The 115343-nt window shown below is 54.1% G+C and carries 111 protein-coding genes, 1 other RNA gene and 4 pseudogenes (2 of these 116 running past the window's edge); 73 read left to right on the forward strand and 43 right to left on the reverse strand.

All coding sequences use genetic code 11. From position 1 onward, the window contains the following. On the reverse strand, positions 1–1003 hold the 5' portion of the coding sequence (locus C1N58_RS19950; RefSeq protein ID WP_394550259.1) for a methyl-accepting chemotaxis protein. The gene continues 929 nt to the left of window position 1, outside the view; the window shows 1003 of its 1932 coding nt (coding positions 1–1003); it begins with the start codon at positions 1001–1003; its stop codon lies beyond the left edge, outside the window. A gap of 154 nt (positions 1004–1157) precedes the next feature. Here C1N58_RS19950 and yjfP point away from each other — a divergent pair, with 154 nt between their 5' ends. From yjfP to rplI, 5 genes are all read left to right on the forward strand, one after another. Continuing rightward, positions 1158–1907, forward strand: a complete 750-nt coding sequence (yjfP, locus tag C1N58_RS19955) for an esterase (protein WP_394550260.1) — start codon at positions 1158–1160, stop codon at positions 1905–1907. Positions 1908–2168: 261 nt separating this feature from the next. Further along, complete coding sequence (rpsF, locus tag C1N58_RS19960; protein ID WP_006120928.1) at positions 2169–2564, forward strand: 30S ribosomal protein S6; 396 nt, start codon at positions 2169–2171, stop codon at positions 2562–2564. A 6-nt stretch (positions 2565–2570) separates the two neighbouring features. After that, positions 2571–2888, forward strand: coding sequence for a primosomal replication protein N (gene priB / locus C1N58_RS19965; RefSeq protein ID WP_006120927.1), 318 nt, complete (start codon positions 2571–2573; stop codon positions 2886–2888). Positions 2889–2892: 4 nt separating this feature from the next. Beyond that, entirely contained in the window at positions 2893–3120 is a 228-nt protein-coding gene (gene rpsR / locus C1N58_RS19970; protein WP_000135199.1) for a 30S ribosomal protein S18, read from the forward strand. A 39-nt stretch (positions 3121–3159) separates the two neighbouring features. After that, entirely contained in the window at positions 3160–3609 is a 450-nt protein-coding gene (gene rplI, locus C1N58_RS19975; protein ID WP_006120926.1) for a 50S ribosomal protein L9, read from the forward strand. A 380-nt stretch (positions 3610–3989) separates the two neighbouring features. Here rplI and C1N58_RS19980 read toward each other — a convergent pair whose 3' ends face one another. Further along, a complete protein-coding gene (locus tag C1N58_RS19980; protein WP_394564435.1) occupies positions 3990–4655 on the reverse strand; it encodes an OapA family protein in 666 nt (221 codons plus the stop codon). Between the two features lie 220 nt (positions 4656–4875). On the opposite strand from C1N58_RS19980, the gene fklB reads away from it, so the two are divergent. Then, on the forward strand, positions 4876–5496 hold the full coding sequence (fklB, locus tag C1N58_RS19985; protein WP_006118358.1) for an FKBP-type peptidyl-prolyl cis-trans isomerase: 621 nt from the start codon (positions 4876–4878) through the stop codon (positions 5494–5496). A gap of 34 nt (positions 5497–5530) precedes the next feature. Here fklB and C1N58_RS19990 read toward each other — a convergent pair whose 3' ends face one another. Further along, positions 5531–7471 carry a bifunctional 2',3'-cyclic-nucleotide 2'-phosphodiesterase/3'-nucleotidase gene (locus C1N58_RS19990; RefSeq protein ID WP_394564436.1) on the reverse strand — a complete coding sequence of 647 codons (1941 nt, stop codon included), beginning with the start codon at positions 7469–7471 and terminating at the stop codon, positions 5531–5533. Between the two features lie 294 nt (positions 7472–7765). Here C1N58_RS19990 and cysQ point away from each other — a divergent pair, with 294 nt between their 5' ends. Beyond that, complete coding sequence (cysQ, locus tag C1N58_RS19995) at positions 7766–8509, forward strand: 3'(2'),5'-bisphosphate nucleotidase CysQ (protein ID WP_054686982.1); 744 nt, start codon at positions 7766–7768, stop codon at positions 8507–8509. 37 nt (positions 8510–8546) lie between these two features. On the opposite strand, the gene C1N58_RS20000 is transcribed toward cysQ, so the two are convergent. Continuing rightward, positions 8547–9110: a YtfJ family protein gene (locus C1N58_RS20000; RefSeq protein ID WP_054686984.1), complete on the reverse strand. Its 564-nt coding sequence runs from the start codon at positions 9108–9110 to the stop codon at positions 8547–8549. 310 nt (positions 9111–9420) lie between these two features. On the opposite strand from C1N58_RS20000, the gene C1N58_RS20005 reads away from it, so the two are divergent. Further along, entirely contained in the window at positions 9421–9627 is a 207-nt protein-coding gene (locus tag C1N58_RS20005) for a DUF1107 domain-containing protein (RefSeq protein ID WP_003855513.1), read from the forward strand. A 33-nt stretch (positions 9628–9660) separates the two neighbouring features. Here the strand turns inward: C1N58_RS20005 and C1N58_RS20010 are convergent, their stop codons facing one another. Next, complete coding sequence (locus tag C1N58_RS20010) at positions 9661–10980, reverse strand: hemolysin family protein (RefSeq protein ID WP_033740022.1); 1320 nt, start codon at positions 10978–10980, stop codon at positions 9661–9663. A gap of 513 nt (positions 10981–11493) precedes the next feature. Here C1N58_RS20010 and C1N58_RS20015 point away from each other — a divergent pair. Genes C1N58_RS20015 through C1N58_RS20025 form a run of 3 tightly spaced genes read left to right on the forward strand, consistent with a single transcriptional unit; the run spans position 11494 to position 17329 of the window. Beyond that, positions 11494–13209: an autotransporter assembly complex protein TamA gene (locus tag C1N58_RS20015; protein WP_172677636.1), complete on the forward strand. Its 1716-nt coding sequence runs from the start codon at positions 11494–11496 to the stop codon at positions 13207–13209. Next, a complete protein-coding gene (locus C1N58_RS20020) occupies positions 13206–16973 on the forward strand; it encodes an autotransporter assembly complex protein TamB (protein WP_394564437.1) in 3768 nt (1255 codons plus the stop codon). The genes C1N58_RS20015 and C1N58_RS20020 overlap by 4 nt, the downstream gene beginning before the upstream one ends. A gap of 2 nt (positions 16974–16975) precedes the next feature. Beyond that, positions 16976–17329, forward strand: coding sequence for a gamma-glutamylcyclotransferase family protein (locus C1N58_RS20025; protein WP_006118351.1), 354 nt, complete (start codon positions 16976–16978; stop codon positions 17327–17329). Between the two features lie 73 nt (positions 17330–17402). On the opposite strand, the gene ppa is transcribed toward C1N58_RS20025, so the two are convergent. The 3 genes from ppa to C1N58_RS20040 all read right to left on the reverse strand — a co-directional run bounded on the left by ppa (position 17403) and on the right by C1N58_RS20040 (position 18952). Further along, the gene (gene ppa / locus C1N58_RS20030; RefSeq protein WP_006118350.1) at positions 17403–17933 is read right to left on the reverse strand and encodes an inorganic diphosphatase; all 531 of its coding nucleotides are present in this window, start codon (positions 17931–17933) and stop codon (positions 17403–17405) included. A gap of 100 nt (positions 17934–18033) precedes the next feature. Next, positions 18034–18483 (reverse strand): DUF441 domain-containing protein, encoded by a 450-nt coding sequence (locus C1N58_RS20035; protein ID WP_039341815.1) that lies wholly within the window; start codon positions 18481–18483, stop codon positions 18034–18036. 58 nt (positions 18484–18541) lie between these two features. After that, complete coding sequence (locus tag C1N58_RS20040; RefSeq protein ID WP_054633025.1) at positions 18542–18952, reverse strand: lysozyme inhibitor LprI family protein; 411 nt, start codon at positions 18950–18952, stop codon at positions 18542–18544. 177 nt (positions 18953–19129) lie between these two features. On the opposite strand from C1N58_RS20040, the gene C1N58_RS20045 reads away from it, so the two are divergent. Further along, on the forward strand, positions 19130–20689 hold the full coding sequence (locus tag C1N58_RS20045) for a methyl-accepting chemotaxis protein (RefSeq protein ID WP_054633026.1): 1560 nt from the start codon (positions 19130–19132) through the stop codon (positions 20687–20689). 36 nt (positions 20690–20725) lie between these two features. On the opposite strand, the gene fbp is transcribed toward C1N58_RS20045, so the two are convergent. Next, positions 20726–21733 (reverse strand): class 1 fructose-bisphosphatase, encoded by a 1008-nt coding sequence (gene fbp / locus C1N58_RS20050; RefSeq protein WP_006118345.1) that lies wholly within the window; start codon positions 21731–21733, stop codon positions 20726–20728. 167 nt (positions 21734–21900) lie between these two features. Here fbp and mpl point away from each other — a divergent pair, with 167 nt between their 5' ends. After that, the gene (gene mpl, locus C1N58_RS20055; RefSeq protein WP_033740016.1) at positions 21901–23256 is read left to right on the forward strand and encodes a UDP-N-acetylmuramate:L-alanyl-gamma-D-glutamyl-meso-diaminopimelate ligase; all 1356 of its coding nucleotides are present in this window, start codon (positions 21901–21903) and stop codon (positions 23254–23256) included. An 84-nt stretch (positions 23257–23340) separates the two neighbouring features. Here mpl and yjgA read toward each other — a convergent pair whose 3' ends face one another. After that, positions 23341–23886 (reverse strand): ribosome biogenesis factor YjgA, encoded by a 546-nt coding sequence (gene yjgA, locus C1N58_RS20060; RefSeq protein ID WP_033740015.1) that lies wholly within the window; start codon positions 23884–23886, stop codon positions 23341–23343. A gap of 113 nt (positions 23887–23999) precedes the next feature. Between yjgA and pmbA the strand changes: the two genes are divergently transcribed. Then, the gene (gene pmbA / locus C1N58_RS20065; protein ID WP_394564438.1) at positions 24000–25340 is read left to right on the forward strand and encodes a metalloprotease PmbA; all 1341 of its coding nucleotides are present in this window, start codon (positions 24000–24002) and stop codon (positions 25338–25340) included. A 95-nt stretch (positions 25341–25435) separates the two neighbouring features. Beyond that, positions 25436–25822, forward strand: coding sequence for a cytochrome b562 (cybC, locus tag C1N58_RS20070; protein WP_006118342.1), 387 nt, complete (start codon positions 25436–25438; stop codon positions 25820–25822). Between the two features lie 32 nt (positions 25823–25854). Here the strand turns inward: cybC and C1N58_RS20075 are convergent, their stop codons facing one another. Together C1N58_RS20075 and C1N58_RS20080 are read right to left on the reverse strand one after the other, a co-directional pair. Further along, the gene (locus C1N58_RS20075) at positions 25855–26655 is read right to left on the reverse strand and encodes a DeoR/GlpR family DNA-binding transcription regulator (RefSeq protein WP_133745666.1); all 801 of its coding nucleotides are present in this window, start codon (positions 26653–26655) and stop codon (positions 25855–25857) included. A 34-nt stretch (positions 26656–26689) separates the two neighbouring features. Continuing rightward, positions 26690–27586, reverse strand: coding sequence for a sugar kinase (locus C1N58_RS20080; protein ID WP_006118340.1), 897 nt, complete (start codon positions 27584–27586; stop codon positions 26690–26692). A 165-nt stretch (positions 27587–27751) separates the two neighbouring features. On the opposite strand from C1N58_RS20080, the gene yihU reads away from it, so the two are divergent. The 17 genes from yihU (at position 27752) to C1N58_RS20165 (ending at position 45449) form a co-directional block, all read left to right on the forward strand. Beyond that, a complete protein-coding gene (gene yihU / locus C1N58_RS20085) occupies positions 27752–28657 on the forward strand; it encodes a sulfolactaldehyde 3-reductase (RefSeq protein WP_164482614.1) in 906 nt (301 codons plus the stop codon). Between the two features lie 14 nt (positions 28658–28671). Further along, positions 28672–29547 (forward strand): aldolase, encoded by an 876-nt coding sequence (locus C1N58_RS20090; RefSeq protein WP_394564439.1) that lies wholly within the window; start codon positions 28672–28674, stop codon positions 29545–29547. A 13-nt stretch (positions 29548–29560) separates the two neighbouring features. After that, complete coding sequence (gene yihS, locus C1N58_RS20095) at positions 29561–30802, forward strand: sulfoquinovose isomerase (RefSeq protein WP_394564440.1); 1242 nt, start codon at positions 29561–29563, stop codon at positions 30800–30802. Between the two features lie 26 nt (positions 30803–30828). Further along, positions 30829–31671: an aldose-1-epimerase gene (locus tag C1N58_RS20100; RefSeq protein ID WP_006118336.1), complete on the forward strand. Its 843-nt coding sequence runs from the start codon at positions 30829–30831 to the stop codon at positions 31669–31671. A 40-nt stretch (positions 31672–31711) separates the two neighbouring features. Continuing rightward, positions 31712–33769, forward strand: coding sequence for an alpha-glucosidase (locus C1N58_RS20105; RefSeq protein WP_394564441.1), 2058 nt, complete (start codon positions 31712–31714; stop codon positions 33767–33769). Positions 33770–33781: 12 nt separating this feature from the next. Beyond that, complete coding sequence (locus tag C1N58_RS20110) at positions 33782–34693, forward strand: sulfite exporter TauE/SafE family protein (protein ID WP_162285857.1); 912 nt, start codon at positions 33782–33784, stop codon at positions 34691–34693. Between the two features lie 43 nt (positions 34694–34736). Further along, the gene (locus tag C1N58_RS20115) at positions 34737–36131 is read left to right on the forward strand and encodes an MFS transporter (RefSeq protein ID WP_394564442.1); all 1395 of its coding nucleotides are present in this window, start codon (positions 34737–34739) and stop codon (positions 36129–36131) included. 25 nt (positions 36132–36156) lie between these two features. Further along, positions 36157–37596 (forward strand): MFS transporter, encoded by a 1440-nt coding sequence (locus C1N58_RS20120; RefSeq protein WP_039341841.1) that lies wholly within the window; start codon positions 36157–36159, stop codon positions 37594–37596. Positions 37597–37893: 297 nt separating this feature from the next. Then, on the forward strand, positions 37894–38238 hold the full coding sequence (locus tag C1N58_RS20125; RefSeq protein ID WP_044241509.1) for a glycine dehydrogenase: 345 nt from the start codon (positions 37894–37896) through the stop codon (positions 38236–38238). Between the two features lie 28 nt (positions 38239–38266). Next, positions 38267–38623 carry an SFCGS family glycine-rich protein gene (locus C1N58_RS20130; RefSeq protein ID WP_006118330.1) on the forward strand — a complete coding sequence of 119 codons (357 nt, stop codon included), beginning with the start codon at positions 38267–38269 and terminating at the stop codon, positions 38621–38623. 3 nt (positions 38624–38626) lie between these two features. Further along, on the forward strand, positions 38627–38923 hold the full coding sequence (locus C1N58_RS20135) for a DUF4312 family protein (RefSeq protein WP_033740005.1): 297 nt from the start codon (positions 38627–38629) through the stop codon (positions 38921–38923). A 33-nt stretch (positions 38924–38956) separates the two neighbouring features. Continuing rightward, positions 38957–39733 carry a DUF4311 domain-containing protein gene (locus C1N58_RS20140; protein ID WP_006118328.1) on the forward strand — a complete coding sequence of 259 codons (777 nt, stop codon included), beginning with the start codon at positions 38957–38959 and terminating at the stop codon, positions 39731–39733. 13 nt (positions 39734–39746) lie between these two features. Further along, positions 39747–40391, forward strand: coding sequence for a DUF4310 family protein (locus tag C1N58_RS20145; protein WP_054633034.1), 645 nt, complete (start codon positions 39747–39749; stop codon positions 40389–40391). Between the two features lie 53 nt (positions 40392–40444). Continuing rightward, the gene (locus C1N58_RS20150) at positions 40445–41578 is read left to right on the forward strand and encodes an amidohydrolase/deacetylase family metallohydrolase (protein WP_054633035.1); all 1134 of its coding nucleotides are present in this window, start codon (positions 40445–40447) and stop codon (positions 41576–41578) included. Continuing rightward, complete coding sequence (locus tag C1N58_RS20155) at positions 41562–42677, forward strand: DgaE family pyridoxal phosphate-dependent ammonia lyase (protein WP_033740001.1); 1116 nt, start codon at positions 41562–41564, stop codon at positions 42675–42677. The genes C1N58_RS20150 and C1N58_RS20155 overlap by 17 nt, the downstream gene beginning before the upstream one ends. Continuing rightward, on the forward strand, positions 42677–43417 hold the full coding sequence (locus C1N58_RS20160; RefSeq protein WP_054633036.1) for a 2-dehydro-3-deoxy-phosphogluconate aldolase: 741 nt from the start codon (positions 42677–42679) through the stop codon (positions 43415–43417). Before C1N58_RS20155 ends, C1N58_RS20160 begins: the two co-directional genes overlap by 1 nt. A 118-nt stretch (positions 43418–43535) precedes the next feature. Continuing rightward, positions 43536–45449, forward strand: coding sequence for a BglG family transcription antiterminator (locus tag C1N58_RS20165; protein ID WP_039341856.1), 1914 nt, complete (start codon positions 43536–43538; stop codon positions 45447–45449). Positions 45450–45487: 38 nt separating this feature from the next. Here C1N58_RS20165 and C1N58_RS20170 read toward each other — a convergent pair whose 3' ends face one another. Continuing rightward, positions 45488–46387, reverse strand: a complete 900-nt coding sequence (locus C1N58_RS20170) for a LysR family transcriptional regulator (protein ID WP_033739998.1) — start codon at positions 46385–46387, stop codon at positions 45488–45490. Between the two features lie 129 nt (positions 46388–46516). On the opposite strand from C1N58_RS20170, the gene C1N58_RS20175 reads away from it, so the two are divergent. Next, positions 46517–47221, forward strand: a complete 705-nt coding sequence (locus C1N58_RS20175; protein ID WP_033739997.1) for a pirin family protein — start codon at positions 46517–46519, stop codon at positions 47219–47221. 203 nt (positions 47222–47424) lie between these two features. Here C1N58_RS20175 and dolP read toward each other — a convergent pair whose 3' ends face one another. Genes dolP through C1N58_RS20195 form a run of 4 tightly spaced genes read right to left on the reverse strand, consistent with a single transcriptional unit; the run spans position 47425 to position 51006 of the window. Further along, the gene (gene dolP, locus C1N58_RS20180) at positions 47425–47997 is read right to left on the reverse strand and encodes a division/outer membrane stress-associated lipid-binding lipoprotein (protein WP_006118323.1); all 573 of its coding nucleotides are present in this window, start codon (positions 47995–47997) and stop codon (positions 47425–47427) included. Between the two features lie 14 nt (positions 47998–48011). Continuing rightward, a complete protein-coding gene (gene diaA, locus C1N58_RS20185) occupies positions 48012–48599 on the reverse strand; it encodes a DnaA initiator-associating protein DiaA (protein ID WP_006118322.1) in 588 nt (195 codons plus the stop codon). Between the two features lie 14 nt (positions 48600–48613). After that, positions 48614–49009 (reverse strand): YraN family protein, encoded by a 396-nt coding sequence (locus C1N58_RS20190; RefSeq protein ID WP_006118321.1) that lies wholly within the window; start codon positions 49007–49009, stop codon positions 48614–48616. Further along, entirely contained in the window at positions 48967–51006 is a 2040-nt protein-coding gene (locus tag C1N58_RS20195; RefSeq protein ID WP_058708640.1) for a penicillin-binding protein activator, read from the reverse strand. The genes C1N58_RS20190 and C1N58_RS20195 overlap by 43 nt, the downstream gene beginning before the upstream one ends. A 62-nt stretch (positions 51007–51068) precedes the next feature. On the opposite strand from C1N58_RS20195, the gene rsmI reads away from it, so the two are divergent. From rsmI to tdcC, 5 genes are all read left to right on the forward strand, one after another. Continuing rightward, on the forward strand, positions 51069–51929 hold the full coding sequence (gene rsmI / locus C1N58_RS20200) for a 16S rRNA (cytidine(1402)-2'-O)-methyltransferase (protein ID WP_054633038.1): 861 nt from the start codon (positions 51069–51071) through the stop codon (positions 51927–51929). Between the two features lie 54 nt (positions 51930–51983). Beyond that, positions 51984–52359: RNase P RNA component class A (gene rnpB / locus C1N58_RS20205), an RNA gene on the forward strand. Positions 52360–52805: 446 nt separating this feature from the next. Then, positions 52806–54416: a glucan biosynthesis protein gene (locus C1N58_RS20210; protein ID WP_054686996.1), complete on the forward strand. Its 1611-nt coding sequence runs from the start codon at positions 52806–52808 to the stop codon at positions 54414–54416. Positions 54417–54847: 431 nt separating this feature from the next. Then, positions 54848–54994, forward strand: a complete 147-nt coding sequence (locus C1N58_RS20215) for a hypothetical protein (protein WP_155550063.1) — start codon at positions 54848–54850, stop codon at positions 54992–54994. Positions 54995–55004: 10 nt separating this feature from the next. Beyond that, the gene (gene tdcC / locus C1N58_RS20220) at positions 55005–56333 is read left to right on the forward strand and encodes a threonine/serine transporter TdcC (RefSeq protein WP_054633048.1); all 1329 of its coding nucleotides are present in this window, start codon (positions 55005–55007) and stop codon (positions 56331–56333) included. A gap of 58 nt (positions 56334–56391) precedes the next feature. On the opposite strand, the gene C1N58_RS20225 is transcribed toward tdcC, so the two are convergent. After that, complete coding sequence (locus tag C1N58_RS20225) at positions 56392–57366, reverse strand: glutathione S-transferase family protein (protein ID WP_006118315.1); 975 nt, start codon at positions 57364–57366, stop codon at positions 56392–56394. A 255-nt stretch (positions 57367–57621) separates the two neighbouring features. Between C1N58_RS20225 and C1N58_RS20230 the strand changes: the two genes are divergently transcribed. Next, complete coding sequence (locus C1N58_RS20230; protein ID WP_394564443.1) at positions 57622–58542, forward strand: formyltransferase family protein; 921 nt, start codon at positions 57622–57624, stop codon at positions 58540–58542. Positions 58543–58568: 26 nt separating this feature from the next. Here C1N58_RS20230 and C1N58_RS20235 read toward each other — a convergent pair whose 3' ends face one another. The 11 genes from C1N58_RS20235 to C1N58_RS20285 form a co-directional block, all read right to left on the reverse strand. Further along, positions 58569–59261 carry a VIT1/CCC1 transporter family protein gene (locus C1N58_RS20235; protein ID WP_006118313.1) on the reverse strand — a complete coding sequence of 231 codons (693 nt, stop codon included), beginning with the start codon at positions 59259–59261 and terminating at the stop codon, positions 58569–58571. Continuing rightward, positions 59234–59857 carry a cytochrome b/b6 domain-containing protein gene (locus C1N58_RS20240; protein ID WP_054633050.1) on the reverse strand — a complete coding sequence of 208 codons (624 nt, stop codon included), beginning with the start codon at positions 59855–59857 and terminating at the stop codon, positions 59234–59236. The genes C1N58_RS20235 and C1N58_RS20240 overlap by 28 nt, the downstream gene beginning before the upstream one ends. A 174-nt stretch (positions 59858–60031) precedes the next feature. Next, positions 60032–60442, reverse strand: coding sequence for a DoxX family protein (locus C1N58_RS20245; protein ID WP_033739992.1), 411 nt, complete (start codon positions 60440–60442; stop codon positions 60032–60034). Between the two features lie 200 nt (positions 60443–60642). Further along, positions 60643–60927: a YqjK-like family protein gene (locus tag C1N58_RS20250; protein WP_006118310.1), complete on the reverse strand. Its 285-nt coding sequence runs from the start codon at positions 60925–60927 to the stop codon at positions 60643–60645. Then, on the reverse strand, positions 60927–61322 hold the full coding sequence (locus tag C1N58_RS20255; RefSeq protein WP_394564444.1) for a phage holin family protein: 396 nt from the start codon (positions 61320–61322) through the stop codon (positions 60927–60929). Before C1N58_RS20255 ends, C1N58_RS20250 begins: the two co-directional genes overlap by 1 nt. A gap of 2 nt (positions 61323–61324) precedes the next feature. After that, positions 61325–61630: a DUF883 family protein gene (locus C1N58_RS20260; protein WP_006118308.1), complete on the reverse strand. Its 306-nt coding sequence runs from the start codon at positions 61628–61630 to the stop codon at positions 61325–61327. Between the two features lie 35 nt (positions 61631–61665). Then, positions 61666–62040: a DUF1090 domain-containing protein gene (locus C1N58_RS20265; protein ID WP_033739991.1), complete on the reverse strand. Its 375-nt coding sequence runs from the start codon at positions 62038–62040 to the stop codon at positions 61666–61668. Between the two features lie 184 nt (positions 62041–62224). Further along, positions 62225–62572: an EnvZ/OmpR regulon moderator MzrA gene (mzrA, locus tag C1N58_RS20270; RefSeq protein ID WP_006118306.1), complete on the reverse strand. Its 348-nt coding sequence runs from the start codon at positions 62570–62572 to the stop codon at positions 62225–62227. Beyond that, entirely contained in the window at positions 62569–63243 is a 675-nt protein-coding gene (locus C1N58_RS20275; RefSeq protein ID WP_006118305.1) for a DedA family protein, read from the reverse strand. Before C1N58_RS20275 ends, mzrA begins: the two co-directional genes overlap by 4 nt. Before the next feature lie 313 nt (positions 63244–63556). Beyond that, positions 63557–64333, reverse strand: coding sequence for a transcriptional regulator ExuR (gene exuR / locus C1N58_RS20280; RefSeq protein ID WP_006118304.1), 777 nt, complete (start codon positions 64331–64333; stop codon positions 63557–63559). Between the two features lie 87 nt (positions 64334–64420). Further along, entirely contained in the window at positions 64421–65725 is a 1305-nt protein-coding gene (locus C1N58_RS20285) for an MFS transporter (RefSeq protein ID WP_039341892.1), read from the reverse strand. Between the two features lie 399 nt (positions 65726–66124). Here C1N58_RS20285 and uxaC point away from each other — a divergent pair, with 399 nt between their 5' ends. Genes uxaC through C1N58_RS20300 form a run of 3 tightly spaced genes read left to right on the forward strand, consistent with a single transcriptional unit; the run spans position 66125 to position 70484 of the window. After that, positions 66125–67540, forward strand: a complete 1416-nt coding sequence (uxaC, locus tag C1N58_RS20290) for a glucuronate isomerase (RefSeq protein WP_033739988.1) — start codon at positions 66125–66127, stop codon at positions 67538–67540. Positions 67541–67542: 2 nt separating this feature from the next. Continuing rightward, positions 67543–68994, forward strand: coding sequence for a tagaturonate reductase (locus C1N58_RS20295; protein WP_054687167.1), 1452 nt, complete (start codon positions 67543–67545; stop codon positions 68992–68994). Continuing rightward, positions 68994–70484 carry a UxaA family hydrolase gene (locus C1N58_RS20300; RefSeq protein WP_054687000.1) on the forward strand — a complete coding sequence of 497 codons (1491 nt, stop codon included), beginning with the start codon at positions 68994–68996 and terminating at the stop codon, positions 70482–70484. Before C1N58_RS20295 ends, C1N58_RS20300 begins: the two co-directional genes overlap by 1 nt. Before the next feature lie 55 nt (positions 70485–70539). On the opposite strand, the gene C1N58_RS20305 is transcribed toward C1N58_RS20300, so the two are convergent. Further along, the gene (locus tag C1N58_RS20305; RefSeq protein ID WP_054687001.1) at positions 70540–71511 is read right to left on the reverse strand and encodes a TerC family protein; all 972 of its coding nucleotides are present in this window, start codon (positions 71509–71511) and stop codon (positions 70540–70542) included. A gap of 259 nt (positions 71512–71770) precedes the next feature. Then, a complete protein-coding gene (locus C1N58_RS20310; protein ID WP_039341902.1) occupies positions 71771–72751 on the reverse strand; it encodes a Gfo/Idh/MocA family protein in 981 nt (326 codons plus the stop codon). A 134-nt stretch (positions 72752–72885) separates the two neighbouring features. On the opposite strand from C1N58_RS20310, the gene C1N58_RS20315 reads away from it, so the two are divergent. Continuing rightward, positions 72886–74574, forward strand: coding sequence for a chloride channel protein (locus C1N58_RS20315; protein ID WP_054687003.1), 1689 nt, complete (start codon positions 72886–72888; stop codon positions 74572–74574). On the opposite strand, the gene C1N58_RS20320 is transcribed toward C1N58_RS20315, so the two are convergent. Then, positions 74571–75074, reverse strand: coding sequence for a M48 metallopeptidase family protein (locus tag C1N58_RS20320; protein ID WP_006118297.1), 504 nt, complete (start codon positions 75072–75074; stop codon positions 74571–74573). The two genes, C1N58_RS20315 and C1N58_RS20320, sit on opposite strands and share 4 nt — an antisense overlap. An 82-nt stretch (positions 75075–75156) precedes the next feature. Here C1N58_RS20320 and rlmG point away from each other — a divergent pair, with 82 nt between their 5' ends. After that, positions 75157–76275, forward strand: coding sequence for a 23S rRNA (guanine(1835)-N(2))-methyltransferase RlmG (gene rlmG / locus C1N58_RS20325; protein ID WP_054687004.1), 1119 nt, complete (start codon positions 75157–75159; stop codon positions 76273–76275). Here the strand turns inward: rlmG and C1N58_RS20330 are convergent, their stop codons facing one another. Both C1N58_RS20330 and C1N58_RS20335 read right to left on the reverse strand, forming a co-directional pair. Then, complete coding sequence (locus C1N58_RS20330; RefSeq protein WP_394550269.1) at positions 76276–78297, reverse strand: FAD-dependent oxidoreductase; 2022 nt, start codon at positions 78295–78297, stop codon at positions 76276–76278. A gap of 169 nt (positions 78298–78466) precedes the next feature. Next, complete coding sequence (locus C1N58_RS20335) at positions 78467–79174, reverse strand: polyphenol oxidase family protein (protein ID WP_039341911.1); 708 nt, start codon at positions 79172–79174, stop codon at positions 78467–78469. 109 nt (positions 79175–79283) lie between these two features. Here C1N58_RS20335 and C1N58_RS20340 point away from each other — a divergent pair, with 109 nt between their 5' ends. The 4 genes from C1N58_RS20340 (at position 79284) to C1N58_RS20355 (ending at position 84457) form a co-directional block, all read left to right on the forward strand. Beyond that, positions 79284–80093, forward strand: a complete 810-nt coding sequence (locus C1N58_RS20340; RefSeq protein ID WP_394564445.1) for a 5'-nucleotidase, lipoprotein e(P4) family — start codon at positions 79284–79286, stop codon at positions 80091–80093. 571 nt (positions 80094–80664) lie between these two features. Next, positions 80665–81297: a carbonic anhydrase gene (locus C1N58_RS20345; protein WP_394564446.1), complete on the forward strand. Its 633-nt coding sequence runs from the start codon at positions 80665–80667 to the stop codon at positions 81295–81297. After that, positions 81294–82769, forward strand: a complete 1476-nt coding sequence (locus tag C1N58_RS20350) for a SulP family inorganic anion transporter (protein ID WP_006118229.1) — start codon at positions 81294–81296, stop codon at positions 82767–82769. Before C1N58_RS20345 ends, C1N58_RS20350 begins: the two co-directional genes overlap by 4 nt. A gap of 263 nt (positions 82770–83032) precedes the next feature. Beyond that, on the forward strand, positions 83033–84457 hold the full coding sequence (locus C1N58_RS20355) for a GGDEF domain-containing protein (RefSeq protein ID WP_033739966.1): 1425 nt from the start codon (positions 83033–83035) through the stop codon (positions 84455–84457). A 19-nt stretch (positions 84458–84476) separates the two neighbouring features. On the opposite strand, the gene ddlA is transcribed toward C1N58_RS20355, so the two are convergent. Then, positions 84477–85574, reverse strand: a complete 1098-nt coding sequence (gene ddlA / locus C1N58_RS20360; protein ID WP_033739964.1) for a D-alanine--D-alanine ligase — start codon at positions 85572–85574, stop codon at positions 84477–84479. 525 nt (positions 85575–86099) lie between these two features. Here ddlA and C1N58_RS20365 point away from each other — a divergent pair. After that, positions 86100–87677, forward strand: coding sequence for a sensor domain-containing diguanylate cyclase (locus tag C1N58_RS20365; protein WP_394564903.1), 1578 nt, complete (start codon positions 86100–86102; stop codon positions 87675–87677). A 27-nt stretch (positions 87678–87704) separates the two neighbouring features. Here C1N58_RS20365 and C1N58_RS20370 read toward each other — a convergent pair whose 3' ends face one another. Next, the gene (locus tag C1N58_RS20370) at positions 87705–89486 is read right to left on the reverse strand and encodes a GGDEF and EAL domain-containing protein (RefSeq protein WP_205955697.1); all 1782 of its coding nucleotides are present in this window, start codon (positions 89484–89486) and stop codon (positions 87705–87707) included. 342 nt (positions 89487–89828) lie between these two features. Between C1N58_RS20370 and C1N58_RS20375 the strand changes: the two genes are divergently transcribed. The 3 genes from C1N58_RS20375 to C1N58_RS20385 all read left to right on the forward strand — a co-directional run bounded on the left by C1N58_RS20375 (position 89829) and on the right by C1N58_RS20385 (position 94361). Next, the gene (locus C1N58_RS20375) at positions 89829–91298 is read left to right on the forward strand and encodes a methyl-accepting chemotaxis protein (RefSeq protein ID WP_325992424.1); all 1470 of its coding nucleotides are present in this window, start codon (positions 89829–89831) and stop codon (positions 91296–91298) included. 392 nt (positions 91299–91690) lie between these two features. Then, positions 91691–91930 carry a hypothetical protein gene (locus C1N58_RS20380; protein ID WP_033739962.1) on the forward strand — a complete coding sequence of 80 codons (240 nt, stop codon included), beginning with the start codon at positions 91691–91693 and terminating at the stop codon, positions 91928–91930. Between the two features lie 331 nt (positions 91931–92261). After that, entirely contained in the window at positions 92262–94361 is a 2100-nt protein-coding gene (locus C1N58_RS20385) for a sensor domain-containing phosphodiesterase (protein WP_173476986.1), read from the forward strand. A 607-nt stretch (positions 94362–94968) separates the two neighbouring features. On the opposite strand, the gene C1N58_RS20390 is transcribed toward C1N58_RS20385, so the two are convergent. After that, the gene (locus tag C1N58_RS20390) at positions 94969–95211 is read right to left on the reverse strand and encodes a biofilm development regulator YmgB/AriR family protein (protein WP_058702157.1); all 243 of its coding nucleotides are present in this window, start codon (positions 95209–95211) and stop codon (positions 94969–94971) included. Positions 95212–95954: 743 nt separating this feature from the next. Between C1N58_RS20390 and C1N58_RS20395 the strand changes: the two genes are divergently transcribed. The 4 genes from C1N58_RS20395 to C1N58_RS20410 all read left to right on the forward strand — a co-directional run bounded on the left by C1N58_RS20395 (position 95955) and on the right by C1N58_RS20410 (position 97585). Next, the gene (locus tag C1N58_RS20395) at positions 95955–96260 is read left to right on the forward strand and encodes a hypothetical protein (RefSeq protein WP_394550272.1); all 306 of its coding nucleotides are present in this window, start codon (positions 95955–95957) and stop codon (positions 96258–96260) included. 277 nt (positions 96261–96537) lie between these two features. After that, positions 96538–96777 carry a regulatory protein YcgZ gene (gene ycgZ, locus C1N58_RS20400; RefSeq protein ID WP_394550776.1) on the forward strand — a complete coding sequence of 80 codons (240 nt, stop codon included), beginning with the start codon at positions 96538–96540 and terminating at the stop codon, positions 96775–96777. Between the two features lie 134 nt (positions 96778–96911). Then, entirely contained in the window at positions 96912–97181 is a 270-nt protein-coding gene (locus tag C1N58_RS20405) for a hypothetical protein (protein WP_033739952.1), read from the forward strand. Positions 97182–97312: 131 nt separating this feature from the next. Next, positions 97313–97585, forward strand: a complete 273-nt coding sequence (locus tag C1N58_RS20410; protein WP_394550273.1) for a biofilm development regulator YmgB/AriR family protein — start codon at positions 97313–97315, stop codon at positions 97583–97585. Between the two features lie 105 nt (positions 97586–97690). Here the strand turns inward: C1N58_RS20410 and C1N58_RS20415 are convergent, their stop codons facing one another. The 3 genes from C1N58_RS20415 to C1N58_RS20425 form a co-directional block, all read right to left on the reverse strand. Continuing rightward, the gene (locus tag C1N58_RS20415; RefSeq protein WP_394550274.1) at positions 97691–97888 is read right to left on the reverse strand and encodes a hypothetical protein; all 198 of its coding nucleotides are present in this window, start codon (positions 97886–97888) and stop codon (positions 97691–97693) included. Positions 97889–98013: 125 nt separating this feature from the next. After that, complete coding sequence (locus C1N58_RS20420; protein ID WP_375094047.1) at positions 98014–98517, reverse strand: hypothetical protein; 504 nt, start codon at positions 98515–98517, stop codon at positions 98014–98016. Between the two features lie 32 nt (positions 98518–98549). Then, positions 98550–100478 carry a methyl-accepting chemotaxis protein gene (locus C1N58_RS20425; RefSeq protein ID WP_394564447.1) on the reverse strand — a complete coding sequence of 643 codons (1929 nt, stop codon included), beginning with the start codon at positions 100476–100478 and terminating at the stop codon, positions 98550–98552. Between the two features lie 919 nt (positions 100479–101397). On the opposite strand from C1N58_RS20425, the gene C1N58_RS20430 reads away from it, so the two are divergent. After that, positions 101398–102942 carry a methyl-accepting chemotaxis protein gene (locus tag C1N58_RS20430; RefSeq protein WP_394550277.1) on the forward strand — a complete coding sequence of 515 codons (1545 nt, stop codon included), beginning with the start codon at positions 101398–101400 and terminating at the stop codon, positions 102940–102942. Positions 102943–103042: 100 nt separating this feature from the next. On the opposite strand, the gene C1N58_RS20435 is transcribed toward C1N58_RS20430, so the two are convergent. Then, a complete protein-coding gene (locus C1N58_RS20435; RefSeq protein WP_054633073.1) occupies positions 103043–103627 on the reverse strand; it encodes a phage repressor protein CI in 585 nt (194 codons plus the stop codon). Positions 103628–104053: 426 nt separating this feature from the next. Here C1N58_RS20435 and C1N58_RS20440 point away from each other — a divergent pair, with 426 nt between their 5' ends. From C1N58_RS20440 to C1N58_RS20515, 16 genes and pseudogenes are all read left to right on the forward strand, one after another. Further along, positions 104054–104449, forward strand: a complete 396-nt coding sequence (locus C1N58_RS20440; protein WP_394564448.1) for a hypothetical protein — start codon at positions 104054–104056, stop codon at positions 104447–104449. A 38-nt stretch (positions 104450–104487) separates the two neighbouring features. Next, positions 104488–104706 carry a DUF2732 family protein gene (locus C1N58_RS20445; RefSeq protein WP_006118223.1) on the forward strand — a complete coding sequence of 73 codons (219 nt, stop codon included), beginning with the start codon at positions 104488–104490 and terminating at the stop codon, positions 104704–104706. Continuing rightward, complete coding sequence (locus C1N58_RS20450) at positions 104706–104933, forward strand: TraR/DksA C4-type zinc finger protein (protein WP_394564449.1); 228 nt, start codon at positions 104706–104708, stop codon at positions 104931–104933. Before C1N58_RS20445 ends, C1N58_RS20450 begins: the two co-directional genes overlap by 1 nt. Further along, complete coding sequence (locus tag C1N58_RS20455) at positions 104930–107032, forward strand: replication endonuclease (protein WP_394564450.1); 2103 nt, start codon at positions 104930–104932, stop codon at positions 107030–107032. Before C1N58_RS20450 ends, C1N58_RS20455 begins: the two co-directional genes overlap by 4 nt. 200 nt (positions 107033–107232) lie before the next feature. Further along, positions 107233–107427, forward strand: coding sequence for a hypothetical protein (locus C1N58_RS20460; RefSeq protein WP_072021722.1), 195 nt, complete (start codon positions 107233–107235; stop codon positions 107425–107427). Positions 107428–108080: 653 nt separating this feature from the next. Continuing rightward, positions 108081–108284, forward strand: a complete 204-nt coding sequence (locus C1N58_RS20465; protein WP_033739932.1) for a tail protein X — start codon at positions 108081–108083, stop codon at positions 108282–108284. A 5-nt stretch (positions 108285–108289) separates the two neighbouring features. After that, positions 108290–108514 (forward strand): HP1 family phage holin, encoded by a 225-nt coding sequence (locus C1N58_RS20470; RefSeq protein ID WP_033739930.1) that lies wholly within the window; start codon positions 108290–108292, stop codon positions 108512–108514. Further along, complete coding sequence (locus C1N58_RS20475) at positions 108498–109007, forward strand: lysozyme (protein ID WP_394564451.1); 510 nt, start codon at positions 108498–108500, stop codon at positions 109005–109007. The genes C1N58_RS20470 and C1N58_RS20475 overlap by 17 nt, the downstream gene beginning before the upstream one ends. Further along, positions 109004–109438 carry an Rz-like lysis system protein LysB gene (gene lysB, locus C1N58_RS20480; RefSeq protein WP_033739927.1) on the forward strand — a complete coding sequence of 145 codons (435 nt, stop codon included), beginning with the start codon at positions 109004–109006 and terminating at the stop codon, positions 109436–109438. Before C1N58_RS20475 ends, lysB begins: the two co-directional genes overlap by 4 nt. After that, positions 109320–109595 carry an Rz1-like lysis system protein LysC gene (lysC, locus tag C1N58_RS20485; protein WP_226374753.1) on the forward strand — a complete coding sequence of 92 codons (276 nt, stop codon included), beginning with the start codon at positions 109320–109322 and terminating at the stop codon, positions 109593–109595. The genes lysB and lysC overlap by 119 nt, the downstream gene beginning before the upstream one ends. Further along, positions 109525–109995 (forward strand): phage tail protein, encoded by a 471-nt coding sequence (locus C1N58_RS20490; RefSeq protein ID WP_080752832.1) that lies wholly within the window; start codon positions 109525–109527, stop codon positions 109993–109995. Before lysC ends, C1N58_RS20490 begins: the two co-directional genes overlap by 71 nt. Before the next feature lie 91 nt (positions 109996–110086). Further along, a pseudogene (locus tag C1N58_RS20495) lies at positions 110087–110670 on the forward strand (phage baseplate assembly protein V). Then, a pseudogene (locus C1N58_RS20500) lies at positions 110667–111016 on the forward strand (GPW/gp25 family protein). The pseudogenes C1N58_RS20495 and C1N58_RS20500 overlap by 4 nt, the downstream one beginning before the upstream one ends. A 3-nt stretch (positions 111017–111019) precedes the next feature. Beyond that, complete coding sequence (locus C1N58_RS20505; RefSeq protein WP_394564452.1) at positions 111020–111928, forward strand: baseplate assembly protein; 909 nt, start codon at positions 111020–111022, stop codon at positions 111926–111928. Next, positions 111921–112527: pseudogene (locus C1N58_RS20510) on the forward strand (phage tail protein I). Before C1N58_RS20505 ends, C1N58_RS20510 begins: the two are co-directional and overlap by 8 nt. Further along, positions 112524–113648, forward strand: coding sequence for a phage tail protein (locus tag C1N58_RS20515; RefSeq protein WP_394564453.1), 1125 nt, complete (start codon positions 112524–112526; stop codon positions 113646–113648). The pseudogene C1N58_RS20510 and the gene C1N58_RS20515 overlap by 4 nt, the downstream one beginning before the upstream one ends. A 660-nt stretch (positions 113649–114308) precedes the next feature. Here the strand turns inward: C1N58_RS20515 and C1N58_RS20520 are convergent. Beyond that, the gene (locus C1N58_RS20520) at positions 114309–114905 is read right to left on the reverse strand and encodes a tail fiber assembly protein (RefSeq protein ID WP_394550966.1); all 597 of its coding nucleotides are present in this window, start codon (positions 114903–114905) and stop codon (positions 114309–114311) included. A 211-nt stretch (positions 114906–115116) separates the two neighbouring features. Beyond that, positions 115117–115343 (reverse strand): annotated as a pseudogene (locus C1N58_RS20525) (phage tail protein); its annotated part runs 17 nt beyond the window's last position; the annotation flags it as partial.

The raw sequence follows: 115343 nt of genomic DNA on the forward strand, positions 1-115343 counted from the left end.
CAAAACACGGCGCAAACAGCAAGACCAGAATCAGGCCGGTTATGAGGAACATATTGCGGCTGTGAATCACCGGTGCCAGCAGGCTGTCGCGGTTGACCTCACCGACCACAATCCAGTTCCAGCCAGGCAACTGTTGCCAGGCCAGCATTTTGGTTTCCCCATCAATATCGGCTTGCTGTACGCCCTCAGGCTGCGTCAGCATCGCGTTCAGCACGCCCTCCTGCCAGTCGGGACGTTTACCTTCAGCCTGTTTATCAAACAGGTACTGCCCCTGCATAGCACCTGGCGTGCCGTTTAACACGTAGAAATGCCCACTGTCGCCCAGACGACGTGCCAGCACTTTTTCGCGCATCAGGCCGTACTGTTTATCGATCTGTACGCCAACAAAAATAATGGCAATCACGGTACCGCTGTCGTCTTTAACGGGCTGATACTGCGTGATATAACGGTGACCAAACAGGGTGGCCAGTCCACGGTAGATCTCGCCTTGCGTCACTTTTTTCCAGGCCCCACTGGTCCGATCAAGCTGGGTGCCAATGGCCCGGCTGCCATCTTCTTTTTTCAGCGAGGTGGAAACACGAATGAAATTATCACCATCACGCACAAAGATGGTGGCGACGGCCGACGTACGATCCGTAAAATCATCTACGGCAATTTGATCGAGGTTCAGCGTTTTGAGCCCGGCACGCAGAGTCGGTGTTGAAAACTCGCCCACCTGAATACGTGAAGTTTCATCGCGGCTGAAACGCTTAGGCAAAAAGCTGACAAACAGTTGAGTATAATTGCCCACTTCCTGCGTCAGCGTCGCGTTAAACATGGACGCCATTTCAGTAATGCCCTGCACCTGATTGACCATGTCATCCATGGCGAGACTTTCTAACTGGCGTGAAGCATTTTGACTTTGAATCAGCGTCAAAACTAACAATAAAACGCCTACACTTAATGAAGTTATGGCGCACAGCTTCACTCCAAGGCTTGTTCTGCTGAGAGAGAAACGTTTCATAAAGTACCTTTATTTTTTGTCAAATATGCACTAACAACGGCAGCGCGGCGCAAATGTTTAGTTAAGAAATTATTGCTTTTATGATGTTGTGAAGCGCGGAATTACATTAACCCCCTAATATGTCGTCTCAATTTGTCGTCGGACAGGAGAAAAAATGATAGAGCTCACCACGGAAAGGTTTGCAGGAATCGAGTGCCTGCATGCTGCGCCTGCGGGTCAGCGTCGCCAGCGCTTACCCACCCTCGTTTTCTATCACGGGTTTACCTCATCCAAAGAGGTGTACGCTTACTTTGCCGTTGCGCTGGCGCAGGCAGGCTTCCGTGCCGTTATGCCCGATGCCGACATGCACGGTGCGCGTTATAACGGTGATGCCGAGACACGGTTGCGCCATTTCTGGGACATCCTCAAACAGAACATTGATGAATTTCCGGCTATCGAGGCCGCCTTACGTGCCGACGATCTGATTGCCGATGCGCGCTTTGCCGTTGCTGGCGCCTCAATGGGAGGCATGACGGCGCTGGGGATTATGGCGCGCTACGCACACATTCACAGCGTCGCCTGCATGATGGGATCGGGCTACTTTATGCAGCTCAGTCATACGTTGTTTCCGCCCGTGGTGGTAACGAACGAAGAACAGAAAGCCCAGTTCACAGCACGTATGGCGTCGCTGGCGGACTATGATCCTTCAGCCCGGCTGCAGAACCTGGCGAACCGGCCACTTTTGTTATGGCACGGTGATGCCGATGAAGTGGTGCCTTTTGCTGAAACTCAGCGCCTGGATCGGGCATTACGCGAAAAGGGGCTTGATGCCCATCTGACCACGCTGTCCGAAACGCATATTGGACACAAAATTACGCCGTCAGGTCTGACCGCGCTGGTCAGCTTTTTTAAGCGTCAACTCTGATCCGTTAACGAAACCGCCCTCTTGCTTTGGCCCGTGCTTGCTTTTCACACATAAGCGCGGGAGCGGGGCGGTCTCCCGCCGATTTAAATGAAATCCCCGCTTGAGTTTGTCCGTACACGCCAGTATGATTACGCGTCAATTTTTCAGCTGCATTCAGAGGTGTGTGTCATTTCGGTGATTCACAACCTATAACGTTCCTTGCTTCCGTGGGCCGCAGCTGACCCTGACAGGAGGCTGAATAATCCGTAAGGAGCAATTTCGATGCGTCATTACGAAATCGTATTTATGGTTCATCCTGACCAGAGCGAACAGGTTCCTGGCATGATCGAGCGTTACACTGGTGCTATCACTGGTGCAGAAGGCACGATCCACCGTCTGGAAGACTGGGGCCGCCGTCAGCTGGCTTACCCAATCAACAAACTGCACAAAGCACACTATGTTCTGATGAACGTAGAAGCGCCGCAGGAAGTGATTGACGAGCTGGAAACGAACTTCCGCTTCAACGACGCCGTTATCCGCAGCATGGTTATGCGCGTTAAAAACGCGGTAACTGAAGCATCACCGATGGTTAAAGCGAAAGACGAGCGTCGTGAGCGCCGCGAAGATTTTGCTAACGAATCCGCTGATGACTCAGATGCTGGGGATTCTGAAGAGTAATCCATCGTGACGGTTAATCGGCTGCGCCTGTCTGGCACCGTGTGTAAGACGCCAGTTCGAAAAATTAGCCCGTCAGGAATTCCGCACTGTCAGTTCGTGCTTGAGCACAACTCGGTGCAGATGGAAGCCGGATTTCACCGGCAAGCCTGGTGTCGAATGCCTGTTATTCTTAGCGGCAGCGCCCATCAGGTGATTACTCAACATATAACGGTCGGCACGCAACTCATTCTCGAAGGCTTTATTAGCTGCCATCAGGCGCGAAATGGTCAGAGTAAAATGGTGTTACATGCCGAGCAGATTGAATTGATAGATTCTGGAGACTAGCCAAATGGCACGTTATTTCCGTCGTCGCAAGTTCTGCCGTTTCACCGCGGAAGGCGTTCAAGAGATCGATTATAAAGATATCGCAACGCTGAAAAACTACATCACTGAAAGCGGCAAGATTGTACCAAGCCGTATCACTGGTACTCGCGCAAAATACCAGCGTCAGCTGGCTCGTGCTATCAAGCGCGCGCGTTACCTGTCTCTGCTGCCGTACACTGATCGTCATCAGTAATCGGCAACTGTCCATTAACGACTTTAAGAGGATAAGGTAATGCAAGTTATTCTGCTTGATAAAGTAGCAAACCTGGGCAGCCTGGGTGATCAGGTTAACGTTAAAGCGGGCTACGCTCGTAACTTCCTGGTTCCACAGGGTAAAGCTGTTCCTGCTACCAAGAAAAACGTTGAATTCTTCGAAGCACGCCGTGCAGAACTGGAAGCCAAACTGGCTGACGTTCTGGCAGCATCTAACGCGCGCGCAGAAAAAATCAACGCACTGGGCACTGTTACCATCACGTCTAAAGCAGGCGATGAAGGTAAACTGTTCGGTTCCATCGGTACCCGCGACATCGCTGACGCTGTTACTGCAGCTGGCGTTGACGTTGCTAAGAGCGAAGTTCGTTTACCGAACGGCGTTCTGCGCACCACCGGTGAGCACGAAGTGGACTTCCAGGTTCACAGCGAAGTATTCGCGAAACTGATCGTGAACGTGGTTGCAGGTTAATTTTTATTAGCCTGCCGCACCTGAACGCCGACACTTGTGTCGGCGTTTTTGTTTTCAGTCGTTAATACCCTTTCTTTTTCTGCCCGGCCACATCCCTCTTCACTCGGCACCCGCATCTTCACCATCACATAAAGGTGTACCGGACAGCCCGGTCCTCATGCGATCAACGCGCTGTTTGCCGATTAAAAGGTGACGATGATATGTGCGGCTAAACCCTCAGCGCATCAGGGTGACGACGCGACATCAGCGACCACGCTCCGTCATCTGTGCTGACGCGGCTATCCGCTTGCGTTGCGGTTGGTCTGCCCGGAAACCGGGCGGGCAAATAAAATGACGGCCATGAAGGGCGCAACCGGTGACGGACCGCCACCGGGGAGGACTTATTCTACACGTAAAAAGCTGCCGTCCGGCTGGCGGGTAAACAGGACAGGACCGTTAGCGCCTTCCAGCGTTAAGCCTGTAACGACGCCATTCGCATCCCGACGGATCTTCACATGCTGCCCCTGCTTCAGCGTACTGAGCGGCTGATCGTTGCCCTCAACGCGTGCCATGGCAAACACATCATTGACCGGCAGATTATTGTCGCGGAACAGCTGTGCCAGCGTTTGTCCGGCGGCAATCTGATAGCTGTGCCAGTCACCCTGCGTGTCCGCCTTCGGTTCGGATTGTGCAGAGGAGCGAGACGGTTTGTTATCGTAGATATCCGCCTGCATCGGCACGTCTTTTTCGGCCGAAGGTGTCACAGGCCGTTCGACCGGATACTGCGGCGTACTGGAGGGCCAGAGAAAGGCCAGCAGCAGTATGATGACGGCAATGACGATCCCCCGACGGTGGAAAGCCGGGAGCGGGTCCATCCAGCGAATATCGTCTGTAAAATGCCAGAGGCGATACAGCCAGCTGGGCAGGCGAGACGGGACGTCTGAAGTCATATCGGGTTCCTCCGCTCCGGCACCTTGCGACCGCGTTCGTTGCGGCAGTAAGTTCTGTAACCGGGTTAAAATACGCAGTGCATGCGTCCTGCGGCGACGAGGGGCTATCTGGCCCATATTCTCTCTCTTTCTTATAGTGCCACTGACAAGGGGGAACTTGTCACTTATACAGTATGGGCAATGTGGACGCGAAGTGCCTGCCAGCATTGGTAAATTTGACCTGCGTATTGTTTCTCTTTCGCCGACAAAAGTCATCTGTAGCGCTGCGGATTTTACGCCAGCGGCCTGCGCTGTTATGCTGCCCGTCTTACTATATCCGAGAGTGAAAGGAACGAAGATGACTACCCCTTCTTTCGACAGCGTCGAAGCACAAGCAAGTTACGGTATTGGTTTACAGGTTGGCCAGCAGCTGCTGGAATCTGGTCTGCAGGGGCTGCAGCCAGAAGCACTGCTCGCGGGCCTGCGCGACGCGCTGGAAGGGAACTCACCTGCGGTGCCTGTCGATGTGGTACATCGCGCCCTACGTGAAGTACATGAGCGTGCGGAAAGCGTGCGTCGTGAGCGCGTGGAAGCCATGGCCGCAGAAGGCCAGGCTTTCCTGCAGGACCATGCTCAGCGTGAAGGCGTCAGCAGCACCGAGTCAGGTTTACAGTTCAGCGTGATTACGCAGGGCGAAGGCCCGATTCCTTCGCGCCAGGACCGCGTACGCGTGCATTACACCGGTAAACTGATCGACGGCACGGTGTTTGACAGCTCTGTTGCACGTGGCGAGCCGGCGGAATTCCCGGTAACCGGCGTGATTGCGGGCTGGATCGAAGCGCTGACGCTGATGCCGGTTGGCTCGAAGTGGGAACTGGTGATTCCCCACAACCTCGCCTACGGCGAACGTGGAGCGGGCGCGTCCATCCCGCCATTCAGCACCCTGATTTTTGAAGTTGAGCTACTGGAAATCCTGTAAGGATAAAGGGCGGTGCGATGCCGCCCTTACCCCTCTACTGCTGTAAGTTTACCTGCCAGAGAGCGAATCCCGTCTCGTCATTCCCTGTCGCCTTCATGGGATATTGCGCATGCTGCTGAATAAAGTGTGTGGCTTTATCGCCGGGTGCGGTTTCAAAGCGAATATCAAGAGGCTGCGCGGCAGGTATTGCAGCCAGTCGCCAGTTATTATCCGCCTGTGGGCGCACTTCACCGTGCTTTTTGGTTTCGGCACTGATATACGCCGCCAGAATCGCGCGGTTTTCATCAGGCGAGGCAAAGGCAATGTATTTGTCGCCCGTTCCGGCAAACTTGCCCGCGTAGGCCCGGTAGTTATTGGTTGCCACCAGGAAGGTCGCCTTAAGATCGATGGGTTTTCCCTGCCAGCGAAGATCTTTAATGCGTGACGCGTCCGGATGGATCAGGTTGCACTCTTCGTCGTAACGGGCGGGTTGTGTGACATCAATCTGATAGCTCACGCCGTCAATCACATCGAAGTTATAGGTGCGGAAATTCCAGTTGATCAGCGGCTGTGTGCGGCGACTGGTCGGATCGATTTGGTTAAACTGACCCGCAGAGCACTCCAGCCAGTCTTTCACCTGCTCGCCGCTGACTTTCATCACCACCAGCGTATTCGGATACAGATAGAGATCGGCTGCGTTGCGGAAGGTCAGGTTGCCTTTCTCAACTTCCACATAGCTGGCAGGATCGTTTTTACGTCCCCCGGCTTTAAACGGCGCGGCGGCAGACAGTACCGGCAAGTGCGCCAGATCGGGATCGCCCTGGATAAAATGCTCGACATAGGCGCGCTGGGCGTTATTCACAATTTGCACGGTAGGATCGTCCTGCACCAGCGACAGATAGCTGTACATCACATCCGCAGATTTTCCGATAGGCTGGGCGACAAAGGTGCGGGTAGCATCATGATCGTCTTTCAGAACCTTAACCAGTGCAGGATCTTCAGCAGCCAGCGCAGTTTTATGCGCGATATCGTAGATCGGACGCGCCTGCGCGGTACCGCTTGTCACCTGCCAGTGATCGCCTTCCTTGCTCAGCACCAGATCCACCACACCAAGATGATCGCCCCACATGCCGGGCATGACCGCAGGCACACCGTTTAATGTTCCTTTCTCAATGTCTGCACCTTTGATCCCTGCAAACTCTTTCCCCGGGAATACGGCATGCGCATGACCAAACATAATGGCACTGATGCCCGGAACTTCGCTGAGGTAATAAACCGAGTTTTCTGCCATCGCCTGATACGGCTCGCTGCTTAACCCTGAATGGGCTAATACGACAACCACGTCCGCTCCTTTAGCGCGCATTTCGGGCACGTAGCGCCGGGCGGTTTCTGTAATATCGTCCACCCGCACTTTGCCCTGCAGGTTGCCTTTATCCCACACCATAATCTGCGGCGGGACAAAGCCGATATAGCCGATGTTCACCGTCTGCGGGTTGCCGTCGCGATCGGTCACTGTGGTGGGTTTAATCAGATAAGGCGTAAACAGTGGCTTACCGCTCTTCAGATCGATGACGTTGGCATTGACGTAAGGAAAATGCGCGCCCGCCAGGGCTTTTTGCAGATAGGGCAGACCATAATTGAATTCATGATTGCCCAGCGTGCCCGCGCTGTAATCCAGCGTATTCATCGCCTTATAGACGGGATGGACATCACCCTGTTTGAGCCCTTTCGCAGCCATATAGTCGCCTAACGGGCTACCCTGAATCAGATCGCCATTGTCCACCAGCACACTGTTCGTGACTTCCTGACGCGCGGCATGGATCAGGGACGCAGTGCGCACCAGACCATATTTTTCTGTGAGCGTATCTTTGTAATAGTCGAAGCCCATCATATTGCTGTGCAGATCGGTCGTTTCCAGCACGCGTAAATCCACGGTGGCTCCCTGTGCTGCAACTGAAACGCTCAGTGCCAGTAACATCATTCCCGCCTTAACCATGTTCACTCCCAACGTTAAAAGATCAAGGCTACAAAAGTAATGTAAAAGGCTGATGAAAGGGCAGATTAAAACGTGATGCAAATAACGTTTTGAGCCTGACTGGTGCCGCTTCAGTCATATCAGTGCAGAGGCCAGCGTGAAAAGAGGTCTTTGCCATTGTGGGCTATTGTGTTGATATAGCTGAAAAAGGATTCAAAATGTTTACCTGAAACCAGGGGCGAGCATGAAGCTGCTAAAATGTACCCCAACAGGCATAACAGTTAACGCGTAGCATTCGCATACATGAGGTGACAAATGTTAGAGCAAATAAGCCAACTGGCGCGTGAGGCAGGCGACGCGATTATGCAGGTCTATAACGGTTCGGTTCCCGCTGATGTTTCGCATAAAGCAGACGATTCGCCCGTCACAGCAGCCGATCTGGCCGCGCATGATGTGATTGTGAAGGGCCTGAAACGGCTGACACCGGATATTCCGGTGTTGTCAGAGGAAGATCCGCCCGGTTGGGAAGTCCGTCAGCACTGGCAGCGCTACTGGCTGGTGGATCCGCTTGACGGCACCAAAGAGTTTATCAAACGCAATGGTGAGTTTACGGTCAATATTGCGCTGATCGAGCAGGGCAAACCGATCATGGGCGTGGTGTACGCGCCTGCGCTGGGCGTGATGTACTCGGCAGCAGAAGGTAAAGCCTGGAAGGAAGAGGGCGGAGAAAAGCAGCCGATTCACGTTCTGGATGCACGTCCACCGCTGGTGGTGGTGAGTCGTTCCCACAACGATGATGATGAGATGAAAGAGTACCTGAAGCAGCTAGGGGAACATCAGACGGTGGCAACCGGCTCATCGTTAAAGTTTTGCCTGGTCGCTGAAGGTAAGGCCCAGCTTTATCCCCGCTTTGGACCCACCAATATCTGGGATACCGGCGCGGGTCATGCCGTTGCTGTCGCGGCAGGTGCCCACGTGCACGACTGGCAGGGAAGAACGCTGGATTATGCGCCGCGTGAATCTTTCCTGAATCCGGGCTTCCGTGTATCGCTGTTCTGACGTCATACGGGAGGCACTCGCCTCCCGACTTCACCTGTCAGGGTGCTTTTAACAGCGTTTTTAACAACGTAATGACTTCTTTGACTTCCTGCTGCGTCAGTGCCCCGTCTTTGACATATTTCACCTGACCGTTTTTATCCAGCACCACAATGGCCGATCCGCCTTGCTGCAACTGCCAGGCGTGCTGCACATTGCCCTTGCTGTCGACGATAAACTGCGACCACGGATACTGCTTTTTATTACTCTGAATGCTGCTGCGAACAAACAGGCTGGTGCCGGGAATGGCATCATCGGTGTTCACGATAGTCGTGGTCTGATAGCGATCGTGCGGCAGTTTCGCTGACTTGATGGCCTCAACCAACGCTGCATTCATCTCTTTAGCCGATGAGCGGCCTGCAATGTGCTGTATGACACGTACTTTTCCGTTCAGTTGCGCGCTGTTCCAGTCTTTATAGCTGAATTTTTCCTGCGCCAGGATCAACTCGCCTTTGTCATTGACGCCCACGGGCGGCACGCGTTTTCCCGTCTCAAGATTATGGGCCAACGCACTTACAGGAAGCAGCAGTGACAAGGCCAGTGCGGCCAGAGTGATACGCCTCATTATTTTCTCCAGTGATCAGACCAGTTAGTCATCCAACTGTAATAGTAAGCAGGGATGATGCGGCTGTCTCAAAAAGCTGTCAGCTTTGTTATCAACCACACAATTCTGTAACGAACGAAGGTTTATACTGAATAGTGAAAAGTAAATAACAGAGTATTCTGTAATGTTCTGTCAGCACGGTAAAAAAAGTTATTTCTGGTCGTGCGAAGTAAGCAGAGTGTTCTATAGTTTATCTCGCATTCGCGTTTCATGGACCCGTACCGAATTTGGCAACGGTGAAGCGTGCTTAAAAATTAAGGAGTTAAGAAGTATGAAAATCTTCCAGCGCTATAATCCGCTACAGATAGCAAAATATGTTAAAACGCTGTTTAAAGGAAGGTTGTACATCAAGGATGTGGGCGCGTTTGAGTTTGATAAAGGTAAAGTCCTGATCCCCCGGGTCAAAGACAAACAGCACCTGAGCGTGATGTCAGAAATTAACCGCCAGGTCGTTCGTCTCAAGCTAGAGTTTAACTAAAAAAACAGGGCGCCGATGGCGCCCTGAGTGTTTCTATTCTTCGCTTTTCGTCACGTTCAGCATCGGCGGTCGTTCATCAATCCGTGTCACCAGCAGCTGATCAATGCGGTAACTGTCGATATCGACCACTTCAAACTTGTAGCCCGCAAATTTCACAAAGTCGGTACGTTTCGGGATTTTACGCAGCATATACATCATAAAGCCGCCAATCGTTTCGTAGTTACCCGACTGCGGAAAATCATCGATATCCAGCACGCGCATAACATCATCAATCGGCGTCCCGCCTTCCACCAGCCAGGAGTTTTCATCGCGCGCAACAATCTGTTCTTCCATGCCCTGACCCACCAGGTCGCCCATCAGCGTCGTCATCACATCATTCAGCGTAATGATACCGACCACCAGCGCATATTCGTTCATGATGACCGCGAAGTCGTCGCCCGCCGTTTTAAAGCTTTCCAGCGCCTCAGACAACGTCAGGGTATCCGGAACAATCAGCGCGGAACGAATCTGCACGCCGCTGTTCAGCGCCATGCTCTGATTGCCCAGCACGCGCAGCAGCAGCTCTTTCGAATCGACATAGCCAACGATGTGGTCGATATCCCCATTACAGACCAGGAATTTCGAGTGAGGATGTTCAGCGATTTTTGTTTTCAGGCTGACTTCGTCTTCGTGCAGATCAAACCAGACGATATTTTCACGTGACGTCATGGAGGAGGGCACGGTGCGTGATTCCAGCTCAAACACGTTCTCAATCAGTTCGTGTTCCTGCTTACGCAGCACGCCAGCCAGCGCACCGGCTTCCACAACCGCGTAAATATCGTCGGACGTGATATCGTCTTTGCGTACCATCGGCAGCTTAAAGACGCGAAAAAAGACGTTGGCCAGGCCGTTAAACAGCCAGACCAGCGGCCGCATAACCAGTAAACAAAAGCGCATGGGATTGATAATCCGCAGGGCAATGGTTTCTGGCGCGATCATGCCTACCCGTTTTGGGGTTAAGTCGGCGAACAGAATAAACAGGCTGGTGACGATGGTGAATGAGCAGATAAAACTGAGCTGTTCGGCCAGTTCGTGAGACATAAAGCGATTGAAGAGGGCGGAAAATGCCGGGGAAAAGGCCGCATCACCGACGATACCACCCAAAATAGCGACGGCGTTCAGGCCAATTTGCACCACGGTGAAGAACATGCCGGGCGTTTCCTGCATCTTCAATACCCGCTGAGCGTTAACGTTGCCTTCGTCAGCCAGCAGTTTCAGCTTAATCTTGCGGGCGGCAGCCAGCGAGATTTCGGAGAGAGAAAAAAAAGCACTGATTACGATCAGTAGCAGAATGACAAGTAAGCTATCAAGCATAAGTAATCCAAAGAGTTATCCACTTGTCATTTTTGGCCTGGGCAGCGTGCGGTTGAGGCGCTTATTCCCTGTACGTACGACGCAGAGGAGCTATCCGTGCCAAAAATGTCTGCGCCCGTTCGACAAGGTTGTAAGGGGAAAGGGGCAGAAATGAAGACAGGCGGGATGCCTGCGGTGGGTGATTATAGCAGCAGCGAGGAGGCCGCCGCCAGAGGGCAAACAGTGGCTTATGATGAGGTTTTCAGCTCAGGATGCATGTGTAATGCAGGAGAGCGGTCTACTGGCGTGCGGCCTGTCTGGACAACAAGGTCGTTGTATCGTGCGTCCGTTTTACCGACAATAATGCGCAATTTGACTTAGAACGCGTTACAGACTGCCCTTTGGCAAAAAGTGCGGCTATGATGAGTAAGTTGCCGTTGCGATTGTGACGGCAACAAGGATTAACACGCGCCCTGCGGAATGGGGCGGGCATGAGAGACAGGAGTACAGGTGCCACGATTTTATGTTTATTGCATGGCGGGCTTATTGCTCGTCGCGCCCGCCTTTGGGGCGGCACCGGTTCGACTACAGCTTGAAGGGCTGACCGGCGAACTGCAAAAAAACGTCAGGGCACGCCTGTCGACCATCAGCAGCGACGAAGTCACCAACGATGGCCGTTTCCGCGCGCGTGTATCGGCCGCTATCAAAGAAGGGCTTCGCGCGCTCGGCTACTATGAGCCTGATATCGACTTTGAATCACGCCCTGCCCCTGCGCAAGGTGGCCGTCCGGTGCTCATCGCGCGCGTGACGCCTGGCCAGCCGGTAAAGATTGCCGGTAGTACGATCATTGTCACCGGTCAGGCAAAAAACGATGCAGACTATAAAAACTGGATCGCCCAGGGCCGCCCTAAAGTTGGCACAATCCTCAATCATGGTCAGTACGATAAATTCAAAAGTGGCTTTACCAACCTGGCGCTGCGCAACGGCTATTTCGATGGCGAATTTGAAAAAAGTCAGTTAGGCGTTTCCGTGGCGCGCCACGAAGCCTTTTGGGATATCGACTACAATAGCGGACCGCGTTACCGCTTCGGCGATGTCACCTTCCAGGGCTCACAGATCCGTGACGCCTATTTGCAAAATCTGGTGCCGTTTAAAAAGGGCGACTATTACAGTTCCCGTGATTTGGCTGAACTGAATCGCCGCCTGTCGGCGACGGGGTGGTTCCAGTCGGTGGTCGTCGCGCCGGAATTTAAAGAGGGACGTAAAACCAAAGTCCTGCCGTTAAATGCGGCCGTTTCCCCTCGGGCAAAAAATATTGTTGAAGCCGGTGTCGGGTATTCGACGGATGTCGGGCCGCGCCTGAAAGGCACCTGGAGAAAGCCCTGGGTTAACGACCGTGGCCACAGCATGATGGCCAGTGCCTATATTTCTGCGCCTGAGCAGCAGGTGGATCTCAGCTACAAAGTTCCGTTACTCAAAAGCCCGCTGGAGCAGTACTACACTTTTTCAGGCGGGCTCAAACGCACCGATCTGAACGACACCAAAGCGGACACCAGCACGCTGGCAGTATCGCGTAACTGGGACAGCAGCAGTGGCTGGCAAAGGGCCGTCAATCTGCGCTGGAGCCTTGACCACTTTACCCAGGGGAATGTCACCAATACCACGATGTTGCTTTATCCCGGCGTCAGTCTGAACCGCACGCGCTCACGCGGTGGCCTGATGCCGACCTGGGGCGACTCGCAGCGTTATTCTGTCGATGTGTCCGATACCACCTGGGGATCGGATGTCGATTTCCTGATCCTGCAGGCGCAAAACGTCTGGATTCGTACGCTGGGCGAAAAGAACCGCTTTATTGCACGCGGCACGGTGGGATGGATTGAAACCAACGACTTCGATAAGGTGCCGCCGGATCTGCGCTTTTTCGCCGGGGGTGACCGCAGTATTCGCGGCTATAAGTACAAAAACGTCTCGCCGCGTGACAGTGATGGCAAACTGACCGGGGCCTCAAAAATGGCCACCGGTTCACTGGAATACCAGTACAACGTCAGCGGAAAATGGTGGGGCGCGGTGTTTGTTGACGCCGGTGAGGCCGTAAATGACATCAGCCAAAGCGATATTAAAACCGGTGCCGGTATCGGCGTGCGCTGGGCATCGCCTGTGGGACCCATTAAGTTTGATATTGCGCGTCCCATTGGCGACAGGGAGGAGCACGGTTTGCAATTTTACGTAGGATTGGGGCCTGAACTATGAAGCGCTGGAAAAAGGTCCTGACTGGCTTTCTGATTTTTTTGGTCTTGTTGTTGGCTGGCGTGGCATTTTTGATTGGTACGACGCCGGGCCTGCATTTAGTGTTAAACGGCGCGTCGCGCTGGGTACCGGGATTATCCATCAACAAAGTGGATGGCGGCTGGCGTAATCTTACGCTCAGCGGTCTGCGTTACGACATGCCGGGCGTCAGCGTTAACGCGGGCAATATCCATCTGGCGGTAAATCTCAATTGCCTGCTGCACTCGTCGGTCTGCGTCGATGATCTGACGCTAAAAGATATCAGTGTGGTCGTCGACAGTAAAAAGATGACGCCGTCGGCGGCGGCACCCGAAGACGATAACAGCGCGACCAATCTCAGTACGCCGTACCCCATCAGCCTGCGCCACGTCGGGCTGCATAACATCAGTGTGAAAGTCGATAATACCGCGATTTCGCTGGTGGATTTTTCCACCGGATTACACTGGCAGGCGCGGGCGTTAACGCTGAATCCTACCCACATTCAAAGCCTGTTAATTGCGCTGCCTAAAGCGGCAGCGGTCGCGAAGGAGCAGGTGGTCGATCCGAAAGTACAGCAGCCGCAGCCAAACGAGAAGCCGCTGGGCGAAACGCTGCAGGCGATGTTTGCCAAACCCCTGCTACCGACACTGCCGGACTTCCAGTTACCGCTGGATATCGATGTTCAGGACATCGTGGGCGAACAACTGCGCATTACCGGCGATACGGATATCGTTGTGAATCAGCTGCGTGTGAAGGCCAAAACGCTTGACCGCCATATACAACTGCAAACGCTGGACGTGGACTCAAACCTCGGCAGGCTCAACGGCAGCGGCCAGGCCACGCTCGCAGACAACTGGCCCGTTGATTTTGCCCTGAATGGCGATGTGAATGTTGATCCGGTTAAAGGGGAAAAGCTGAATCTGACCTTACAGGGCGCGATGCGTGACGAGCTGAAGCTGGCGCTCAACCTCTCTGGCCCGGTCAGGGCGCAGCTGGATGCCCGCGCTCAGCCTGCCGTTGCCGGTCTTCCGCTGGCATTAACCCTGACCAGTCCGCAACTGCGCTGGCCACTCACCGGGGCGGTTCAGTACCAGGCGGACAATCTCGACTATCAGTTCAAAGGCAAGGCGACCGACTACGTGATGTCGCTGCGCACGGCGGTGAAAGGCGAAGCGGTGCCGCCTGCCACGATTACGCTGGACGGTAAAGGGAATAGTGAACAGTTCAGCCTGGACAAGCTGCGTGTGGCAGCGTTACAGGGCAATATCGATCTGACGGCGCTGGTGGACTGGAGCAAAGCCATCAGCTGGCGCACTGAACTGACGCTGGCGGGCATCAATACTGCCCGCCAGTATCCGGACTGGCCAGCCAGACTGGAGGGTAAAATCACTACGCGCGGCAGCCTGTATGGCGGCAGCTGGCAGCTGAGTGTGCCGCAACTGATGTTGAAGGGTAACGTCAAACAGAACGCGGTCAGTGCGGACGGAACATTACGGGGCAACAGCTACAACCAGTGGGATATTCCGGGTATTAAGATTGCGCTGGGCCGCAATCATCTGGATATCAAAGGCAGTCTGGGCGAAACGCTGAACCTGGATGCCAACGTGGATGCCCCCCATCTTGATAACGCATTGCCGGGGCTGGGCGGTGTGGTCAAAGGGGATATCAAAGCCCGCGGATCGCTGAAAGCCCCTCAACTGCTGGCGGATCTGACGGCCACTGGCTTACGTTGGCAGCAACTGCTGGTCCGGCGCGTAACGCTGAAAAGCGATGTACGCTCCAGCGACCAGATCGCCGGTAAGCTGCAGTTGCGCGTTGAACAACTGAAGCAGGATGCGCTTAACATTAATCTGTTGACGCTCAATGCTGATGGCGACGAAAAGCAGCATCAGCTTAAACTTAACGTGCAGGGCGAGCCGGTATCGGGTCAGCTCGCGCTGAACGGTAGCTTTGACCGCCAGACGGAGACATGGAAAGGCAGCCTGAACAATACGCGTTTTAATACGCCCGTCGGGGAATGGCGTCTGACGCGCGCTATGGCGATCGACTATGTTAATCAGAAGCAGACTGCGTCAATCGGCCCGCACTGCTGGCAAAACCCCAACGCGCAGCTTTGTGTGCCAGAACCGATTGAAGCCGGCCCCAGCGGTCACGCTCATGTGGTATTAAACCGCTTCGATCTGGCGATGCTAAAACCCTTCCTGACTGACCAGACCCAACTGAGCGGCGTGTTCAGCGGTGATGCCCGCGTTAACTGGACGGCGGATGGCAAACTGCCCGTCGGGACGCTGGCGCTGAAGAGTAATAATGTGAAAGTCGCGCAGGATGTGCAGGGCAATACGCTGCCCATCGCGTTTAACACAATTAATGTCAATGCGGCACTGCGGGACGGACGTGCACAGCTCGACTGGCTGATTCGCCTCGTCAATAACGGCCAACTGGATGGCAATGTGCAGATTACCGATCCGCAACAGCGCCGTGAGCTGGGTGGCAATGTGAATATCCGCAATATCTCGCTGGCGATGATCAATCCCGCCTTAATGCAGGGCGAGAGCATCAAAGGCCTGCTGAACAGCGATCTGCGCCTGGGCGGCACAGTGCAGCAGCCGCAGCTTTTTGGGCAACTGGGTCTGAAAGATGTGAATGTGAAAGGCAACTTCATGCCGGTGGATCTGACCAGTGCCAGTCTGAACATGGTGTTTAACGGCATGAGTTCGACGCTGAATGGCCTGCTACAGACCGCACAGGGCAATATCAACCTGAGCGGCGATGCGGACTGGAGCCAGCTGGATAACTGGCGTGCGCGCGTAGCCGCCAAAGGCAGCCGGGTCCGTGTCACGGTGCCGCCAATGGTGCGCATGGATGTGTCGCCGGATGTGGTATTTGAAGCCACGCCAGCCGCCTTTAATCTTGACGGGCGCGTCGATATTCCCTGGGCACGTATCACGGTACAGGAGGTTCCTGAGAGCGCAGTCGGCGTATCGTCTGATGAAGTTATGCTGGATAAAAACCTTAAACCGATTGCGCCTAAAACGGCCTCAATACCGATTAACAGTAACCTGACCATTCATGTTGGAAACGATGTGCGTCTGTCGGCCTTTGGACTGAAAGCCCGTCTGAATGGCGATCTGAAAATGGTCCAGGATAAATCAGGACTGGGACTCAACGGACAGATCAATATTCCATCCGGCCGTTTCCATGCTTACGGTCAGGACTTGATCGTGCGTAAAGGCGAGCTGCAGTTTGCGGGCCCGCCAGACCAGCCTTATCTCAACCTGGAAGCGATTCGTAATCCGGATGCGACCGAGGATGGCGTAACGGCAGGATTGCGCGTTACGGGGCTGGCGGATGAGCCGAAAGTGGAAGTGTTCTCCGATCCGGCGATGTCACAGCAGGAGGCCCTTTCTTACCTGTTACGCGGTCAGGGGCTGAATAGCGACGGCGACAGTAACGCGTTAACGTCAGCGTTAGTCGGCTTAGGGGTTGCACAAAGTGGGCAGGTTGTGGGTAAAATCGGCGAGACATTCGGTGTCAGTAATCTTGCCCTTGATACGACCGGCGTTGGCGACAGTCAGCAGGTACAGGTCAGTGGCTATGTGTTGCCGGGTCTACAAGTAAAATACGGGGTTGGCATCTTTGATTCACTGGCAACGTTAACCTTACGTTACCGACTGATGCCCAAACTCTATTTGGAAGCCGTGTCCGGTGTGGATCAGGCTCTTGATTTGCTCTATCAGTTTGAGTTTTAGTAATGCGAATAATTGTCTATGGCAGTTTACGGCGCAAACAGGGAAACAGTCACTGGATGACACATGCGCAATGGTTGGGTGATCACCAGATTGAGGGTTATGAACTCTACAGTCTGGGTCACTATCCTGGCGTGATCACGGGCGAAGGAACGGTATATTGCGAAGTCTACCGAATTGATGCCTCCATTCTCGCCGAGTTAGATGCGCTTCGGACCAAAGGTGGTGAGTACAAACGCCATCTGATTCAGACGCCGTTTGGTAGTGCGTGGCTTTATGTCTATCAGCGTTCGGTCGCGGGTCGCCAGCGTATCCAGAGTGGAGACTGGCTGAAGCGTGATGAGGCGTCGGAAGTCTGAATAAAAACACCGTCCAGTTGGACGGTGTTTTTTAACGGTTTACCCCAGGTAAACCTGCGTTAGCCGGGCAGAATTACTTCTTCGCCGCACGCTCAAAAGACGAGACGATCTCGGCTTTGGCTGCTTCGGCGTTATCCCAGCCGTCAACCTTAACCCATTTGCCTTTTTCCAGATCTTTGTAGTGCTCAAAGAAGTGGGTGATCTGCGCACGCAGCAGTTCTGGCAGGTCGTTCACATCTTTGATGTGATCGTACTCTTTGGTGAGTTTGGTGTGCGGGACAGCAACCAGTTTGGCATCTTCGCCAGACTCGTCGGTCATTTTTAACACGCCAACCGGACGGCAGCGGATCACTGAGCCGGGCTCCAGTGGGTACGGTGTTGGAACCAGTACGTCTACCGGGTCACCATCCAGCGACAGCGTATTGTTGATGTAACCATAGTTGCATGGATAGAACATTGCCGTAGACATAAAGCGATCCACAAACAGGGCTCCAGAATCTTTATCAACTTCATATTTGATCGGATCGGCATTCGCCGGGATCTCAATAATTACGTAGATATCTTCTGGCAGGTCTTTACCTGCTGGCACCTGGTTCAAACTCATCGGGTATTCCTTCAGTCGTCGTATGTTGAGTGTCGGCTATTATAGCCAACTGACTGTGAAAGTACGCCCCCTTTTTGGCGTTTCAGAATGCTCCTCAACGCTATTTGGCCGTGACAAACAGGGATACAATGCCCGCAGCAATCAGTGGCCCTACCGGAACGCCACGGAAAAACGCCACGCCGATTACTGTTCCTATCAGCAATCCGCCAATGACTGAAGGCTGTACACTCATAAAACTCACGCCGCGCCCGCCCAGCCAGGCCACGAAAATGCCTACCAGGATTGCGACAATCGACTGCCAGTTGGCAAAGGATTTCAGCAGGGATGACGCAGGCAGCGAACCACTGGCCAGCGGGGCCATTACGGCTACGGTAAGGATAATAATGCCCACTGTAATGCCCTGTTTTTCCACATAAGGAAAGAATTGCGACAGCGGTGTCATTTTGATGATCAGCAGGATCAGAATGGACAGGGTCACGGCGGTGTTGTGGACGAAGTAACTCAGTACAGCAAGGCAGATCAAGATCAGCGTGGAGGCGTAAGCAACCATAGTTTTTCCCTGAAAATGAATGAAGGCAGTTATGACTGACTTTAAAGGTTTACATTAATCAACAATCGTTGGGGTTCGCGCAACTGCCAGTGGCTAAAGATTGCAGTTGTAGGGTTTGATTGCGGACCAGCGCGGTGCTCTGAGTGGCCAGCGCAACGGGGCCGAGAGTGCCCTGCGTGTTGAGTTGGCTGCGGCTCACCGCTAACCAGGCTTCCCGGTAACGCAGCCAGGCGCGCTGGGCGATACGCAGTTTCTCTCTGGGTTCTCCGCTTAATTTTTTCATCAATGCACTGTACTGCGCGTTCATTTCCGCGTCCCATTGCTGGGTTGCCGTATCCTGACATTGCATCAAGGCCAGCGTGGTATCGGCTTGATTAAGGCATTGATTTAACGTCACATCAATCGTGGACTGCTCAGCCACTGCGAGCTTACAACTCAAGAGCGCTATCAACATTACCCTTTTTTTCATCGATTTCCCCTTTGTTTCCTTAACAAAATACCTTCAATTTCATTAACAGGTTAGCGGCAAGCACCGGATTAATCATTCACAGGCGTTAAAGTTTACGAATCCCGATGCCGATACTTTCTCCGTTTAAGGGTTGTCGAAATTATTTCGCCTTTTACTACTCATACGGAAACGATCAAGATGAAACAGTTATCACTACGCACGGGGTTGCTGGCGTTGCTGGCATTCATGACACTGCTGTTGTTGGCGGTGAGTGTGATGGGCATTGTGGCAATCAACAAGGGCAACCGCTCGCTGGATGTGATTAACCGCATTCAGGGGATTGAGTTAAACAGTCTTTATCGCAGTAACGCCGATTTAATGCGCGCGCGTGCCAGTGCTGCGCTTGCAGTACGCAAGATTGAGATTGGTTTACTGGATGAGGGCGCGCAGGTCACCAAAACGGCGCAGGCCGATGTCGAGTCCTCTCAGCGCAATTTAAAACGTTTTGTGGATGCCGGAACCGTGACGGCGGAAGGCAAAATCATGGCCGATGCCATTGCATCAAGCTATAAGGATTACCTTGATCAGGGCATCCTGCCGATGATGAAGGCGCTCGACAAGCAGTATAACGATGAATATTACCAACTGCTGGAAGGTAAACTGGAGCCTTTATCGGCGAAGTACACCAAAGCGGTAGAGACCTTTGGCGCAAAAGCCGACGAAATTACCCAGGCACAGTTAGTTGAAGCTCAGCGCAATGAAATCATGATGAAAGTGCTGATCGCCGTGGCGGTGGGGCTCTCCGTGCTGCTGCTGGTACTGGCCTGGGTGCTGCTGCGCCGCATGTTACTGACGCCGTTGAACAAGGCGATTATTCACCTTGAGCAGGTGGCGGCGGGCGATCTGTCTCAACCGTTGCCGCTGGCGGGCAACAACGAACTGGGTCGTCTTAACAATGCGCTGGCGGGCATGCAGCAGGCTCTGCGTGACTCGGTGAATAAGGTGCGTGAGGCCGGGCTGAAAATCGACAGCGGCAGCCGCGAGCTGGCGGCGGGCAACGTTCACCTTTCTCAACGTACCGAAGAATCCGCCGCGTCGCTGGAGCAAACGGCGGCCAGTATGGAACAGTTGACCGCAACGGTTCGTCTGAACGCCAGTAACGCGCAGCAGGCTCACCAGTTGGCGAATGCCGTTTCTGACAGTGCCGATCGCGGGGCGGAAGTGGTGAACTACGTGATGGAAAAAATGCGTGAGATCACCGAGAGCGCCAATCGCATCGGCGATATTCTGAGCGTGATCGACGGCATTGCCTTCCAGACCAACATTCTGGCGTTAAACGCCGCCGTGGAAGCGGCACGTGCCGGTGAACAGGGGCGCGGTTTCGCCGTCGTCGCGAATGAGGTGCGCACCCTGGCGCAGCGCAGTGCCAGCGCGGCGAAAGAGATTCGCACGCTGATCAGCGATTCACAAACGCGGGTGAAAGAGGGCAGTGAAATGGCCACGCGTGCAGGCGAAACCATGGATGACATCGCGGGTGAAGTCATGCGCGTGACGGCACTGATGAAAGAAATTTCGATGGCTTCAGAAGAGCAAAGTCGGGGCATCGATCAGGTCAACCATGCGGTGACGCAGATGGATGAAGCGGCGCAGCAGAACGCAGCGCTGGTGGAGCAGGCCACCGCCGCCACGCATTCACTGGAGGCGCAGTCAGAGCAGTTGCAGGCGGCTATGGCGCTGTTCCGGCTTCAGCAGGCATAAGACAAAATAAGGGCGCGACACCCGCGCCCTTTATGTTTAGCCCTGACGACACTCCGGGAACTCTGCCAGGAAGCGCTCTACGTCATCCACCATGGCGGTGTTGCCACAGTAGAACGGGCAGCGCTGATGCAGCGTTACCGGGGGAATATCCAGAATACGGTTTTGCCCGTCGCTGGCTTTACCGCCCGCCTGCTCGGCCAGGAAGGCCATGGGGTTGCACTCATACAGCAGGCGCAGTTTACCCTTCGGATGGCTGGCCGTGCTGGGGTAAAGGTAGATACCGCCTTTCAGCAGGTTACGATGGAAATCCGCCACCAGTGAACCGATGTAGCGTGAGGTGTAAGGACGGTGCGTTGCCACATCCTCTTCCTGACAGAATTTCAGGTATTTTTTCACGCCCTGCGGGAAACGAATGTAGTTACCTTCGTTAATGGAATAGGTGTAGCCCACTTCCGGATACGTCATCCGTTCGTGACTGAGGCAGAACACGCCCAGTGACGGATCGTAGGTAAACGCGTGCACACCACAACCGGTGGTGTAAACCATCATGGTAGACGAACCGTAAACCACATAACCGGCCGCGACCTGTTTGTTGCCCGGCTGCATGAAGTCCGCTTCGACGACCGGTGTACCGGGTTCACTGACGCGACGATAGATTGAGAAAATGGTGCCGACAGAGACGTTAACGTCGATGTTTGATGATCCATCCAGCGGATCCATCAAGACCACGTACTTGCCGTTTTCCTCGCCCTCAAAGATGACAAATTCGTCCTCTTCTTCAGAAGCGATACCGGCAACGATACCGCGCGCTTTCAGTGCGGCTTTGAGTTTTTCGTTGGCGAACAGATCCAGTTTCATCTGCTGTTCACCCTGAACATTTTCGACGCCGCTGGCCCCCAGGATATCCACTAAACCGGCTTTGTTAATATCGCGGTGGATAATTTTGGCACCCAGCTTAATCGCTGAGATAAGCGCCGTCAGTTCACCTGTAGCGTGCGGAAAGTCGTGTTGCTTCTCGACGATAAATTCGCCCAACGTTTTCATAACACATTCCCTGAATCATCGATGGAGTGGCAGCGGCATACTTCACTGCCGACGGATGCGTACGCAGTTTAGCCGATTGAACTTCAAAAACCATAGTCCTAATCCGTTTCTTCCGCTCGCAACCGAGGTTACACTGTGCGCCGAACTTTTGAGTTATGGACGTTTTTATGCGCATTCACATCCTCGGGATATGTGGCACGTTTATGGGCGGGCTGGCGATGCTGGCACGCTCCCTTGGCCATCAGGTGACAGGCTCAGATGCCAATGTTTATCCGCCGATGAGCACCCTGCTTGAGCAGCAAGGTATTGAATTAACAGAGGGTTATGACGCCAGTCAGCTTGATCCTCAACCAGACCTGGTCATCATCGGCAATGCCATGACGCGCGGTAATCCCTGTGTGGAAGCGGTTCTGGAACGCAACATTCCCTACCTTTCAGGTCCCCAATGGCTGCATGATTTCGTGCTGCGTGACCGGTGGGTGCTGGCCGTGGCCGGCACGCACGGTAAAACCACGACGGCAGGCATGGCAGCGTGGATTCTGGAGGCGTGTGGTCTGGAACCGGGCTTTATTATCGGCGGTGTACCCGGCAACTTCGATGTTTCAGCAAAATTAGGAAAAAGCCCATTCTTTGTGATTGAGGCTGACGAATATGACTGCGCGTTTTTCGATAAGCGCTCTAAATTCGTTCATTACTGCCCACGTACGCTGATTCTGAATAACCTGGAATTCGATCATGCGGATATTTTTGACGATCTGCGGGCGATCCAGAAACAGTTCCATCACCTGGTGCGCATCGTGCCGGGCCAGGGCAAGATCCTGCTGCCGGAGCACGATCATAACCTGAAGCAGGTAATGGCGATGGGCTGCTGGAGCGAGCAGGAACATGTCGGCGACGGCGGTCACTGGCAGGCGAAAAAACTGACGCCTGACGCCTCACACTGGGAAGTCTGGCTGGACGGCAACAAAGTGGGTGAAGTGAACTGGGCACTGGTCGGCGAACACAACATGCACAATGGTTTAATGGCCATTGCGGCAGCCCGTCATGTTGGCGTGAAACCCGAGGATGCCAGCCAGGCACTGGACAGCTTTATCAATGCCCGTCGTCGTCTGGAACTGCGCGGCGAGGTCAACGGCATCAAGATCTATGATGATTTTGCCCATCATCCGACCGCGATTCTTGCCACGCTGAGCGCGCTGCGCAGCAAAGTGGGCGGGACGGCGCGTATCCTGGCCGTGCTCGAACCGCGTTCAAACACCATGAAAATGGGCGTGAATAAAAATGAACTTGCCCCGTCACTGGCGCGTGCCGACGAAGTGTTTCTGTTCCAGCCGAGCCATATTCCCTGGCAGGTCGCGGATGTCGCAGAAGCCTGCATGCAGCCTGCGCACTGCAGCGCGGATATTGATGCGCTGGTAGAAACGATCGCCAAAACGGCGCAGCCGGGCGATTCCATCCTGGTAATGAGCAACGGGGGCTTTGGTGGGATTCATCAGAAGCTGCTGGATCGTCTGGCTCGTTAACCGGTAGCCGATCCTTTTCTCCCCGAACGAGGGGAGAGAAAACCCTGCGGCTGGGCATTGCTCAGCCGCACATCACCGCCAGGGTCAGACGGCTTCTGCTAATTCGCGCAGGTACTGAAAAATCTGACGGGCAGATTTTGGCGGTTTGTTACCCGCTTTTTCCTTCTGTGCATTACGAATCATGCTACGCAGTTGCTGACGATCGGCCTGAGGATAAAGGGCAAGCACGTCGGTCATCGCCTCATCGCCTTCTTCAATCAGGCGATCGCGCAGCATTTCCAGCTTGTGAAACAGCGCAACCTGCTGGTTATGGCGGTTTTTAAGCTTATCCAGTGCGGTACGAATCGGTTCAACGTCGATGCTGCGCAGCAGCTTACCAATTAACTGTAACTGACGGCGGCGGCCTTCTTTCTTAATACGCTGCGCCAGTTCAATCTCGGTACGCAAACGCTCATCCAGCGGAATTTTATCCAGCGAGTTTTTCCCCAGGTCGACCAGTTCGGCCCCCAGGCGTTTCAGCTCTTCAGCATCGCGTTTGATTTCGCTCTTACTAACCCAAATAATCTCTTCATCTTCTTCTTCGTGATTATCGGGCACATCATCGAGCCACTCTTCAGGCTGCTTAGTCATATCTGGCTCCAAAAAAAAGAGGCTAATCCTACCAGTTTATCGGGTGACTGCGAAATTGTTCTCTGACTCTGATAGACTCAAATTATTCAACCATAAGATTAGACGGCAGGTCGATGAACGTATCAACTCAAGTTGCAGAACAGCGAAAAGCACTGGAACAGGCAATTGCACAGGCGCTTGAACTGGCAAAAGCAAGTACGGATGGCGCGGAAGTCGCGGTGAGCAAGACCACCGGTATTGGTGTCAGTACCCGTTACGGCGAAGTGGAAAACGTCGAATTCAACAGTGATGGCGCACTGGGCATCACTGTTTACCACCAAAATCGTAAAGGCAGTGCGTCATCGACCGATCTCAGCCCGGATGCCATTAAACGAACCGTGCAGGCGGCGATTGATATCGCACGCTATACCTCGCCGGATCCCTTTGCCGGCCCGGCGGATGCCGAACTGCTGGCTTATGACGCACCGGATCTGGATCTCTACCATCCGTGGGAGATCGATGCCGATTATGCTATCCAGCTGGCGGCACAGGCAGAGCAGGCGGCACTGCAGGCAGACAAACGCATCACCAATACTGAAGGCGGTAGTTTTAACAGCCATGTCGGTATCAAAGTCTTTGGTAACAGCCACGGCATGCTGCAAAGCTACTGTTCCAGCCGTCATTCGCTGTCCAGCTGCGTCATTGCTGAGCAGGACGGCAATATGGAGCGTGATTATGCGTACACCATTGGCCGCGCCATTGAGGACTTAAAGAGCGCGGACTGGGTTGGGGCTGAGTGCGCTCGCCGGACGCTGTCGCGCTTGGCACCGCGTAAGCTCGATACCATGAAAGCGCAGGTCATTTTTGCGCCGGAAGTCGCGACCGGCCTGTTCGGCCATCTGGTCGGCGCCATCAGCGGCAGCAGCGTCTATCGTAAATCCACATTCTTACTGGATGCGATGGGCAAACAGATTCTGCCTGAATGGCTGACCATTCAGGAGCAGCCGCATCTGTTAAAAGGCCTGGCCTCCACGCCGTTTGACAGCGAAGGCGTACGTACACAGGCCCGCGACATCATTAAAGATGGCGTGCTGCAAACCTGGCTGATGACCAGCTATTCTGCGCGCAAGCTGGGCCTGACCAGCACCGGTCACGCGGGCGGCATTCATAACTGGCGCATCGCCGGTCAGGGGCACAGCTTCAACGACATGCTGAAGCAGATGGGCACCGGGCTGGTCGTGACCGAACTGATGGGACAGGGCGTCAGCGCCATCACGGGCGATTATTCGCGTGGCGCAGCCGGTTTCTGGGTGGAGAATGGCGAGATTCAGTATCCGGTAAGTGAAATTACGATTGCAGGTAACTTAGGCGATATGTGGCGGAACATTGTTACCGTAGGCGATGACATTGAAACCCGCAGCAATATTCAGTGTGGTTCTGTTCTGTTACCCGAAATGTATATTGCCGGACAGTAAAATCTCTTTTAAGTTGTGTAGGCGATAGCAAGCGGAGGGCATCGACCCTCCGCTTTTTTATAAGCAGCGTTTTCACAATAAAAAGGAAGCTGAGCATGCGTAAAGCGTTTATGTCGTTGTTAGCTGTTGCCTTGTTATCTGTTAATGTCACCGCCGGTGCGGCTTCTCTTGAGCACGATATGAAAGAGATGGCGGGTATTTACAAGTCGCTGGATGGGGCGAAAAGCGCCGATCAGCTGCACAAAATGTTAGGTGATTTGCGCGCCAAAGCCGAAGATGCCAAAAAAGGCACTCCGGACAAACTGGAAGGCAAAGCACCGGACAGCCCGGAAATGAAAGACTTTCACAAAGGCATGGATGATTTGATTGCCCAGATTGATAAAGCCGATGCACTGGCTAAACAGGGCAAGCTGGATGAAGCCAAAGCAGAAGCGCAAAAACTGGCTGCTATCCGTAACGAAAACCACAAGAAGTTCCGCTAAACACACGCTAACCCCGGCACTGCCGGGGTTAATTATTCCGCCCCCTCATCGCCACCCGGCTTAGCCAGGATCACTTCAACCTGATGGGTTTTTAGCAGGTTTTGCAGCGCCGTACCCGGCAGTTTATCAGTGAACAGGGCTGTCGCCTGCGCCACGCTGCCCATCTCCACCGCGGCCGAGGCCTGGAATTTAGTATGATCGGCGGCGAGCAATATATGACGCGAGTGCGCCATCATCGTTTGTGCAACGTTGGCCTCATTGACGTCAAATTCCAGCAGCGCACCGTCACTCTCAATGGCGCCCATGCTGGTGACGAGATAATCCGCCCGGAAACTGGCCACAAAGGCCGTGGTCACCGGACCAATAATGCCACCATTGTGTGGGCGCAACGTGCCGCCGGGCACCATGACTTCAAACTGGGGGCATTTATACAGAATATGTGCCACCCGCAGGCTGTTGGTGATAACCCGCAGATGCTTATGGTTCATCAGGGCGCGGGCCACATGCTCCACGGTAGTGCCAATCGTAATAAACACCGTGGAACCATCAGGAATGTAGTCAGCGATGGCGTCAGCGATAGATCGTTTTTCATCGGTTTGTGAGACTTCGCGCTGTTCAAAGGCGGTATTGACCACGCTGGATGCGCGGCCTGCGCCGCCATGATGACGGGTAATCAATCCCTGTTCGCTGAGTTTGCGAATGTCGCGGCGTACCGTTTGCGTCGACACATCCAGTAGCACCGCAAGTTCATCAATATTCATGTAGCCACGTTCGGCGATCAGGCTGAGTAAACGATCGTGGCGAGGATTACCGGTTACGTCCGTAAGGATCATGAGCTGCTCTCTGAAGACCACTTTGGCTGTCAGTTTAACCATTAACTGACATAAAAGAACAGGTTTGCTCATAATCGGGAATACCGGCCCGGCCGCCCGGGCGCGTACATTTTAAGGCCGCGACAGCGCTGGCAAAGCGCACCGCTTCCGCCACGGCGGGCTTTTGGGCCAGCCTGAATGCCAGTGCGCCATGAAACACATCGCCGGCACCGGTCGTGTCGACCACCCTGACATGAAAAGCTGGCTGATGCTGTAATCTGCCCGCATCAAGCCAGAGGCAACCCTGAACGCCTTGTGTCACATAGACATGGCCTTTTGTGAGCATTTGTGCTTTTTTCAGCGCACTGGCGTCACTTTCCATACCGGTCAGACGCTGCAAACCGGGTGCGGAAAACGCCGCGTGGTCGCTCAGCGTTACCAGTTCAGCAATGTTTTGTGGCGTCACATCGCCATCCAGAATGGTGGGAACGCCGGACCTGCGTGCCAGCGTAAAGGCGCATTTTGCGCCCTGATGCCAGCGGACATCCGCCAGCACGGCATCCCACTGAGAAAAATCGATTTCCGCTAGCCAGTCGGCCTCGTCGGGTAAATCCGGGCTGGGATAGTTGGCGATGATACGTTCGCCTTCAGCATCCACAAGAATGGCAGATTGCGAGGAGCGGGCAGCGTTAAAAATCTTTGTATAACGTGTATTTACGCCGTAACTGTTTAACTCGGACAGCAGCCTTTTCCCGGTGTCATCGTCCCCGACCCGGCCAATAAAATCCACCTGCGCACCCAACTTTGCAGCCGCGACGGCTGCCGTGGCCGCCGGGCCACCGCCGACTTCCCGATAGTTGCTGGCGACATATTTTCCGCCCTGATGCGGTAACGTTTCCAGGTACCAGATGCGATCCAGTACGGTGATCCCTACACAAGCTATGCGCGTCATCACTCTTCCTCAGACATTTCTCGTGCTGTCATTTTAATTTCATCAAATGTTTTAAAAGTGACACCTGTCAATTTTTTGACCATAAATTACAAATATGATCCGAAAAAGACAGTAAAAATCATATATCGGACAAAATGTGACATTCATCGGGTTTGGGAGAGCGGTATGGCGGAAGTAGCGTTTATTGGACTGGGGCAAATGGGGGCGCCGATGGCGAGCAATCTGCTTAAGCAGGGCCATCAGCTCAGGGTGTTTGACGTCAATCCCGAGGCGGTTGCCAGGTTAGTGGAAAAAGGCGCACAGGCTGCCCGTTCTCCAGCCGAGGCCGCCGAAGGGGCTGAATTCGTTATCACCATGCTGCCCAATGGCGATTTGGTGCGCGCTGTCCTGTCAGGTGATCAGGGCGTCTGTACCACGCTGTCGCCTTCGGCACTGGTGATCGATATGTCGACGATCCATCCGCTACAGACCGACCAGATGATTAACGAGATGCGGGCGAGCGGCTTCAGCATGATGGACGTGCCGGTTGGGCGCACATCCGATCATGCTATCGCCGGCACGCTGTTGCTGCTGGCAGGCGGAACACTGCAACAGATTGAGCGGGCAAAACCGCTGCTGTTGGCCATGGGAAATGAGGTGGTGGTGGCTGGCGGACCGGGCATGGGGATTCGCGTCAAGCTGATTAATAACTACATGAGTATCGCCCTGAATGCGCTCTCTGCAGAGGCGGCGGTGCTGTGTGAAGGGCTGGGGCTGCCGCTGGACGTTGCGCTACAGGTCATGAACGGCACGCCAGCAGGGAAGGGGCACTTCACCACGACCTGGCCAAATAAGGTGCTGAAAGGCGACCTGTCACCGGCCTTTATGATCGATCTGGCTCATAAAGACCTGGGCATCGCGCTGGATGTGGCTAACCAGCTGCATGTGCCCATGCCGCTCGGGGCCGCCTCACGTGAGGTTTACAGCCAGGCGCGCGCCGCCGGACGCGGACGTCAGGACTGGACCGCCCTTCTCGAACACGTGCGCGCCAGCGCAGGCCTCTCACCTTCGACAACCCCTTGTGACGCTTAATCAGAGGAAAGCACATGACTCATTACACCCTTAAAGACATCGCCCGGCCATCAGGTGGTTTCGCCATGCTGGCTGTGGATCAGCGTGAAGCGATGCGGCTGATGTTTGCCGCCGCGGGTGCGCCACAGCCGGTCAGCGATCGGGTTCTGACCGAATTCAAAGTGAATGCCGCCAGCGTGTTATCGCCTTATGCCTCCGCCATCCTGGTGGATCAGCAATTTTGCTTTCAGCAGATTGTGGAGCAGCGGGCTGTGTCGCCCGGTTGCGGCATCATTGTCGCGGCGGATGCGTTTATACCGGGCAACGGCATGCCGGTTGACAGTGTGGAGATTGATCACCGCGTCGATCCTCAGGCCGTCAAGCGTGACGGGGCAAAGGCGCTCAAGCTGCTGGTGCTGTGGCGCAGCGATGAAGACGCACAGCAGCGGCTCAATATGGTGAATACCTTCACTGCGCGCTGTCACCGCCATGGTCTGCTCAGCATTATCGAACCCGTTGTCAGACCGCCGCGCCGGGGCGATCGCTTCGATCGCGAGCAGGCGATCCTCGCTGCAGCGAAGGAACTGGGTAACAGCGGAGCGGATCTTTATAAGGTGGAAATGCCGCTGTACGGCAAAGGTTCACAAGCCGACCTGCTGACGGCCGCGCAGAAACTTAACGATTTGATCATGATGCCGTGGGTCATCCTCTCCTCTGGCATCGACGAAAAATTATTCCCACGAGCCGTCAGAGTCGCCATGCAGGCGGGTGCCTCCGGATTCCTGGCGGGCCGCGCAGTCTGGTCTTCGGTTATTGGTTTGCCCGATACCGACCTGATGCTGCGGGATATCTCTGTTCCCAGACTGCAACGGCTGGGCAAGATCGTAGATGAAATGATGGCGAAACGTTAATAGGGAGAAGCAGATGAAATGGTTTAACACCTTAAGCCACAATCGCTGGCTCGAACAGGAAACCGATCGGATTTTCAGTTTTGGCAAGCATGCGGCGGTGCCAACCGGATTTGGCTGGCTGGGTAATAACGGTCAGGTCAAACCCGATAAGGGAACGCACCTGTGGATCACCGCCCGCATGTTGCACGTCTATGCGGTGGCGGCCTCGATGGGGCGGCCCGGGGCTTATCAACTGGTTGAACATGGTATCAATGCATTAAACGGTGCCCTTCGCGATAAAAAATATGGCGGCTGGTACGCCTGCGTCAACGACGAAGGCGTTCTCGATGCCTCCAAGCAGGGCTACCAGCATTTTTTTGTATTGCTGGGCGCCGCCAGCGCCGTTACCACCGGTCATCCGGCGGCACGTCCATTGCTGGATGAGGCGATCAAGGTCATTGAACGTTACTTCTGGAGTGAAGACGAGCAGATGTGCCTGGAATCCTGGGACGAGGCATTCAGCAAGACCGAAGACTACCGGGGAGGGAACGCCAATATGCACGCCGTTGAAGCGTTCCTGATCGTGTATGACGTCACGCACGATAAGAAATGGCTGGATCGCGCGCTGCGCGTCACGTCCGTAATCATCCATGATGTCGCGCGTCAAAATAATTACCGCGTGAATGAACACTTTGACACGCACTGGATGCCACTGCGCGATTACAACAAAGACAACCCTGCCCACCGCTTCCGTGCTTATGGTGGCACGCCCGGCCACTGGATTGAGTGGGGGCGACTGATGCTGCATCTGCACGCCGCGCTTGAAGCGCGCTTTGAAACCCCACCGGCCTGGTTAGTGGAAGATGCCAAAGGGTTATTTCACGCCACCCTGCGTGATGCCTGGGCGCCCGATGGTGCAGACGGTTTCGTTTATACCGTGGACTGGGACGGCAAGCCCGTGGTGCGCGAGCGGGTACGCTGGCCTATCGTCGAAGCGATGGGAACCGCCTATGCGCTGTATACCGTCACCGGTGAGGCGCAATACGAAGCCTGGTATCAGAAGTGGTGGGACTACTGCATGACCTACCTGATGGACTTCGAAAACGGTTCCTGGTGGCAGGAACTGGATTGCGAAAACAAGGTGACGACCAAAGTCTGGGACGGCAAACAGGATATCTACCACCTGCTGCATTGCCTGGTCATCCCACGCCTTCCGCTGGCACCGGGCCTGGCTCCCGCTGTCGCCGCCGGATTACTGGACTGTAACGCAAAATAATTCCAAAACAGACGGGAGTACCAGCTATGCACAGCAGCGGAAAAACCCTTGTACTGCGTGCCGGAGACTATCAGGCCACCCTTGTCACCGTGGGCGCGGGTCTGGCTGAACTGACATACGCAGGTCAGCATCTGGTGCTCCCCCATCCCCCTGAAACCCTGCCGCTGGCGCACATGGGGAAAGTCCTGATTCCCTGGCCCAATCGCGTCGCGAAGGGCACCTGGTACCATAACGGTAAATGGCTTCATTTACCGATCAATGATCACGAAGGGGGAACCGCCATTCACGGTTTGCTGGCGTGGCGTGACTGGCAGATTACGGAACATACCGACAGCACAGCGAGGCTGACAATCTTTTTACCGCCCAGCTACGGGTATCCGTTTGCCCTGGTTTCAACGGTGACGTACCGGCTGGATGCCATGCAGGGCCTGCTGGTGACGCTCGACAGTCAAAATACAGGACGTGAACCTGCTCCTTATGGCGCAGGTGCGCACCCGTATCTGACCTGCAACAGAATGCCGCTGGACGAGTGCCTGCTCACGTTGCCTGCCGCGATAGCGCAAGGCGATTTCCTTTCCCCACGTCTGCTCGGCGCAACGCAAATTGATGACAGCCTTCGCACAGGCACGGACGGCCAGCAGTGGGAAGTGCGCCTGACCAGCCGGAAGCCGTCCCTTTCTGTTTACTTACGTAGCGATCAGCCCTGGCTGCAAATTTACACCGGCGAAAAACTGGGCCGCACCGGGCTGGCAACCGAGCCCATGAGTTGCCCGCCTGATGCGTTTAACTCCGGCGTTGATCTGGTCTGGCTCGCACCGCAGGCGACGCATCGGCTGGCCTTCACCCTTGGCTGCGATCGCCCCGGATAAAGATCACCTTACCGCCTTACCCTACAACTAAGAGGCCAGTATGCACTTACAACATCTTGAAACGGCAGGGGTAAAACTCACTGCCACTGATAACGGCTTTTCACTGGTTTATCACGGCCGCGTTATTCTGAGCCACAGCCCGGAAGCGCCCTGTCTGTGGATGGGGCACGGTCGGGCCGACATTAAAATGTTTCGTGGCAACTTCAGTATCAAAGATCGGCTGAATGAAAAGCTGGCCCTGACTGAGGCCACCATGACGTCGCAGGCCGACTGTTGGCACATTCGTTTCTCGCGCGGCAACGTCATCAGCGCCACGCTGACGGTTGGGCTGGATGCCGGCGGGCGTTTACTGCTCACGCTAAATAATGACGCCGACAGTCATAACCGCATCTGGCTACGGCTGGCAGCGCAGCAGGCGGATCACATCTACGGCTGCGGCGAACAGTTTTCCTGTTTTGACCTGCGCGGGAAACCGTTCCCGCTCTGGACCAGTGAGCAGGGCGTCGGACGGAATAAAAACAGTTATGTTACCTGGCAGGCGGACTGTGCGGAGAATGCCGGCGGCGATTATTACTGGACGTTTTTCCCTCAGCCCACCTTCGTCAGCAGCCAGAAGTATTACTGCCATGTGGACAACAGCGGCTACATGAATTTTGACTTCAGCGCACCCGATTATCACGAACTGGCGTTCTGGGAAAACCGCGCGACGTTACGCTTTGAATGCGCCGACAGCTATATTGCGCTGCTGGAAAAACTGAGCGTCTTGCTGGGCCGCCAGCCTGAATTGCCTGACTGGGTTTACGATGGCGTGATTCTGGGCATTCAGGGCGGCACCGACGTGTGTCAGCAGAAGTTAGACAAGATGCGTCAGGCGGGTGTGAAGGTTAACGGTATCTGGGCTCAGGACTGGTCCGGTATTCGCATGACGTCGTTTGGCAAACGTGTCATGTGGAACTGGCAGTGGGACAGCGAACTCTATCCGCAACTGGATACACGCATTCAGCAATGGAAAGCCGAAGGCGTCCAGTTTCTCTCTTATATCAATCCTTATGTCGCCAGCGATCGCCCTCTGTGCGACGAGGCCGCCCGGCACGGCTATCTCACCAAAACGGCTTCCGGTCAGGACTACCATGTTGAATTTGGTGAGTTCTATGCGGGCGTTGTCGATCTGACTCATCCTGATGCTTATAACTGGTTCAAAGAGGTTATCAAACAAAATCTGATCGGCCTGGGCTGTGGCGGCTGGATGGCGGATTTTGGCGAATATCTCCCAACCGATACGGTTCTGCATAACGGTGTCCACGCCGAGATTATGCATAATGCCTGGCCTGCGCTGTGGGCAAAATGTAACTACGACGCGCTGGCAGAAACCGGCAAGCTCGGCGAAACGCTCTATTTTATGCGCGCGGGTTATACCGGCAGTCAGAAATACGCCGTGATGATGTGGGCCGGGGATCAAAACGTTGACTGGAGTCTGGACGATGGCCTCGCGTCGGTAGTGCCTGCCGCCTTGTCGCTGGCAATGAGTGGGCACGGTTTGCATCACAGTGACATTGGTGGCTATACCACGCTCTACGGCATGAAACGGAGCAAAGAACTGCTGCTGCGTTGGTGTGATTTCAACACCTTTACGCCCATGATGCGCACCCATGAAGGTAACCGTCCCGGCGATAACTGGCAGTTTGACAGCGATGACGAAACCATGGCGCATTTTGCCCGTATGTCGACGATCTTTACTTCCTTAAAGCCTTACATCAGGCAGGCGGTGGCGCAGAATGCCCGCAGTGGTCTGCCTGTTATGCGGCCGCTTTTCCTGCACTATGAAGCGGATGCCCGCACTTATTCGCTGAAATACCAGTACCTGTTTGGTCGTGATTTGCTGGTCGCGCCAGTGTATGAAGAGGGCCGCCACGACTGGACGCTCTATCTGCCGGAGGATCGCTGGATAAACCTCTGGACCGGTGAAGCGGCCAGCGGTGGCGAGATCACGGTGGACGCACCGCTTGGTCAGCCGCCCGTCTTTTACCGGGCTGAAAGTGAATGGCAGGCGTTATTTGCCTCATTACGGCTGATCGACAGTGCCGGTTCGACGCGATAAAGGAGAAAGGGTATGGATTTCTTCACGCTTTTTACTCCCGACGGGCTTGAGCTGAGTATTGAGGTTGTCTGCATCATCATCGCCATCATGTTCCTGTATACCTTCATCGGTATCTGCGCAGGCTTTGGTGGCGCACTGGTGACGATGCCGCTGATCACCTTGTTGCTGCCGGTCAAAATGGCGGCACCTATGTCGGTCATTGTCGGGACAGCCACTGCGTTATATGCCACCTGGTTGTCACGTAACGAAACCCACTGGCGATCTGCGCTGGTGCTTATCCTGTTCTCCTTTGCCGGCATTCCCCTGGGGATTTATGCGCTCGCCAGTTTCCCGGACAACATCATGAAAACCGGGCTGGGAACTTTCCTGATCCTGTACGCGTTTTACAGCCTGTTTGTTCCTCGTCTGCCCGTCTGTGACAAAAACTGGCTAGTGGTGCCGACGGGCATCATCGCCGGCGCTCTGGGGTCGGCTTTTGCGACCAACGGCCCGCCGGTAGTGATTTATGGCATGTTGAGAAATCTGGCTCCGGCGGCGTTTCGTGGCACGCTCAATGCGTTTTTTACCGCCAGTAACATCGCCATTATTGGCGGCCTGACGACCAGCGGCATCTTAACGCTGTCAACCGTCAAGCTGGTGCTGTTCTGCATGCCCACCATGATCCTGGGCTCGCTGGTGGGCCAGTATGTTCACCAACGCATCTCTGTCAGCACTTTCCGGCTGATGGTACTCCTGCTGCTGATCGCATCCGGCGCCATGCTGGTCAAGGGGGCGCTGGCGATTCCGGCATGGTCGGTACTGGTGCCGGTGTTTGGCCTGCTGGCGATTATGCAGTGGGTATTGGGCAAAAAAGTTGCGGCGATACGCGCGGAAACACAGCAGCAAGCGGAAACACAGCAGCAAAACGCTTCCCCTTCATCCTGAGCAAGGTTACCCGCCAGGCGGGCGGGTAAACCGGAGAACCATCATGAATCAGCAAACTGTATCTTCTGCCGGCGAGCCTGCGACGCTGCGGTTGCCGTTCCGGGAAAAAGTGGCCTATGGCATGGGCGATCTGGGTTCTAACATCCTGTTAGATATCGGGACGCTTTACTTACTGAAGTTCTATACCGATGTGCTGGAGCTGCCGGGAACGTACGGCGGAATTATCTTTCTGGTCGCCAAATTCTTCACGGCGTTTACCGATATGGGCACGGGCATCATGCTGGATTCGCGGCGCAGGATTGGCCCGAAAGGGAAGTTCCGGCCGTTTGTCTTGTACGCCGCGTTTCCGGTCACGCTTTTGGCTGTCGCCAACTTTATCGGTACGCCGTTTGAAATCACCTGTAAAGCGGTCGTCGCCACGGTGTTGTTTATGTTGTATGGCCTGTTCTTCAGCATGATGAACTGTTCGTATGGGGCGATGGTGCCCGCCATCACCAAAAATCCTGATGAGCGCGCCTCCCTGGCCGCCTGGCGGCAGGGCGGTGCAACGCTGGGGTTACTGATTTGTACTGTGGGTTTTGTGCCGGTGATGAACCTGGCAGAAGGCAGCGCGCAGTTCCGCTATATCGTTGCAGCCACACTTTTCTCGGCATTTGGTTTGCTCTTTATGTGGTGGTGCTATGCCGGTGTAAAGGAGCGCTATGTCGAACAGCCGTCTGCCCACCCCACGCAAAACCCGGGCCTGTTAGCCTCCTTCCGCGCTATCGCGGGTAACCGTCCGCTGTTTATTCTCTGTATTGCCAACCTCTGCACACTGGGGGCGTTCAACGTCAAGCTGGCGATTCAGGTCTATTACACCCAGTACGTTCTGAACGATCCCATCCTGCTGTCATGGATGGGCTTCTTTAGCATGGGCTGCATTTTTATCGGTGTCTTTATGATGCCCGGCGCCGTCAGGCGCTTTGGTAAGAAAAAAGTGTATATCGGCGGTTTGCTGATTTGGGTCGTGGGCGATCTGCTCAACTATTGCTATGGGGGCGGTTCCGTCAGTTTCATCGTGTTTTCCTGTCTGGCTTTTTTTGGATCTGCCTTTGTGAACAGTCTTAACTGGGCTTTGGTCTCTGATACGGTCGAATACGGGGAATGGCGGACGGGCGTGCGTTCTGAAGGCACGGTTTATACCGGTTTCACCTTTTTCCGTAAGGTCTCACAGGCACTGGCGGGCTTTTTCCCCGGCTGGATGCTGACCCAGATTGGCTACGTGCCTAACGTTGTCCAGCGCGCCGGTACGGTCGAGGGCCTGAAGCAACTGATGTTTATTTATCCCGGTGCGTTAGCCGTGGTCACGATTGTGGCCATGGGGTGTTTCTACAACCTCAATGAAAAGATGTATGTCCGCATCATTGACGAGATTGACGCCCGTAAGCGTCAGCACTGATTTGGCTCTGTGATAAGGATCCGTTATGAACACAGGTTCTGATCCCTTAACGCTGAAACTGCCTCTGCGTGAGAAGTTTGCTTACGGCATCGGTGATTTCGGCTCCAACCTGATGCTGGCTATCGGGACGCTTTACTTACTTAAGTTTTACACCGATGAACTGGGGATGCCGGCCTGGTATGGCGGCATGATTTTCCTCGTCGCCAAATTCTTTACGGCCCTTACCGATATGTTTACGGGCATCGTGCTGGATTCACGGCGGACAATTGGCACAAAAGGAAAATTCAGGCCGTTTATCCTGTATTTTTCGCTGCCGGTCGCGCTGGTGGCGGCGGCGCAGTTTGTGGCGCATGACCTCAGCCTGACATGTAAAACGGCTGTCGCCACCGCGCTGTTTATGCTGTTTGGCCTGTTTTACAGTCTGATGAACTGTTCCTACGGGGCAATGGTGCCTGCCATCACCAGGAATCCCACCGAGCGCGCTCATCTTGCCGCCTGGCGGCAGGGCGGGGCCACGTTAGGATTGCTGGTTTGTACCGTAGGCTTTATGCCCATCCAGTCGCTGTTTGTGGGCAAAAGTGCGCTGGGTTATCAGGTGGCGGCTGCCGTCTTTGTCACTGGCGGATTGCTGTGCATGGGGCTTTGCTACAGCGGCGTGAAAGAACGCTATGTCGAGGTCACGCCCGCCCATCACAAACCTGGCGTTGCAACCGCCTTTCGCGCCATCTTTCACAATCCGCCCTTGCGGACGCTGTGCCTGGCGAACCTGTGTACCCTGGCGGCATTCAACATCAAGCTGGCGATTCAGGTTTATTACACCCAGTACGTGCTGAACGATGTCAGTCTGCTCTCCTGGATGGGTTTCTTCAGCATGGGCTGTATTCTGGCCGGTGTGCTGCTGGTGCCCGCTGCGGTGAAACGTTGGGGTAAAAAGCAGGTGTATCTCGGTGGTTTAGTATTCTGGGCTGTCGGCGATCTGTGCAATTTTCTCTGGGGCAGCACATCGCTAATGTTCGTCCTGTTCTCCTGTATGGCGTTCTTCGGCACAGCGTTTGTGAACAGCCTTAACTGGGCGCTGGTGCCGGATACCGTCGAGTACGGTGAATGGAAAACCGGTATCCGCGCAGAGGGCGCCTGCTATACCGGCTACACTTTCTTCCGTAAAATCTCTGCCGCCATGGCGGGGTTTTTGCCGGGCCTGATGCTGACACAAATCGGCTATGTGCCGAATGCCCTTCAATCGGATGCCACGCTGGCGGGGCTGCGGCAGTTGATCTTTATCTGGCCCTGTACGCTGGCCATCGCGGCGGCACTGATTATGGGATGGGGATACAGGCTCAATGAAGCGCGTTTCGCGCGCATTGTCGCGGCCATTAACCAGCGTAAACGGCACGCTCTTGCCCCTGCTGCTATCCCAACGCGCAACGAGGCCTGCGTTCAGGTGACGGGTGCGGAAAAGCCATAAGTTTCTCTGTTAAGACGTGATGGCAGGTAACTGTTTGTCGGTTTTGTGACAGCGGTACAGTACCGGCCATCGCGCATTATGTGTTCACAGGCGCATCACTGCGTACAGGTAAGACAGCCTAACCTGTTGTTTTACATAACCCGACTCTCCATTCTCCCCCTGTTCACTCCCCACTTTGCGGCACCGATCACGCTCAGGTGCAGGATTTCCACTTCGAAACGGAAAAAGTCGTTCTCCACAGCCGCGCGGACTCTGTTTAGTTTGTGATCACGCTGAATGCGTAACGGGATGCAGACGATGAGCACGTGTAATGGAGCGGTAGCGATGAACGCGTCACAAGACGAGCAGCAAACGATTCAGGCCCTGGCGGATCGCGTAATGACCCAGATCGGCGCGCTGTTTGCCGAGCGGTCCATTAAGCCGAATGCGGTACAGCTGCAAATGCTGGCTTCGCATGTCCGCGCAATGGCATTGCGATCGGTAACCGGTGAAGGGCTGCCGGAGGTGGAGGCGGATCTGTTCGATGAGATCTCGCCAGCGTCAATGGCACTGGCGCAGCAGGTCGTGGATCTGTTTGGCAATTTACCGCCGGAAGAAGCCTGGCTGCTCTCCGTCCACTTTGAAGTGGCTAAGAACGACTGATTTTCACCATCATGAGAGGTACAGACATATGGTAACCGTAGTAATAGGCGATCGATTAGGTAAAGGACAGAAAGTGGCGGCCGGCGTTGAGAAAGCGGGCGGGCGTGCTGTTGTCGTGCCCGGCGTGGCAGCTGACATGAAGTTGGGCGATGTGATGAAGGCTGAGAATGCCGATTTTGGCATTTCTTTTTGTGGCAGCGGCGGTGCGGGGGCGATTACGGCACAAAACAAGTATGGCTACAAAGCCAAACACGGCATGCGCTCAGTGGATGAAGGAGTGACAGCCATCAACGAAGGCGCCACCGTGCTGGGCTTCGGGTTTATGGATAAAGAAGAGCTGGGTGAACGTCTGGTTCAGGCCTGGCACAAAAAACACGGTGGATAAGGAATGAAAGAGACCTTTACAACCTCGGTAGCCGTAAGCGGCAAAGGCGATACCAAAGCGAAAGCGTTCTCTGATGCGCTCAGCCGGGTGCAGCACGAAGTCCTGCGCAACGCCAACAAGATTTTGCTGCGCATCGAACCCCAGGACGTAAAGGTGGTGCGCGCGCAGGAGCGCGTCAGAACCGAAAAATTTCTTTTCTTTTTCCTGGCACGCGAGCGCAGGCACTTCAGTGTCGATCTGGAGGTCACCATCAACGTGACCTGTCTGGACGGCGATAAAGTGGCGTTCACCCGCGTGTAAGTCAGCCTCAAACAACATAAATAAGGAAAGAGGATGTTTCTCATCATTTTGCTCAAGTCGTTAATCATCGGCGGCCTTGTGGGCGTCGGTGTGGGTGCTGGCGCTGCCCGCATGTTCCACGCGCCGACGACACAAGGTATGGGCGCGTTTCGCACACTGGGTGAACTCAACTCCTGTGAAGGCGATCCCGCTTCTCACTTCTCTTTTGGGTTGGGTTTCTTTTTCAATGCCTGGGCTTCCTCCGTTGCGGCGGGTGCATTCACCCAGGATGTGGATCACCGCATCATTCCCAACTGGGGCGCGGCGGCCATCATGGTCAAAAACCGCAACGTCGCGCAAACGCTGCACGATCCAAAAAAGATGGCTATCGCCTGCGGCATCATCGGCATGGTGGTGGTCGCGTTTTTGAATTCGACGGCCTCTGCCGTTCCGGCGGCCCTGCAGGTTACGGCGGTCAAAGTACTGGTCCCTGCGGCGAATCTGCTGGTGAACACGGTCATGCCCGTCATCTTCTGGCTGGCCGCAATCGATGCCGGTAAGAAATCGGGCTTCTGGGCCACCATTTTTGGCGGTCTGGCGCAGCTGATTATGGGCAATGCGGTACCGGGCCTGGTGCTGGGTATTTTGATTGGTAAAGGGGTTGAAGAGAGCGGCTGGCACAAAGTGACCAAAGTCATGATGACCGCCATCGTTGCCCTGTTTGTCCTCAGCGCCTTCTTCCGCGGTTTCGATATGAAGATGCTGCAATCCTTCCAGCTCGGCATTCCTGGCTGGCTCGACAGTATTCATAACAGCCTGAGCGGCAAATAACGGAGCGTCTGCAATGGAAGAATCAAACAAAGGTTTCTGGTATGCCGACTGGTCATTCCCGATTTTTGTCGGTTTGCTCTCCTCCGGCGTGTTTGCCGGGACCCATATGTACTACCTGTACGGCATTGGAGCGTTTAACGAAGTTGCTTTCGTGTCCATGCTCCGGGCCGGAATCGATACCGGCGTCTATGGGGCGGTGGCTGCGTTCGGAGCCAGCTTCCTGTTCGCCCGCATCATTGAAGGATCGCTGGTCGGGATTCTGGACATCGGTGGTGCGATACAGACCGGTGTCGGTCTGGGCGTGCCGGCGTTGCTGCTCGGGGCGGGTTTTGTTTTCCCCGTCGCCAACTTTGCGGCTTCGCTGGTCACCGGCCTGATTCTCGGTGTGGCAATCGGTTACGTCATTATCCTGGCGCGTAAGTTCACCATCAATCAGAGCAACAGCACGTACGGTGCGGACGTCATGATGGGGGCGGGCAATGCATCAGGCCGTTTCCTGGGACCCTTGATCATTCTGGCCGCGATGGGTGCCTCAATTCCTATCGGCCTCGGATCCTTGCTGGGCGCGCTGGTGTTCTATCTGTGGAATAAACCGATCACGGGCGGTGCGATCCTGGGTGCCATGATCCTGGGCGCGATCTTTCCTGTGGCGATCTGACCCTGTTATCTCCCGATCGGTTCAGGCCGATCGGGGCAGTTAAGGAGGTTCCTGTGTACGATCTGATTCTGCGGCGTGCGCGTTTGCCCGATGAAACCCTGATCGATATTGCGATACGTGACGGCAAGATTGCCGCCACAGGTGAAATCAGCGGCCACGCAACCGTCGAGAAAACGCTGGCAGAAGGCTGTTATCTCAGTGCGGGCTGGATTGATTCGCATGTGCACTGCTATGAAAAATCCCCCGTCTACCACGATCATCCCGATCGGGTTGGCGTGGAAAGCGGCGTCACCTGCGTGGTGGATGCAGGCAGTACTGGCGCGAATGACATTGACGATTTCTGGCAGCGCACCCGAGCGGTGAGCACGCAGGTTTACGCGCTGCTGAATATCGCACGCACTGGCATCATTACCCAAAATGAACTGGCGGACATGACGCAGATTGATCGCCAGGCCATTGCCGACGCGGTAAAACGTCACCCCGACTTTATTGTGGGGCTTAAAGCCCGTATGAGCAGCAGCGTAGTGGGCGAAAACGGCATTAAGCCGCTGGTCCTCGCGAAAGCTATTCAGCAGGAAAACGGCCATCTGCCGCTGATGGTGCATATCGGTAACAACCCACCCAACCTTGATGAGATCGCGGAACTGCTGACCTCGGGTGACATCATCACTCACTGCTATAACGGCAAACCCAATCGCATCCTGACACCCGACGGCGAACTGCGTGCCGCCGTCAAACATGCGCTGGCACGCGACGTACGGCTTGATGTCGGCCACGGCAGCGCCAGCTTTAGTTTCGAGGTCGCGCGTGCGGCCATCGCACAGGGCATTTTGCCTGACACCATCAGTTCGGATATTTACTGCCGTAACCGCCTCAATGGACCGGTTTATACCCTGGCCCATGTGATGTCGAAGTTTTTCAATGTCGGCATGACCCTGCCACAGATTATCGCCTGTGTGACTCACCAGGCAGCCAGCGGCCTGTGTTTACGCCACAAAGGCCGTATTGAGCCCGGCTACGATGCCGACTTTACGCTGTTTACCGTCGCGCAAGAGCCGGTGTCCTTTGTAGATGCGGAAGGGCTGGCGGAACAGGGCGATCGTCACCTGATCCCCCTTGCCGCCATTGTCGCCGGCGAGTGCTGGATTACTGAACAAGGAAAAAAATACCATGTCTTCTCTGTATGAAAAATATGGCCTGAAGCAGGTCATCAACGCCTCCGGTCGTATGACCATACTGGGCGTTTCAACGCCATCGGATGAGGTGATCGATACGGTTAAGTACGGTCTGGCGCACTACTTTGAAGTAAAGGATCTGGTCGATAAAACCGGCGCGTATATTGCTAACCTGCTGAAAGTGGAAAATGCGCTGGTGGTCTCCTGCGCCTCGGCAGGGATAGCCCAGAGCGTGGCCGCCGTCATTGTGAAAGATGATGACTGGCTGCTGGATAATTTACACAGTGCACCGCTGACCGTGCCGCGCGACATCGTGGTGCCAAAAGGGCATAACGTGAACTACGGTGCGCCGGTGGGCAGCATGATCGCGCTGGGTGGGGGCCGGACGGTTGAAGCGGGTTACAGTAATGAATGCTCGGCTCAGCAGCTTTCCGCCGCGGTGACCGATCAGACGGCCGCCATTCTCTACGTGAAGTCACATCACTGCGTACAAAAGAGCCACCTGAGCGTTGCACAGGCCGCAGAAGTCGCACGTAAGCATGGTGTGCCACTGATTGTGGATGCCGCCGCCGAAGAGGACTTGCAGTGTTACTACCAGGCCGGTGCCGATCTGGTGATCTACAGCGGCGCCAAAGCGATTGAAGGCCCAACCAGCGGCCTGGTTATCGGTAAGCACCAGCTTGTTGAGTGGGTAAAGCGCCAGAGCAACGGCATTGGCCGCACCATGAAAGTGGGCAAAGAGGGGATTCTGGGGCTGACGCAGGCCATTGAGTCCTATCTGACTCAGCCGAAAGTGACCGGCGCACAGATGGTAGAAAAAATGACGCCCTTTATTAACAACCTCAATGGGCTGGACGGCGTAACTGCGCGCGTCGTCTGGGATGCGGCCGGACGCGATATTGCACGCGCCGAAATACACTTTGATGAAGCCAAAATTGCGCGTCAAACCGGCGATCTGGTTCAGGCATTGAAAAACGGTGATATCGCCATTTACTTCCGTGGCTACAAAGCGAATGAAGGCATTATCGAAGCCGACGTGCGTAGCGTCAGCGCTGAGCAGCTGCATATCATTTTTACCCGTATTCAGGCGCTGATAACCGGAGAACACTAATGACGCTTACCCCTGATTTTTATCAAGACCGGCTGTGCCTCAACGTGCTGGCCGGCTCAAAAGAAAATGCGCGCGCTATCTGGCAGGCGGCAGAAGGGCACGTTCTGGTCGGTGTGCTATCGAAGAATTACGCCAGTCATGACGCCGCAATCGCGGATATGCGCGACTATGCTGCGCTGATCAATAATGCGCTCTCGATTGGCCTGGGCGCGGGCGATCCCCGGCAGTCACGCATGGTCAGCGAGCTGGCCGCTGAGCTACAGCCTCAGCATGTTAATCAGGTCTTTACCGGCGTTGGCACCAGCAGAGCGCTGCTTGGCCAGTCGCAAACGGTGGTGAACGGCTTGCTCTCGCCGACGGGGACGCCAGGAAAAGTAAAAATTTCGACCGGTCCGCTCAGCTCACAGCGCAACGACGGCATCGTGCCCATCGACACCGCCATCGCCATGCTGATCGATATGGGCGGCAGCTCGGTAAAATATTTCCCCATGGGCGGTCTGGACAGGGTGGAAGAATACCGCGCCGTGGCGGAGGCCTGTGCACAGCAGGATTTTTGGCTGGAGCCGACAGGCGGGATCGATCTGGCAAATTTTAGCGAGATCGTAAAAATTGCGCTGGATGCGGGCGTCAGCAAGGTGATCCCGCATATTTACAGTTCGATCATTGATCAGGCCAGCGGTGAAACCCGCGTGGATGACGTCAAACAGCTTCTGGCAATGAGCAAGTCCTTGCTGGCCTGACGTAGGTTGTGCGCTGGCGCAGAAAACTGTGGCCGGCGCGCCCTTTCCTGGACGTACAGCCGCGTTTCCTGCACTCTGTTAATGTTGCTCTTTTCTTCATTCAGTCAGGTAAACCGACGTGAGATTTCCTAATCAGCGCCTTGCGCAACTGTTTGACGCTTTGAAAAACGAAACCTTGCCTCAGGACGAGCTGGCCCGGCGCTTTGCCGTGTCAACGCGTACCGTACGCACGGATATCACCGCCCTGAATGCCTTACTGGAACAGCACGGCGCGCAGTTTGTGTTGAATCGCGGGGCCGGCTATCAGCTTAAAATTGCCGACGCGCAGCGTTTTACTATTCTCCAGCAGCAAACGCGTGCCCCTCTCCGGGTGCCGCGTACCTCTCAGGAGCGGATCCGCTATCTGCTGGTGCGCTTCCTGACCGCCGCCTATTCGCTGAAACTGGAAGCGCTGGCAGAAGAATGGTTTGTCAGCCGCGCGACCTTGCAGAATGACATGGCCGACGTACGTGAATGGCTCGGACGCTACCAACTCAGCATTGAAAGCAAACCGCACCACGGCATGAAACTGTTTGGCAGCGAGGTGGCGATCCGCACCTGCTTAACCGATCTGTTGATCGAGATCGATCAGTCGCAGCCAGACAGCCCGCTGATCACGCCGGAATCCCTGGAAGGTGGCCTGCTGGAAAGTCTGGAACCGTGCCTGCAACGCTGTTTTGCCCAGCACCATATCCGTCTCAGTGACGAAGGTGAACGCTATTTACAGTTTTACTGTGCGGTGGCGGTCCGGCGCATCAGCGAAGGTTATCCGGTTAACGATCCCGCGGACACGGAACAGATGGACGATGCGATACGCGACGCGGCACAAACCCTGATTCACTCGCTACTGCCGCTTATCGGCAAGCCCGTTTCGCCGGCGGAGGAGAGCTGGCTACAGGTTAATATCGCTGCCCGGCGCATTCAGGACAGCGCACCCAGCACGATCAATGCGGATGACGCGGATGCGCTGGTCGACTATCTGCTCAGCTTTATTAACACACACTACTATTACGATCTGCAGAACGATCCTCAGTTGCGTGCCGATCTGCTCACCCATATTAAAACCATGATCACGCGGGTGCGTTATCAGATCCATATTCCCAATCCCCTGTTAAGTAATATCAAGCAGCACTATCCGATGGCCTATGACGTAACGCTGGCGGCGGTTTCCAGTTGGGGCAAATATTCGCCTTACGTCATCAGTGAGAATGAAATTGGCTTCCTGGTGCTGCATATTGGCGTCGGGCTGGAGCGCCATTACAACGTGGGCTATCAACGTCGCCCTCAGGTGCTGCTGGTGTGCGACAGCGGGAATTCCACGCTGCGCATGATTGAAGCGATGCTGCTGCGAAACTATCCCCAGTTGCAGGTAACCCAGTGCCTGTCTCAGCGCGAATACGAAGCACGTCAACGTATTGAAGAAGACTTTGTCATCTCTACCGCGCGGGTCAGCGAAAAAGAAAAACCGGTGGTGGTGGTGGCGCCGTTCCCGACCGAATTCCAGCTGGAGCAGATTGGTAAGCTGGTGCTGGTGGATCGTACCCGCCCCTATATGTTGGAGAAATTTTTTGATGCCCGGCATTTTCGGATTGTTGATGCGCCCATGAGCCAGTCGGATCTGTTCCGGTTATTATGCGATCAGCTTGAGAATGAAGGGGTGGTGGATGAGGCTTTCTTTGCATCCGTGGAGGAACGCGAAGCCATTGTCAGTACCATGCTGGGCGAGGGCATTGCGCTACCGCACTCGCTGGGGCTCATGGCCCGGGAAACGGTCGTCTACACCGTGCTGGCTCCACAGGGTATTCCGTGGGGCGACGATACGGCTTACGTGATTTTTCTGCTGGCAATCAGTAAAAGCGAGTATGAAGAAGCCATGGCAATTTATGACCTTTTCGTCACGTTTATGCGTGAGCGGGCGATGACGCGCCTGCGCGACAGCACTGACTTCAGCAGTTTTAAAACCGTGGCGCTGGACTGCCTGAGTCGGCTGTAAGTGGGGGCAAGGTGGGCTGGATAGCGTCCAGCCCGTTATCAGTGTTTCTTTGCTAACAGGCGGGGGATTTCGCGCAGGCACCAGGCTTTCGCTTCGCCCATACTGTCACGACGCCAGGCCATGATGATGTCCACCTCGCGAGAATATTCCGGGCTGACGACCCGTAACCGCCCCTCCGCGATATCCTGCTCTACCATGTTATAGGGCATGGTCGCCACGCCTAAACCGGCCAGAAGCGCACGCCGCTTATCGTCCATCGTACTGACGGTCAGGCGTTGCTGTTTATCCAGCAGCTGTACGGTCAACACCGGCCTTTCGCGTGCGGTATCGGCCACGGCAATCCCCCGATATTTTACCCGGGTGACCTCTGAAAGCGGCTCGGGTTCGTTATGAATAGGATGGTCAGGGCTGGCGACATAAACGCTGACGATGCTGTAGAGTTTGCGGGTATTGATCTCAGTTGAGGCGCGAAAGTGCATATCCGGTGCGATAACGATATCTGCCCGCCCCTGTTCCAGCCTTTCCCAGGCACCTGCCAGCACTTCTGTCATAATGGATATCTGGGTGTTAGCCTTGTCAGCCAGCTTTGTAACCAGCGGGAACAGCGCATCGGTAGGGACAAGGGCTTCGGTCACGATGGTCAACTGCGTTTCCCAACCGCGCGCCAGCGCTTCGGCATCGGTCGTGAGTTTGTCAGCGGCTTCCAGCAACACCCGACCGCGCTCAAGCAGCATGCGTCCGACATTCGTAAACTTTGTGCGATGGCCAGAGCGGTCAAACAGCACCACATCCAGCTCCTCTTCCAGTTTCTGCATGGTGTAACTGAGTGCCGAGGGCACGCGCCCTAACTCATCGGCGGCGGCGGCAAAACTGCCCCGGCGATCGATAGCATCCATCACACGTAAAGCTTCAAGGGTTAACGCACGGTCTTTTGCCATCCTGGTTCTCTGTCAGGAAATTTGAATATGCCCGGCAGATTAACTGGCTAACAATCCGGCGTCCAGACTTTTACCATAAGGGAATCATACCCGTCGTCGATTCTTGCCGACGGATGCAGGAGGTAAACAATGATAACCACACGCAGTGCATCCGATTGTGGTCAGGCTGATTATGGCTGGCTACAGGCACGCTATAGTTTCTCTTTTGGCCACTATTTCGATCCCAAATTAATGGGTTATGCCGCTTTACGTGTTTTGAACCAGGAAGTGCTGGCACCCGGCGCGGCGTTTCAGCCGCGCACCTATCCTCAGGTGGACGTGTTGAATATTGTCCTGCAGGGTGAAGCGGAGTACCGCGACAGCGAAGGCAATCACATTACCGTCGGTGAAGGTGAGGCACTGCTGCTCTCTGCCCAGCCGGGCGTGAGCTACAGTGAACTGAATCCCAGTAAAGAGCGCTCACTGACCCGCATGCAGCTCTGGCTGGCGGCCTGCCCGGAACGGGAAAACGCACGTATGCAGAAAATCAGCCTGACCGCAGGAACGTGTTCGCAACTGGTGGCTTCGCCGGATGGCCGCGACAACAGCTTGCAACTGCGTCAGCAGGTCTGGATCCACCAGCTTGAGCTGGCGGCTGGCGAGCAGCATCTGGTGCCGCTGCATGGCGCGCGCGCCTATCTGCAGTCGATCCATGGTTCGCTTGAAGCCTCTGCAGGTGCATCGCATCAGGAAACGCTCGGCTGTGGTGATGGCGCGTTTTTGCAGGAAGAGCAGCAATTGTGGCTGGCTGCCCTCACACCGACGCGGGCGCTGGTAATCGATATCCCTGTCTGACGCGCTTCTGCTGGCGTGGCGTTGTGGCGGTATCACAACAGTGGATATCCTCGCAAAGACGGATAGCCGACAGCGAAGGGCGAAGTGGTGTGCATCAGCCAGGTCATGGGATCAGACGCCAGAAACGAGAAAAGCCGTCCCTGAAAGGGGACGGCTTTTTTATTCACGCGATTCAGGCAGGCAAGACCACCCTGACCTCCGCGTTATTTCACCATGGTAAAGGCCGTGGTGACGTGTTTCACCCCGCTTACCCGGCTGGCAATATCCGCAGCGGCTTTCGCTTCTTCCGGCGTGACCAGACCCAACAGGAACACCTCACCGTTTTCAGTGGTCACCTTCACGCTTGATGATTTCACCTGATCGCTGCCCAGCAGCTGCGAGCGGATCTTCGTGGTGATCCAGGTGTCAGCGGAGGACGTACCCAGACTGACTTTCGGCCCAATCCGAATCTCGTTATAGACTTCGGTGGCACCGTCAACGCCCATGGCGATCTGTTTCGCGCGGTTAGCGACTTCCTGATTCGGTGCCTGGCCGGTCAACAGAACCTTGCCCTGGTAGGCGGTGGCAATGACGCGGGCATCGGTTTTGATTTGCTGATCTTTAGCCAGCGCATTGCTGACGCGTAACTCCAGCGTGCCATCATCAACCTGCGTGCCCACAGAGCGGGGATCGGTGGCGGTTTTGGTCGCGACAGCGGCACTACCGGCCACCACCGCGACGCAGCCTTGCAGCAGCATGGCGGTTAAAACAATGGCTACAGCGTTCAATGCTTTCATGGGTGCTCCTTCCGTCATTCCTGGTGGGGAAACAAGGTGTTATCAATCAGATCGCACAAACAGTTGAGTGTTAACATATGCATCTCCTGAATGCGAGCACTGCGATGTGAAGGAATACGAATTTCCACATCCTGCGGTCCCAGCAATCCGGCTAATTCTCCCCCATCATAACCGGTAAGCGCAACGATCGTCATATCGCGCGTAACGGCGGCCTCGACAGCCTTGACGATGTCACGCGTATTGCCGCGGGTCGAGATGGCGAGCAGCACATCACCGTTTTGCCCGAGCGCGCGCACCTGCTTGGCATAAATCTCATCATGCAGGCGGTCATTACTGATCGCAGTCAGCATGACGTTATCCGCACTTAAAGCCAGCGCAGGCAGGCTGGGGCGTTCGGTTTCAAAACGATTGATCATGCTGGCGGCAAAATGCTGTGCGTTGGCGGATGATGCGCCGTTACCGCAACTCAGTATCTTGTTACCGTTGAGAAGGGACTGCACCATGGTCATTGCTGCACGTGAGATGGCATCAGGTAATGCCTCAGCCGCAGCGATTTGAGTTTGGATACTTTCAGTAAAACACGCTTTAATTCTTTCCTGCACACGACCACCTGGTTCTAAACGTCTGCATTAAAGGCATTGGGCAACCATTCGAGCGCCGGGCCTGTAATGGCGATGATGTCGAAACGGCAATTCACTGTTTCAAAACTGCCGCCGCGTTGCGCCAGCCAGAGAGAGGCAGCACGCAGCAGCTTGTGTTGTTTCTGTCGGGTAATGCTGGCCAGACTGCCGCCGAATCGTGCGTTACGGCGGTAACGCACTTCGACAAACACCCAGCATTGGTTGTCTCGCATTATCAGGTCAAGTTCACCTGCGCGATAGTACACATTGCTGGCGACCCATGTTAACCCCGCCCGCTCAAGATAGCGGCGGGCGCGTTGTTCATATTCGGCACCTGTACGGCGGCGGTTTAGCTGGCCGGTACGATATTGCCCTGACGATACTGGTTCCATGTCAACTTCCTGTTGATCACGCAATCAGGCGTCGCGCTGAGCTTGCCGGTATTGCCATCAAGAGAGAAGCCAGGCACCTGACGCATCTGATTGAAGTGGTTAGCCAGCGTCCAGGCATCCATCCCCATGGCATACAGGCGCACCAGTGAATAATCGTTGTTAAACGACCGGGCGGCCTGCTGCATCAGGCCTGGATTGGCGCCGGACAGCAGAGGGATATCGCTGTACTGCAGGCCTTCCATTTCCAGACGGAAATCCGGGCCTGCGCCAGCCTGAGCACTACGGGAACTGGCGTAGAGCGCGACGTTACTGCGGCTGCCGGTGCGCATGCTGATCATCGGTTTAATCAGCTGCAGTTCATCCTGCGTCGACACGATATAGGCCGCATCTACCGCACCCGACTCGCTGGCTGCCGGTGCGCTGGTTTGAGGGGCCGGTATAGTCAGCCCTGCAACGGACACGTTCTGCGGTTGGGACGCAGAAGGGATAACCACCGGCGTCCCGCTCATGCTGATTCCTGCACCGCTGTTGATGCCCTGCTTAAGCTCTGAAACCGAACCGAAACGCTGCTGGAGCACGGTGCCACCGCCCAGTGACTGCCACTCTTTCGCAAAGGCCGTTGCGACGCGATCGCCCAGGCCATTACGCGGGAGCAACAGCAGCGGCTGGCGCTTACCCTGATCCCAGATATGGTGAGCCGCATCGCGCGCTTCATCTTCTGGCGACAGCGCAAAGTAGCAGATATTGGGATGGTTCTGGATGTGTTCCGGCTCATTCAGGGCCAGAACGTTCAACGGTGTCTGGCTGTTGGCGACGGTTTCGACGTTGTTTTTCAACAGCGGGCCGACGACCAGTGTCGCGCCATCCTGTTGCGCCTGCTGCATCACCTGGGCGATGGGCTGGCTGCTGGTGTCATAGACTTTAACCTGCGCATTACTGGCCGGTTGCGCCGACGGCTGTTGCTGCTGTTGAGGCTGCTGGGCGGTCGTGGCAGGTTGCTGCGCCGTGCCCGTCTGCGTTGTTGCCGTAGGCGCGGCTGAGGGGCTGACAACCGTGTTGGCATCAGCAGGCTGCTGCTGATTCATCGCGATGGGATCCTGTGCGCTGCCCGGCGTTGCCTGAGGTGCCGCCGGGATAACACCGTTCTTCGCGTCGTTGAAGCCTTTCTGGATGGCGCTGGCAAACATCTGAGCCTGACCGTTGAGTGGCAGCAGCAGCGCGATGGTGCTGGTGGACGCTTTGGTGAAGTTCTGCACTTGGCTCAGCTGCGTCGGCAAGGTTTTGGACGCGGGATTGTCGGGATAGCGCGTCTGCCAGTCTTTAATGGCCGACTTAAGCATGTTGGCATCCTGCGCATTGGCGTGCCAGGCGGTCAGCAGATCCAGCCAGCCCTGCAGGATGTTTTCATCGGCATTGATGACCAGCGCGTTCATGTCTTGCTGTGACAGTTGCGTCAGTGCCTGCCAGGTTGCATCAATGTTCTTCTGACGTGCGTCACCCTTCAGCAACGGTTCCTGGGCAATGTAGGCACGGAGCAGGGCCAGAGAGGTTTTCCCCTGTGCGCTGGCGATCTGCAAATCGTAGTAGCGCGCCAGTTGATCCTGAGACAGTTCACTGGTTTTCACCTGGCTCAACAGTTGCTGCGCGTCAGCCACTTTTTGCTGTCCAATCAGCGACTGGGCTTTCAGCAAGCGTAATTCCTGTTGCTGTGTTGAGGACAGTTGATTAGGCAGTTCGCCAATCGCCTGGTCGGCCTGAGGATATTTTCCCTCTTTTAACAAGGCGCGGATTGCGAGTAATTGCCAGTCGGTCTTGCTATCATCGCTGCTTTGCTGCACCTGTTGCAGATAGTAAGCAGAATTATTGGTGGCTGGCCCCTGAATGTCTACGGACTGGCTTTTGGGACCCTGGCCACTACACGCGGCTAAAATCAGACCAGCAAGAAGGACAGGCACAAAGCGTCCTGCTTTATGACGAACGATTTTTGAAGGAAGCATACTGTATCCAGTGATGTTTTTTTCAAGATGCTCAATATTAAATCGGCAATTCGGATGAAACAATGAAACAACTCGATCGGGCAGACATTTCCGCCAGCACGCTTTACATCGTGCCAACCCCAATAGGTAATTTGGCTGACATTACCCAGCGGGCGCTAGCGGTACTTTCCAGCGTCGATCTGGTCGCAGCGGAAGATACACGTCATACCGGACTGTTGCTACAACATTTCGCCATCAATGCGCGACTCTTCGCACTTCATGACCACAACGAACAGCAGAAAGCAGACATCCTGCTCGCCAGGCTGCAACAGGGAGAAAGCATAGCTCTGGTTTCTGATGCTGGCACGCCGTTGATCAACGATCCCGGTTACCACCTGGTTCGCCGCTGCCGGGAGGCCGGTATTCGCATCGTTCCTTTACCGGGTGCCTGTGCAGCGATTACAGCATTAAGCGCAGCGGGATTGCCGTCTGATCGTTTCTGTTACGAAGGGTTTCTGCCAGCCAAAACCAAGGCACGCTGTGATGCGCTGCGGGCCCTTGCCGACGAGCCACGCACCTTAATTTTTTATGAGTCGACTCACCGTCTGTTAGACAGCCTGCAGGACATGGTGACCGAGCTGGGTGCCGATCGTTATGTCGTGCTGGCGCGTGAGCTGACTAAAACCTGGGAAAATCTCAATGGTGCGCCCGTGGCGGAACTGCTGTCCTGGGTCAAAGAGGATGAAAATCGCCGCAAAGGTGAGATGGTGCTGATTGTGGAAGGCCACCAGCCTGATGAAGAGGCTTTGCCAGCGGAGGCCTTGCGCACACTGGCCCTGTTACAGCAGGAATTGCCTCTAAAGAAAGCGGCCGCCCTGACAGCGGAGATTCATGGGGTGAAAAAGAACGCCCTCTATAAATATGCGCTGGATCAGCAGGCGTAAGCCGCCTGTTTTGCCTGCGTGACAGCGCCGGCTAAACGCTCTATAATGCGCGCCGAAGCTGACCAGACAGTCGCCGCTTTGTCGTCGTCCCTCTCTGAGGGAGACGGGCAAAGGGGAGGAAAGTCCGGGCTCCATAGGGCAGGGTGCCAGGTAACGCCTGGGGGGGAAACCCACGACCAGTGCAACAGAGAGCAAACCGCCGATGGCCCAGCAATGGGATCAGGTAAGGGTGAAAGGGTGCGGTAAGAGCGCACCGCGCGGCTGGTAACAGTCCGTGGCACGGTAAACTCCACCCGGAGCAAGGCCAAATAGGGGTTCACATGGTACGGCCCGTACTGAACCCGGGTAGGCTGCTTGAGCCAGTAAGCGATTACTGGCCTAGATGAATGACTGTCCACGACAGAACCCGGCTTATCGGTCAGTTTCGACTTATTCATGCAAACCCCGCGCAAGCGGGGTTTTTGCTTTATGGCGCAGCTATGCAGGCTTTGCTGTCTCCATCAGGCACAGGGGAAAGACGCGCACGACGTTGCCACGGGAGCCACTGTTCGGCGCGAGTCACACAGGATGGTTTGACGATGCCGTGGTAAAAAAATGCGGCAGGGCGGTTCTGTACGGGCGTCCGGGCTATACCCTTCGATCGGGGAAATAAGCGGCCGGTTGCCAGAGGGTGTGTTTCTCAGGCAAATCCCATGCAATTTCTCGCCAATGCCCTATACGCTCATCCGATGTGTTACATGATGGCTTGCCATCTGTTTGGGAGGCAACGATTTCTCTCGTCTATAGTTGAAGGCAGCTCGCCAGACGTCACTGATTTTATGTTTTGCCCCATTGGGCACGCATTCATTGAATGAAGATTAAAAAAACAGGTGGATCATGGTTACAAGAAGGGATTTATTAACGTATTCCGGGGCGTTTGCTGCCTTATCTGCTTTAGGCATTTCTCCCGGCGCGATGGCAGCAGGTGTGCTCAAACTGGGTAACAGCGAAACATTTAATTTTCAGACATTGATTGCCCGGGCTAAAGCGCTGGCAGCCAAACCTTACGAAAAACCCACCGAATTCGATCCGTCATTGTTGTCCAACATCACCTATGACGCCTACATGAAGACCGTGTACAAACCGGAATATGCCCTGTTCAAAAATGCCGGGCGTTTTCCTGTCACCTTTTTCATGGTTAACGGCCTGCACCGCATGCCGGTGAAAATGCACGTAGTGGAAAATAACGCCGCGCGCGAAATCATTCAAAATATTGATTACTTCACCACGACGGATAAAAGCGTCAGGTTGCCGACGCTGGAAGGAAACGTATTTTCGGGTTTCAGAGTGCTGGCAAGCCAGGACGCGTTAAAAACCAATCCCCAAAATGACTGGATTTCCTTCATGGGGGCGTCCTATTTCCGCGCTATTGGTGAATTAGGGCAGTTTGGTTTGTCCGCTCGCGGTATTGCCCTGAATACCGTCCAGCCCGGTGTGGATGAAGAGTTTCCTGATTTCACGGATTTCTGGTTCGAAGCGCCGAAAGATGACAGCAAAAACCTCACGGTCTATGCCCTGCTCAACGGGCCGAGCATAACGGGTGCCTACAAGTTTATCCTGCATCGTGGCAAAGGCGTGGTGCAGGACGTGGAATGCACGCTTTTCCTGCGTAAGGATATTCAGCGTTTCGGCATCGCGCCTCTGACGTCCATGTACTGGTTCTCAAAAACGGTCAAGGGGGCTGCGACAGACTGGCGTCCCGAAGTGCATGACTCCGATGGTCTGGCAATGTGGACCGGCAGCGGTGAACATCTCTGGCGACCGCTGAACAATCCGTTGCGTGTGGTCACCTCAAGCTTCCACGACGAGAATCCGCGAGGCTTTGGATTACTGCAGAAAGACAGGAATTTCGACAGCTACCTGGATGCTGCGCACTACGAGCGTCGCCCGGACCTGTGGGTCGAACCGCTAGGGAAATGGGGCAAAGGATCGGTACAACTGGTGGAAATACCGACCGATGACGAAATCTACGACAATATCGTCGCCATGTGGGTGCCGGATGCGCCAGCCAAAGCGGGTGATGAACATCATTTCCATTACCGGCTGCACTGGCTGTCCGATGAACCTTATCCCTCAACGTTGGCGCGCTGTGGTGCAACCCGACTGGGACGCGGCGGCGTGCCGGGATCTGACCGTCCGCATGACAGTCGTAAATTCACCGTTGAATTCCACGGTGGCAACCTGAATCACCTGCCGTCAGGCGTTGCGCCGGAAGCCGTGCTGTCAGCCTCGCGCGGGACGTTTGAGAACGTGCTGGTCTCTAAGCTGCCTGATGACTCCGGCAACTGGCTGGCGCAGTTTGATTTGGTGGCGGGGGACGGTGACCCGGTGGAGCTGAAGCTTTATCTGAAAGCGCAGGAAAACGTGGTATCTGAAACCTGGTGTTATCAGTACCATCCGTTTAACTCCCCCGCGAAGCCCTGGCCGGTCGCCTGCGACAAGAAGTAATATCCTCATCACGCCCACTCACCCGGTGGGCGTTTTTTTCGCGCACTCATCCCCTGTTTTTATCCCTGCTGGCAAGAAAATGCCCAGTATTGCCGGGCAGGGCGCCATCGGTCTGGCGATGCCTGACGAACTTTTCGGTGTCGGTTTCGCCATGGGCGGAGGGCCGGTAGGGTGGCTGCCCTGAGATCAAGGAATCCAGCGTTTACCGTTAACGGTGCGCAATCTGTTGATCCTGACGGTATGGCAGCCTCCATTTTTGCTGGTACCATGACGCCCCATTGTTGTACTCGGGTACCCTTGCGGATGGCCGCGATGTCGCCTGTTCGGGTGAACTCACCTTCGCGGTTATGAACGAACAGGTCGATCAGAAGGGGTGACTAAGTGAAGGCGACATTCGTAAGTGTTTGATTGAAAAGACTCAGCGAAACCAGATGGTTACGGAAAGCGTCAGTGCGTTAGCCTGCGCTGCGTCGCTCAGCGGCAACGTGGACCATGACATTCAGGGGCGGAAAACCGTTTACACGCTCTCTGGCGGCAATATTGATTTGTCCCGGGTTTCGGGTCTCGCTGACGCATAAAGGATAAGTTATGAGTAATTCTGAAAATATTCTCAACCGGGAAAAAGCGTCGATCTGGCGTCAGTCCGATACCACATGGACACTGGGACTTTTTGGTACCGCCATTGGGGCAGGGGTCCTTTTCTTTCCTATCAGAGCGGGCTATGGCGGCCTGATCCCCATTCTGATTATGTTAGTGCTGGCGTATCCGATTGCCTTTTTCTGCCACAGGGCACTGGCTCGCCTGTGCCTGTCCGGCAGTAACGTATCGGGCAATATTACCGACACCGTAGAAGAACACTTCGGTAAAACCGGCGGCGTGGTCATCACCTTCCTCTACTTTTTTGCCATTTGCCCGCTGTTATGGATTTATGGCGTCACCATCACCAACACGTTTATGGCGTTCTGGCAATATCAGCTACTGTTGCCCGCACTTAATCGTGGCGTCGTCGCGCTGTGTCTGCTGCTGCTGATGGCGTTTGTGATTGGGTTTGGTAAAGATTTGATGGTCAAAGTGATGAGCTGGCTGGTGTTTCCGTTTATTGCCAGTCTGGTGCTGATTTCACTGTCGCTCATCCCGTACTGGAATCGCGCCGTTATCGATCAGGTTCACCTGAACGATCTGGCCTTTACCGGGCATGATGGCATTCTCGTCACGGTATGGCTTGGCATTTCTATCATGGTGTTCTCGTTTAACTTCTCGCCCATTGTGTCTTCTTTCGTGGTGTCGAAACGGGAGGAGTACGAGCCGGAAATGGGCCGGACCTACACAGAAAACAAGTGCAGTCAGATTATCTCCCGCGCCAGCATCCTGATGGTGGCAGTGGTCATGTTCTTTGCCTTTAGCTGTCTGTTTACCTTGTCGCCGCAGGACATGGCGGATGCCAGGGCACAAAATATTCCTGTGCTGTCTTATCTGGCGAATCACTTCTCCAGTATGGCGGGTGAAAAGTCTACCTTTTCCACGGTGCTGGAATACAGCGCGTCGGTCATCGCCCTGGTCGCGATTTTTAAATCCTTCTTTGGCCACTATCTGGGCACGCTGGAAGGGCTGAATGGGTTAATCATCAAGTTCCGCTACCACGGTGATAAAGACGCCGTGTCCCATCGTAAGCTGAACACCGTAAGTATGGTCTTTATTATGGGGTCCACCTGGCTGGTGGCGTATCTCAATCCCAATATTCTTGACCTGATCGAGGCGATGGGTGCGCCCATTATCGCCTCGCTGCTGTGCCTGTTACCGATGTTTGCTATCCGCAAGGTTCCGGCGCTGGCGAAATATAAAGGCCGTGCTGACAACGTTTTCGTGAGCGCGATTGGCGTGCTGACGATTTTGAATATTGCGTATAAGTTTTTCTGACGGGCCGCGCAGCCGTTTTGACCTGACATGTCCCCCATGTCAGGTCTGCGTCATCCTGTTAACCGCGACCGTGAGGTTCATCCCAGTTGAACGCCGGGCCGACAGAGATTACGCCGTGCGGGTTGATGGTTTTATGGCTGCAGTAGTAGTGATGGCGAATATGGGCCAGATTCACGGTCTCAGCAATGCCAGGCATCTGGTAAATATCCCGCAGGAAACCGCTCAGATTCAGGTAGTCACTGATACGGTGACGGTCACATTTAAAGTGGGTGACGTAGACCGGATCGAAGCGCACCAGCGTAGTCCATAAACGTAAATCCGCCTCGGTCAACGTGTCGCCGGTCAGATAACGGTGCTGGCCCAGGATCTGTTCCAGACGGGACAGCGACTGAAAGAGTGCCGTAACCGCTTCATCATAAGCCGCCTGTGACGTGGCAAACCCCGCCTTATACACGCCATTATTGACCGTGTCGTAAATCCAGCCGTTGAGGTCATCAATCTTGTCGCGCAGTGCCGGCGGATAATAGTCGCCCGCACGTGCGCCCACGCCGTCGAAGGCGCTGTTAAACATGCGAATGATATCGGCAGATTCATTACTGACGATGGTATTCTGCTGCTTATCCCATAACACGGGCACGGTCACCCGACCGGTGTAGTCCTTATCCGCGTGCAGATAGAGCTGATAAAGAAATTCATTTTGATGCAGCTTGTCACCGGTTGCCGCCGGGAAGCTGTCATCGAAGGTCCAGCCATTTTCCAGCATCAGCGGATGCACGACTGACACATCGATCATGTTCTCCAGCCCTTTTAACTGACGCATCAGCAAGGTACGGTGTGCCCAGGGACAGGCAAGCGATACATAAAGATGATAGCGATCGCGCTCTGCCGCAAACCCGGCGTTGCCACTCGGGCCGGCGCTGCCATCCGGCGTGACCCAACTGCGCCATGCGGATTCCGAGCGCTTAAAACGCCCGCCGGTTGATTTTGTGTCATACCAGGTGTCATGCCAGACACCATCAATTAACTGGCCCATCTTGTCTCCACTCTCTGTCGTGCAATGAAATGTTCTCGTCTGATTAACCATAGGTGGTGATGCGCGACTGCGACAGCGTTGTGCGCGCATGGCGTCAGACATTTTGTGCCATCGTCTCAACGGCCTCTCACTGAGAGAAGGGTTGATGACGTAAACCGGTAACGATTCCTTTATGATGTCGGACATTCTGCCTGCCCCAGGCATCTCATTCCACCAGCCTGTCCGTGCGGAGAGGCGGAGAAAAAGGAAAGTGCAATGAAAGCCGTCGTCTTTGGATACCATGAAATGGCCTCTACCGGATTACAGGCGCTGCTGGATGCCGGATTCAGTATCAGTGCGTTGTTTACCCATGCCGATCCCGGCAACGCCAGACCATTTTATGGTTCCGTTGCTGAGCTGGCGCGTCGTCACGCTATTCCGGTATTTATCACCGAGGAGGTGAATACCGCCGAGTGGCAGGCCCGTATCGCCAGTTTCGACGCGGACTACCTGTTCTGCTTCTCCTACCGTCAGGTACTGAGCGAGGCCATTCTGTCTTCGGTAACAAAAGGCGCCTATAACGTTCATGCCGCGCTGCTGCCAGCCTACCGTGGCCGCGCCCATCTCAACTGGGTCATTATCAAGGGCGAAACCCGTACAGGCGTTACGCTGCACCGCATGATTAAACGGCCAGATGCCGGTCCCATACTGGCGCAGCAGGCGGTGGATATTCTGCCGGAAGATAATGCTCTGGCCTTGCATACGCGCTTAGTGGCAACGACGGGCAAGATGTTGCCGGGCTGGCTTAAGGCGCTGGTGGCGGGCGAGCTGACAGAAACACCGCAGGATGAACGGGCCGCCAGCTGCTGGGGCAGCCGCAAACCCGAGGACGGCGAGATCCACTGGCAGGACAGTGCCGTCAATATCCACAATCTGGTTCGGGCGCTGGACTTTCCCTGGCCGGGGGCGTTCAGCTTTACCCGCACGCGAAGGTTTACCGTCTGGCAAACCCGGGTGATGAACGGCGATAACAGCGGGCGTGCGGGTGAGGTTGTATCACTATCGCCCCTGATCATTCGCTGTGGACAAGGGCAACTCGAAATCCTGCAAGGGCAGGGCCCGGACGGTGAATCTGTTTCAGGCCGGGTTCTGGCCAGTCAGCTTGGGCTGGTGGTGGGCCAGCCCGTGAATGCCTGATGGGGCTCGTGGACGGCCTTATGCGGCTAGCCCAGTACCTGACCCGTAAGGTAGCCGACGGTCGCCGAAAAGCTCATTGCCAGCAGGCTCCAGAAGCAGATGCGCATGATACTTTTGCGTACGGGCGCATCGCCCGCTTTAGCTGCCAGGGCACCCAGTAGTGCCAGCGCCAGCAGGGCCGACAATGCAATCGCGGGCAGGGCGAAGGGCCCGGTAATGAGCAGGGCGACAGCAAACGGCAGCACGCTGCCGGAGGCAAAGCTGATAGCGGAAAACAGCGCGGCCTGAAGAGGTTTCGCGCTGCTGAAGTCGGTAATGCCCAGCTCGTCCCGGGCATGTGCGGCCAGGGCATCATGGGCCATCAGTTGCTCTGCTACCTGATGAGCCAGGTCAGCAGACAGCCCGCGCGCCTGGTAAATCGCCGTCAGTTCAACGGTTTCCGCCGCAAAGTCAGCCTCCAGCTCGGCTTTTTCTTGCTGCAGAGAGGCCTGTTCGCTATCTGACTGTGAAGACACGGAGACATATTCTCCCGTGGCCATCGACATCGCGCCGCCGACGATTCCCGCCAGCCCGGCGAGCAACACCGTGTGGGGGGCACTACTGGCTGACACCACGCCTGCCAGCAGGCTCGCGGTTGAGACAATCCCGTCATTAGCCCCCAGAACGGCCGCGCGCAGCCAGCCTGCGTGTTCTATTTTATGCGTTTCACTGTGTTGCATTCGTTATCCCTGTGATCAGCGACCCGACGGGTACGCTTATTTTCATCGTGCGAAAGCAGAATATGCAGCACGCCCATTGCACCGTGGCTGTAGAAATAGATTTCGACAAACGTGGTCAGGAACCTGTGCCAGTGCAGCACTGCATGCGTCAGACCCGGCGACGCGAACGATGTGCTGTTAAGTAAAAACCATAGCGCGCCTGAGCAGGCCACCACAAGCAACGCGCTAACGCCCAGCCCCTGTACGGTGGCAGCGATGCCGCCACTGTGCGCGTCGGGTAATTTCATGCGCGCCAGACAGGCGAGATCGTCCCGAATACCGCGGAAATCCAGCGTCAGCCACGAAAAGTACCAGTGTAAGCCGCGCTGCATGCGCATCCAGATCAGCATAGCGAATCCGGCGACAATCAGTAACAGGCCAGACAGGATATGAAACCAGGTGATCACCGTTTCCAGACTGTGCCCGCCCAGCGCTTCACGTTCGGTGAAACCGGAATTGATGATCTGGGAAAGGATGAGGACGGCAACGAAGAGATGGAGCCGTCGAAAAAAAGGCGCATCGTGATGAGGGAGCCACTGCCTGTAAGACATGTTCATAGTAATCCTGAAATGAAAAGAACAGGACACTATATTTTCATGCGTAGATTAGGCTTACCTTAAGCGTTTCTCCGCGGTACCGGAGAAGCGGCGAGACGGCAGGCAGCAAAAAAGCAAAACGCACCGGAAAAAGCAGCCGGTGCGTTCAGCTAAAGCGGGATTGCTGGCGGTGAATTAGCGCGCCAGAACACCCTGTGGCTTTTTACTGATCAGGCGATCGATGCTGTACGCGCCCGGTCCAACCAGACCTAACACCAGGAAACCGCCAGCGATAGACAGGTTTTTCATAAACATCAGCTGGTTCACGCCTTCGGCAAAGTTACTGTGAAACAGGAAGGCGGTCAGAATCGTGAAGCCCGCGGTGAACAGCGCGGTGAAACGGGTCAGGAAGCCAAACATGATCGCCAGACCGCCGCCAAACTCCAGCAGGATAACCAGTGGCAACATGAAGCCGGGGACGCCCATCGCTTCCATGTAGTGCTGTGTACCTGCATAACCGGTAATTTTGCCCCAGCCTGCGGTGATAAACAGAATGGTCATCAGGATACGGGCGGCCAACAAACCACTGTCTTCGAATTTTTTCATCATCTACTCCAACGCTATAAGTTTGCAAGGCAGGAATGCCCGCAGTGAATATTCCCGTTGGCCGCCTGATAGCAAACCGCTGGGCTGATAGCTGGAGATGATAGTCGCGAGGCGTGACAGTTGTAAGCGATATAAACTGTCGATGTTATTCAGTAAATCTGACAAAAAAAAGCCAGTCACAATGGACTGGCCTGGTGATGTCAGCGCGGGGGGAAGGTTGACTTAACCATGCGCCAGGTGCTCCACAGGCCAAAGCCGCGCTTGGCCCAGCGTAACAGGCGGTTGGGACTGCGGATGGAGTAAATCGCTAACGCGCTGCTGCCAATGGCCAGATAGCGTTTAAGGCTCAAAAAGGTAAACCAGCCACGGTCGTAAGGTGCCGTGATTTCGAGCCAGCCACGCCGCGCCGCGCTGAGATCAAGGCGCTGTTGCTGAACCTGTTTAAGCAACTCTTCTATACGCGCTTCACGTTCGCGGCGGCTCATTAGCGGTTATCCTCAAGCAAATCACGATCGTTGGCCAGCTCTTTACGCGTATGACGCAGCAGCGTCGACTGGCGTGATTTACGCAGTGTCCAGAGCCCAAAAATCAACGCCAGCAGGAACAGTACGCCGGTGGTGATGGCTATCGCCATAAGACGGTACTGCGCATCGACTGCCCAGATAATCAGCACCATCAGGCTCATCAGGCCAAAAGAAGTAAAAAGCATCGTCAGGCCAAGCATCAACAACATCTGTATCAGATTGGCCTTTTCTTCTTCCAGCTCTGCCACTGCCAGACGAACGCGTGTTTCGACCATACTGACCAGCGTCGTAACGATACGCTGACCAATCGTGATCACCCCTTTAGCTGGTCCGTGGTTCTGCTGTGAATCGGTCATGGTTAACGACGCGAGATCAGCATACCGATAGCGACACCGATCGCCGCGCCAATACCGACACCATGCCACGGGTTATCACGTACATAACCGTCTGCTTTTTGTGCCGCTTCGCGCGTAGTGGCTGCCAGGCGCTCGCCGGATTCACCTAAACGCTCGCGGGAGCTGTCCAGCGCCACGCGCGCTTTATGACGCAGTTTATCCAGTTCACTTTTCGATTTTTCTGTGCCGCTGCTCAGCACTTCTTCCAGCGTATCCGCCAGGTTTTTCAGCTCAGCACGCAAATGTTCCGATGATGTGTCTTTAGACATAAAATACTCCTTTAACATCAGTAGAGTGAATCCGATTAATAGGGCTCCGCCTGTAACTTCTTAAGCTCCTGGCGTGCTTCTTCCAGCTTATGTTCGCGTTTTGCTATCTTGTCCTTATCATGACCTTCATCGCGCTCTTCCTTGAGTTCGCGTTCACGCTCAGCCACTTTCTGTTTCTGCGCGTTGATTTTTTCCAGATGTGAAGCTTTCAGCTTTTTGTCCGTGCAGCCCGCGCGCACCTCAGTAAGGGCGCGCTCAAGGCCGTTTACCCGGCGCTGATTGTTATGCTTCTTCGCCATCTCAATTTCGTGCTGTATGTCCTGTTCTTTTTGCTGGCACAGCGATTCCGCCGCCATCAATGAACCTGAAAGCGAAAACAACACGATGCCCAGCAGTAATTTATTTTTCATTAGGCGTAGTACCTTCCATTGTTGCCTGATTTACATCAACGCGGCGCAACCGCTTCACGGTGTGCGTTGAAACCCGCCTTAGTTTAAGCATAGACATCAGGTGGAAAAAGTCCAAAGATCACCGATATACGGGGAAACGTTCAGCGCGCAGTCGATAAACGCTGAACGTATAAAGAAACGCGCATCAGGCGAGAGAGAGGTGAGGCGATTGATCGTGTTGCGCGACGATAAAGCCCTCAGGCAGCAAGCGACGCAACACTTTTTGCGCGGCCAGGCTCTGCTCTTCATTGTCGAAATGAATAACCAGCGCATCACCTGCGGGTGTGATGCTTTTGATGCGAATACCTTGCGCGCTCAACTGTTGGTATAAATAAAAGCCGTCCGGCATCGGGGCACCCGCATGCGAAACGCGAATCTGTACCACATTTTCATGGCGCATCAGACCGGGTACCAGGCTTATCGCAATCAGCGCGAATGCACCGCCAATCAACCAGGGCCGCCAGTGTTTAGGTATGGCCTGTAATGTTTTCATAAGCCGGTCCCCCGCTGATTTGCACGGCGCTTGCGCCAGAGAACAACCAGCGAACCGATTAATCCCACCACCAGTAACACCAGCGGCAGCATCATCAGAAAGAACATCAGCTCATCTTCATAACGCCGAAAAATAGGGGTTTTACCCAGCGCGAAGCCCAGAACGGTCAGAATCACCACCCACAGGAAGCCACTCATCCAGTTAAAAAACTGGAAACGGGCATTACTTAAACCGGACAGCCCGGCAATCGTGGGCAGTAAGGTGCGGACAAAGGCGATAAAACGGCCAACCAGTAAGGCGGATAATCCGTGGCGATGAAACAGATTATGGGCCCGCTGATGATAGCGGGCGGGAAGGTGTGATAACCAGTTTTGTACGGTGGGCGTATTGCCGAGCCATCGGCCCTGAATATAGCTGACCCAGCAGCCAAGGCTGGCACCTGTTGTTAAGACCAGGATCGTCAGCGGGAAGCTCATTGTCCCCTTGGCAATCAGCACGCCAACCAGAATCAGCAGACTGTCCCCGGGAAGGAAAGCGGCAGGCAGTAAACCGTTTTCCAGAAAAAGAATCATGAATAAAACGCCGTAAATCGCCCACACCAGTGTTGGATCAGAAAGCGTTTCATAATCCTGTTGCCATAAGGCATGCAGCAGCGCTTGCAAAATTTCCATCAATCATTCCCGAACATCATCGTTGAACATGTCCCACTGGGACTAAAGCGCAGACTGACAGTTAGTTATAAATTCTGGGGTGACCGTCTGAGCATGCGTGTCTGGATCCTTCCAGAACTGATTGTTAAATCAGCGATTTGATAAGCCCTTAACGCAAAAGGTAAGAAAAGGGTGATAACTGTAACAAAAATCCAGCTTCGGAGACAGAACTACTCCTAAACGAACAGGAGTTTTACCCTCTCCATTACGATGTAAAAAGGAGTTTTACATGTTCTGACACTATTGCAGATTAACTGACTGTTTTTAGGTCAGATTAGCGCTGAATCGTATCGGCATCAGGTAAGACAACCGGATTTTCGCTGAACATGTAGCGGTCGACATTAAATTCAAAATCGTCGGCGGTGGCATTAAATAACATCTGCTTAGTATTTTCGAGATGTTGCCACATTGCCAGCTTACTGGCGGCAGGATCTTTGCGGATGAGTGCTTTAAGAATCTGATCGTGATCGTCACACCAGCTGAGAATACTGCGCTGATCGATATGCTCGTGCAGTTTGAGCCAGTAGGGATTGTGTAACCGGTGCAGCCACATTTTTTCGACAATGGCCGCGAGGGCACTGTTCTGTGTGGACTGCGCAATACGAACATGGAAGTGCATATCCCATTCTGAGTCCCTGAAATGGTCCTCCTGACGGGCTTTCTCCTGAATCGCCATCAGGTCGACAATATCCTGACGCGTTACCTGCGTGGCGGCGAATTCGGCGACATTACTTTCAATCAGCTGACGCGCCTGAAGGAGTTCAAAGGGACCAAAGGTGGCGAACTCCAACTGACTGCTGGACTCAGCCACACGGGTTTGCTGCTGGCTGGCTATCACATGAATACCCGAGCCTTTGCGTACCTCAACATAGCCTTCTACTTCCAGCATGATGATGGCTTCGCGGACCACTGTGCGACTGACCTGCATTTCTTCGGCAATCAGACGCTCTGCGGGCAGCTTGTCTCCCACCTGATAAACGCCATTTTCAATGCGCCGTTTTAATTCGCTGGCCAGTTGTTGATAAAGTCGACGCGATTCGGTGAGGTCCATAGCACGATCCAAAGTAACAAGCAGATAAGTTGTTATACCACTTTGCTGTAACTGAAGAAAAGGGCTGGCGCAGGCCAGCCCGGGAGATTAGCTGCGAACGGGCGCAGCCTGAGAAGGCGAATGCGGCGTCTGCAGTTCCGACACCGGTTGATTTTTCAGGACGGTCCAGATGACGATGGCGCCCAGCAAATCAAACACGGCCAGCGCAGCGAACAGGGGACTGAAACCTAACGTATCTGCCAGCGCGCCAACCACCAGCGCAAACAGCGTGCTGGCTGTCCAGGCCGCCATACCGGTTAAACCATTGGCGGTGGCCACTTCATTACGGCCAAAAACGTCAGACGAGAGCGTAATCAACGCGCCAGAGAGCGCCTGATGGGCAAAGCCGCCAACACATAACAACGCGATGGCAACGTACGGGCTGGTGAACAAACCAATGGTGCCCGGGCCTATCATCAATATCGCGCCCATTGTGACCACCATTTTGCGCGACACGATCAGGTTTACACCAAACCAGCGTTGAAACAGCGGAGGCAGGTAGCCACCCAGGATACAGCCAAAGTCAGCAAACAGCATGGGCATCCAGGCAAACAGCGCGATCTCTTTCAGGTTGAAACCGTAAACCTTAAACATAAACAGCGGGATCCAGGCGTTAAAGGTGCCCCACGCAGGTTCGGCCAGGAAACGCGGCAGCGCAATGCCCCAGAACTGGCGGTTACGCAGGATCTGCAGTGCCGACATTTTGGTCGTGTTACCTGTCTGATGCTGCAATTCCTGACCTGAAATGATGTAGTTACGTTCTTCGTCGCTCAGCTTGTTTTGCTGCTTAGGATGCTTGTAGAACACCAGCCAGCACAGCGCCCAAATCATGCTCAGTACGCCTGCGATGATAAACGCCATTTGCCAGCTGTGCGCCACAATAGCCCACACGACCAGCGGCGGCGCGACCATGGCACCAATGGATGAGCCCACATTGAAGTAGCCCACTGCGACGGAGCGCTCTTTTGCCGGGAACCATTCGCTACTGGCTTTGAGCCCGGCGGGGATCATGGCTGCCTCGGCGGCACCGACAGCGCCGCGCGCCAGGGCCAGTCCGCCCCAGCTGCCTGCCAGCGCGGTCGCGGCGCAGAATGTGGCCCACAGTACGGCAAAGACCGCATAACCGACTTTGGTGCCTAGCAGGTCGAGCACATAACCCGCAACGGGCTGCATCACGGTATAGCAGGCGGAGTACGCCGCCACAATGTACGAGTATTGCTGGGTGGTGATGTGCAGCTCGGTCTGTAAGGTTGGCGCTGCTACGGCAATAGTGTTACGCGTCAGATAACCCAGTACCGTCCCCAGCGTCACCAGGCCAATCATATACCAGCGTAATCCTTTGATCTTACGCATTCTGTACCTCTTCCAGTTGTGTATGCGGTCAAACCGCTGTTGTTATCTGGAGCGGGACATCTCGTGATACAGCTCTGCTCACGCCCGCCGGCCCTGCCTGAGCGACCGTTATCTGCCTTGCCTTATGTCAGAAGTTTGTTACCTTGCGGTAAAGCGAGAGCCTAACTTGTTATACAACTTTAAAAGTTGAAAGCCATCACAAAAACCCGTAATCGCATGTGGGATACTGCAAACAGATGAGAACACAGCCAGTTAGCGCGCTGACGGCGCCAAAAAGGTCGCTTTTCGGGGGAAAAATCTCGCTTAAATGTGACCTGAGTCGTAAAAAAAACGGCAGTCAGTGAAAATTGGTATGATAACTTTGAGCCATTCAGGGTGTATCCCATAAGGAAGCTTTTTATGTCGCGTTTTATGACCGAGGATTTTTTGCTGGACACAGAGTTTGCTCGTCGTCTTTACCACGACTACGCCAAAGACCAGCCTGTCTACGACTATCACTGCCATTTACCGCCGCAACAGATCGCTGAAAACTACCGTTTTGCCAATCTCTACGATATCTGGCTGAAAGGGGATCACTATAAATGGCGCGCGATGCGGGCAAACGGCGTGGCTGAGGCGCTGTGCACCGGTGATGCCAGCGATCGCGAGAAATTTAATGCCTGGGCACGGACCGTACCGCACACCATCGGCAACCCGCTTTACCACTGGACGCACCTGGAGCTGCGCCGCCCGTTCGGGATTACCGGCGTCCTGTTGTCAGAAAAAACGGCGGATGAGATCTGGCAGCGCTGTAACGATCTGCTGGCTCAGGACGCTTTCACCGCGCGCGGTATCATGCAGCAGATGAATGTGAAAATGGTCGGCACCACCGACGATCCGCTGGACGATCTGGTGCACCATCGTGCGATCGCCGAAGACGGCAGTTTCAACGTTAAGGTGCTGCCAAGCTGGCGTCCGGATAAAGCGTTCAACATCGAAGCGGACACCTTTTTGCCGTGGATTGAAAAGCTGGAAAGCCTTACCGATGTCAGCGTGCAACGCTTCGATGATTTGCGTCAGGCGCTCAGCAAACGGCTGGACCACTTTGCCGCACACGGCTGTAAGATTTCCGATCATGCGCTGGATGTCGTGTGTTATGCCGAGGCCGATGAAACGACGCTGGACAGGATTCTGGCGCACCGTCGCAGTGGTGCCAAACCCGATGCACAGGCGATTGCCCAGTTCAAAACGGCGGTGCTGGTCTGGCTGGGCGGCGAGTACGCCCGACGCGGATGGGTGCAGCAATACCACATTGGTGCGTTACGCAATACTAATCAGCGCCAGTTCCAACTGTTAGGCGCGGACGTCGGTTTTGACTCCATTAACGATCAGCCTGTGGCAGAACCGCTGGCTCGTTTGCTGGGTGCGCAAAACCTCAATAATGCGCTGCCTAAAACGGTCCTTTATTGCCTGAATCCGCGTGACAACGAAGTGCTGGCAACTATGGCCGGCAACTTCCAGGGAGAAGGCCAGGCCGGGAAAATGCAGTTTGGCTCCGCCTGGTGGTTTAACGATCAACTGGATGGCATGCAACGTCAGATGACGCAGCTTGCCCAAATCGGTCTGCTGAGCCGTTTCGTGGGCATGTTAACCGACAGCCGAAGCTTCCTCTCGTATACCCGCCACGAGTATTTCCGTCGTCTGCTGTGCCAGATGATTGGTCGTTGGGTGGATCACGGCGAAGCCCCGGCCGATGAAGCCTTGTTAGGACAGATGGTGCAAAACATCTGCTTTAACAATGCGCGCGACTATTTTGGCATTGAGCTGGGAGCCTGATGATGACGCGGCTGAACCGCCACGACTTTCCCGGCGCGGTCTATCACGATCGCGTGATTCAGTTTGGTGAAGGCAATTTTCTGCGTGCTTTTATCGACTGGCAACTGGACTGGCTCAATGAGCATCAGGGAACGGATGCCGGTGTGGTGGTGGTCAGGCCGCGCAATCGCGCAGTCAGCGACACGTTAAATCAGCAGGACGGCCTTTATACGACCCTGGTTCGTGGCCTGAACGCGCAGGGTGAGTCGGTGAGCGAAAGCCGCCTGATCCGCAGTGTGAACCGTGAAATCCAGCCTTACACGCAGTTCGATGCGTTTATGGCGCTGGCGCGCCAGCCCGACATGCGCTTTGTTTTCTCGAATACCACCGAAGCGGGCATCGCGTTTAGCGAAACGGATCGGCTGACCGATTCGCCCGCCGCCAGCTTTCCCGGCAAACTGACGCAGCTGCTTTGGGCGCGTTATCAGCACGTTGCCGGTGACGAAAGCAAAGGCTGGCTTATCGTGCCGTGCGAGTTGGTCGATCATAATGGCGATATGCTGCGCGCGCTGGTGCTGCGCTATGCCGAACACTGGCAGTTACCGGACGCCTTTACACGCTGGGTAATGACAAGCTGTGCGTTCTATAACACGCTGGTGGATCGCATCGTCACCGGGTTTCCGGCCGACAGCGCTGCGCTTGAGGCACAACTGGGTTATCAGGATCACTTCCTGGTAGCGGGCGAGGTCTATTATCAGTTCGTTCTGCAAGGCCCCGCCGCGCTGTTTGACGAACTCAGGCTGACGGCGCTGGCACCCAACGTGCGCCGGGTTGAGGATATCGCCCCGTATAAAGCCCAAAAAGTGGCCATTCTGAATGGCGCGCACACCGCAATGGTGCCGGTGGCGTTTCTGGCGGGCCTGGAGAGCGTGGGCGAGGCGATGGAGGATACACAGGTCGCTGGGTATATTGACGATCTCCTGCGCAAAGAGATCATCCCTACGCTCGATTTGCCCGCTGATGAGCTTAACGCCTTCGCCGACGCGGTACTGCGCCGCTTTCGTAACCCCTTTATCCACCATGCGCTGCTGTCTATCGCTCTTAATGGCATGACCAAATTTCGCACACGTTTGCTGCAGCCATTACTGACTGCCCATCAGCAAACCGGTCAGTGGCCAACAAACCTGACGTTTGCGCTTGCCGCCCTGATCGCGTTTTACCGGGGCGAACAGGCAGACAAGCGCTGGACTTTGCAGGACGAGCCGTACTGGTTGCAGCGTTATGCAGAGAGCTGGGCTGCCGTCAGCGCACAACGTCTTTCTCCCGCGGCGTTGGTTCAGCAGGTTTTAGGTGAGGCATCGCACTGGGGACAGGATTTAACTCAGCTACCCGGCCTGACCGAAACGGTCAGCCACCATCTGCAACGCATTCTCGCGCATGGAATACGCGACGCGCTGAGCCACCGGAGATCATGATGCAAGACGCCATAAAAATTCATCCGCAGGACAATGTCGCCGTGGCGTTGCAGGATATCGACATCGGGACGTCAATTGCGCTGGCGGATCACCCCGTGACGTTACGACAGGCCGTGGAGCGGGGGCATAAGTTTGCCTTACGCTCGCTGGAGAAAGGCGAAACGGTCGTGAAATACGGGTTGCCCATCGCGCACACCACGCAGGCTATTGGGGCCGGAGAACGGGTGCATTCGCACAATGCACGTACCAATCTTAGCGATCTCGACCAGTACGACTACCAGCCAGAGCCGCCAGCCTTAACGCCTCAACCTGGCGATCGCGACGTGCAGCTCTACCGCCGCGCCAACGGTGAGGCAGGCATTCGCAACGAGCTGTGGATCTTACCGACCGTCGGCTGTGTTAACGGAATTGCCCGGCAAATTCTGCAGCGTTTCCTGAAAGAAACCCAGGACGCGGCCGGAACCGACGGGGCGTTTCTTTTCAGCCACACATTTGGCTGTTCACAGTTGGGTCAGGACCATGAGAACACCCGCACCATGTTGCAAAACATGGTGCGTCATCCAAACGCGGGCGCGGTGCTGGTGATTGGCCTGGGCTGTGAGAATAATCAGGTCGATGCCTTTCGTGAAACATTAGGGGCGTTTGAAAGCGACCGCGTTGCGTTTATGGTCTGCCAGCAGCATGACGATGAAATAGAAGCCGGGCTGGAACGCCTGCACGCACTGTACGAAAAAATGCGTCACGATCGCCGTACACCGGGCAAACTCAGCGAGCTGAAATTTGGTCTGGAATGTGGCGGCTCTGATGGCTTCTCAGGCATTACCGCCAATCCGCTGCTGGGGCGTTTTTCTGATCAGATGATCGCCAACGGCGGCACCACGGTGCTGACCGAAGTCCCCGAAATGTTTGGTGCCGAGCGCATTCTGATGGGGCGCTGTCGCGACCGCGCGACCTTCGATAAAACCGTGGCAATGATCAACGATTTCAAACAGTACTTTATCGATCACCATCAACCTATTTATGAAAATCCGTCTCCGGGCAATAAAGCCGGCGGCATCACTACGCTGGAAGAGAAGTCGCTCGGTTGCACACAAAAAGCGGGGCAAAGTCAGGTGGTGGACGTACTGAAGTACGGTGAACGCCTGACGGTACCCGGCCTTAATCTGTTAAGCGCACCGGGCAATGATGCAGTGGCGACCAGTGCCCTGGCGGGCGCAGGCTGTCATATGGTGCTGTTCAGCACCGGACGCGGAACCCCTTACGGCGGATTCGTACCGACCGTTAAGCTGGCCACCAATACGCCGCTGGCTGAAAAGAAACCGCACTGGATTGATTTTAATGCCGGAAGGCTGGTTGAGGGCATGAGCATGGAGGCGCTGCTGGCGGATTTCGTGGACACGATTGTGGCCATTGCCAACGGGCAACGCACCCGTAACGAACAAAATGATTTTCGTGAGCTCGCGATTTTCAAGAGCGGTGTGACGCTGTAAATCACAAGGGCGGCACCCATGCCGCCCTTGTTCCGTGCTTTTCCTTGCCGTGCCGTTACGGCTTATTCAGCTTCTTTTTGTCATTCTGACGGTTAACCCAGGCGTTGATCAGCAGCGTCGATGCCAGAATCGTTCCGACGATGCCCAGCGATATCGCTACCGGAATGTGGTAGATATCGACAATCAACATTTTTATACCGATAAAGACCAGCACGACAGCCAGACCATATTTCAGCATCGAGAAACGTTCCGCCACGTTAGACAGCAGGAAGTACATGGCGCGCAGACCCAGAATCGCAAACAGGTTTGAGGTCAGAACGATAAAGGGATCGGTGGTGACGGCAAAGATGGCCGGAATGCTGTCGACGGCAAAAATGACATCGCTCAGTTCGACCATGATCAGTACCAAAAGCAGCGGCGTCGCAAACAGCACGCCGTTTTTCCGCGTAAAGAATTTTTCCCCGTCCAGCGTATCGGTCATGCGCAGATGTTTACGCAGCCAGCGCACAACCGGTTTGTCACCTACGGCTGCATCGTTCTCTTTCGCCATCGCCATTTTGATACCGGTAAACAGCAGGAAGGCACCGAAGACATAGAGGATCCAGCTAAACTGCGTTACCAGCCAGCTACCCGCAAAAATCATGATAGTGCGCAAAACGATAGCGCCCAGTACACCGTAAATCAGGACGCGGCGTTGCAGGTTGGCCGGAACAGAGAAGTAGCTGAACAGCATCAGCCAGACAAAGACGTTGTCTACCGCCAGCGATTTTTCCAGCACGTAACCGGTCAGGAAAGCCAGCGTCTGACTGGTAGCCACGTCACGCCCGGCGGTACCGTCCAGATACCACCAGAACGCCGCACTGAACAGGAGCGAGACGGAGACCCAAATCAGCGACCAAACGGCAGCCTGTTTGAAGGACATGGTTTGCGAACCGCGACGGCCCTGCAGGAACAGGTCAATCGCCAGCATGATAAGTACTACAACCGCAAAACTGCCCCAGAGGAGTGGCGTACCTACAGTTTGCATAATCGTATCCTGTCTGAAATAAAAAAACGGCTGAGGTCAGAAGACGTCAGCCGCTTATTCTGTGTAAGCAAACCTCGCCTTCCGGCAAGGTCTCACTTACAACTCAGGAATGGATTCTGGGTTGCCTGATGACCGGATGCGTACGCAACGTAGTGACGATCAATCAGCTTACAAGTTACTCCCCTTTGCAAGTCGATAAATTACGTGGCTGGCCGTCAGGAATCAATCGTCTGCCCGTCATATTTTGAAATATTTACACTCAGGCACTGTCGGCCGGAAAGACCACGCCGGTCTGACGTCGGATCTCGGTCAGTAATTTTGCAACGCTACGGGAAATGTCCAGCGCCGGATGGCTGACATGGCGCTGTTCTACCAGTCGTACAAAGGTTTCTGCTTCATACAGCAGGGTATTGATGTGTTGAGGCTGGCTCCAATCCTGTTTCTCCCCGACACGCGGAATAAAGGTCACAGATGGACACTCAGAAATACGTGTCACCACCAGCGATCCCGCTTCCCCCTGGATTTCACTGGCCAGTACCGAGTCGCTGACTTTTGAGTGCACTATCGTGACATCAAACTCACCATAATTCAGATTCACGGTGCCGTGGCCGTCCACGCCACTTTCCAGCAGGGTGGCCGAGGCAAGCACCTGCCGGGGCTCGCCCCACAGCGTGACGGCGACCGCTAGGCAATAGTAGCCGATATCCATGATGGATCCGTTGGACCAGCGAGGATCGAAGGTGTTGGGATGTTCGCCGTTCAGGTAACGCGGATAACGGGACGAGTACTGACAATAGTTCAGCAGCGCTTTGCGCACTGTGCCAAGCGCAGGCAGTCCTTGTTGGAGTTGAATAAAGTTGGGTAAGCTGGCGGTCTTGAAGGCTTCGAACAGCACCACCTGATACTGGCGGGCGCAGGCGATCATGGCTTCGACCTCGTGCAGATTCGAGGCCAGCGGTTTCTCACAAATGACGTGCTTGCCCTGCGACATAAACAGCATGGCCTGCTGACAATGCAGGGCGTTGGGACTGGCGATATAGACGGCATCGATGTCAGGACAGGCGGCCATGGCCGCCAGCGACGTAAAGCGCTGGTCGCAGGGATAGTCATGACAGAATGCCGCCGCCTGCTCCCGGGTACGTGAATAGACGGCACACAGCCTCATCTTGCCGGTTTCGTGTGCCGCCTCGATGAACTGACGCGTTATCCAGTTCGTTCCCACAATGGCAAAGCGAATCACAGTGATCTCCTGCGCAGGTAAAAGTGCAGAGTAGCATCTGGCATCCGGCAGGCAACATCAGACGTTGATCCTGAGATCGCCATTCCAATACTATGTCCGAATACCGCACGTTAAGCACAAGACGGGGAGCGCAGGTGAAAGGAAGCAAACACGCATTAAACTGGACCACATTACTGATTGCCGTGCCGGTGGGCTGTGCCGCCTCGTTAGTTACTTTGCTGTTCCGCGAAACGATTGAGTTCATCAATTATCTGCTGTTTGGCCGCAGCAACGACATCACCGAATCCATCCATCTCTGGCCCATGCTGTTCTGGCCCGTTCTGGTCGGCGTGGGCGGTCTGCTGGCCGGTTTCTTCCTGCGCTACGCGGTCGCGATAGAGCGGCAGCAAACCGTCAAGACCGACTATCTCGAAGTCATTAATGCCCGCCTTGACGCCGTGCCGACGAAAACCTCCCTTTTCCGGGCGCTGTCTTCGGTTGCCAGTATTGGCAGCGGCGCGTCAATCGGTAAAGAAGGCCCGATGGTTCAACTGGCCGCGCTCTGTGGCAGCATGATCGGCCGCCTGTTGCCGCCTGGCGTGCAGTTAAAAAACAGCGACGTCGTCGCCATGGCCGCCGCAGCTGGTCTTTCCTCGGTCTACCATGCGCCGCTGGCATCGGCCATTTTCGTGGCAGAGATCGCGTTTGGTATCTCCGCCCTGCAACGCCTGATTCCGCTGGTGGTCTCCTCCGCTGTTGCGGTCATGACCATGTGGGCGCTGGGCTTTCGTAATGCGCTTTATCCGCTGGCCGAGGTGAGTTTCACGATGGATGTCAGCAGCCTGCTGATTACCGTCCTGATTGGCTTACTGTCCGGGCTGGCCGGTTTGCTCCTGATTCGCCTGATCGCCCGTGCTAAAACGCTGTTCAGTCGGGTTCGGTCCTTACCGCTACGTCTTGGGACGGGTGGCTTTGCCGTGGGCCTGCTGGCGCTGGTCTCGACCGATATCCTCGGGAACGGCTATGAAGTCATTGTAAAGGTGATGGCAGGGCATTATGTGTTATCAGGTTTACTGCTGCTGCTGGTCTTAAAAACGCTCGCGACCAGCCTCTCGGTAGGCTCCAATGCGGTGGGCGGGTTGTTTACACCGTCCTTGCTGATCGGGGCGCTGCTGGGTATGGTCATCGCGTTATGTGGGGTTGCCCTGCATCTTCCCCTGAATAATGTCCTGCTGTTCGCCGCTGTTGGCATGGCGGCCGTCCTGGCGGCCGTCAGTCAGGCGCCGTTAATGGCCATGTTAATGGTGCTGGAAATGACGCTCAACAGCAGCCTGCTGTTTCCGGTGATGATAGCGTCCGTTCTGGCGACAATGGTGGTCTACCGCCTGCAAATGGCCAGTACCTATCCCGTCGTGACGCACCATTTCAACCGTTCTGAAGCCAAATATGACTTCGATAATATGCGCATCAGCGAACTGATCATTCCGGGGGCGGCCCTGCAACCTGAGGCCTCGGTTGGGGAAGCACTGGCGGTGAGTTCGCTTAAGCGTGAGCGCTATGTGTACGTCATCAATGCGCAGGGCGCGTTTCTGGGCGTGGTTTCCATTCACGAAATATCCCGCCGGGTGCTGGCGCAGGAGATTAATCTGGACTCGCCGGTGCAGTGCGTGATGGATGAGGATTTCCCGGTGGCCTATCAAAAACAAAGCCTGCGGGAAGGATGGGAAGCTTTTGCAGCCGTCACGCTGGAACGTCTGCCTGTCCTGAATAATCCCCAGGAGCGCCGTTTTTTAGGCGCGCTGACCAAAACCAGCCTGATTCAGAAAGCGCAGGAGTTTCTCTAAGCCGCATTGCCCTGCAAAGCCTGTTCTGTCATCCACAGGCGGGCGTCGAATTCGAGCTGGTGATAGTCCGGTTCCATATGGCAGCACAGCTGATAAAACGCCTTGTCGTGATTTTTCTCTTTCAGGTGCGCCAGCTCATGTACCACGATCATGCGTAAAAAAGGCTCAGGCGCCTGGCGGAAAAACGTGGAAATACGAATCTCCGCTTTGGCCTTCAGGTTGCCGCCCTGCACACGGGAAATGGCCGTGTGCAGGCCCAGCGCGTGCTTCATCACCTTGATTTTGTTATCCCAAATCACCTTATTGATGGGCGGCGCGTTGCGCATGAAGCGGTTTTTCAGTGCCAGCGTAAAGTCATACAGCGCCTTATCACTCATCACATCGTGTCTGTCGGGATAGCGCTGTTGCAGCACCGGGCCCAGACGCTGGCGATCGATGAGCGTTTGCACCTGTTCAAGGATGGACTCAGGATAACCCTGAAGATAGATCAGTGAGGACATTAGAGATTCCCGGCGAAAGACAGTATACTGCGCCCCCTTTTTGGGGCGAAAATCAACCAAAGTGTACCACGCCGGAGAATTCATGAGCCAACTTGAACTGAACGATCGCACACTGATCCTGCACCGTTTCCCGCGGATGCGTGACGAAAGTCCGTTACAAGCCTGGGATGCCGCTGATGAATATCTCCTGCAGCAAAGCCTGCCGCCTGGTCCAGCGTTAATCTTTAACGACAGCTTTGGGGCGTTAACCTGCGCACTGAACACCCGTCCGCTGTGGCATATCAGTGACTCCTGGCTGAGTCAGCAGGCCACGCGTCAGAACCTGCGCCTGAATGCGCTGGACGACAGCGATGTCCAGTTCCTTGACAGCCTGGCACCGTTGCCGGCCGCACCGGCACTGGTCTTGATCAAAATTCCTAAAACCCTGGCGTTGCTGGAGCAGCAACTGCGCGCAGTGCGTCAGGTTATCACGCCAGAGACCGTGATAATGGCGGCGGGGCGTGCGAAAGAGATTCATACCTCCACTCTGCAATTGTTTGAGCAAATCATTGGTGAGACCAAAACCTCACTGGCCGTCAAAAAAGCGCGCGTGATTTACAGCCAGTTCACCCAGCCTGCGCTGCGCGAAAAATCGCCTACCCAGGTCTGGTCGCTGGACGGTACGCCTTATCAGATCCATAACCACGCCAACGTCTTTTCCCGCTCTTCACTGGATATTGGCGCGCGCTTGTTCATGCAGCACCTGCCGGAAAATATTGAAGGCGAGATTGTCGATCTGGGCTGTGGCAACGGCGTGATTGGCTTGATGGCGCTGGCACAAAATCCCGAGGCGGAGGTGCATTTTCTTGATGAGTCATACATGGCGGTGGCGTCCAGCCGGTTAAACGTAGAGATCAACCGCCCGGACGATCTGTCACGCTGTCAGTTCCGGGTCAATAATGTCCTGAGCGGTTATCCATCCGATACGCTGCATGCGGTCTTGTGTAATCCGCCGTTCCACCAGCAGCACGCGGTGACCGATCACCTGGCCTGGCAGATGTTCCGTGACGCAAAGCGCTGCCTGCAATACGGCGGGGAGCTGCGCATTGTCGGCAACCGTCACCTGGATTATCACCACAAGCTGAAGAAGCTCTTTGGCAACTGCACCCTGGTTGCCTCCAACAAAAAATTTGTGGTGCTGCGTGCAGTGAAAATGCGTTAACTACAGCGTTAACGCCAGCGCGGTGGCCTGGGCTATCGCCCGACGGGCATCCAGCTCCTGCGCGACGTCGGCCCCGCCAATCACCTGCACGGGTTTACCGTTTGCCCGCAGCGCCGCTTCCAGCTCGCGTTGCGGCTCCTGACCGGCACAAATAATCACGTTGTCGACCGGCAGGAGCAGGCGCTCGCCGTCGCGCCGGATATGCAGCCCTTCATCATCAATCGCCAGATACTCAATCCCGCCCCACATTTCAACTCCCCGTGACTGGAGACTGCTGCGATGGATCCAGCCGGTCGTTTTCGCCAGCGTGGCACCGGGCTTGCCGGGCTTGCGCTGAAGCAGCCAGATTTGACGCGGTGAAGGCTGTGGCGCGGGCGCAATCACGCCGCCGCGCTGCGTCAGGCTCTGATCGATGCCCCATTCGCGATAAAAATCCCCGGTGGTTTCGTTTGCGGGCGGTTCAGACAGATATTCAGCCGTATCAAACCCGATCCCGCCCGCGCCAATAATCGCCACGCGTGCACCAACCGGACGCTTATCCGCCAGCACGGCCAGATAGCTCAGGACTTTGGGATGATCAATACCGGGGATATCTGGCGTACGCGGTTTAATGCCGGTCGCCAGGATGACTTCATCGGCGTCTGCCAGCAGGGGAGCGGTGACCCGACAGCCTGTTTTGATTACCACGCCCGCCGCCGGCAAACGATGGCGAAAATAGCGCAGGGTTTCGCGGAATTCCTCTTTCCCTGGGATCTGTCGGGCGATATTGAACTGTCCGCCGATCTCATCGGCCGCCTCATAAAGGGTGACCTGGTGGCCGCGTTCAGCCGCCTGTAAGGCAAACGCCATACCTGCCGGACCGGCCCCTACAACCGCCAGCCGTTTGGGCATGTGCGCCGGTGTCACCGGCATGAGGGATTCGTGGCAGGCACGCGGGTTGACCAGACAGGCGGTGACGTGACCGGCAAAGATCTGATCCAGACAGGCCTGATTACAGGCGATACAGGTGTTGATACTGTCGTCATCCCCCCGTTGCGCCTTGCTGACAAACGCGGCATCGGCCAGGAACGGTCGCGCCATGGAAACCATGTCCGCACAGCCATCCTGCAAAAGCTGTTCTGCCACCTGTGGATGGTTGATTCGATTCGTTGCCACCACGGGCACGGCAACGTGTTGGCGCAAGCGGCGCGTGACCCACGCGAAGGCGGCGCGGGGCACGCAGGTCGCAATGGTCGGAATGCGAGCTTCGTGCCAGCCAATACCGGTGTTAAACAGCGTCACACCACAGCGTTCCAGCGCTGTTGCCAGTCGTAGCGTTTCGTCCAGCGTACTGCCTTGCTCAATTAGGTCCAGCATCGACAAGCGGAAGATAATGATAAAACGGTCGCCGGTGGCCTGACGGACCGCGCGGGTGACCGCTAAAGCAAACTGCATGCGCCCGGTAAAATCGCCGCCCCAGCGGTCCTGACGCTGGTTGGTGTGCGGTACCAGAAACTGATTAATCAGGTACCCTTCGGAGCCCATGATTTCTACGCCGTCGTAACCCGCTTTTTGCGCCAGACGGGCACAGTGCGCGAAATCGGCAATGGTCTGCTCAACCTCGGCGTCGCTCAGTTCCCGCGGCGTAAAACGGTTAATGGGGGCCTGTATTGCAGAGGGCGCAACCAGATCGCGCTGAAAACTGTAACGGCCGGTATGCAAAATCTGCAGCGCGATTTTTCCCCCGTGCTGATGCACGGCGGCGGTGATTTGCCGGTGCCAGTCACACTGTGAATCCTGGTTCAGCACCGCACCGTGTGCGGCGGTCACGCCCTGCGGATTGGGCGACACGCCGCCCGTCACGATTAGCGCCACGCCTTCCCGTGCCCGTTCGCCATAGAATGCCGCCAGCCTGGCCGCGCCATCTTCACGCTCTTCCAGACCGGTGTGCATAGATCCCATCAAAAAGCGGTTTCTGAGCTGAGTAAACCCCAGATCAAGGGGCGTAAACAACGCCGGGTAGGATGAGGACAGCACAGTCATAATCACTCACAGATAAAGTGGTCGGATGAGTTAGCTTTAACCATTTTTCTGTTAAAAAAAAGTGAAATGGCATCAGGCTGTGAGAAACATCATAAAAGCGGCCTTACTCGCCACATAAATGGCCAGGCCGGGGAAATGCAGGGGAAGGCCGGCGGATGTGCGCGCAACCTCAGCGGCGGCGAATCCAGGAATAGCGAGAACGATAGCCACTGCCGTGATGCGTGTTGAAACGGTAGCTGGAGCCCGCCTCGGTAGTGCAATAGGTGCACTGGTGGACAGGGTCAATGTTTTCTGCCGGAATGCCTGCTTTTATCAGCATTTGCGTCGCCAGATACGGTAGATCAAACCAGACACCGCCACGGGTAGCAACGGCCTGGGGGCGCTGAGCGCCGGGATTGTGGGGCTGCACCGCATAATAGCGCAGGGGCAATGGCATGTCGGGCATCTGTTCAATCTCTGCCAGACGCTGACGATCCAGCTCAAAACAGCAGGGAGCCAGCGCCGGGCCAATCGCCACCGTCAGGCTCGCTGGCGTGGCACCGCGTTCGCAAAGATGCGCTACCGCCCGATACAGCACGCCAGCCAGGGTCCCCTGCAGACCCGCATGAACAGCGGCAACCTGTTTCTGCTGGCTGTCGGCAAACAGCACCGGTAAACAGTCGGCAGTGTAAACCGCGACGGGGCGGTGGCCGGTGGCGATCACGCCATCTGCATCACCACTTTTGGGTGGAATAGTGTGAGTGTCGGTTAACACGACGGCGCTGTGACGCTGATGGGCATAGGCGGCATCATCAGGGGGCGGTTCGCCTGCGGGCTGAAACGCATAATCGACCCAGTCAAGTGCATCAAGCAACGGCGAACGCGGTGTAGCGGACATCCTCATCTCCTGTTGAAACAGCGTGTAATGTTGCTGCCCTCAGCTTACGTTAACTGCTACATTTTTGAAGCGTTACCCACTTAAATCTTTCACACCTTAGGATAAAACGATGAAACATTCAGTGAATTTCGCGCTGTCGGCGGTGGTTGCGCTGGCACTGGCAGGTTGCGCGCAACCTGCCCGACAGCAGGCACAGCAGCAACTGGGGCAACAATCGGTCCTGGCCCTGAACTGGTTCCAGCATTCCGGCGAATATCAGGCGCTCTGCTGGCAGGCATTCAACAGCGCCCGTCTGGCCTTTGATCAATCGGCTTCGCTGGCGGGCAAGCCTAAAGCGGTCATTGTCGATTTAGATGAAACTATGCTGGACAACAGTGCCTATAGCGCGTGGCAGGTGAAGAATGGCCAGCCTTTCAGCGACAAAACCTGGTCAGCCTGGACACAGGCGCGGCAAGCAAAAGCGGTTCCCGGCGCGGTGGAATTCGCCCGCTACGTCAACAGCCATGGCGGCACCGTTTTTTACGTCTCCAATCGCGATCAAAAAGACTATGCCGCCACGGTGGCCAACCTGCAGCAGCTTGGCTTCAGCGGAGTCAGTGAGAAAACGGTCAGTCTGAAAACCGACTCCTCAAACAAGCAGGCGCGTTTCGATGCCATTAAAAATGCGGGCTACAATGTCGTTTTATATATCGGTGACAACCTGAATGATTTTGGCGGCGCAACCTGGCATCAGGGTAACGCGCAACGTCGGGCATTTGTCGACAATAATCACGCGCTTTTCGGTACGCAATTTATTGTTTTACCCAATCCATTGTATGGCGACTGGGAAAGCGGCATGGCGGAAAATTACAATAAGCTGACACCACAACAACAGCTTTCCGTTCGTGAGGCGCGCCTCAACGCCTGGAACGGTAAATAAAATGTCAATATGAAGCGCCTGCACTGGGCGGGCGCCTTCACGTTGGCTCAAATATTTACTTACATCCGTCACTATTTTCACGCAAATTAAATTAACTATCTCTCGCTTTAATTTACCCCTTCATTAAGACGGATTCACTGCCTGCATTAAATAAAGGCGGTTAATCGTGCTATTCATAAATTCTGCATTTAAGACTAATCCTGGTCTGTGGCGTCGCTGTTATTTTAATTACTTAGTTCGCTATGAAAGTTTTGTATTTATTTGTCAATCTATAAATCATGACTTGAATTTTATGTGTCTGATTTTAAATGAATAAAATTAAAATAACTGCAAAATTTGGTGGTATAACCTCTTAATCTTATTTACGTTTTGATGACGTTAGTTGAATAAAGTCTTACACAGGCAGGCAGTATTTTGGCGCGTGTAATATTCCAGGTGCATTGAAAATGATAAGCGGCTATAACCTTTTAATGTGATGGAGTTCAGGTTTCATTAGCCCCTCGGCCAAATAAGGTGAGCGGGTTCACTCCGTGGTTCGCCTGGAAATGATATTCCCGGTAGTTAAGAGAAGATGATTGTGACGACACTTAAACCCTTATTAGCGAAAAATCGCAGTTGGGCCTTACAGCGCCGCCAACGTAACCCCGCCTATTTTGAAAAATCGCTCTATCAGCAAAAACCGCATTCATTATGGATTGGCTGCTCAGACAGTCGGGTACCGGCGGAGGTGTTAACGGGTTCCCATCCTGGCGAGCTGTTTGTTCATCGTAATATCGCCAATATGGTCGTGGCGGAAGACGACAATCTGCTGAGTGTTCTGCAATATGCCGTCTTCTTTCTTGGCGTGAAGCGCATTGTATTAAGCGGTCACTATGGTTGCGGCGGCGTTCAGGCGGCTCTGAATCTGCCTGGCAGTCCGTTAGCGACAGAGGATTCTGCACTGGCGCGTCGTATTACCTGTTTGCGCGACGGCCTGGCAAGCCATCTTGGCGACCCGACGGCGCAGGAAACAGAGGGTGAGAAACTGAACCGTCTGGTTGAGGCAAACGTGCGGGTGCAGTTTGCCAGGCTGGTGGCTTCCGACCCTGTCCGTCATGCCTGGCAATCTGGTCAGGAACTGGATGTGTTTGGCTGTGTTTACGACCTGCAATCGGGTCATCTTAAAGAGTTGATTCAGCAATCTGCAGAGGAGTCTTCACCATGAATCTGGATACGTTACGCCGCGATGTGCCGGCAGGGCTGGTTGTGTTTCTGGTCGCACTCCCGCTCTGCCTCGGTATTGCTCAGGCCAGCGGTTTACCGCCTTTTGCCGGCTTACTGACCGGTGTGATTGGCGGGATAATCGTGACATCACTCAGTCCGTCACGCTTCGCCGTCAGCGGTCCTGCGGCAGGACTGGTCACTATCGTGGTCGCCTCGATGGCCACGCTGGGAAGTTTTTCCGCGTTTCTCACTGCGCTGATCATCGCCGGGCTTTTACAGTGCCTGTTTGGTCTGCTGCGCGCTGGCCGTTTTATTGCACTCGTGCCCGGTAGCGTGATTAAAGGTATGCTGGCGGCGATTGGCCTGCTGCTGATCATGCAGCAAATACCGGTGGCGCTAGGAGCCGGCGGCAGCGTAAAACTGGTGTCGCTGGTAAACGGTGAAATGACCTTTTCGCTCTCGGCGCTGTTGGTGTCGTTGGTGGGCTTGTTCATTTTGTTTGCGTGGACAACCGGCCCCATCAAGCGCATCAAGGCGATAGCCTGGATCCCGGGTCCGCTCTTTGCGGTTCTGTTTGGCTGTGGGGTGACAGTATTGGGGGCGCGACTGTTCCCGTCACTCACCGACGCCTTACCGCGTATTTCACTGCCCGCTTTTGACAGCGTTTCGGCGATGATAGCCGAACTTGAAACGCCGGACTGGATGGCCTGGCAAAATCCGCAGGTGTGGGTTGTCGCGGTGACGCTGGCGCTGGTGGCCAGTCTGGAAACGCTCCTGAGCCAGGAAGCCCTGAAAAAGCTACGTCCGCAAAATCCTGCGCCATCGCCCAACAGAGAAATGTTTGCTCAGGGCATTGGTAACATAACGGCGGGCTTCTTGGGTGCAATGCCTATCACGGCGGTTATTGTTCGCAGCTCAGCAAACGTCAACGCAGGCGCACAAACCAAATTGTCCATTTTGCTTCATGGTGTGATGTTGCTGATTTGCGGTATGTGGTTTAGTGAGATGCTGAATGCCATTCCGCTTGCCAGTCTGGCTGCGGTCCTGCTCTATACCGGTTATAAGCTGGCTGCACCGCGACTGTTTATCGAACAGTTTCGTATGGGCGCACAGCAGTACGTCCCGTTCCTGGCGACGATTATCGGAATTATCACGTTGGGAATGCTGGTGGGAATCGGCATAGGTATTGCCACTCAAATTATCTACAGCATCTACAAGAGTCATCGCAACGCCTTGCAGCTTACGCGCTATGACGACCACTATGTGCTGCGTTTTCAGCAAAATTTGACATTTTTGCACAACCCTAAACTTCAGGGCCTGCTGGAAAAAATTCCCGAAAATAGCGTGGTAATTGTTGATAACGATAATGCAGAATATATCGATCCGGATGTAAAAGCCGTGTTGAAAGATTTTGGTGAAAATGCTGATAAACGAAACATACGCCTGAGTCAGTGGCCGGTGGCGGTGAAATAACCAGACATCGGTATTCTGGAATTTACAGCAGAAAAATCGGATATCTCGGATATCCGATTTTTTTATTTGTAAGACATAATAGGCAGGGATGTCTGCCAGCCCATTCGTTACCGGTAACCTGTTTCAATAACCTGACGTTCGCCTGTTTACTGTTGTTTTTCTCTGAATGGCGCAGACACGAATCAGGCTTTAATGATGATGATAACGCCACATACTTTGTGGGCGGCGAGATAGTGAGCCTCTTTGTGACAAGGTCCGGACGTATGCGCGCTAAGCTGTTTGAAGAGCATAATGCTAAAAAGAGTGCCTTCTGGCTGTTTATGATTACGCTGATGTTTTGTTTCGTTGGCGGTCATCTGCGCATTCCCCACGATTTATCCCTGTTCTGGCCGGTAAACGTGTTTATTGCCGGTATGATGCTGCGTTATCCCTTCCTTCACCGAACCCGTTTTTATCTTATTTGCTTTAGCGCGATGGTATTTAACGATACGGTCTTTTCGGGCTGGACGTTACCGGCATTTACGCTCAATGTCGCCAATATTCTGTTTATCCTGATATGCGTACTAGTGATGGGAAAACAGTATCAGCATGATTCCAGCAGTGAACGCATCTCGAATGCCTTACGGATCTTCCCCGCCTGCCTGCTGGCGGCGTTCGGTTGCGCCACCTGGGGCGCACTGGCACAGGTAGGCAGTGTCAATGCCGCGTTCGCCGATGCCTGGATGAACTGGTTCAGCGAACAGTTTTCGACCGGCTTAATGCTGTTGCCGTTTCTGTTGACCCCAAACTGGCGCGTGATGTTCTCAGGGCTACGGGTAAAGGTGGGGACAATTCTGCCGCTTATCGCCGTGGGGCTGTCCTTAACGACGGGGGCCTTAATGGGCGGCGCAGGCAGCCTGACGCTGCCGGTGCCGGCGTTAATCTGGTGCGCCATTGTCTTACCCATCCCGCTCACCAGCCTGGTGACACTGATAACCGGCATCAGCCAGATCATTTTGGTTTCCCATGGCGTCATGCATATCCAGGGCGATTCAAGCCTGCTGCCCATCAGTCATCTGACGTCAGCGCGACTGGGCGTGGCTACGCTTGCCATCAGTCCTCTGATTGTGGCGGTCAGCGTGGATGCTATCCGTCAGCTCAATGAGCGGCTGGCTCTGCGCGCCGATTACGATTTTCTTACCCAGTTATTATCGCGATCCGGCCTGTATGAAAGACTGCGTAACGAGCCCAGCTATGCGCAACGTCAGGTCGGCGTGATCCTGCTGGATGTGGATTACTTTAAATCAGTCAACGACAATTTCGGCCATGATGCGGGCGACAGCGTGCTGGAAGAGATTGCCCGCCGCATTTCGCCGCTGGTTGGCAGCAAAGGGCACATTTGCCGTTTTGGCGGAGAAGAATTTGTGGTGGTGCAGTTCGATCTGTCTCCAGAGAAAATCTATTCGCTGGCGGAGGGGATTCGGCAGAGCATTGTCCGCGAGAAATTTGTGCTGCAGGGCAATGCCGTCACGGTCACGGTGAGCCTGGGCCTGGCAAACGGCGAAGCCCAACCGGGTACGGCCTGGGCTGAGACGATTAACAACCTGATCTCCGCAGCCGACAAAAATCTCTATATTTCCAAGCGAAATGGCCGCAATCAGACATCGCCGGGCAAAGCCCATAATGAAATGACCAGCGACGTTGCCTGAGCAGGTCGCTGGACGCACATTAATGAATACTGGTTTTTAGCAGGGCGCTCTGTTGATGGCGTGCGATAGCGAGTTCAATCAGTCGGGTAATCAGGTCCTGATAGCTCAGGCCCGCCGCCTGCCACAGTTTGGGATACATGCTGATATTGGTGAAACCGGGTAGTGTATTCACTTCGTTGATCACGATTTCGCCTTCCTCGGTATAAAACACGTCGACACGCGCCATGCCAAAGCATTCCAGTGTGGTAAATGCCTTAATCGCTACCTGGCGAATCGCCGCATCGACGTCCGGTGGGATGGCGGCAGGAATCACCGTTTGTGCGCCGGTTTCGCTGATGTACTTTGTGTCGTAGGAATAGAAGCCTTCTTTCACCACCACTTCGCCACACGGGCTGGCCTGTGGCTCTTCGTTACCCAGCACCGCACATTCGATCTCCCGGCCTTTAATGGCTTTTTCAATCAGGGCCTTACGATCGAACGTAAACGCCATTTCCAGCGCGGGCAGGAGCGCTGCGGCATGGGTCACTTTACTTACGCCCACCGAGGAGCCCTGATTGGCAGGCTTAACAAACAGCGGCAGGCCGAAGCGGGCGATGACGGCTTCGGTGTCCAGTTGATTCAGCTGTGAAGACGTGACGCTCAGCCAGGGGGCAACCTGCAAGCCGGCATCGCGTAACAGACGCTTGGTGAAATCCTTGTCCATGCTGACCGCCGACCCCAGCACATCCGACCCGACAAAGGGCAGCGACGCCATGCGCAGTAACCCCTGCAACGCGCCATCTTCGCCTTGCGTACCGTGAACCACCGGAAAAATGACATCCAGCTGTGACAGGGAATGCGCATCGTCACGGGCAATGAGCGGCTGCTCAGGTTCGCCGGGAATCAGGGCAATCTGTTTTGCCGTGCGATTGAGGGCAATCAGTGACGGATTTTCTGCATTCAGCAGGAAGCTGGAGGCGTCATTGAGGTGCCATTGCCCTTGTTTGTCGATACCCAATAGCACGACCTCAAACCGGGTCTTATCAATGGCATCAACGATATTTTTTGCTGACTGCAACGACACTTCATGTTCTGAAGATTTCCCGCCAAAGACGATGCCAACCCGCTGTTTTTTCATCAAAGGTATCCACATAAACGCAAATCACTACCATAGCATGCGCATTGTCATAAAAAACAGCCGGATGAACGAGAGCGCCTTCTGTTGTGCGTCGTGATCAGCACGCCGGGCAAGGTCGGAGAGAAAAGAGGAGACACGCGATTCAGAACGCTTGCGACGCTTCATTACTTCGCAAGGAGTAGCGCCTGAATTTCTTTCAGCGTACTCCTCAACACGGGGTTAACGAACTGACGTATATTTAAGAAAGAATCTACCATCGAATAACTGGATTATTTTGTTTAAGGAAAAATAATTAACTACTCTTATAGCGGTATTGCGTGCGGGGCCACTATGATTGATGCCAGCTCAGATGACGCCTCAACACGGTGAGAATCTGCACACAGGTAAAAAAGTGTCGCTTGCTGCCTGCGGATGAATACTGCCACTCATTCAGTACTGTAGAGAACAAAAGTGACGTTTATTCTGCCCTTTGTCTGGCTGATTAGCGTTTACTATCTGCATAATTTATTCTCAGCACATTCCGTTATGTATCGCAGAAAAATCCATCTTCGAACGTTACTCACCGCGTTATCGATAGGAAGTGTCATTGTGACTTCCGGCTTGCTGCTGGGCGCGCTGTTTCTTTTTCAAAAAAGTAATATTGAAGAGTCGCTGCTGGACAGCAATATTGCCTATGCCCGTAAGCTGGCCGACACCACCGATCATTATCTTGCCATTGCCCAACGTGAACTGGCCTGGAGCGCCGGTCAGATCGCTGACCTGAATAACGTTCAGCTGTTACATCGCGAAACTACGCGCCTGTTACAACAGTCAGGTTTTTTCAACTCGGTAGTCGTGCTGGATAACCATTCTATTATCGCCTCCATCTCGCCTGAAAGCCTGTCTCTGCTGGGTGTTAAGGTGGACACCGCTGAAACGGAACAGGCGAATAAGCTACAAAAACCGTTTATTTCTTCGCCTTTTATCTCACCCTCGGGCAACTATGTGGTCTTTATCTCGCATCCCCTTTTTGCGCATGACGGTCATTATCTCGGCTTTATTGGGGGAACGATTTACCTGAAAAAACAGAGTATGTTGAGTGACATCCTGAGCCAGCATTATTACGGTGATGGCACATCGGTCAGTATTGTCAGTGATGATGGCACGATTATTTTCAGTCAGGATCCGACGCGTGTTGGGACGCGCATGGCGTTAAGTCAGCCGTTACAGAAACGCCTGGCGGCCACGATGAGCGGCCAGTTTATGATTCAGGACGCGGGCAAAAAGTACCTTATCGGTTACGCCAGCCTGCAAAAAACGGACTGGAATATCTTTATGTCCGGTACCTCAGAAACGGTAAATGGCCTGATGACGCGTACGGCCAGAAATGCCTTCTGGTTTATTCTGATCATCATCGTCCTGACTGCAACCTGCATGGCCTTTCTGGCGTCCCGCATCTCTTATCCGCTGGAAAAACTGGCAGGCATGGTGCGTGACGGGGGCAGTGAGGCCAGCCCGGATCCGCTGTCATCCGTTAACACCTGGTACAACGAAGCTGACAGATTAAGAGAAGCGGTTCAGCATCACCGGCGTGCGGTCGCCGGGCATGTTGCGGACCTGAACGATAAAGCCATGACCGATCCGCTGACCGGATTAAATAACCGTCGCGGTTTCTATGCACAGGCGGCTCAGCACCGCGAGGAGCCTGTGCAGAGTGCGATTGCCATTGATATCGATCACTTTAAAATCATCAACGATCGCTATGGACACGATGCTGGCGACAAAGTCCTGGTGAGCCTGGCGGGTTTGTTAAGAAAGCGCTGCCGTACGCTGGATGTAATCAGCCGGTTCGGCGGCGAAGAGTTTGTGCTGCTGCTGCCGGGCACCTCTATGGGCGACGCGGCCGCAATGGCAGAACGCATCCGTGAGGCCGTCAGTCATACGGTGTTTCCGTTTATCAACAGCATGACGGTTTCCCTCGGCGTCGCTACCTTAAACGGTTTGGGCGACGACGCCTCACTACTCAGGCGGGCAGATGAAGCGTTGTATGCGGCAAAAGACGAAGGCCGTAACTGCGTCATGGTGAACCATGAGGGGAACATTTCTCGCTATCCTGCCAGGTAACGCCGTGGGCGTGAACCCAACGGCGTCTTAACACATTTCGCGGAGTTTCCAGTGCAGCCAGTGGTCCAGTTCGCTGTCTGCCAGGGGACGGGAATAGAAAAAACCCTGGGCCTGATCGCAGCCATATTCCGTTAACGCTTCCACGGTATCGACACATTCCACGCCTTCGGCCAGTACCACATAATCCAGCTCTTTCAGCATGGTAATAATATTACGGGCAATAATGCGTGAGGCCATATCGGATGAAAGCTCACTAATTAGCGAACGGTCCAGCTTGATCACATCCAGCGGCATCCGGCGCAGATAACTGATATTGCTGTAGCCGGTACCAAAATCATCAAGAGAAATGCCAAAGCCGCGTAGTTTCAGCATCTCAAGCCCCCGCATGGACGAGGGGCTCTCAACAATGCGCTCCGTTTCCAGACACTCGATTCCCAGCAGGGAGGTAGGGAGTTTTGCTTTAAGCATTTTCTCTTCCAGGCTATCCGCAAAACCGTCAAGCGAGAAATCGCGCTCACTCACATTAATCGTAACAGGCAACTGAATACAGCTGTTGCGCAGGCGCTTCAGGCGGGCGATAACGTTGTCAATCACCCATGATGTCAGGGCAGTAAGGGTTTCGGTCTGCTCGGCAAGCGGGATGAAAGTGGCCGGTGAGAGTTCGCCTCGTTCAGGATGATGCCATCGAATCAGGGCTTCAAGCCCGATGGGTTTACCGCTTTGCAGGCAAATTTTAGGCTGATAAACCAGATAAAGGCCCACATCTTCGCGCAGCGCGCGCGCCAGATCGTTGATTAACGTGAAATCCTGCGTACGTCTGATATCCGTGGCTTCACTAAAGCGTAAAGAGGGTAAACCGCGCCCAATGGCCTCGTGCAAGGCGCTGACCGCCTGGCGCAGGGTTTCATGGGGCGGGAAAATACCGGAGACGAAATCGACCTCGCCGGTGTGGGTGCTGAGCCCCACTGACAGGCCTTCACCCAGGTCGGCGCTGATGCCTTCCATCTGACAGGCGACCCAGTGCGCACTGATGCGGCTGTCCGCACGCGTCAGCACCGCAAAACGCCCGGTGGCAACAGTATAAATAATGTCACTGGCCGCAGGACGCAGCCGAAGGGGCAAAAGGGTAGCGACATCCTTGAGCAGGCTTTCAACGGGCCCCATACCCATCGACCGGGCCAGTTCATAGGCGCGCGGCATATCAATACAGTCAATCAGGACCAGGCGGCGTAAGGTTGTATCGCCTGCTGCCGATAAATAATGCATGTCACGAATCAGGCGCTGGCGGTTGGGCAGCCCGGTCACCGGGTCGACAAAGCCCGCAGAATGCCAGGCCTCCAGAAACGACATCACTAATGATGACAGTAACTGAAGCGTCGTAATTTGTGAGGCGCTGAAGGGGTGCGGTTGAACATCCGTGACGCACAGCGTACCCAGGTTTATGCCATCACGGTTTTTCAGTGGGACGCCCGCATAAAACCGAATAAAGGGCGCCCCAACGATCAGGGGATGGTCCGCAAAGCGGCTGTCGAGATAGGTATCAGGCACGACGACGGCGGTATCACCATCTACCGCATAGCGACAAAGTGAATCCTCCCGGGATGAACGTTCCAGCTTAAAATTGTGTGAGGCGCGCACATACTGAAACTCATCATCAATGATAGAAATAAAACTGCCGGGAATGTTCAGTGCCTGACTGGCCAGTCTGACAAATTTTCTCAGTATGTCATCCCGACTTTCATCAGGATGACGAAGTGCCTCAAGGGCACGGATGCGGCGTTCAGGATCGCCGTCGAGACTCATAAGCATGTGTGTCCTCCGCTCCGTACTGATAACGGCGCGAAATTAAAAAGAAAAAGTGTCGGATAGAAGCACCGCAACGCTGGCCAAAGGGCGCGAAAGGAAAAACAGGAAATAATTTTATTTTCACTAAATAATAGGCGTGTTCTGGGTTTATGTCTCTTTTTATTTTCTTTAATAAATTTCTTAGTTATGAACGATGCACACATTTAATCAATTTTTACGTTTTATTTTTTCATTAACACTGCCACAATTATTTTTATAAAGAGTAGCGCGCTATTGTTTTGCCCGCAACTATTAGGCATGAATATTTTTATTGACGTTTTTACACAGCCACACCGGGGAAATACTATGAATATTCTAAAAAATTTTACGATAAGACGTGTCGTCTTATGGATACTCATTATCGCCGTGATCGTCATTGCGCTTGCGGGTGCCTATGGTTCGGTGATTCTCAAAGACATTAATCGGGAAGTTACGCGCAGTAACAGCCTGACAGAGCAGCTTATTTTCCTTAATCGTGCCAGTTTGCAGATGCAGGAGAATGCGACAGCGAATCGTGCTGCGCTGGCGGCAGACGTGCCTGCGGGTGATGAGTGGCAGCGCTACCGTGCCGCGCTGACCAGCGCGCCACAGGATTATCCTGCGGCTGCGCAGGAAAGACTCCGTGCTCTGACGCAGCAGATTTCCAGCAATAACGCGCCGCTGAGCGTAGAGCATCAGAGACTGGTAGAACTGTTTTTGATTACGTTGGCTGCGGTCACGGGGCTGCTTTTCTTTTGTGACCGCTATCTGGTTGTCCATCTTGTTCGCCCCGTAGCAAAACTGCGTGACCACTTCCGCATCATTGCTGACGGCGATCTGACCCAGGAACCCGAAGATCTTGGTCGGAATTGTGTTGGGCAAATGGTGCCGTTACTTAAAGAAATGCAACAAAGTTTGCTGAAGACCGTTCTGGCGATTCGCGACAATGCATCCGTGTTACGGGATGAGGCCAGCGATATCGCTAAAGGCAATGCCGATCTGTCGAACAGGACGGCAACTCAGGCAGCCGCGCTGGAAGAAACGGCGGCCAGCATGGAGCAGTTAACCGCGACCGTGCGCTATAACGCAGAAAACAGCCGTGAAGCGCGCGCGCTGTCTGGCATCACTGCGCAAACCACTCAGCAGGGCGAACAACTGGTGAAAACGGTGGTTGGCGCGATGGAAGGCCTGTCTGTGGGCGCAGAAAAAATACGTCAGTTTACGGCTACCATTAATGGTATTGCGTTCCAGACCAATATTCTGGCGCTCAATGCCGCCGTCGAGGCGGCGCGCGCCGGAGAGCAGGGGCGCGGTTTTGCCGTAGTGGCCAGCGAAGTACGCTCTCTGGCGCAACGCAGTGCCGAAGCGGCGAAAGAGATTGAAGGATTAATTGCGGATACGGTCGCCGGTATCAGTCAAGGACGTGATGCGGCCAACACGGCGGGCAGCACGATGGAAGAGGTGTTACGTAACGTCGGCAGCGTGAACGACCTGATTGGTCAGATTGCTCTGGCTTCCGAAGAACAGAGTAAAGGTATTTCTCAGGTCACACTCGCCGTAGCGGAAATTGACCGGGTTACGCAGCAAAACAGCAGTCTGGTGCAGACTATCTCCGCCTCTGCGGAAAGCATGAGCAGCCAGACTGAGACACTGACCAGCGTCATTACACGGTTTACACTGCCCGTGACAACCTCGTCTGTTGTCCGTTCAGCCAGCCATAAGGCCACGCAACCTCTTCGTCCTTCGGTCTCTGTGGCGACAAAAGATGATGCGGCCTGGATTGCGTTTGGAAAATAAAGATATATAAGCCAGCCGGTGGTCTGTTTTTCAATGGAAAATAACCACTGTGGTTTTCATGCCCCCGCCTTATGGCGGGGGAATTTATTGTTGAACGCCCTGTTTTAAATTTATATTTCCTTACATCTTGCGTTACGAAATAAACTCAAATTATTGGTTTTTTAAAATTCATGCCGTTTCGCTTAAGGGAAAGTGATATAAGTTGATCAAAGCATAGATTCGGACCCATAAAATTCCTGCCAGAACGGCCTTCCCTCGATTGACATTTCCCCCGTTAAGATTAAGTATTCTTATGAAATGTGTGCTGCGGCGGTGGCTCATGACCGTGTGAGAGAACCGATACGGGCTGCGCTAAGGCACTGTTACCCTAAGTCAACAACAGGGAGCCTGGTTTGGGAAATTCAATCGTCCGACGGCCCGTGCCCGTCCAGAATAACGTCCGAGAGTTGCGTATTGCGGCAGGTCTGTCACAGGAGGGCGCAGCCGAACGCTTTGATCTCAGCTTACGCGCCTGGCAGACAAAAGAAGCCACGGCGAAAGTCGCGTTACTGAGTCAGGGCGAGTATGAATTGCTGCTGCTGTTGGCAGGCAAGCATCCCTATTATGAACTGGTGCCACAGTCCAAAAAATAGCGATTTTTACCGTTTTACACAGATAAGCAGCCTCAGACTATGAAGTTCATCTCTGAGAGGACGATAACAGTAAAAACGGGGTCGAAGTTAAAGGCGATCCCGTGATCAGAGCAGATGACTGAGATTGGGATTTTTGCTGTACAGGCGGGCCTTTGTTGCGGTTTCAGGTTGGCAGATAACGTTTACCTGGTTCTGTCTGATTGCAGGCGTCCTCTTTTTACTGTGAGATGCCCGGCCACAGTATACGACCTCAGGAGGACATACTCTGAAGCACTCAAACGAAAACGGCGCTGAAGAAGCGCGCTTGCGTGCACTGGCCCAGTATAACCTGATGGACACGCCGCCGAATGAAGCGTTCGATCGCCTGACGATTCTGGCCGCGCGACTGTTTAGCGTGCCGGTGGCGTTTGTGTCACTGATCGATGAGAAACGCCAGTTTTTCAAGTCTCGCTATGGTCTGCAGATTACTGAAACCTCGCGGAGCGTGGCGTTCTGCCATCATACGCTTGAGAGTGACTCGATTCTTTGTGTACCTGACGCACTCAACGATCCCCGCTTCTGTAACAGCCCGCTGGTGCTGGGTTATCCCTATATTCGATTCTATGCTGGCGTCCCGCTGATTACGCCCGACGGGCACAGGATTGGGACATTATGTCTGACCGATAATCATCCCCGCCCTGCAATGAGCCCAACGGATCGTCAGAACCTGACCGATCTGGCTGCGCTGGTGATGGACCGCATGGAGGTTCATCGTATGGAAGTGCTGCGCCACGCCAGTCAGCAGCGGCTTGAAGCCATATCGGTCACCTCGCCTGATGCCATTATTTGTACCGATCTGAATCGCGGGATTACATTCTGGAACCCTGCCGCGACCAACATGTTTGGCTATGACGCCAGCGAAATGATGGGAAAATATGTCGCCGGACTGATCCCGGAACGCTGCCAGACCGACTACCGCAACGAACTTGATCGGCTTGAGCATGACGATGACGCGATCGCAGTCCCTCGTACTCTGCAGATTTGGGGGAAACGCTGCAACGGTGAAGAGTTTCCGGCAGAAGTTTCTTTCTCGGGCTGGCGCGAAGGGGAGGAACGCTATGTCGGCATGATTATCCGCGATGTTACGCTGCGTTATGAAAGCGAGGCGCGACTGTGTGAGCTGGCGTCACTGGATATGCTGACGCGTCTTGCCAGCCGCAGTGCGTTTATGACCCAACTCAGTAAGCTGACGGAATCCGGCGTACCTTATACCTTGCTGATGACGGATTTAGACAGTTTTAAAGAGGTGAACGATACACTAGGCCATGCCGCAGGCGATGCCTTGCTGTGCCATGTGGCTGAGCAGATTCGCGCGGTTTGTACCCATGCGATTGCGGCAGCCCGACTTGGCGGCGATGAGTTTATCGTCCTGCTACCCAATGGTTGCGATGAGGCCATGGGGATAGCGCACATACTCACTGCGGCCATCCAGATGCCATTTGATTACATGGGATCGGTGCTGACGGTGGGAGCCAGCACAGGTGTGGCCTGTTTTCCCTTACATGGCACCGACACGTCATCGGTCATGTCAGCCGCCGATTTAGCGCTGTACCGCGCCAAAGCGCGCGGGAAAGGCCAGTCTGTTCTCTTTCAGCCTGAATTCCGTGAGGCGGAACAGGGGCGACGCCGTTTTGAGCGTGAACTGGAAGCTGCGGTACGTCAGCATCAGTTCGTTCTGCATTACCAGCCGCGTTTTAATGGGGCCGATGGGACATTGATCGGCTGCGAAGCACTGGTGCGCTGGATGCATCCCGCGCGTGGCATCCTTTTTCCCGCTGAGTTTATTGATATGCTGATTAAAAGTCCGCTGTCAGTCAAACTTGGGGAGTGGATCATTCAGTCCGCTGTCAGTCAAATTAAGCAGTGGCGGCGTCAACACGCGGCCTTGCGTGTCAGTATTAATCTGTTCCCACGTCAGTTGCTGGAAACGGGTCTGGCCGATGTTATCCGTCACTGTGCCGGGGAAGATGCAGGCTTTGTCGAACTGGAAATCGATGAACCGCTGCTTACCGACGCCGATGAGACAAAATTACAGGTTCTGGATGCGGTTAAAAATACGGGGGCGTTATTTATCATCGACCATTTTGGTCGCAGCCTGGCCTCGCTCAGCCTGTTGCAGCATCGCTGTGTTGCCGGTCTCAAGATAGATAAATCGCTGACGGGCCAACTTGAGCAGAGTAACAAAGCCCGACTGCTGTTTAACGCGATTGCTTCGTTAGGCAAAAATATGGGCATCACGGTCGCGGCTGAAGGTATTGAGAACCGTGCACAGCATGAATTCATTTGTGCTGCGGCGTGTGACATTTTACAGGGCAAACAGATGGGGGCACCCGTCAGCGCGCCTCGCTTCGAAAAGCTTTATGTTACGCCGCTCAATTGCCCCCAACCCTGATTTGCTGTTCTTCCGGCGTTAACGTTTAGGGTCCTGAGCGTTAACGAAGATGACGCTGTCCTGACCGATGTGGCAGAAAAAACGGCACCGCGAGGGTGCCGAAGTGAGCAACGTTTGTCAGGACAATCATTGTGATAATCAACTCACACTAAGATTATCGGCCCTGTGCCAGGAAGATTGAGCGAACCGATGACACGTTTGTGAAAACGTGACGCGACGCAGGTTTTAAGCGGTCTGAGGGCATTTATCCGCAAAAAAAGAGAGAGGCATTTCAGGTATAGAGAAAATTTGTTTGATCCCGGGTGGCGACAATCCAAAGCGTGAACTAGTGTAATAACGCTGTTTGGAAGTCATTTAGGATTTCCCTGAGAACTCCGGCCCGGACCTTTAACGAGGTTCGGGCATTTTTTTGCACTTTAAACAGCGCCTTGCCTCTCTGTTACACGTTCAACGCGTCAGGGAAGGCCGTAAATCTGCCTGCAGGCCAGCGCTGACGGAAGCCCGTTTTCTGTGCATAACGACAGAAGACAGAGTAAGAGAAGGAAGGGCATTAACGTCAGCGTGGTAATGGTGAGTCGAGAGGCAGGTAAGCAGGCGCGTGTAACGTTTATTGCCTGAAGAGCAGCGTCAGAAGTTCACGATAATGTGACGCATCGTCCTCATTCGTTGCCGTTTCAAGACAACCAATCAGCTTCAGACAGATGATGCGTCGACTCACAGGCTTATTTTCGCGAAGAATTTCGACTGCGATCCTGCCAAGTGTTTCAAGTTGATATGGGTGATCAATCTGGCTGAAATAATGGGCCAGATTGCTGGTTTTTCCTGAGGGCGGCAAACCGTCCTGGCGCATAGTGTTCCTTGAAGCTGAGTAGGGATATTTGTGCGCAAGTTAACCGATCCTGGGGGCCGCTGTACAGCAGTATTACCGATTGCTGGCGAAAGAAAGGTTGCCAGCCGTCTGGCTTAGATCTGGCAGGGTAAAGCGGCGATATGTAAGGCGGGCACTGGCGCTTCAGAGCTGGCTGACAGCGGCGACTGGCTTCCCATTGTGCGTGAATATTTCAGTCTGTGATAAGAGCATAAACGCCGCTAAATGAACAGGCACAGGCATGGCGCACGTTAATAATAACGTTTTAGTGCGAAGCATTACCGAAGAGAATAACATTATCATTAGCAGGGTTTTATTCATGGGGCGTAAACAGTCGCCAGGAAGTATAACCATCAGCGCCACAACAAAAAATATTAATACTGCTCTTACAAAAAGCTGAACGATAATATCTCGACGTTGACGGATATCTGTCTTTACGTGCCTTTGAAAATACACGCATAACGCCGGGCCAGGCCTGGCAAGGCCTGCAGGTGTTGTCAGACGTACTATAGATATATTCAGAATAGTCTTTATCAGACAGCATTCAGGCCAGGAATTTAATAAATTTATTGCAATTCATTAAGTTAAAACAGGCATTTCAAAAGTATCATTTTTATCACTTCAGGCTACTATTCTTTCGGCAGAAAAAGGCTTTTGTCATCTGTTTGATTATTACTAGAATGTGAAAAACAATAGTGATTAATTGCCCGATTGAGGAGCGTAAAGTGTTATTTCACGACGATGAGAAAAGTCATGTCATTCTTGGCGAAGCGGTGGTCAATCTTGCCCTTGGTGAGAAAGAAATTAGTATTGATACACTCATTGCGGAGCTCAATATGATGGCCGAGTCAGAAACCTGTGATAACAGATTAGCCGACATTTTTTCGGCGCGACGCTGGCTAAAGCAGTTCAGACCTTCACCCGTCAGGAGGGATTCCGGCCTGCGCTGGTTAATGACAGCCAGTCAGGAAGGAAAAACAGATGAAAATGTTATTCGTCTTAATCCGGAAGAGGATGACGACCGTACATAGCCAAACGTTGGCAAGTTAGTCAAGAAAAGGTAATCAATGACCTCTCTGCCTCTGCTTTACCGCCTCGCCTCTGCCCTGTGGTGTAATCACAACGCTGTAAGACGGTTAGCGATCTGATACTTACGCAAGTGACTGTTAAGTATGATATAGCACTTTATGCACAATAACCCTGCCAGCCAGTTAAGAGAATTCCTGTACAATTTTCCAGATGTTGTATAAGTTTAGTGAACATTGCGTTGACTAACGTTTATACTATTTCTCATTTGGGAGATTCATGATGCGTCAGAACGAAAATACGTCCAATACGGTTCACGATATTGCCCGTTACTTTGGCAACGACACGCTCCCTTACGAAAAAGCGACGCTGGGTCAGGTCATCGTGGAGATCCTTCATGCAGGCAAAAGCCTTAACCGTAAGGCCATTTGTAGCGCGCTGATTCGTAGACTGAGTCAGTCGGCCAGTCCGCTTGAAGAGCAACATTATCAGAAACTGATCAGTATGCTTTTTGACCGCTGAACGCTGCGACTCACACGTGCATTCACGTCCCGCAGCAGTAATCTGATTGGTCAAATAAGCAGGTCATCAGAGGCCTGAGCATTTGAGGCTGGTTTGCCCGGTTACAGGGGCACAATGTCATCAGGAATGCGGGTATGCAAAAAGATAAACAAGAGAAACTTATTGAAATTGTCATGGGCGAGGCGATTACCGCGTTGCTTGACAGCAATGACACCATCAGTGGTGCGACACTGGCAAACAGACTTAAGATCATGCTCCGGGATGAAACTCACGACGAGCGGCACGAGGCTATTGAAATGGCGCTCACGGAAGTTCGCAACGAGTTTGCCTCCGCACGTGACCCGATTGATGCCACCGTACTGGCATTTGGTCAGAGCATTCCGGACAACAGTCGTAAGCACTAAGTCCGGGCGGCCTTCAGGGCGATGCATGCAGGGTAAAAACGCAGCGGTTGCTGGTATGCACGCAGGATTGCAGCACTGAACAGTCAGTATGACGTCACTTACCTTCACAGATACAGATTAAGAAGATCATCATGCCGAATATTATCGACATTGAGCAAAACACGACAGAAGCAGAAATACTGCATCTCTTTCGCCGTGCGGGTGACACACTTCAGGCTGAAAATGCAGTGCTGGATGCGGTGATTCGTGACATCGTCATTCAGGGACAAAAGGTGACCAGTAAGGCCATCATCATACGTCTGATTGCCGAACTAGAATGCACGGAAGATAGCACCGAGTTGGCCGTGTTACGCCATTGCCTGGAAATTGTTGTGGGGCGAACATCCTCCAGGGACGATGCGTAAGATACAGCCTGCGCGGTCTCGCTGAATCTGTCATGGAATAAAAGCGCATCGCCCTGTACTGATAAAGCGGTATCGGTGCCACCGCTAGTCCGGTGCTTCATCATCTTAATGAAACTGTCGGGAAAGCAGGCGTATCGCTTCCTGACACGCTTTCTTTTCAAGCTGCTCTGTGCTCTGTTCACTGTAATTATGCAGTGAACTGACAATATCCTGAAGATGGAGCTCGCCATCGGGTTTAAGCAAACGCGCAACTATCGTACCAATAATGGAATAGATGTCTTGCATGGCGGTGTCATCACTCATTCGACCTCCGTCAGCGAAAACGTGCCTTTATTAATCAGCGCGTCGGTTATGTGAATACCTTTCAAGGCGCTTACTCGTGCAAAGCGTTTTTCAGAAAGTAGGGTGAGCCGCTGCCTGGCAGCGACTTAATGAAGGTGATGGATACTGAGATCACCGAGTTCTGTCGTTTGCGATTCAGCCGGACGAGAAATCATCTCCGCACGGATTTCTTCAATGGCCCGCAATGCTGCGCGAATGCGTACCTCATCACTTTCGGTATCCAGAAGCTGTTGCAGCCGCTCAAGGAGAAGGCGCCAGGAAATTGCCGCATCCTCATTCAGTAGCTGCGTCACCATCTCTCCGATGATGATGTCCGTCATTTTTTCGTCAAAAACGTTATTCATATACTCCCCGGAAGGCGGTTCTGAGACCGAAAGATTAGCACAGGTTTTTCCAGTGGGGGTTTGCTCAGCATCAAAATGAGACTGCACGGATGTGCAGGCGGCACTGCAATGGCACCGAAAACCTTTACTGGCTTTTTTTGCGGGCAACAGAATAAGTTTCTTTGAGCAATCATTCAATTGTACATTGACGTATTTTTCATCTTTGCCAAAGAAAGAGCCCGGGCAGTGCCGGGCTCTGGCGGTCATGCTGCTGCATCGCCGGTTAACTGAGCAGGCGGTCAGGCTGTACGAAACACAGAAACCATGTCGCGCAAATCACTGGCCCGTTTTGCCAGTTCATCTGCGGATGACGCCGACTGCTCAACCAGTACTGCATTTTGCTGTGTCACCTGATCCATCTGGTTAACGGCAATATTAATTTGGCTTACGCCGCTGCTCTGCTCTTCAGACGATGATGAGATATCGCGAATCAGCTGAGAGGTTTGCTCTATGGCCTCAACGCTCTGCTTAACTTTGCTGCCCGCATCCTGCGCCAGCGTTAAGCCTTCATTCGACTGAACGACAGATTGCTCTATGAGACCTTTAATCTCTTTCGCGGCACCGGCTGAGCGCTGCGCCAGTGCGCGCACTTCGGCCGCTACTACGGCAAATCCTTTACCCAGTTCGCCGGCGCGAGCCGCTTCAACGGCGGCGTTAAGCGCCAGTATATTGGTCTGAAAGGCGATGCTGTCAATGACGGCGGTGATTTCCTCAATCTGGCTTGAGCTGCCACGAATCTTCTGCATTGTCGCCATGACAGCGTTCATCGCATCACCACTCATTAAGGCCGCATTAGTCGCCGATACGGCCATATCGGAGGCGTAACGTGTGTTATCGGCATTCTGTTTAATAATGGACGACAGTTGCTCCATACTGGCGGCGGTTTCAGCCAGCGAGGCGGCCTGTTCCTCCGTACGCGATGAGAGGTCGTTATTACCCATCGCAATTTCTTCCGACGAGTTGGCAATGGTTGACGCGTTATTTTTGATACTGGTCACTAACAGCGAAAGACGTAGCTGCATCTGCGCCAGGGCATTCAGCAGTTCGGCGATCTCATTATTGCCCGATACCGTTATTACGGTGGTTAGATCACCCGCTGCAACTTTACTGGCCACTGCCACCGCCTCTTTTACAGGGCGCGTGACCGAACGACTAATCATAAACGCCACAAAGACTGCAATGAGTGCTAACACCAGTAATGCGGCCAGCAGGATATACTGCGAATGACGACGTTGATCGATTTGATCGTTGAGCGTGATTGCCAGTTGCTGGCTGAGTTTGGTGCCAAGATCGTTATAGGCGTTAATCGCCTGGGTAAAGTCTTTTACGTAGTCCAGAGGCGTAATCTGCACGGTTTTCGTGATAAAGACGTTTTCCGCCATCTTAAGCACGCTGGCCGAACGTTGATAGGCGTCCTGCGCCTGCGCGGCAAAGTCAGTTTTCAGTCCTGGCTCTACGGTAAAGGCTTTATTCAGTACATTACTGAATTTCTCCAGTGCATTTCGGCCGCCTTCAAGTTGATATTCCATGGCGCCACGATAGGATTCGTCAGCTTTATCCCCCGCCGCAATGATGGACGTACCACTTGCCCGGATGCGCCCGAGCGTTTCGGTCAGCTCTGGCAGGCGGCCATAAATACTCATAATAAGTTGATAAGTATTCAGGTCGGCATCTAAAGAGAGACTATACAAATCAAGAATGTCTTGATTCGTGTCCAGCAGGTTTTGAATGAGTTGGGCATAATGCGTCAGGCTGCTCGACAGCGTTAACTTCCCCGTTAACACGTCCTGTTGTAGCTGTGACCATGCGGTCTGAACGTTTAAAAAACGCTGAGTGGGTTGTGCGCTGGCATCATATTGACGCAATTCAGAGGCTATTTTTTCATACATTGCATCGATCTGAGAAGCCAGCGCTACGCGTGGTGCGTTATCCAGCTTATTTTGGGAAATAGCGATGGCGCTTTCCGCACGATGGCGCTGTATCAGGTTAAGTAATGTCAGGATATCTTTTTCGATCGGTACGCCCTGTAACTCTTGTGTTTTTACGTTAATCGCTTCATTACCCGTCTGAATAAATAGATAGGTAGGTAATATAAATAAAACCAGAGCAAAAATACCGAGGATAAAAAATTTTGTCGGCAGGCCGAGTTTGTCGAGAATCTTTTTCATTACTTACGGTCCAGGTGGAGTGGTGTCTTTTGATAAAATCATCAAAATATAATTATGTTATGTTTTTACTGTAATAGAATGGAAATTTTTCGCTTATTATCAACGATCTGTTTGATTTAACGGCAGGGCGAGACCCATTTTTCACAGTGAAAGACAGTATAGAGTGCATTCTTCTGTTTATCATGTTAAAGATTCACTAAATTTTCTTTTCAGTGTGGCTAAGCCAAATTATTTTTCTTTTTTAATTTTCATCTAATCATAAATAGGTATGTATGGGATGCTTGTTATAAAAAAGCAGCCTCGCTCGCAAAGAATGAAAAAAAAATTAAAGTTATCCTGAGGGGTGACGATAATGGCGATCCTTATTTTTTAGTCAACAATAAAGTCTTACAGGGCTTTTACCGGGTAATATTCTGGTCAGATAATTAAAGCCATATGACTTACGATGAGTATCGCCACGTGCTCAATACCGGTTAAACATACATTCCGCTTACTCCCGCAAGACGTTTTCGAAGCTGAGGATTGTGTTGCAATCTCTGTGCCGCGTTTTGTGTCGCTGCGTGCGTCATCGCCTGCGTGTTTTCCTGCGCTTAAGTATTGTTTACAGTGAAGAAGTGGTACACGGTAAGGCACGCTCTGACGCCGCAGCGGCAAACGGCGAGTCTTCCCTGTTAACCACGATTGAATATTTTTTCTTATCGCCCGAAAGTAACCAATACAATGTTTTATTCTCTTTTTCTAAATGAAATTCTTCTCTTTTAGTTTAAGATTTAATATTCGTCAAATTAATTTTGTTTTTATTTAAAAGCTATAATTATCAATCATTTATTATTTTTTTTGTTGAGGTTGTGTTAATTTTTACTGTGGATTTTTCTTTTTTAACCGATATCTGTTTTTCACCATAAGCAGGGAGTCCATAATGAAAATTTCAACGCGCCTGACGATGAGTTTTGGCCTTTTAATTACGCTGTTTATTATCTGCACCTCAGTGGCCTATACCGGTATGAATAATGCCCGTAACGGCATGGATGAAGCCGTAAATGTCAAAATGAAGAAATACCGTGTGGGGATGGACATGTACGGTGGGTTACGTGACATGGCCGTCATTGTGCGTAACCTTGCCCTGATTAAGGATCCCGACCAAATGCAGCGAGAGTGGCAACGTATTGTCACGCAAAAAGCGAGCTATAAAGAGAACCGTGAGCGTCTGGCTGCAATGGTTGCCAGGGATTCAACGCCAAAGGCCAGAGAGGCCTTTGATAAGATAGTAAGTAGCGAGGGCCCGGTACTGGCGGCGCTGGAACATGCCGGCCAGCTTGGCTTACAAAATAAGCAGCAGGACGCGACGTCTTATCTGATAAAAACGGTTCGGCCATTGCAGGGGCAATTACTTGAGTCGCTGAAAGAGATGACCAGCCTGCAAATGGAAGACAGTGAAAAGTCCGTTGAAATCACCAGTCAAAATGTGCGCCGGGCCACGCTGATTCTGTTGATTCTTGCCTCCCTGTCGGTGGTCGTTTCCGTCGCAGCGGGGTATATGATTATACGCGTGCTGATGCGTCAGCTCGGTGGTGAACCTGCTCAGGCGCAGGCATTATCTGCGGCGATTGCCGGCGGCAATTTAACCGCACCGGTCACCTTGCGTGCCAACGATTCAACCAGTCTGCTTGCTTCTCTGGCGAATATGCAGTCCAGTTTGCGGCGTCTGGTTAGCCAAATCAAAGAGACCGCCGGCTCCGTCGCTTCGGCATCCGATGAAATTGCTCAGGGCAATACTGAGCTGTCATCACGTACAGAACAGCAGGCTGCGGCCCTACAGGAAACGGCGGCCAGTATGGAGCAGCTCACCGCCACGGTGAAGAGCAATACGGCCAGTGCACAACACACGGCTACCGTTGCCCGCGAGGCTGCAACCCTGGCGCGCAGCGGCGAGTCCGAAGTCCAGCGCATGTCTCATACCATGAATGACATCGCCCTGAGCGCGACAAAAGTACGCGACATCACAGGCGTAATTGAGAGCATTGCGTTTCAGACCAATATTCTGGCGTTAAATGCGGCGGTTGAGGCAGCGCGGGCGGGAGAGGGTGGGCGCGGTTTTGCCGTCGTCGCTGGCGAGGTCAGAATCCTGGCACAGCGTAGCGCCACTGCCGCAAAAGAGATCAAGGAACTGATTGAACATGCGGTGGAACAGGTGGATAGCGGCGTTCATGTCGCCGCCGGAACCGGAGAAAGTATTCTGAAGGTCGTTGGCATGGTCAATGCACTGGCGGGCGCAATGGATGAAATATCAATGGCTTCGTCAGAGCAGATGCAGGGGATCTCGCAGGTCAGCGTTGCCGTCAGTCAGATGGATGGGGTCACCCAGAATAACGCGGCGCTGGTTGAAGAATCCTCATCCGCCTCGCACTCCCTGTCAGAGCAGGCGCACACCTTACGCGGCATGGTTGAAGCATTTCAGGTTTGATCGCTTAACAGGGGCGGTAACGCCCCTTTTTTATATCACAGAGTCTGGCTTGCCCAGCCTCACGACAGGACATCCCCGCGTCGCCAGGCAATCGGGCCTGTCACTGAATGGTCAGTACAACCCGGCCAATCAGTTTGATGTCATCAATCCCACAATCAAAGGCCACGCCAATCCCGCTGACGTGGACTTTCCTGACCGGAATACGCGTCAGCGTTCTGACGCTGGCTGTGCCTTCAATTTCGACCAACCAGACGCCGTCATGCATATCTTCGAAGTCAGTATCGATGATGTATTGCGTGGTTTCGGCCAACAGTAAAAAAGCGTTGCGCGGTTCCTGCTTCAGGGGCGCATATAAGGCTTTATCCAGCATCACATAACCCGCATCCTCGATTTTTCCGCTGATTAGTCTTTTTCTAACCAGTGTCGGTGTGTCAGGTTTGCTTTCTGAGAACTTACTTCCTTTACCCGTAATCAACCATTGCAAGTCCGCCCCCGTTTCCATAACGCACTGCAAAACGATATCTGACGGAAAAACATCACGTTTATAGCGTGCAGACAGGCTGCTTGCGGCAATTCCAAGGTGATCTGCAAGCTGCATTTTCATGGTAAAGCCATAGGCATCGACAACGCGATCCAGAGCTTCAGCGCTCGAGTTCGGAAATTTGAAATTAGTATAAACGCTCATTTTCATTGACACTTAGATTCAGACTAAGTATCCTCCGGTTTTAGTTAGCTTTTGATTGATGCAGCAGCAGGCGGCTTTATCAGATAACGAAAGATTTTGCCTGATGAGGCCCATTTTTACAATCGTCATGCCGGAACCTTATCGCGTCGCTCACCTGTCTGCGTGTAACGGTCAGCACCGGTGAGATAAGGCAACAAGGGCGATTGTGTCGGTAAGCGCCGCGATTGCACGCAAGATGTGAGTGAAAGTGGTTTAACGCCTTGTCGTGCTGACACCGAGGCCAGTTGTCTTACCGTTTCGCTTAATGCTTAACAAAAGCCAGCGATGAGACAGGCGCGAATCCGTCATCAGGTACAGACACCATGATGTCAGTGACGGTGGCGACTGGTCAGTCAAACCCGATGCAAACTTTATCGGAGGAAAACAATGAGCCGCACCGTCCAGATAAAAAGCCCGCTATCCGCTTCGCATGCCGAAGCGCGTTTTGACAACGGCAGCAGCGAAAAGATGACCTTTGATGAATTTCGTCAGCGCTGGCGCTTGCTGCGCGACCGCAACCGTAACCCTGCGCTGCGGTACTTCAATCATCAAAATAACGATTTCAAATTCTGTGTTTTAACGCTGGTCAATCGTGACTGGCCCGGCAGTTTCAGGCAGGAAGATATTGGCAAACCTTTCGAGTGTTTCGATCAGTTACGTCGTGAACGCATCATCATGGCGATGAACAAGCTGGCGCGCTGGGAAAGATATTGCCGCGACAGTTCTCAACGGCGGACTGCTTTTTGCCTGAATAAACCACCTAATCGTAACGCAATGACGTAAACCCGTCGGGCATGACTTTGCCCAAAATCTGGAGAGAAATGATGAACAGCGAAACCCATTCACTGAATGACGCCACAACCTTTACCCTCAATAAACTGCTTGATAACGAAAGAAAAGCCTGCGCACTGGCGGTCGCCAGACGGCTGAATGTTATGGCGGCGCATATTACGCGTCAGACATTAAACGGCATTGAGGCTGCGGAACTGCTGCGCAACGAAGCTGAACGTTATGAAAACGAATCAGGAGCGCTGCGCTGATGGCCGATACCATTGATGTCGCGCAGCAGCGCAGCGAAGAAATCCTGGCGCACAATATTGCCCAGGTCACGCAACGGCCCGTGGCAATCAGCGCTTCGTTTTGTGAAGAGTGTGATGCACTGATTCCCGAGGCGCGCCGTCGCGCCGTTCAGGGTGTCACCCGCTGCCTGTCCTGTCAGGAAGTCTGCGAGTTACGCACACGTCTTCACCACGGACAGGCGCGATGATGACTTTTGCTTACCCCTGGGATGCCCCCCGGCTGGCGATTGCCAGCCCGTATCCCACTTATGACCAGCAGCAACACCGCGATCGCCTGATTGCGGCGTGGCTGCATGGGCAGAAAACCCTTAACGCCCAGGCCAGGATGGTGCAACTGGACGTCCGGCGTCGCATGGCGTTACTTGAAAAGCAACAGGGCACAGCCCGGGCTAATGCGTACTTAGCAAAAACCTTTGTTGAGCGTACATTACCGCGTGTTGAGTCAGTCAACCAGCGCTACCAGTTGCATGCCATGCGTCCCGGCATCGTGGCGCAACTGTCCCGAACGCTGTTGTGCCCGCAAGGTGCAGCCAGAGCGGCCGGCACATTGTGGGAACTGATGAAGCGGTTTAACCGCCTGCCGGATATGTCCCGTGCTGATGTTGATTTACTCGCGGGCGATATTGCCAGCTTTATTCATGCAGAACTGGTGCAGTTGCATGCCAGCATCAGTGAGAGGACGGATTACCGTTATGTCCATCACCTCTACACAACCGCGGCTATCATCACCCGTGAACTGGGACAAACGCCACCGCTCTGGGAAACGGTCAGTACTCGCTTCTTCTGTCCCGACGAGGTTACCGCCGCCATCCTGCGTATGCAGGCAGAGAAATGGTGGAAAGGACAGTTGCGTCGTCTCAGCGCCTTCTGGCGAGAACATCTGCATATTGCCTTAGCCAACGTCAGCAAAAAGCGGTCACCTTATGCCAGCCCGATGGCGGTCGCGGAATGGAGGGAACAGCGTCGACGCACTCGTGACTTCCTGCAGAGTATGGATCTGGAAGATGAGGAGGGGAACCGCATCAGCCTGATCGAAAAATATGACGGCAGTGTGGCCAATCCAGCCATTCGTCGTGCGGAACTCATGACACGCATTCGTGGCTTTGAAACCCTTTGTCAAAATATGGGCTTCCGGGCGGAGTTTTATACTTTAACCGCCCCGTCTCGCTATCACGCCACCTTGCAAACGGGCCACCGCAATGCGAAATGGAACGGGGCCAGCCCGGCGGACACGCAGCGCTATCTTTGCACGCTCTGGCAGCGAGTCCGTGCCAAACTGCATCGAAATAACATCAGTATTTTTGGTCTGCGCGTTGCTGAGCCTCATCACGATGGTACACCGCACTGGCACATGCTGATGTTTATGCGCCCTGAGGACGTCAGTCGGGTAAGTGAGATCCTGCGTGATTATGCCTGCCAGCAGGACAACGATGAGCTGAACAGCGCCCGCGCACGCAAAGCGCGTTTTCATGCGGAAGCCATTGATCCAGCAAAAGGCAGCGCGACAGGCTATATCGCTAAATACGTAGCAAAAAACATTGATGGCTATGCGCTCGAAGGCGAGCGGGATCATGAAAGCGGAAAGCCGCTGAAGGAAACGGCGATGGCCGTCTCGGCCTGGGCGGCCCGCTGGCGTATCCGCCAGTTTCAGTTTATTGGCGGTGCACCCGTCACGGTTTATCGCGAACTGCGCCGCCTGGCTGATCTGCAAAGCGCTCATGGTGCGGGCGAGGCGTTTGCTGCCGTACATGCTGCGGCTGATGCCGGTCAATGGGCTGCGTACACCGATGCCCAGGGCGGCCCCTTCGTTAAACGTGACGCACTTACCGTGCGTGTCTGGTATCAGCCCGACGAAAATTGTAATGCCTTTGGCGAGGAAACGCAGTCGATTAAAGGCGTTTATGCCACGGCGACAGGGCCCGGTGCGCCCGTGTTGACCCGGCTGAAAACATGGAAAGTTGTGCCTAAACGCGCTGAAGAAGAGGGCGGCCAAAAACCGCAGCCGGCGTTGCGGTCTTGGAGTTCTGTTAATAACTGTACGTCTCAGACATATCTTCTTTCTGATAGCGGGACATTATCTGCGGAGGCGCGGAATAAAGTCGGGTTCGGGAACGGTACAGGTCAGAAGCCTTTTCAGTGCCCACACACAACCCAGTCTGTCGCATTCTCCGGCACGGTTTTTAAGCCGGACAGCCGGACAGCGTTGACGGTGCCGCCGCGTTATCGTGACAGGCAGGCCTGGCCTGATCCGGACGAAAACAGGTGGGTTAAAAGGCCAGATTTTTAAACTATAAACAGTAAAAATCTATTGATTTTTCTTACGCTTCTGCAGGTCAGTGCCGCAGGTTTGTCTTAAGGGAAGGTTAATAAAAGTTGATGCCTATCAACATGATATAATTTTTTACCAACTATCTTAAAACGCTTCCACAGTTAATCAATGCTATGATACTGTATGTATGTACAGTGTTTATTTTGGGGGAGGGAATTGTGGGAAATGAATTACATGAGCGAGTTATGCTTGAGCGCGTTGAGCTTATCGCCAGGCTCACCAGTGAAGGGGCCTGCGGCGAACGAGACAGGGAAATTGCGTTAAATTTGATTGCTGAACTCGCAGCTAACTACACCCTTTCCGATAACCGATTTTCCGTTGTCTTTTCGGCTACGCCTTTAAAAAAACCATGATGCCGGCGTTCTCACTGTAACGTCAGCGAGTTGTCCGTCGCCTGAGCCCACCCAAAGGATGATGTGGGTTCAGGCGCGGGCAGCGGTCCGGGCAAACAGACCTTCACTTCGATCGGTCTTTAGCGTTCCTTTCTGTCATGTCAGGCCACAAAAAACGCCAGGCAGTTGTCACGTTCCTTTCCCGTTTCACTGCTTCATCCGGCCGCAGACGCTCATCGTTAAAACACGCACTTTTCTTTCCCGTTTCGCTGCCTCTTCCGCCTGCGGATCATCACGGCTAAAACACGCACCTTCCTTTCCCGTTTTATTGCCTCTTCCGGTCGTTGAACCTCATCGTTAAAACGCGCGCTTTTCTTCCTTCCTGCCGTTTTTTTAGCCGGATTCATCCCATTTTTACTGCCTTTGCCCGCTCACTGTTGAGCGGGCGCTCCCGCGTTGAGCAATGCGCTGCTGAAGCAGACACTACTCCTGTCGCGCGCTGGCAACGCAGGCCGCGCTGAGCACATGCCCCCTGTTTACCGCATGGCCTGAGCTTTATGAAACCTGCTTTTGCGACAGGAGATATGGCCTGGCGATGCGGTGCCGGTAATGCAGGCTACCGACAACATTTCGCCCAGCCAACCATGGTTTTTATGCTCATAAGGGGCCAATCAATGCTGATTTATGCACGACAGGAAGAAACGGTTGATGAGATTTGCTGGCGTTATTACGGACGCACGCAGCAGGCGGTTGAACAGGTTTATGCCGCCAATCCTGGCCTGGCAGAAAAAGGCCCAACCTTACCGCACGGATGCAAAGTGGTCTTACCAGATCTGCCCCAAGCGGCTACTGGTGAGACGCTCAATCTGTGGGATTAGTGCCAATGGAAAAAATCAGTTCTCTGATTAATTACCTCATCGGGATTGTCCTGATGTGGTTTGGACGTCACACACCACAGGATATCGCTTTTATGGTGGGCTCTGGCGTTGCTGTGTTAACGATGTGCATCAATGTCGCAACCTTTTTTATCAACTGGTATTACCGCCGCAAAACCTACGAGCTGCAGCAGCGCAACGTTAAGGGGCTGAATTTTGAGCCAGATCGCTAAGCGATGTGCCGTCGTCGCCGTGCTGGCCATGGCCGCACTGTTACCGCAAATCAAGATGCTAAAAACCTCCGAAGCCGGACTCAGGCTGATTGCTGATGCCGAAGGGTGCCGCACGTCACCTTATCAGTGCAGCGCCGGCGTCTGGACTAATGGCATTGGCCATACGCAGGGCGTTACGCCTGCCAGCGTGGTGAACGAGCGCCAGGCGGCAGTCAACCTGGTTTATGACGTCATGCGCGTTGAGCGCGGCATTGATCAGTGCATGACACGTGACATGCCCTCCGAGGTCTACGACGCGGTGGTGTCCTTTGGCTTTAACGTCGGCGTACATGCCGCCTGTAACTCCACGCTGGCGGGCTTCATTAACCGTGGCCGCTGGCGCGATGCCTGCCTGCAGCTCAGACGCTGGGTCTATGTCAAAGGGACGTATAACGCCGGGCTGGATAACCGTCGCCAGCGTGAAATGGCCTGGTGCCTGAAGGGGGCTGGATGATGCGACTGATGGTGTTTGCGATCGTGACGTTACTTGCAGCACTGGGGGCCGGCGGCTGGCGTCTCAGCGTCATCGAGGCGCGGCTGGACAAGGCACAGCACAAGGCCGCGGCGCTGGCCGCCGACCTGAGCAACCGGGAGAAGGCCATCGATCAACTCAACCGGGACAGTCAGGCCAGCCGAAAACGTGAGGCCGAACTGCGGCTACAGCAAAACCAGGCCAGCGCTCAGGCGCTGAACCGCGAAACGACAATCAGAAGAGAAACCGATGCGAATCCCGCTTTACGTGCCTGGAGTGCGACTGCTTTGCCTGCTGACGTTATCCGGCTGCACAGCCGTCCCGCCTTCAGCAATGCCCGAGATTATCTGGACTGGCTGTCCACGCGTGACCAGTTGCCCCATCCCGGAGAACCACCTGCAAACGCAGGGTGATTTGGCGGCAGATAACCGCCAGTTAGAGGCTGCGCTCGCATCGTGCGGGTTGCAGGTAGAGATGATTAAAGCGTGCCAGGAGCAGCATGATGTTGAAAGCAACCCAACTCCGTCAGGTGCTGATAAACAGCGTTCCGCTGCTACAGCAAAATCCTGACAACCTGACCATCGATATTCAGTCCGGCAGTCTGGTCTCCACCCTCGCCAGCTCGCTGTCGTTTGAATACCACTTTCAGCTGGCTGTCGTCATTACTCAGTATGCCGACGATATTGATCTGATCATGGTGCCCGTGCTGGCCTGGCTGCGGGAAAACCAGCCCGACATCATGGTGTCGGAGGAAAAACGCCGCACCGGCTTTACCTTCACGCTCGATGCCACGGGCGAGGGAAAGCACACCGTGACGGTCACGCTCCAGCTGACCGAACGTGTCTGGGTTGAGCAGCAGGAGGGCGGATTACACATCACGCATCTGCCGGAACCTGCGCTGCCAGAAAACGATGCGCGGCCCTGGCAGTTGTATATCAAAGGCAAGCTGGTCAGCGAATGGAAGGCATAGCCACTGCCGCTGTTGCTGAGGCGCTGTTTAGTCATTTCTGAGTAAACGGCATTCGATTGCTGCTTTTCTCCTGCAACGTGAAACTACTGCCATGAACGAGCAAATATTAGAAATCAAGCGCTTGCTGCGCAATATGGTCCGCATCGGTACTGTCTCCGACGTCAATCTGGAGGCGGGCACCTGCCGTGTAAAGACCGGTGATAACACCACTGACTGGCTGCACTGGCTGACAGCCCGGGCGGGACGCACCCGTACCTGGAATGCCCCTTCGGTTGGCGAGCAGGTGTTGATCATGAGCCTGGGCGGCGAGCTGAACAGCGGCTTTGTTTTGCCCGGTGTGTTTTCGGATGCCAGTCCGGCGCCATCGGCCTCTGCGGATGCGCTGCACTGCTCCTTTCCCGATGGGCGGTAATTGAATATGAGCCCCAGACCGGCGCGCTGAAAGCGGAGGGGATCCAGACTGCCACTCTCAAGGCGACCGTTAAAATCCTGCTGGATACGCCCGAGGTGGAGTGCACAACGTTGCTCAAAACCGCCACGCTGGAAGTCACCCAGGGCGGCACGATGAAGGGCGACGTATCGCACAGCGGCGGCAGTTTCGCCTCCAATGGCAAAGTGCTGCATACGCATCAACATCCGGGCGACAGCGGTGGGACAACAGGAGCGCCATTATGACAACAGCACGCTATAGCGGTATGAGCCGCGAAACGGGGACGACGCTGGAAGAGCTGGATCACATCCGACAATCCGTGCGCGACATTTTGACCACGCCACTCGGGCGCGGGTAATGCGCCGTGATTATGGCTCGCTACTGTCGGCGCTGATTGACCAGCCGCAAAACGATACGCTGCGTCTGCAAATCATGTCGGCCTGTTATATGGCGCTGCTGCAGTGGGAGCCGCGCATCAGCCTGACCGGCATCAATTTTGAGTCTGCGTTTGACGGCGGGATGGTGGTGGAAATCACCGGCAACCGTGCGGATACCGCGCAGGATTTTTCGTTAACCGTCCCTGTGAGTTGAATCATGCCTACTATCGACCTGAGCCAGTTGCCTGCGCCAAATGTGGTGGAAACGCTGGACTATGAAACGCTGCTTGCGGAACGCAAGGCGACATTGATTTCGCTCTATCCTGCCGACCAGCAGGCGTCGGTTGCCCGCGTACTGGCGCTGGAGTCGGATCCGCTGGTGAAGCTCCTGCAGGAGAACGCGTACCGGGAAGTTATCCTGCGCCAGCGCGTTAACGAGGCGGCAAAGGCGGTGATGGTTGCCTGGGCCAACGGCGGCGATCTGGATCAACTGGGCGCGAATAACGGCGTGACGCGGCTGGTACTGACCCCTGCAGATCCCACCGCCACGCCGCCTGTTGAAGCCGTAATGGAGCGCGACGAAGATTTTCGTGCCCGCATTGCTGCCGCCTTCGAGGGGCTGAGTGTGGCAGGGCCATCGGGTGCCTATGAGTTTCACGCGCGCAGTGCCGACGGACGCGTCGCCGATGCTTCCGCCATCAGTCCGTCTCCTGCCAGCGTCACCATCACTATTCTGTCACGTGAGGGCAACGGCGTGGCGGATAACGATCTGCTGGCAATCGTGGATGCCGCCCTGAACGATGAAGATGTAAGGCCGGTCGCCGACCGCGTCACGGTTCAGTCGGCTCAGATTGTGGATTATCGCGTCGAGGCAACGCTGTACCTCTATCCCGGACCGGAAGCCGAACCTATTCGTGCCGCCTCAGAAGCAAAACTGCAGGCATTCGTGAACACCCAGGCACGTCTGGGCCGCGATATCCGTAAGTCTGCGCTTTACGCTGCCCTGCACGTCGAAGGCGTACAGCGCGTCGAACTGGCGCAGCCGACTGCGGATGTGGTGCTGGATAAAACCCAGGCGGCGTTCTGCACCGGTTATCAGATCACGGTAGGAGGTTCTGATGAGTAAACGCCTGCTGCCAACGGGCTCATCGACGCTGGAGGTAGTGGCGGCGGAAGCCTGCGCAACGCTGGAAACCATCCCTGCGCCGATGCGCATGTTGTGGAATGCCCAGACCTGCCCGGTTGAGCTGCTGCCTTATCTGGCCTGGGCCTGGTCAGTGGACCGTTGGGATTCAGGCTGGAGCGAAAGCACCAAGCGCAGCGTGGTTGCCGCATCGGAATACATCCATAAGCACAAGGAACGATTGGATCGCTGCGCCGTGTGGTCGAGCCGCTTGGCTATCTGATCCGCTTTAAGGAATGGTGGGACACCAACGAAGCGCCGGGCACGTTCCGCCTGGACGTGGGCGTGCTGGAAACCGGTATCACCGAGGCCATGTACAACGAGCTGGAGCGATTAATTGCCGATGCCAAACCGGTCAGTCGTCACCTGACGGGTTATCCATCAATCTGGACAGCACCGGCACCGTTCCTGTTGCGGCCGCCAGTTACAGTGGCGATGAGCTTACCGTTTATCCCTATACACCTGAAGTTATCACCGCAGGCGGTTCCGGTTACACCGGCGCAGCGGTCCATCTTATTGACCTGACGGAAGTGAGAGCATGACAACGAAATATTTTGCCATACTGACCAATCAGGGCGCGGCTAAGCTGGCCAATGCCGCGGCCTTGGGTACCCAACTGCAAATCACCCAAATGGCGGTGGGGGATGGCGGCGGCACTTTGCCCACGCCCGATCCTGCACAGACCAAACTGATCGGCGAAAAGCGACGCGCCGCGCTGAATTCACTGAAGGTGGATGCCGCGAACACCAGCCAGATTATTGCTGAGCAGATTATCCCTGAAGGCGAAGGTGGCTTCTGGATCCGCGAAATTGGCCTGTATGACGCCGATGGCGTTATGGTTGCGGTGGCAAACTGCGCTGAAACTTACAAGCCACAACTTCAGGAAGGCAGCGGCCGTACCCAGACCGTGCGCATGATTCTGATCGTGAACAGCACTAGTGCCGTCACATTAAAGATTGATCCTTCGGTGGTGCTGGCCACGCGCCAGTATGTGGATGACAAAGTCATCGAAGTGAAAGCCTATACCGACGATGTGATGAAAAAGCATGTCGATGCGGCAAACCCTCATAGCCAGTATTTGCAAACGGCTAAAGCACTGGCAGAGATTAAAGATGCAGGGCTGGTGGCGGAGGTTCTCAAAAACCTCGGTTTGGGCGAAGGCTCTGCTTTGCCGGTTGGTGTACCGGTTCCCTGGCCATCTGAAGTACCGCCATCAGGCTGGTTGACCTGTAATGGTGATACTTTTAGCGCAGCTGATTACCCGCTTCTGGCGAAAGCGTATCCATCACTTAAATTACCAGATTTACGTGGGGAATTTATTCGTGGCTGGGATGGTGGTCGTGGTATCGATAATGGAAGAGGGATCTTAACATCGCAGCAGTCTACGACCCTCAGAACAGCGATGCTCGATTACTATAATCAGGACGCAACGGGCGCTAATGGTGTAGTCGGGCTAGGATTCAAAAATGAAGATTCCTTATTTGATATGCAGCAATCTGACTTTAAAATGCCAGATGGAACTAACCCCAATAATTATGAAGGCGCGATTTCAGACAATGGTATGAATTCAACCATTATTACCACTATAAAATCTGGAATATCGAAAGGTATATCTATCAGACCACGTAACGTAGCATTCAATTATATAGTGAGAGCTAAGTAATAAGTTATATAAATCCTTTTCCAGAGTTCTTTTTAAGAGATGGCGAAAGCTGAGTGAGTGGCTAAAAAAAGTATAACCCCTGTATGTTAAATGTCGACAAGCATTGAGGATGCGTTATTGGACAATACTAAAGACATTATATTACACTGAAAGATTGAAACTTTCCTTTGTGATATTAGCGGTAATGAAAAATCAAAACTATTACCTTGTATAGCATATGATAATCCAGTAAAAGCCGTCGATGTATCGACGGCTCCTGCAACATTTCACTTTATCCTTCCCGGCTCGAAATTGACATCGAAAGAATTACAGAGGCAAGGATATTTATGCCTCTGCAATTTGCAGGTAGTTTAGTTTTAGTTGAACATCTTTCCGTAGAATAAAGCGGCTGACTTTTTAGTGTAAAATAATTCTGACCACGTTCACTCTAGAAAGATAAATTATTCATTTTTTTAAGATGACGGTGACTTGATACTGAAATTAATCTACCCGAAGAATATTTTAATGGAAAATAATTATTATATTCTAATGTGTTAAATGGCCTAAAGGACAAGTTGGTTTCTGTTTTTACCCTGTCCAAAAAGTGAAAAATTCTCCTAACTCAGGCTGAGTTAACAGATAGCGACCCTCGCTATCTGTCATTCTTGAGAAAAACTTTAATTATTCCGGTTTTTGCGGCCAGTTAACTTCAGGTGCCGTCGATACATCGACGGCTTTCACTGCAGACTTGTATGCCATCCAGTCTGATAGTTTTGCTTTGTCATTATCGCTAATGTCACCAAGCAAAAGTTCAATCTTCCAATCGGAGATTGTCTTATCGATATTGTTTAAAATATCTTCTCGATGTTTTTCCGCGATTTCTTTATCTGCTTCATGTTTAAGCGATAAATCCTCGACCCAGTTTTCACCATCCCATTTACAGTACTCTGAAGCTGGAACTTTTGAAGTTGTATTGGTTGGGTTATCACCCAGTTCAGTTATAATAAATGATTTTCCTGTTTCAGTGTTGTAGACAGTTTCACCACGATGATCGCTAATATACTCCCATGCAGAAAGGTCTTTAGTTCTGCAAACCTTCATGCCTTCTTTTTTTTCTAAGGGAGCATCGACACATGAATTAGCAGGAAGTCCTACTCCTTTAGCAAGAGTTTCAGTGATAGTTGAAAGATATTCACGTGAAATACCGTCATAATTATAAACACTAACTTCCCCAGAGTTAATAGCTATGAGATTTTTATCCAACTGAGCTCTTAACATTATGCAGCCCTCAAAATATAGTTAAATGCAATGTTGCGTGGTCGTGTCTCTGCTCCACCAGTGTTTTCCATGAATATATATGTATGACAACGATTACCAGCTTGTCCCATTATTTCCATTGACTCGCTATTTTGATCAGTAAATGCAATAAAATTCGGGGTTGGGGTTCCGTATTCGTTAACAAATCTGTGGTTATGCGAACGAATTTCATCTCCTTGTGCAGAGAAGATAGTTCTTCCATTATCGACATTTCTTCCATCATCCCAGCCACGAATAAACTCTCCACGTAGATCGGGCAATTTAAGCGACGGGTACACTTTTGCCAGAAGCGGATATGTGGTGGCACTAAAAGCAGCACCATTACACTTCAACCACCCGGTTGGCGGATTTTCCGACGGCCAGGGAACCGGTACACCAACCGGCAAAGCAGAGCCTTCG

It is taken from the genome of Pantoea sp. SGAir0180, from assembly GCF_043546245.1.

Bases quoted from the DNA above. Each gene is read 5' to 3' on its own strand.
- C1N58_RS20000 (WP_054686984.1), bottom strand. From the start codon at position 9,110: ATGAGGCGTATCACTCTGGCCGCACTGGCCTTGTCACTGCTGCTTCCT.
- C1N58_RS20295 (WP_054687167.1), top strand. From the start codon at position 67,543: ATGACGCGGCTGAACCGCCACGACTTTCCCGGCGCGGTCTATCACGAT.
- C1N58_RS20230 (WP_394564443.1), top strand. From the start codon at position 57,622: ATGAAAGCCGTCGTCTTTGGATACCATGAAATGGCCTCTACCGGATTA.
- C1N58_RS20045 (WP_054633026.1), top strand. From the start codon at position 19,130: ATGAAACAGTTATCACTACGCACGGGGTTGCTGGCGTTGCTGGCATTC.
- C1N58_RS20250 (WP_006118310.1), bottom strand. From the start codon at position 60,927: ATGAGCCGCCGCGAACGTGAAGCGCGTATAGAAGAGTTGCTTAAACAG.
- yjfP (WP_394550260.1), top strand. From the start codon at position 1,158: ATGATAGAGCTCACCACGGAAAGGTTTGCAGGAATCGAGTGCCTGCAT.
- C1N58_RS20320 (WP_006118297.1), bottom strand. From the start codon at position 75,074: ATGTCCTCACTGATCTATCTTCAGGGTTATCCTGAGTCCATCCTTGAA.
- fbp (WP_006118345.1), bottom strand. From the start codon at position 21,733: ATGAAAACGTTGGGCGAATTTATCGTCGAGAAGCAACACGACTTTCCG.
- C1N58_RS20410 (WP_394550273.1), top strand. From the start codon at position 97,313: ATGCCGAATATTATCGACATTGAGCAAAACACGACAGAAGCAGAAATA.
- C1N58_RS20140 (WP_006118328.1), top strand. From the start codon at position 38,957: ATGTTTCTCATCATTTTGCTCAAGTCGTTAATCATCGGCGGCCTTGTG.
- rpsR (WP_000135199.1), top strand. From the start codon at position 2,893: ATGGCACGTTATTTCCGTCGTCGCAAGTTCTGCCGTTTCACCGCGGAA.
- C1N58_RS20465 (WP_033739932.1), top strand. From the start codon at position 108,081: ATGCTGATTTATGCACGACAGGAAGAAACGGTTGATGAGATTTGCTGG.
- tdcC (WP_054633048.1), top strand. From the start codon at position 55,005: ATGAGTAATTCTGAAAATATTCTCAACCGGGAAAAAGCGTCGATCTGG.
- dolP (WP_006118323.1), bottom strand. From the start codon at position 47,997: ATGAAAGCATTGAACGCTGTAGCCATTGTTTTAACCGCCATGCTGCTG.
- C1N58_RS20225 (WP_006118315.1), bottom strand. From the start codon at position 57,366: ATGGGCCAGTTAATTGATGGTGTCTGGCATGACACCTGGTATGACACA.
- fklB (WP_006118358.1), top strand. From the start codon at position 4,876: ATGACTACCCCTTCTTTCGACAGCGTCGAAGCACAAGCAAGTTACGGT.
- rsmI (WP_054633038.1), top strand. From the start codon at position 51,069: ATGAAACAACTCGATCGGGCAGACATTTCCGCCAGCACGCTTTACATC.
- C1N58_RS20255 (WP_394564444.1), bottom strand. From the start codon at position 61,322: ATGACCGATTCACAGCAGAACCACGGACCAGCTAAAGGGGTGATCACG.
- rlmG (WP_054687004.1), top strand. From the start codon at position 75,157: ATGAGCCAACTTGAACTGAACGATCGCACACTGATCCTGCACCGTTTC.
- C1N58_RS20155 (WP_033740001.1), top strand. From the start codon at position 41,562: ATGTCTTCTCTGTATGAAAAATATGGCCTGAAGCAGGTCATCAACGCC.
- C1N58_RS20350 (WP_006118229.1), top strand. From the start codon at position 81,294: ATGAATCTGGATACGTTACGCCGCGATGTGCCGGCAGGGCTGGTTGTG.
- C1N58_RS20240 (WP_054633050.1), bottom strand. From the start codon at position 59,857: ATGAACATGTCTTACAGGCAGTGGCTCCCTCATCACGATGCGCCTTTT.
- C1N58_RS20175 (WP_033739997.1), top strand. From the start codon at position 46,517: ATGATAACCACACGCAGTGCATCCGATTGTGGTCAGGCTGATTATGGC.
- yihU (WP_164482614.1), top strand. From the start codon at position 27,752: ATGGCGGAAGTAGCGTTTATTGGACTGGGGCAAATGGGGGCGCCGATG.
- C1N58_RS20470 (WP_033739930.1), top strand. From the start codon at position 108,290: ATGGAAAAAATCAGTTCTCTGATTAATTACCTCATCGGGATTGTCCTG.
- C1N58_RS20440 (WP_394564448.1), top strand. From the start codon at position 104,054: ATGAGCCGCACCGTCCAGATAAAAAGCCCGCTATCCGCTTCGCATGCC.
- C1N58_RS19990 (WP_394564436.1), bottom strand. From the start codon at position 7,471: ATGGTTAAGGCGGGAATGATGTTACTGGCACTGAGCGTTTCAGTTGCA.
- C1N58_RS20505 (WP_394564452.1), top strand. From the start codon at position 111,020: ATGCCTACTATCGACCTGAGCCAGTTGCCTGCGCCAAATGTGGTGGAA.
- ycgZ (WP_394550776.1), top strand. From the start codon at position 96,538: ATGCGTCAGAACGAAAATACGTCCAATACGGTTCACGATATTGCCCGT.
- C1N58_RS20010 (WP_033740022.1), bottom strand. From the start codon at position 10,980: ATGCTTGATAGCTTACTTGTCATTCTGCTACTGATCGTAATCAGTGCT.
- C1N58_RS20430 (WP_394550277.1), top strand. From the start codon at position 101,398: ATGAAAATTTCAACGCGCCTGACGATGAGTTTTGGCCTTTTAATTACG.
- C1N58_RS20245 (WP_033739992.1), bottom strand. From the start codon at position 60,442: ATGAAAAAATTCGAAGACAGTGGTTTGTTGGCCGCCCGTATCCTGATG.
- uxaC (WP_033739988.1), top strand. From the start codon at position 66,125: ATGTCGCGTTTTATGACCGAGGATTTTTTGCTGGACACAGAGTTTGCT.
- C1N58_RS20415 (WP_394550274.1), bottom strand. From the start codon at position 97,888: ATGAGTGATGACACCGCCATGCAAGACATCTATTCCATTATTGGTACG.
- C1N58_RS20365 (WP_394564903.1), top strand. From the start codon at position 86,100: ATGTATCGCAGAAAAATCCATCTTCGAACGTTACTCACCGCGTTATCG.
- cybC (WP_006118342.1), top strand. From the start codon at position 25,436: ATGCGTAAAGCGTTTATGTCGTTGTTAGCTGTTGCCTTGTTATCTGTT.
- C1N58_RS20170 (WP_033739998.1), bottom strand. From the start codon at position 46,387: ATGGCAAAAGACCGTGCGTTAACCCTTGAAGCTTTACGTGTGATGGAT.
- C1N58_RS20345 (WP_394564446.1), top strand. From the start codon at position 80,665: ATGATTGTGACGACACTTAAACCCTTATTAGCGAAAAATCGCAGTTGG.
- C1N58_RS20130 (WP_006118330.1), top strand. From the start codon at position 38,267: ATGGTAACCGTAGTAATAGGCGATCGATTAGGTAAAGGACAGAAAGTG.
- C1N58_RS20015 (WP_172677636.1), top strand. From the start codon at position 11,494: ATGGCGGGCTTATTGCTCGTCGCGCCCGCCTTTGGGGCGGCACCGGTT.
- lysB (WP_033739927.1), top strand. From the start codon at position 109,004: ATGATGCGACTGATGGTGTTTGCGATCGTGACGTTACTTGCAGCACTG.
- C1N58_RS20425 (WP_394564447.1), bottom strand. From the start codon at position 100,478: ATGAAAAAGATTCTCGACAAACTCGGCCTGCCGACAAAATTTTTTATC.
- C1N58_RS20490 (WP_080752832.1), top strand. From the start codon at position 109,525: ATGATGTTGAAAGCAACCCAACTCCGTCAGGTGCTGATAAACAGCGTT.
- C1N58_RS20300 (WP_054687000.1), top strand. From the start codon at position 68,994: ATGCAAGACGCCATAAAAATTCATCCGCAGGACAATGTCGCCGTGGCG.
- C1N58_RS20110 (WP_162285857.1), top strand. From the start codon at position 33,782: ATGGATTTCTTCACGCTTTTTACTCCCGACGGGCTTGAGCTGAGTATT.
- C1N58_RS20120 (WP_039341841.1), top strand. From the start codon at position 36,157: ATGAACACAGGTTCTGATCCCTTAACGCTGAAACTGCCTCTGCGTGAG.
- C1N58_RS20330 (WP_394550269.1), bottom strand. From the start codon at position 78,297: ATGACTGTGCTGTCCTCATCCTACCCGGCGTTGTTTACGCCCCTTGAT.
- C1N58_RS20035 (WP_039341815.1), bottom strand. From the start codon at position 18,483: ATGGTTGCTTACGCCTCCACGCTGATCTTGATCTGCCTTGCTGTACTG.
- C1N58_RS20025 (WP_006118351.1), top strand. From the start codon at position 16,976: ATGCGAATAATTGTCTATGGCAGTTTACGGCGCAAACAGGGAAACAGT.
- C1N58_RS20285 (WP_039341892.1), bottom strand. From the start codon at position 65,725: ATGCGTAAGATCAAAGGATTACGCTGGTATATGATTGGCCTGGTGACG.
- yihS (WP_394564440.1), top strand. From the start codon at position 29,561: ATGAAATGGTTTAACACCTTAAGCCACAATCGCTGGCTCGAACAGGAA.
- C1N58_RS20235 (WP_006118313.1), bottom strand. From the start codon at position 59,261: ATGCAACACAGTGAAACGCATAAAATAGAACACGCAGGCTGGCTGCGC.
- C1N58_RS20445 (WP_006118223.1), top strand. From the start codon at position 104,488: ATGATGAACAGCGAAACCCATTCACTGAATGACGCCACAACCTTTACC.
- C1N58_RS20125 (WP_044241509.1), top strand. From the start codon at position 37,894: ATGAGCACGTGTAATGGAGCGGTAGCGATGAACGCGTCACAAGACGAG.
- C1N58_RS20135 (WP_033740005.1), top strand. From the start codon at position 38,627: ATGAAAGAGACCTTTACAACCTCGGTAGCCGTAAGCGGCAAAGGCGAT.
- C1N58_RS20515 (WP_394564453.1), top strand. From the start codon at position 112,524: ATGACAACGAAATATTTTGCCATACTGACCAATCAGGGCGCGGCTAAG.
- C1N58_RS20265 (WP_033739991.1), bottom strand. From the start codon at position 62,040: ATGAAAAATAAATTACTGCTGGGCATCGTGTTGTTTTCGCTTTCAGGT.
- C1N58_RS20370 (WP_205955697.1), bottom strand. From the start codon at position 89,486: ATGCTTATGAGTCTCGACGGCGATCCTGAACGCCGCATCCGTGCCCTT.
- mzrA (WP_006118306.1), bottom strand. From the start codon at position 62,572: ATGAAAACATTACAGGCCATACCTAAACACTGGCGGCCCTGGTTGATT.
- ddlA (WP_033739964.1), bottom strand. From the start codon at position 85,574: ATGAAAAAACAGCGGGTTGGCATCGTCTTTGGCGGGAAATCTTCAGAA.
- C1N58_RS20210 (WP_054686996.1), top strand. From the start codon at position 52,806: ATGGTTACAAGAAGGGATTTATTAACGTATTCCGGGGCGTTTGCTGCC.
- mpl (WP_033740016.1), top strand. From the start codon at position 21,901: ATGCGCATTCACATCCTCGGGATATGTGGCACGTTTATGGGCGGGCTG.
- C1N58_RS20520 (WP_394550966.1), bottom strand. From the start codon at position 114,905: ATGTTAAGAGCTCAGTTGGATAAAAATCTCATAGCTATTAACTCTGGG.
- ppa (WP_006118350.1), bottom strand. From the start codon at position 17,933: ATGAGTTTGAACCAGGTGCCAGCAGGTAAAGACCTGCCAGAAGATATC.
- C1N58_RS20190 (WP_006118321.1), bottom strand. From the start codon at position 49,009: ATGGAACCAGTATCGTCAGGGCAATATCGTACCGGCCAGCTAAACCGC.
- C1N58_RS20145 (WP_054633034.1), top strand. From the start codon at position 39,747: ATGGAAGAATCAAACAAAGGTTTCTGGTATGCCGACTGGTCATTCCCG.
- C1N58_RS20385 (WP_173476986.1), top strand. From the start codon at position 92,262: ATGGACACGCCGCCGAATGAAGCGTTCGATCGCCTGACGATTCTGGCC.
- C1N58_RS20040 (WP_054633025.1), bottom strand. From the start codon at position 18,952: ATGAAAAAAAGGGTAATGTTGATAGCGCTCTTGAGTTGTAAGCTCGCA.
- C1N58_RS20075 (WP_133745666.1), bottom strand. From the start codon at position 26,655: ATGATCCTTACGGACGTAACCGGTAATCCTCGCCACGATCGTTTACTC.
- C1N58_RS20005 (WP_003855513.1), top strand. From the start codon at position 9,421: ATGAAAATCTTCCAGCGCTATAATCCGCTACAGATAGCAAAATATGTT.
- yjgA (WP_033740015.1), bottom strand. From the start codon at position 23,886: ATGACTAAGCAGCCTGAAGAGTGGCTCGATGATGTGCCCGATAATCAC.
- C1N58_RS20405 (WP_033739952.1), top strand. From the start codon at position 96,912: ATGCAAAAAGATAAACAAGAGAAACTTATTGAAATTGTCATGGGCGAG.
- C1N58_RS20275 (WP_006118305.1), bottom strand. From the start codon at position 63,243: ATGGAAATTTTGCAAGCGCTGCTGCATGCCTTATGGCAACAGGATTAT.
- C1N58_RS20100 (WP_006118336.1), top strand. From the start codon at position 30,829: ATGCACAGCAGCGGAAAAACCCTTGTACTGCGTGCCGGAGACTATCAG.
- C1N58_RS20160 (WP_054633036.1), top strand. From the start codon at position 42,677: ATGACGCTTACCCCTGATTTTTATCAAGACCGGCTGTGCCTCAACGTG.
- C1N58_RS19980 (WP_394564435.1), bottom strand. From the start codon at position 4,655: ATGGGCCAGATAGCCCCTCGTCGCCGCAGGACGCATGCACTGCGTATT.
- C1N58_RS20340 (WP_394564445.1), top strand. From the start codon at position 79,284: ATGAAACATTCAGTGAATTTCGCGCTGTCGGCGGTGGTTGCGCTGGCA.
- C1N58_RS20105 (WP_394564441.1), top strand. From the start codon at position 31,712: ATGCACTTACAACATCTTGAAACGGCAGGGGTAAAACTCACTGCCACT.
- pmbA (WP_394564438.1), top strand. From the start codon at position 24,000: ATGAACGTATCAACTCAAGTTGCAGAACAGCGAAAAGCACTGGAACAG.
- C1N58_RS20195 (WP_058708640.1), bottom strand. From the start codon at position 51,006: ATGCTTCCTTCAAAAATCGTTCGTCATAAAGCAGGACGCTTTGTGCCT.
- C1N58_RS20420 (WP_375094047.1), bottom strand. From the start codon at position 98,517: ATGACCGCCAGAGCCCGGCACTGCCCGGGCTCTTTCTTTGGCAAAGAT.
- C1N58_RS20455 (WP_394564450.1), top strand. From the start codon at position 104,930: ATGATGACTTTTGCTTACCCCTGGGATGCCCCCCGGCTGGCGATTGCC.
- C1N58_RS20090 (WP_394564439.1), top strand. From the start codon at position 28,672: ATGACTCATTACACCCTTAAAGACATCGCCCGGCCATCAGGTGGTTTC.
- rplI (WP_006120926.1), top strand. From the start codon at position 3,160: ATGCAAGTTATTCTGCTTGATAAAGTAGCAAACCTGGGCAGCCTGGGT.
- C1N58_RS20355 (WP_033739966.1), top strand. From the start codon at position 83,033: ATGCGCGCTAAGCTGTTTGAAGAGCATAATGCTAAAAAGAGTGCCTTC.
- C1N58_RS20115 (WP_394564442.1), top strand. From the start codon at position 34,737: ATGAATCAGCAAACTGTATCTTCTGCCGGCGAGCCTGCGACGCTGCGG.
- C1N58_RS20260 (WP_006118308.1), bottom strand. From the start codon at position 61,630: ATGTCTAAAGACACATCATCGGAACATTTGCGTGCTGAGCTGAAAAAC.
- cysQ (WP_054686982.1), top strand. From the start codon at position 7,766: ATGTTAGAGCAAATAAGCCAACTGGCGCGTGAGGCAGGCGACGCGATT.
- exuR (WP_006118304.1), bottom strand. From the start codon at position 64,333: ATGGACCTCACCGAATCGCGTCGACTTTATCAACAACTGGCCAGCGAA.
- C1N58_RS20215 (WP_155550063.1), top strand. From the start codon at position 54,848: ATGGTTACGGAAAGCGTCAGTGCGTTAGCCTGCGCTGCGTCGCTCAGC.
- C1N58_RS20375 (WP_325992424.1), top strand. From the start codon at position 89,829: ATGAATATTCTAAAAAATTTTACGATAAGACGTGTCGTCTTATGGATA.
- C1N58_RS20435 (WP_054633073.1), bottom strand. From the start codon at position 103,627: ATGAGCGTTTATACTAATTTCAAATTTCCGAACTCGAGCGCTGAAGCT.
- C1N58_RS20450 (WP_394564449.1), top strand. From the start codon at position 104,706: ATGGCCGATACCATTGATGTCGCGCAGCAGCGCAGCGAAGAAATCCTG.
- C1N58_RS20080 (WP_006118340.1), bottom strand. From the start codon at position 27,586: ATGACGCGCATAGCTTGTGTAGGGATCACCGTACTGGATCGCATCTGG.
- C1N58_RS20305 (WP_054687001.1), bottom strand. From the start codon at position 71,511: ATGCAAACTGTAGGTACGCCACTCCTCTGGGGCAGTTTTGCGGTTGTA.
- C1N58_RS20335 (WP_039341911.1), bottom strand. From the start codon at position 79,174: ATGTCCGCTACACCGCGTTCGCCGTTGCTTGATGCACTTGACTGGGTC.
- C1N58_RS20390 (WP_058702157.1), bottom strand. From the start codon at position 95,211: ATGCGCCAGGACGGTTTGCCGCCCTCAGGAAAAACCAGCAATCTGGCC.
- rpsF (WP_006120928.1), top strand. From the start codon at position 2,169: ATGCGTCATTACGAAATCGTATTTATGGTTCATCCTGACCAGAGCGAA.
- C1N58_RS20020 (WP_394564437.1), top strand. From the start codon at position 13,206: ATGAAGCGCTGGAAAAAGGTCCTGACTGGCTTTCTGATTTTTTTGGTC.